Below are 115343 nucleotides of genomic sequence, written 5' to 3'. Positions count from 1 at the left end.
GTCCTATAACTATGTGGTGGCCGTCACCCCAGATTTTGAGGAGGAGCAGTACCGCGTGCGGCCCATTGATTTTGACCAGCAGACCTACGAGGGCCGCAAGACCATGTACCTGCCCCAGTACTTCAAAGACAACAACCCCATTGTGGCGCTCTGCATGAAGTGGCTCCAGCCCGAGACCATGAAGCAGTACCAGAACGAGGAACGCACCCTGCTTTTCCGGCGTATCAGGGCGGCCCGCTACCGCCTAAAAGACCTCATTGACTGCATGCGGCAAGACACCATCTCCACCCCCGAGAAAGTTCGGCAGCTGAGGGAAGAACTGGCCCGCCACCATGGGCTGGATGAGTTCCTGCTTTGCCGCTCCATGGGCGATATTGTGCGTCTGCAGTTGAAACTGATGGTGCGACACTTATAATTTCGCTTTCTTTTCTAAAAATCAGCCCCAGAACGCTTCTTTCCGTATTGGGGCGAGATGATTGCTCTTATGCCTACCCAACTAGTGTCCAAAGTGCAGCCCCTGCTGCGGATTTTCAGTGATGCCCTGGCGCATTTCCGGCAGAATGATCCCCTGCGGCTGGCCTCCTCAGTGGCTTTCTTTACCTTGTTCGCACTGCCGCCCACCCTTATTCTGGTCATTTCGCTGCTGGGCGTTCTCTTCAACGATGCCCTCATTACCGGAGAGCTTTTTGAGAAACTGCGTGGCGTGGTAGGCGAGGACGTGGCCGGGCAGGTAGAGCTTATCCTAACCAACTTTCTGGATCTGCAGGGGAACGGCTGGGCCGCCGCGCTCAGCTTCCTTTTCCTGACCTTCGTGTCTACCACCTTGTTCACCGTGGTGCAGAACTCTATCAATCAACTCTGGAACATCAAAGTGCGGGGGCACCAGCATCTGAGGAGGGCTTTGCGCAACCGGTTCAGGGCACTGCTCATTATTCTCTCCAGTGGAATTCTGTTCCTGGCTGTGTTGGTGATAGACGCCTCGGTGGCTTTTGTCAATGACAATTATGTGCTGGTAGACGAGCAGATCCAGTTACAGCTTATCCAGGTGCTCAACCGTATTCTGGGGCTGTTGGTGGAGACCGCCTGGTTTGCCATCATTTTCCGGTTTCTGCCGTTCGCGCACATGCCTACCAGGGCAGTTTGGGTAGGGGCCGCGGTTACGGCGCTCCTGTTCCTGCTAGGCAAGATGGTACTGGCCCGGTTCCTGGTCAACAGCGGATTGGGCTCTATCTACGCCACTTCCGGCTCCATTGTGGTGCTGCTGCTGTTTATTTTCTACTCAGCCATGATCTTCTTCTATGGCGCCTGTTTTACGCTGGTCTACGCCCGTTACCGGCATCTGCCCCTACATCCCAAGTCCTTTGCTACCTTCTATGAGTGGCGCGAGACAGACCATTCTCCTTTAGAGTAACCTGTTTTAGGGCTGATTTTCTGAAAACGATCCAAAAAGTTTTCTTGACTTTTTACCGGAATATCAAAGGCTATTTTTCGCTTTTGGGGTTTGGCATCAGGCAAAGTTTTACGAGCGTTTGTTTGATTTGCTTGCTTTAAGCGTTCAGGGGTTTTAAATTGCTTATCAGTTAAGAAGCATCTAAGCCAACTGATTGTAAGTCAAACCTATTTATGAAGAAAAGTAATTTATTCTGGCTGGCCTCTGCCTTGAGCGGGGTAGTGGCAGTGGGCTGTTCCAAGCCTGCCGTGCAGCAGACAACCACCGCTGCTCCTGCTGCGGTAAGTCAGGCCGAGGAACCGACGGTGAAAGGCGTGGGCCTGAATATGGCCAACCTTGACCGCAGCGTGTCGCCGTGCGAGGACTTCAACCGTTTCGCCAACGGCGGATGGATGAAAAACAACCCCATACCTGCCTCTGAGAGCGGCTGGGGCAGCTTCAACGAGCTGGCCGACCAAAACAACGCCACCCTGCGGGCCGTGGTAGATGCTGCGGTAAAACAAACGGGTGCCACCAAAGGCACTTCCACCCAACTGGTAGGAGATTTCTACGCCGCCGGCATGGATTCCGCCACCATTGAGCGTGCGGGACTTACGCCCTTGAAACCGGAGCTGGACAGGATCAACGCCATCAAAGACCGCAACAGCCTGCTGAGCACCATGGCGCGCATGAGAGTGCTGGGTCGTGGTGGGGTGTTCGGGTTCTACGTGGGCCAGGACGATAAAATCAGCACGCAGTACATTGTGAACATCAACCAGAGCGGCCTTGGGCTGCCGGACCGCGATTACTACACCAAAACCGATGCCCGTTCCCAGAGCATCAAAGCTGAGTACCTGAAGCACGTAGGCAACATGTTCCAGCTTCTGGGCGACAATGAGGCTACTGCCCGCAAGAATGCCGGCAAAGTGGTGGAACTGGAAACCCGTCTGGCTAACGCCTCCATGACCCGCGTTCAGCAGCGCGATCCGCACGCCACCTACAACAAAATGTCGGTAGCCGATCTGCAGAAGCTGGCGCCTAACTTCAATTGGCCTACCATGTTCAAGAACATGAACGTCACCGGCGTGAAAGAAGTCATTGTAGGCCAACCTGCTTTCCTGAAAGAAGCCAACGCCATGCTGGCCCAGGTACCGGTGTCTGACTGGATAACTTACCTGCGCTGGCACCTGGCCCGCACCTCGGCGGCTTACCTGCCTAAGGCCTTCGTGCAGGAAAGCTTCAACTTCAACGGCAAATTCCTGAGCGGCGCCAAAGAAATGCAGCCGCGCTGGAAGCGGGTACTGCGCATGACTGATGCTACCATCGGCGAAGCTCTGGGTCAGGAGTACGTAGACAAAGCCTTCTCGCCGCAGGCAAAAGCCAAGGCGCTGGAGATGGTGAGCAACCTGCAGACCGCTTTCCGGGAGCACGTGAAGAACCTAGACTGGATGAGCGAAACCACCAAGCAGCAAGCCTTAGGTAAACTCAATGCCTTCGCGGTGAAGATCGGGTATCCAGAGAAATGGGAATCTTACACCGGCCTTACCGTGAGCCGCAACTCTTACCTGCAAAACGTATTGCAGGCTTCTGAGTGGGGCTTCAGGGACAACGTGAGCAAACTGGGCAAACCCGTGGACCGCACCGAATGGGGTATGACACCGCCAACCGTGAACGCCTACTACAACCCAAGCATGAACGAGATTGTGTTCCCCGCCGGGATTCTGCAGCCTCCGTTCTTCGACCCTAACGCCGATGATGCCGTGAATTACGGCGGAATGGGGGCCGTGATCGGTCACGAACTGACCCACGGTTTCGATGACCAGGGCAGCCAGTACGACCCGGAAGGAAACCTGCGTGACTGGTGGACCGCTGAGGACAAAGCCAAGTTCAAGGAGCGCACCGACCTGGTGGACCGCCAATACAGCGCCATGCAACCTCTGGACAGCGTGTTCGTGAACGGCAAACTGACCATGGGCGAGAACATCGCTGATATTGGGGGCTTGAACATCGCCTTTACTGCCCTGCAGAAAGCCATCTCCGGCAAAAACGTAGGCAAGATAGACGGTTTCACACCCGAGCAGCGCTTCTTCCTGGCCTGGGCCCAAATCTGGCGCAACAACTCCACACCAGCCGCCCTGCGCCAACAGGTACTAACTGATCCGCACTCTCCGGCCCAATTCCGGATCAACGGTCCGTTGTCTAACATGCCACAGTTCTACAAAGCCTTCAACTGCGGCCCCGGCAACAAAATGTACCGCCCAGACGCCGAACGCGTGAACATCTGGTAATCCCATTTTATGGCCATTTTGGCCAAAATAAAGCAAAAACGCACCTCAGCCATGAGGTGTGTTTTTGCTTTATACATTACAGTTCACCCCATTTCAAAGGTCGAAAGAAGGCATTGTTGCGCCAGATCAAGGCTGTTTACCTGCGGCAGGCCGGGGCGAAGGCCTACAGTGAGGCCGAGACACGGTCGGCCGCAAGTAGGGACAGTTCAAGCAGTAATTGCCAACCTCTACGATGCAACAGAGGACGCTAGCAGGGTGGTACCTTTACTGAAGCCTCACTGTCCGAGCGTCAGCGAGTTGGAGGCTTCTTGATTCTTTTGGTTACTTTTCTCATCAAGGAGAAAAGTGACAAACCTCCAAACGGAGGAACAAGCGCTGGAAGCAGAGTAAGAAGGACGTGGGAGGTAGCTGCGGTAAGTGGATTGAAGGGTAATTGAGGACGTTGGTGAGAACACCAACAGCGGGGATATATTTCAAACAGGAACCTCTTCCAATTCGCCAATCAGGAGATTGGCTGTCCTGGAAGTGCGGAGAGCGCTGCGGCTAACTCTCCGCACAACGCAGGGATATGAGGCCAGCGCCTCACTGCAGTTGAAAACTGCAGACCATGGTTGGTCCAAGTCACAGACTTGAACCAGAGAGAAAAGGAGAACCTTCCCCACGCATTATTCCAGATACTAACGAAAAACGCACCTCCAGAAAAGGTGCGTTTTTCGTTAGAACTAAACAAAAAAACTATCTGATCACTTTCACTTTCATCCCCACATCCTTCAAAGGCCATTTGGTCTGGTCCACCGGCACAGCCGCAATACTGTCCACTACTTCCATACCTTCCAGTACCTCGCCAATCACGGTAAAGGTTTGGTCCAGGTTTGGGGCGCCGCCCACGGTCCTGTAGGCTTGTTTCTGGGCCAGGGTAAGGTTCAGTTTGAATTCCTTGATGTTGGCCTGTAACTCGTAGTCAGAAAGTTCGTGGCCCTGGACGATGTAGAAGTCTTTATTGGAAGACATCCGCTCGGGGTTCTCCTCATCGCCGTAACGCGCCATACCCACCGCCCCGCGCTTGTGGAAGTAATGTGGCTTAATCTCGGGCGGGATTCTGTAGGTTCCGATCTTCATGGTCTGGAAATCTGACCGGCCGCCCTGGATCATGAAATCTTTCTCAACCCTGAAGAACACGGTTTTGTCAAAGAAGCCGTAATTAGCCAGTCGCACAAAGTTGGCCCGGTGCAGAGGCGTGTCTTTGTAGAGCCTGATCTTGATATCGCCTTTGGGCGTGCTGATGAGCACCAGCGTGTCATTGGGGTGAGCCTGTCCGTAGGCGGTGAGGGTATCCACCACGGTCTCCTGCGTAAGGATGGCGGGAGCGGGTGGGGGAGTAGGTGCCTTGGCAGTTGTGGGTTGGTCCTGCTTCTGGCCGCAAGCTCCCAGAAAGACCAGGCCCGAATAGATCATTATTTTAATGGACCGTGCGTAGGTCAGGCGAAATGAGGTCATTTTTTAAAATCTGCTGCTTTTCTGGTGTGGGTAAAACTAGAAATTAGAAGTCATTTACTCAAGGAAATCGGCGGTATCGGTATCTGGGTGCCATTTCCAGTCTGGAGTTTTGGGTGGAAAGCTTGAGGTTTAATATAGTAAAATTCTATATTAAAAGGCAGTTATACGGGTGAAAAAATTGAAAGATTCAAGGATTTAGCTTGTAATTAGATTTTGTTGTGCTTAAATTAGTTCTTATCAGATCGTGATAAATCCTAATCCCAAACCACAAACAATCCTCCCTTCTATGTTTAACAAGTACACTTCTCGCCCCCCATTCAAGTTTTTGGTTGGAGCCGCCGCAATTGCCTCCACCCTTATGTTCCAGAGCTGCGAGCAGGCCGAAGAGGCTGTGCAGCCAGAGGAAATTGTAGGAGTTTCTGACAGTGGCTCCGTCATTGCCGGTAAATACATTGTGGTACTCAAAGGCAACAGCGGCCTGAGACTGGCGGAAAGCGCCTCTTACCCAGAACGGCAGCGCCAGGTGAAAAGCTTCGGGCAGCAGATCCTGCGTGAACGCGGCCTCAACCCAGAAGCCATTGAGCATACCTACGGAAAAGCCCTGCAGGGATTCAGTGTTTCTCTTTCTGAGGCAGAAGTAAACAAACTGCGCCGCGACCCACGGGTTGATTACATTGAGCAGGATAAGATCATCAGCTTAGGTAAGCCTGGTGGAGGAGGTACTGCACCAACTTCCCAGACTACGCCATGGGGTATTACCCGCGTTGGTTCTGCGAGTGGCGTGGGTAAAACTGCCTGGGTTATCGATACTGGCATTGATTTAACCCACCCGGACTTGACCGTTGATGTATCGCGTAGCAGAACCTTCATTACAACCGGCAGAGATGCCAATGATGCGGATGACGGAAATGGGCATGGATCGCACGTAGCTGGGACCATTGCCGCAAAGAACAATACAATTGGCGTAATTGGTGTCGCGTATGGTGCTACGGTTGTAGCAGTTAAGGTGCTTAACTCACAAGGAAGCGGATCAACTTCTGGCGTTATTGCCGGGGTGGATTATGTAGGTTCAGTAGGTAGCCAGGGTGATGTCGCTAACATGAGTTTGGGTGGCGGTGTTTCTACTGCTTTGGACAATGCTGTGCTTAATGCATCCAATGCAAAAGGAGTTATTTTCTGCCTGGCAGCAGGGAACGAGAGTGATAACGCCAATAACCATTCTCCGGCTCGCGTGAACGGAACCAACATTCTCACTATTTCTGCCATGAATAGCTCAGGTGCCTGGGCGTCTTTCTCCAACTACGGCAACCCTCCGGTTGATTACTGCGCCCCTGGGGTAAGCATTCAATCAACCTGGAAAGACGGTGGTTACAACACTATCAGTGGTACTTCAATGGCCACACCGCACGCCGCTGGGGTAGCGTTGTTGAGAGGGAGAAATGTTGGGACTAGCGGAACCGTGACCGGAGATCCAGACGGGAAAGCTGATCCAATCATCCATTTATAGTAACATAGTATTCTACAGAAAGGCCGCCTCTGCTTACAGGGGCGGCCTTTCTGTAGATAAACTCTTTTTAGGAAAACAGGCTGTAAATGGAAGCTACAAAGCGCTGGTATTAAGCTGTAGTCTCCTCGCCAACGGCGATAGGACGGTTGTTGCGGCACCATTCGCTCCAGGAACCCACATACAGTTTGGCTCTTGTGATGCCGGCGCTTTCCAGGGCCAACAGCGTATGGCAGGCAGTTACCCCGGAGCCGCAATGCACAATGATGTTTTCTTGCGCTACGTCTTTGATCACGGCTTTATACTTTTCCTGCAGCTCCGTGGGGGAAAGGAAACCACCGTCCGGACCTAAGTTGCCGGTTAAGGGAACGTTCACGGCTCCCGGGATATGGCCGGCCACTGGGTCAATGGGTTCGCTCTCGCCCAGGTAGCGGTAGGCATCCCGCACATCAATGACCAGGTGGTTTTTGTCACCGGCAACCTGAGCTACTTCCTCTATATCAGCGGTAGGGCGTTGCCAGGCCGTGACCGGATAAGCCAAAGTGCTGGCGGGCGCCGGAACCTCATGGCTGGTGGGGAAACTAGCTTGCAGAGCAGCCTGCAGACCTCCGTCCAGTACCTGCACCTGCTCATGGCCTACGGCTTTGAGCATCCACCAGAAGCGGGAAGCGGCATTGGCTCCGTTTTTGTCATCGTAAATCACCACCCTTGAGGTGGGTCTAATGCCCAAAGAACCCAGGTAATCGGCAAACAGATCTATGGCCGGAAGAGGATGCCGTCCTCCCTGGGCCGCATCCTCTGGAACCGCTGCCAAATCTTTCTCCAGGTCTACATGCCGGGCCCCGGCTAGGTGCTCTTTTCGGTATTGCGAGAATGCATCGGGGCCTTGCCGCGCGTCAATGAGCAAGAGGTCTTTATCTTGGGCTAAGGCAAGCAGGTCCTTGGGGTCCAGAATGGGAGATAGCATAGCAGATGTTTAAGGGTGGAGGGCAAAGAAAAGAAATCTTCCGGCAGGCGGAAAAGAGTTGAGAAGCTAACCCTTCCGTTTAGAGGCTGTTTTCTGGAAAAAGGCCTCTATACGGAAGGGGGCAAACGCTTACTCAGCCTTGGGGTCTTCGCAGTTGATGTCTTTGAAAACCTGGCTGATGGCGTCCTCGGCGCTGCGCAGTTTTTGCTTGCACAGTTTAATGAGTTCAGAGGAACGCTGCACTTTCTGAGTCAGTTCATCCACATCCACATCATCGTTTTCAATGGCTTTTAAGATTGCCTCTAGTTCCTGGGTGGCTTGTTTATAGGTGATATTGCTCATAGCGGTTTAATTAAGAATGGGGAATTAAGAATTAGGAATTGGAAATCGGAAACGTTGGAAAATATGCTTCAGGTAATGATGAAAAGCATTCCTGATCATTGATTCTTAATTCTGAATTATAAATGGTTAATCAAAAAGGTCTGGTTCTTTGGTTTTGGTCACTTTACTGATAACTGAGCCGGCCAGCAACCTGGTTTGCAGCACATCGCCGGCGGTTACCTGGTCCAGGGAGCGGAGCAACTTGCCATTGACGTAGGTGAGCGTGTAGCCGCGCATCAGCATGATCTCGGGGTCATGCGACCTGACATCCATCTCCATAAGCTGGAGCTGGTGCCCTTTGATCTGCAGGTGGTCCTTGGCGCCATACAGGAGACGTTGCTGGTTTTTCTGGAACTGCATCTGGGCGTTTTGCAGCCGCTGTTTCGCGGATAATTGAATGCAATGCTCCACGTGGGTCACCTTCCGTTGGCCGGTCTCCAGTTTCTTAAGGGAATTTGTCTCCAGGTGCAGCAGGTATTGCTGTTGCCGGTTTTCCTTCGCCCTTAGCAACTGCTCCACGGTATGGGTAAGGCGCAGCTCCTCGCACATGACGTGGCGCTGTTCACTTGTAAGGAATTTCTGCGGTTTGTCAGATAGGGTGCGGGTCTGGCACTCCAGCTGGAACTGCCGGCGGTGCAGGTACTGGTTTGTACCTTGCTGCACCTGAGCGGCCAACTGGGAAACGCGGCGCTCGGCTATCACGGCCAACGCAGTAGCGGCATCCTTGATCTGCAGAAACACTTCCTCTACGCCTGCCTCAAACTCGTTGAGCCGGTCAATAAGGAAAGCCGCTACTGCAGTAGGTGTTTTCAAAGGCGTATGGGCCACCAGATCGGTAATGGATTCGTCGCGTTCGTGCCCAATGCCCGTGAGCACAGGCAGCGGCATCTGGGCTACCGCCGAGGCAAGCTCGTAATGGTCAAAACACAAGAGATCGGTCTGGGAACCACCACCCCTGATGATGACCACCGCATCAAATGCCTGCTGTTGCAGCGATACCCGTGACAAAGCCGCCTTGATAGATGACACCGCCTCAATACCCTGCATACTGGCCTCAAAAAGCGTGAGCTTGAAGGCGTAACCGAAGGGGTTGTTCGCCAGTTGGGCCACAAAGTCCTGGTAACCGGCAGCGGTAGGAGAGGAGATGATCGCAAGCCGTTGCGGCACCTGGGGCAGAACCTGCTTTTTGTTCAGGTCCAGCAATCCTTCGGTCTGCAGCCGGGCAATGGTTTCCTGGCGCTGGCGGGCAAGGTCGCCAACGGTATAGGTAGGGTCAATGTCATGGATATCCAGGCTGAAGCCGTAGAGTTCATGGAACCGCGGACTGGCGTTGAACAGAATTTTCAGCCCCGCTCTGAGGGGATGCCCGGTCTGGGACTCAAAGTACTGGGCAATCTCCTGATACTGCCGTTTCCAGATGGTACCACGGGCTTGGGCCGTAAGGGTGCTTTTGGAGCCGGGTTCTTTATCAGTGAGGGTAAGGTAGCAGTGGCCGCTCTGGTGGTGCACCCGGGCCTCGGAAATCTCCGCGATGATCCAGTACCTGTGCGGCAGGGCATTCTCTATTTCCTCGCGCAGGCGCCGGTTGAACTCATAGAGCGTGAATGGCCTATTGGTACTAACGGTAAACGAAATCTCTTCGCTACTACTCTGAAAAAATGTCCCCATGCCGTGCGCTCCTCTTGATTTCAGTAGGCTAAAATTACGGTTTTTCTGTGGGCCGCCAATCAAATTGCTAAAAATTTAAGCAATTTACCTCCGGCAGGTAGAGTCCAGAGAATTGCGGTCCAAGGAGTTAAGTCCTTCCTCTAAGTAAAGGATTTTTACTTGATTTTTATGGTGAACTTAAGCCGAAATGATTTTCCCTGAGTTAGGAGAATGAGTAGCCTAGGGTTTTCTTAATAAGGTAACGCAGTCAGAATCCGTAGTAGAGAAAGAGAAAACCTCTGAGTGGATTACCTGAAATCCGTGCTTTTCAGAAATGGAGCAAAACAGTTCCTTTGTCATGTAGTTCCTCCAGCCCGGATTGTCAGTGAATTTGCCGTTTGGATTCTTATCATAATTAGAGTGGTGGAATAAGGCAAAAGCCCCAGACTTTAGAACCCTGAAACTATCAGCTATGTAAGACTCTACTGCTTCCTTCTCAAAGTGTACCATGGCATCATATGAGAAGACTGTTGTGAGCGCATTGTCTTTGATGCAGTCGGTCGGTATTCCAAGGCCACTTTCATTATGGATGTATACTACGTTTTTATAGTTGCCAAATCTCTGCTCTGCCAATTGTAAGGCTGCTTTAGAAGAATCTAAAAGGTAAAGTTCTTCTATTTTATCCATCACCTGCGCCGAATGCCGGCCAGTGCCGCTGGCTATTTCAAGCGTGTTTTTTAAATCTAAGGTTTGAAACAACTTGAAAAAAACACTATCCTCAGCCCAAAAGACCTTAATCCAGTCTTCCTGGTCAGCACTGGCATAATAGTCAAAATCAGGACCTCCTTTCTCCCAGAATGAAATTATCCTTTTCGTAGCGTTCTTTTCAGTAGAGAAATTGATAGCTATGTACTTGTTTATCTTTTCAAGAAGGCCCATAAAAAACTATTTAGACCCGTAAATTAAGGATTTTCTCTGGCAGTAAGTAAAGGTTAGGAATCTTGTGCGCAGAAACAGGTCTTGATAAGGTGAAATTGTTGCAAAAGTACAAATCCTTGGGCGGGCTCTTCGCGTTGTAAGAATCATTCCTATCTTTGGTAGCGCCATTGAAGCGGGAGGCTTCAGCACATCACAACAACCGTATGTCAACACTAGTACTCAGCGAGATTTATATTTACCCTATCAAATCATTAAGTGGCATCTCCCTTACCTCTGCCCAGGTAGAGGAGCGGGGCCTGCAGTATGACCGTCGCTGGATGCTGATTGACGACAGCGGTATTTTCCTGACCCAGCGTAAATATGCCGAGATGGCGCTCCTGCAGGTAGCTCTTACCCCCGAGGGCCTGCAGGTGACCCATAAAACCCGCGATCTTACGCCCTTGCTGGTACCCTATGAGACTAATAGCACCCGCTCTACCCTGGTCACCGTATGGGATGATATCTGCTTTGCCTTCATTGTGAGCCCCGAGGCCAATGCCTGGTTTTCTGAGGCGCTGGGCATCAACTGCCGCCTCGTGTACATGCCAGAGAACTCAATCCGGCTCATTGACCCCAACTACGCCAAGCACAACGAGAAAGTGAGTTTCTCAGATGGCTACCCGTTTCTCATCATTGGGCAGGAATCGCTGAATGACCTGAACAGCCGATTGGAGGAGCAGGTGCCTATTAACCGGTTCCGGCCCAACTTTGTGTTCACCGGCGGGCAGCCTTACGTGGAGGAGAAGTGGAAGACCTTTAAAATAGGGGAGGTGCTGTTCTACGGAGCCAAGCCCTGCGGCCGCTGCAACGTGACCACCATCAACCAGGATACCGCCCAAGCAGGGGCAGAGCCGCTCAGAACGCTTTCTTCCTACCAGAAGAAAGGCAACAAAGTCATCTTCGGGATGAACCTGATAGGTTTGTCTACGGGCACGGTGAAGGTAGGCGACAAGATTACGGTAATGGAGGTGGGCCCAGCCGCCAGCGCGGAATAGGTTTTCGCGGGATCTTCCTACCTTTGCGCCACAGGCATAATTCCTGTTTAGGGGTAGTTTTGATGAAAACGCCTCTGAAACGATAACCTGGGCATTCACCTTAAAAATACGTTTCGCGCCATGACGCAACACAGCCGCTATCTGATCACCGCCACCGGAGGCGAAGAAATAGACCTTACCTACGCCAAGGAACTGCGCAGCAACAACCTGTTTCCTTTTGGCCTGCACAACTATGCCATTTACCAAACTCCCGAGGGCCAGTTTGTGAAAGCCACCAACTCAGACAACCCTAACCTGATGCTGGACCAGTACGAGGTGATTGAGGAAGCCGCCGCCCGCGGGTACTCGCATCCGCACCAGCGCGTGGAAGAAGAATAGAAAATGCATCGCCGCAGGTCTTCCTGCGTAAAATAACCCGGTACTGCCCAAGAGAGAACCTTCTAAGGCAGTACCGGGTTATTCTTTTTAAAGACCTGACTAAGATGCAATTCAATATATTTCCAATTCGCTTACACTTCCTTTTTTTTATTGCTTTTTGTGGATTATTGGTATTTACGGGCTGTAGTCCGCAGAACTCTCTGCGCGGAGTTTTTAAAAAACAGACCCCCTATGAGAAGTACCACGCCGGCCTGAAAGCCGCCAAGCTGGACGAGACCGGTTTGGGCAAACAGTGGGTAGCCGCTGGCGAGCGCGCCCTGCAGCAGGCAGTGCCCGTCACGCTTCCGTTTAAAGAGACCGGCTATTTCCCCGCCGATAAACCCTTGGCCGCCAGTTACCGCTTCACGGTAAAACAAGGCCAGAAAGTGGCCGTGAAGGTGCAGACTCAGGGCCGCGAGGTGCCCCAGGTGTTCATTGACCTGTTTGAAACCGATCCCGCTAATCCAACTCAACCCAAACAAGTAGCCAACGCCGATACCACTGCCCAAGACCTGGAATACGAGATTGAGGAAGAAGTGCCCCACCTGTTGCGGGTACAGCCTGAACTTTTGAGAAGCGGCCAGTACACCGTTACCATTGAGAGCGCCCCCGTACTCGCGTTTCCTGTGCAGGGCAAAGACAGCCGGGCAGTGCAGAGTTTCTGGGGCCAGGACCGTGATGCCGGAGCCAGAAAGCACGAGGGAATTGACATTTTTGCGGCTCGCAATACGCCGGTGGTGGCCTCGGTGGAAGGAATGGTGACCCGGGTGAATACCACGCCCATCGGGGGGAAAGTAGTGTGGCTTTCTGACCTGAAAAGGCAACAAAGTTTGTATTACGCGCACCTGGACAGCCAATTGGTGCAGCCCGGTCAACGCGTTTCCATTGGCGATACCCTGGGCTTACTTGGTAACACCGGCAACGCCATTTCCACCGCCCCGCACCTGCACTTCGGGATTTACCGGTTTGGGGAGGGCGCGGTAGACCCCTATCCGTACGTGTTCAAGGACCGCACCAAACCAGCCTCCTTCCAGGCCGATGAGAAGAAACTGGGCAACTGGGTGCGCGTGGCCAAACCCAATACCTCTTTGCGCGAAGCCGCATCTTCCGGGGCAGCCCCGCTGGAAAAACTGGCGCAGTACACGCCTTTGCAGGTGCTGGCTGGTTCCGCCTCCTGGTACCGCGTCCTGCTCCCAGATGGCCGCCAGGGCTACGTAGCCTCTTCTTTGGTAGAGAACCTGGATAAACCCATCCAGGCCATCCGGCTGCGCCGCGAGGCACCTTTGCTGGAGGCTTCAGCGGCAGATGCCGCTACCCAGAAAAGCATTTCCGCTGATTCAACGGTGCGCGTATTGGCCAAGCAGGATGCGTTCTGGCTCGTGAAAGACGCCGAGGGTACCACCGGATGGATTCCCGCCGATGTGGCCCGCTAACCTGTCAATTGCGGCTCTTTTGAACATTCGGCCTCCAGTGAACGTATTTTATAGAGACAAACAACACTTCTGACTACATAATCATTTACCATACCATGCAACCTTAAAACAGGATTATGGCCGAACTATGGGCAGTCACCAGCGCACACTCTTTTATATCCATCAAATATGAAGAGGAGCAGGATTGGTTTTACGTGAAGTGGAGCGGTCACATCAACTCAGATGATGTGGTGACGGTAGCCAAAACGTACCTGAATCTGCAGAAAGAAATGCACTGCCCTAGACTGTTGAATGACAAAAGCGACGTAACCGGCGAATGGGAAGAGGCCAACGATTGGCTGGAGTTTGAATGGAAACCAGACCTGGCGGAAACCGGCCTTAAATACATGGCCATGGTCCTGTCGCGCGACATGCATGACCAGGCGGCCGCCCGGGATTTACAGCGGCGGTTGTCCTCCAATATTATTGTCTCTTTGTTTCATGACCTGGCCACTGCTAAAGCGTGGTTAGCCAACCCGGAGGCACCAGATTAGCAGTGATCTTTTCCGGTCTGGTCCAAGGGTCTACTGCTTTATCTCCCTGGCAAGGTCCTTTGCGTCTTTGGTGGTCTCCAGCGTCAGGTATTCGGCTTGCAGGGCTTTGATCTTGAGTTTGTCCTGGCCTGGAATCTGGTCTTCTACCTGGTCTTTCTTCTGGTTAAGTCGGCTATAAATCTCGTCTACGTAGTCCCAGTCTGCGGCGGTCCAGGTGGCGCGGCGGGCCCGTACGTTCTGCAGGAACTGGGTATACACATCCCGCATCTGGGTAGCCGTGAACTGGGCATCCAACGCGTTAGCTGACCCGAAGAGTTCTTCTTCAAAGCGCTGCAGGGTTTCCTGGTTCAGGGGCATCGCGCTCCTTTGCTGGTTGCGGGCTTCCCAGTTCTCATATTTCCTTCTCAGTTCTTTGTACTCGGCTTTGGATTTGGCCGAGAGGCTATCCAGTTTGGTGTCCAGGCGCGCGGTCTTTTCCCTGAATTCCTCCCTGATGCGGGCACCTCTTCTGGTGGTGTCCCTGTCATTTCTGCCGGTGCTATCGGTTTTATCTTTCATCCAGTCCCGTAACTCGGCTAAGTCTTGTTCTGCCCGGGTCCGGGGCTGGTTATTGGGGTTGTCATTGGAGGGGGAAGTGCGTTCACAGGCGCTGCCGCCCAGCAAGACCAGCGTGAGGGCACCTGCCGCCAGGAATTTTGGATAGTTCGGGTTCATATCGCTTTTTTCCTATGTATACGAAGGTTTTCGGTTTGGGATGGTTCCCTGGTTTTGGTCCGTACACCTTGTGGTGATACCATCCTTTTTTTCATGAACCAGAAATCCAGGCAATCGGCAGTGGGGAAAGAGCTTCCTGGATAGAATAAAAGAACCGGGCCTGTTTAGGAGCTGTTTCCTGGAAAACAGCCCCTAAACAGGCCCAGTTGAGTATTGAAGGAGATCGGATTAAAACAAACCGAACAGTTCGATGTTGATGCGGTCAATGATCACGCCCAGGTCCTCGGGGTTCTGCACGAAGTCCATCTGGTTTACGTCAATGACCAGCAGTTTGCCGTGCTTGTAACCTGCAATCCACTGGTCATAGTGCTCGTTCAGGTTTTTGAGGTACGCCAGGGAAATATTGTCTTCGTAGTCACGTCCGCGTTTCTGTATCTGGCCAATCAGTTTAGGCAGGTCGGCTTTGAGGTACACCAGCAGGTCCGGGGCTTTCACCATTTTGGTCATAGACTCAAAAAGGTTAAAGTAGTTCTGGTAATCGCGGTCGCTCATCATGCCGGAGTGGTGCAGGTTCTTGGCAAAGATGTACGCGTCTTCGTAAATGGTGCGGTCCTGGATGACGCCGTTGGTACGCTCGTTGATCTGCAGGACCTGGTTAAAGCGGCTGTTTAGGAAGAAGACCTGCAAGTGGAATGCCCAGCGCGGCATGTCTTCATAGAAATCTTTGAGGTAAGGGTTGTTGTCTACGGCTTCCAGGAAAACATCCCACTTAAAATGTTGGGCCAGCTTGGTAGCCAGGGTGGTTTTTCCGGCCCCAATGTTGCCTACTATTGCAATATGCATGTGCTCTTTCTACTGTTGTTAAACGCGGACCGCAAAAGTACGGGTTTAACCTCAGATTTCAGGCAGGGCTTTCTGTATGAGGTTAAAAAAGAAGGTGCCAGGTCTGGCTTAGGCCAGAGACTCGCCCATCCACTGGACCACGTTCATCAAGGAAAGTTTGATTTTGGTGAGCAGCAGGTCTTTCTCCTGCAGGGTGCCTTTCTTCCAGGATTTGAGTTCCTGCTTCAGTTGTTTGTTCTCCTCTTTGGTACGCGGCGTGGACAACAGCTCACTGAGTTCTGGTTTACCGCCGTCTACCCAGCAGGTGTACCAGAAAGAAGCCGTCTTTTCTGCCGAGGCTCTCATGCGGTCCTGCACCATGGTGCCTAAGGCTTGGTTGTAGGCGGTGGCGAAAGCGTCTGTGTAGTTTTTGCGGGTGCGGCCGTTGCGCTCAGAAATGGTGTATTTGGTGGCCTCGGTGAAGTTCTGGCTCACCTGCTTTTCAACGGCCAGTAGCTGTGGCACCAACTGGTGCGAGGCTTTGATTACTTTCCAGATTTCTTCCTCGGGGTTTTTGAGGTACTGTGCTTTCTCGTGTCTGAGGTTGTAATGGGCAAGGTTCTGCTCGGGCAGCTTAGATTCCCAGAGGCTGTGCAGGCCGGTCTGGCCGGTTAACTGCCCGTCATGGTTCAGGCTGGTGTGCAGCGGCACGTGGGCATCCTGGATGTAGTGGGCCAGGTCTGCGGAGTAAAACAGGATGCTGTCTTTGTCTCTCCGGTAAAAAGCCTGGGTCAGCCGATCTTTGATTTTGAGTACCTGCCACGGCACCACGCCGTATTTCTGCAGCGTGTCTGGGCTGTATTTGGCGGCGGCGGCAGTATAGGAATGCGGCACCTGTTCCAGCGGATTCTCCCCAAAAGCCTCCAGGTCTATAAAGTGGCGGGGTGCCTCATGAGGATCTGAGTTGCGGCGCTCATCGGGCCGTATTGATGTCTCCACCAGGTGTGCCATGTTGCGGTGGAAGAACGGTTGCATGCTTTTGGGCAGCCCGTAAATGGCCAGTTGCTGAATCACCTTGTGCCCGAAGAAACCCCAAGAATATCCAGAAACTGAGGTGTTCAGAATAATTCCTATTATTAATATGAATTTTACAATACGGCTGTAAAACATAGGTTTTAAATATTACAATATTTATAAAAATAAGCCTATATGCTTTAACTCATTGCCGGGGGACAAGAATCAGCTGACATCAGTTAGATTCAGTTCCATAATGTAGTCATTAAGCGTGAACTGGGCAAAAGGAATGTCTATTATTTTTATGATCTTGAAACCAATCTTGAAATAGAAGTGCTGGGCCGGGTTTTGTCGGTGCACGTTTAATTCCAATTTAAGGCCACCCTGGGCTTTTGTTCTTTGTATGATTTCCTGTAGAAGCATTCTGCCAAACCCCATCCCCTGGAAGTCTGGGTGGATATACAGTTTGTTTAGTTTATACCGCTGCTGCGCGGCATCCAGGAGGGAAAAGGCCGAGAAAGCCGCCGGCTTGCCTTCATGCGTGAGCAGCAGAAAGGTTTGCCCATTCTCCATTTGACTCTGCAAAGACTCCAGGGAGTAGATTTCCGTCAGCATGAAGTCAATCTGCTCGGCAGAAAGAATCTCTCGGTAAGTAGGATACCAGGTAGCGTAAGCCAAGTCCCTGATAATGCTAGCGTCTGAGGTGGTCTGGATAGAAACGGGTTCTGTAGCAGAAGGGGAGACTGTCATAAAAAGTAAGCGAGTAAGCAGGGCCGGCGCCTGAGGGAAAATATTCTAATAAAATTAGCTATTTGGTTATCAGAGTTTTAATGTGTTACCATCAGTTAATTTCCAGACAAAGGTAAGAGACCGAACCCCTAAAAGCACGAGAAAAATTTTTCAATTCCGCCCAGGAAATGGTTGGCTTGTCGGTATTACTTTACTGTTGCCGGGTAAGTCTCTGAAAAATAAATCGTTGGATCATGTAGGCGAAAATGATCCAATTTGGCAAAATCAGGCTGAAAACACCCCGGCCGCAAATCAGGTCTTTACCCATGGGCACATCTTCTTTAAAGGACCACCGCTGTTATATCTATTCATTAGATAGGCTTGCTTTTGAAACTGGCTGTTTCCCGTGAAATGGACTTAAAACGAAAAAGCTCCTTCTCTGGCTAAACCAGAGCAGGAGCTTTTCTTATTATGATGGTAAATTAAATCAGAGATTATCTGAACCGGTAGCCCAATGATAACTGGAACACGTTGTTTGTGTGGTTGATGCCATTGTCGCTGTCATCACGCACATCAGAAAGACCCAGGTTGTAGCGGGCCGAGATCTGCCAGGCGTCTACGTCATACCCCAAGCCTAAGGCAATGGCGCCATCGTAGCGGTTCCGGGAATCGGTGATGTCTAGGGTGGTTCTGCCTTCCTTGCGATTGGCGGCCAGCAAAATGCCAAACTGGGGACCTACCTGCAAGTGGAATCCGCCGGAGATAGTGCCTTTGAAGATCAGCGGGATATTCAGGTAATGGTAGGTGTAATCATATTGATTTGCCTTTACGCCCTGCTGCGAGTAAACCACTTCTGGCTGCAGCGCAAACCGGCTGGAGATAGGGGTGGAAGCAAAACCCCCGAAGTGAACGCCAATTTTGGGATCAATGTCCACGTTGGGAATCCGGATGGTAGACACGTTTAGACCTCCCTTCAACCCCAGGCTGGTCTGGGCCTGGGCTCCCAAAGCGAAAAACAGCACCAAGGCTGCAACGGACAAGAACTTCTTCATACTATTGTTAACGGAAAATGATTGAGGTAAGAAAGATACGGCAAAGGTCTGGGAAGGATGTAACGCCCCTAAGATATCCAAGGTTATTTCCAGAACTTTCCTGCCTCGTTCCTAAATCCGGCTGATCCTGGGGCCGCACCTCTTTTTTCTATTAGTGTAATCTTGCCGCATCTAAACCCAGCTGACAGGGAAGGGATCTCCATCCTTTTATAAAAAAAAGGAGTGATACAAAGTTCTTTAAAGGTTCGTATTCAATGATTTAGCCCATGTTTTCTGGGTGATTATTGAACATGTTTCAACCGACTTTGCCTTTTTGGGCTATTCTTGATAAGACGAGATCAAATTGCTATGAACTTCGGTTTACCACAACAGTAAATATGCAGCAGGAGTGTAACCTTCTGATTAGGCGTTCGTTAAAGAAGGTATAAATGTTGGTTAAATAGAGTGTAACGAAACAGATGTCGTAAAAACTAGGCCGAATAGCTGACGTTAAAACTTAAATAAAATTAACCGTTAGGTTAAGCTTTTTGAGGGATACGTGAGTAGTACGTTTAGGAACACAAAGGCGAAAGCCACATCAGGAGTAAATACATTAAGTTATTTAACCAATATAAGGAAAGCCTCTCCGTTTTGGGGAGGCTTTTCGCTTTTAAGGCAAATCCGATTTTAGCCTCTTTTCCCCAAACTGACTCCAAAACAAAGCCCCGCTGGCTTGTTCATAAAACAAAGCAGCGGGGCTATAATTTGTTAGTCTGAGAACTATCCCTCCGCTTCAATTTTTCGGAAGCGCTTGCCAAACAGGTAGAACACCGGAATGCCTACGCCTACCAGAATCAGGCCCGGCCACGAGTAATTAGGCTTGTAGATGAGCAGGATCACGCAGATAAACGATGCCATGAGAATGTACAACGCAGGCAGCACCGGGTAGCCAAGGGCTTTGTACGGCCGGGGTGCATCTGGCATGGTGCGGCGCAGAATGAAAATGCCCGCAATGGTCAATATATAGAACAGCAACACCGCAAAGATCACGTAGTCCAACAGGTCTGAATAACGGCCCGAGAGGCAAAGCAGACTGGCCCACACGCACTGGATAGCCAGGGCCGCACCCGGTACGCCGTTCTTGTTCAGTTTGGCCATATTAGGGAAAAATAGTCCGTCTTTGGCCATGGCGTAGTACACACGAGGCGCCGAAAGGATTACCCCGTTGTTGCAACCAAACGTGGAGATCATGATCAAAATAGCGATGGCAATGGTAGCCGGCGCGCCGCCAATCACCTCGGCCACGGCCGTACCCACGCGATCATTGCTGGCGAACTGAAGGCCGCGGCTCAGTGCATCAGTAGCGGCGGGATCTCCCTGCAGAGGCAGAATGGTGAGGTACACCACGTTTATAAGGATGTACAGGATTGTCACAATGCCGGTTCCAATGGCCATACTCAGCACGATGGTTCTTTTGGGGTTCACGATCTCATCGCCGGAAAACCCGATGTTGTTCCAGGAGTCTGAGGAGAAAAGCGACCCGATCATGGCCGTACTGATGCCCACCAGCAGAGCCCAACCTGACAAAGTAGTGCGGGTAATAGCCCCGGTTTCCTTGTCCAGCACCACTGATTGCGCATCCCAGAGATTAGAGAAGTTCAGGTCCATCACCTCCGGACTGGTGCCCAGCAGTAACCCAAACCCCAGCAGCGCAAACAAAGCAATCAGTTTGGTGCTCCCGAAGATGTTCTGAATCAATTTACCGTTACGCACGCCTTGCTGGTTGATCAGCGTCAAAAGGATAATAGAGGTAATGGCCAGCAACTGCACCGAGGTAAACTTGAGAATTCCCAGATCCAGCAACACATTGGTCTCGGAGAACCATGGTACCAGCACGCCGGTGAAGCGGGCAAAAGCCACGGCCACGGCCGCAATGGTCCCGCTCTGGATCACCAGGAAAAGTGTCCAACCGTAGAGAAAGGCCACCAGAGGACCGTAAGACTCCCGCAGGTACACGTACTGCCCGCCGGCACGGGGCATGAGGCTGGTGAGTTCGCCGTAACTCAGGGCACCGGCCAGGGTCATGAGGCCGGTAAGGGCCCACACCAACAGCAGGTAACCCGCGCTCCCCACCGATCGGCCAATGTCGGCACTCACAATAAAGATACCGGACCCAATCATGGAACCGGCTACCAGCATTACGGCATCAAATAATTTGATCTCGCGCTTAAATCCCGTTGCGGTTTGAGACATAGTTTCTGTGGAGGTTACCGTAGAGGTGTCAGACATAGCATTATGGACGATAGGAGAGGAAGAAACAGTAGAGGGGGAAGAGAGGGAGAAAAAGCGGAGACAAAATCTCCGCCTCTTTGATTATAGCCCTAACTCAGAACTCAAGACTCAGGACTCTTTTTTTAAACCTTGCGCGGCGGCAGGTCAAAGGCTACGGCGTTGTGTTCAAAATGCCCTTTGTGCGAGCCATCGCAGAACGGTTTGTTTTTAGAGAGACCGCAGCGGCAGATTGACACGGCTTCGCGGCCCTGTAAGTTGTACTCGTTGCCCATCGGGTCTACTATGATAAACTCGCCTTCAATTTTGAGCGAGCCGTTGTTGTTCACGGTAACTTTGGTTTTCATGCTGTTTTTAAGAAAAAGGGGTAAAAAGGTAAAGGGATTCTGAGACGAAGAACCTGGCCATCATCTGCCCATCGGCAGCAAAGCAAGTTCGCCTCGATCCAAAGATAGTATTTTTGCCCAAAGCTTTGCATCAATGGGCGGGTTTGTGCTGTAAAACATCTTCTTGCCTTTGGTCCCCAGATCAGGGGAAGGAGGCCGCTGTTACAAGCCCGCATTTGCATCTGGCCTTATTTTTTCGGTGTTTTAACCCCGGCGGGCAACGGTGCGTACGTATAAACACTGTTGCTCTCTTTAGTAACCATTGTAAAAACGCTTAGAATACTATGAAAAAAAGCTTCTTGAGCCCTGTATTGCCAGCTTTCCTGGCCCTGGGTCTATTAGGTTCCTGTGTGTCTTCCAAAAAGTACGAAGCGGCCCTGGCCGAGAACCGTTCGCTGGTGGTGTTGCAGGATGAACTCACCCGCCAGAAAGCTGAGCTGGAAAACGAACGCGCCCGTTTGCAGCAGGACAAAGAGCGCCTGAACCAGGAGAAAGCAGATCTGGCCTCTGAGAAAGCCTCCACAGAAGCTTCGCTGCGCACAAACCTGAACAATAAAAACCAGCAGGTAGACAAACTCTCCGCCGATCTGCAGGCCCGCGAAGCCCGCCTGGCCGAGATGCAGCGCATCCTGGACGAGAAAGACCGCGCCGTGAACAACTTGCGGCAAGTAGTGAGCAAAGCGCTGCTGGGTTTCAAAGCCTCTGACCTCACCGTAGATGTGCGCAACGGCAAAGTGTATGTGTCTTTGTCTAACCAGTTGCTGTTCAAGTCTGGGTCTACCAAAGTAGATGCCCAGGGGCAGGAAGCCCTCAAAAAACTGGCCGGCGCCCTGCAAAACCAGCAAGACGTGAACGTGGTAGTAGAAGGCCACACCGATGACGTGCCAGTGGCCAAAGGCACCGCCGGCATGCAGGACAACTGGGACCTGAGCGTATTGCGCGCCACCGAGATCACCCGTATCCTCACCGAGGCTGGCGTGGCGCCGCAGCGGGTAACCCCATCAGGACGTTCTAAATACGTGCCTGTTGACCCGGCTACCACCGCCGATGCCCGCCAGAAGAACCGCCGCACCGAGATCATCCTCACGCCTAAACTAGACGAGCTTTTCCAGATTCTGGAGAAAAACTAAGCCTGAAAATATGGCATGTTTACCGCAAGTCCCTGCCCGGAGAGCATCCGGCAGGGACTTCTTTTTTGGCCTGATTTCTTAAATATAGGCTTAAAAGGATATATCAGAATAAGGAGCATAATTCTGATGGGTTTTTGGCGTTGTTCTTGTTGTAGGGAAGGAGTGGCCTTTAAGGAAAATTTTTACCTTTGATGAGGCAACCGCTCAACAATCACAATAAAAACCATGCAAAAAGGAAAGATTTTAGGCTTGATTCTGGGGTTAACCGCCTCGTTTTCTTCCGCCGTTTGGGCCCAGGAGGTGGAAAAGGAGAAACCCCTCGCCGCCAGGGAAACCCAGGAATCGTCGGCTGAGCAGGATCTGCGCGCTTTCAAGGAATGGATGAAAGTGCAGTCTGACAAAATCGCCACTACCACGCGCGCTGAGTGGCCCACCATCAAGAGCGACTTCGCCCGCCAGGCGAACAAGATAGAGAACAGCTTCCAGGGGCTATCAGAGACATCCAAGCGCGATTTCCTGGAGCTGAAAACCCGTTTCCAAGAGCTGGAGTCCAAGCCCATGGCCGATGAAGTGCCGTTGCAGGCAGAGGAAGTGCGCCTCCGCGAAAAAGAGCTGCTGGGTTCCTTTGGGAACGTACAGAACATCAGCTCCATCCACATGCGCGAAGCCTACATCCGGTTTATGCAGAACGTGCGGGTGAAGCGCCAGAACTGGACCTCTCGGGACTGGGACTACGCCGATTACATCCTCCAGAACCTGGGCAAGCGCAAAGCGGCCGTAGAGGAAAAACTCTCCACCCTGGATGAGATCAAGATCAGGACCCTCATTGGGGAGTTCTATACCCTGCGCTCAGGACAGGAGTTCAAAGAGCAGCAGAAAGCGAAGAAGCAGTAAACCGTAGGTATCCAAAAAGCATCGGGTCCGTTTAGGGGCAGTTTTACTCAAAACTACCCCTAAACGGACCCGATGCTTTTAAGCTTTGTTATTCCTCAATGCTGTCGCGCAGCGTTTGGTTTTTGGTGGTGTTGGACTTGGAGTTGTTCATCTCGCCGCGGCTCTGCGAGTTGCCTACCTTGCTTTGGGTGATCTCAGTAGCAGTGGCCCCGGTTGTGTCGTTTTGGTTAGGATTCACCACCGGGCTGGTGTTGTTGGGGTTGTTGGAGTTCTGCTCCGCCTCTGTTCCCGCTGAAGTTGTGTTTTTCCCGGTCTGGGAGTCGCAGGCTACAAAACCGGTCATGCCGGCCATAGCCAATATCATTACAAGCTTTTTCATAGTCTTACAGGTTTTAAGCGCTCTATCAGATTCTCTTAACTGGTAAACCGGCCAAAATGTTATGGAAGTGTGATCGCCCCGTGATAGGCTTAGGTAAAATTGACTTATTTGCCAGCCTGATCCGGCAAAACCGCTCCCGCAAGCAGGAACAACCTCCTTTGTTTAGGGCCTGATTTTGCAAAATAAAGCCCAAAACGAGCGTGTGGCACTTCCTTAGCACAACCGCCAGAAAATGCTTTACCTGAAGCGCAAATCCCGGCATAACCTTCCTCAGTTGACCTAAAATTCCATAGCTTTACCGTGGGATGTCTGGGGCCTGTTGGGCTCCCCGGTTCTCCCGCTTTATTTGGACTTCTTTTGATACCCATGACCTCTGTAAGAGTTTTAGCGACTTCCTTTCTCCTGGCCTGGGGAGTAGGATTTTCTGCCTCGCAGGCCCAGGCCCCCAAGAAACCAGATGCCGCCGAGATCAGGCTGGCGTTGGAAAAACTGAACGTGCTTGGCAGTGTGCTGTATTTCGCGGCGCACCCAGATGATGAGAACACCCGCCTCATAGGCTACCTGGCCAACGAACGCAAAATGCGCACTGGCTACCTGTCCCTCACCCGCGGCGATGGCGGCCAAAACCTCATCGGGCCGGAGATCAGGGAGGAACTGGGCGTGATCCGGACGCAGGAATTGCTGCAGGCCCGCCGCGTTGACGGGGGAGAGCAGTTCTTCAGCCGGGCCAACGATTTCGGGTTCTCCAAGAACCCCGCCGAAACCTTCACCATCTGGGACAAAGAGCAGGTGCTCGCCGATGCCGTTTGGGTTATCCGCAAGTTCCGCCCCGATGTCATCATCACCCGTTTCTCGCCGGAGCCCTCTGGCACACACGGCCACCACACTGCCTCCGCCATGATCGCCGTGGAGGCCTTTGACGCCGCCGCTGATCCCAAGCGTTTCCCCGAGCAACTGAAAACCGTGGAGCCCTGGCAGGCCAAACGCCTGCTCTGGAATACCTCTTCCTTCTTCTACAGCCAAAACCAGAAATTCGACACGTCTGATAAACTGATGATCGATGCTGGGGTCTACAACCCCTTGCTGGGTCGGTCTTACAACGAGATTGCCGCCCAGAGCCGCAGCATGCACAAAAGCCAGGGATTCGGGAGCAGTGGCACCCGCGGAGAGGCCGTGGAGTACTTTGAGTTCCTGAAAGGCGCTCGCGCCAAAGCTGATGTGCTGGAAGGCGTAACCACCTCCTGGAACCGCGTGCCTGGCAGCAAAGAGGTAGCCAGGTTACTGGAGGAAGCTCTCAAGAACTACAACCCTGGCAACCCGGCGGCCACTGTGCCGGTGCTGTTGAAGGCGAATGCGGCCCTGGCCAAACTGCCGGCTTCTTACTGGAAAACCGTGAAGCAGCAGGACCTGCAGGAAGCCATTAAAAACTGCCTGGGCCTGTACCTGGAAGCCTCCTCAGTAAGGGAGTTTTCTGTATCGCCGGGCGAGCAGGTAGCCTTGTCATTGGAAGCTGTGAACCGTTCGGCCGTTCCCGTGACCCTCACCAAAGTAGAGTATCTGTTCGCGAACCAGGACACCACGCTGCAGCAGAAACTGGACCTGAACAAACCGGTGTTCATCAGAACCTCATGCACAGTACCGGCGGCCACGCCCTTCTCCCAGCCGTACTGGCTGCGCACACCGGGCACCACTGGCATGTTCCGGGTAGATGACCTCGCCCTGATTGGGCTGGCCGAGAACCCTGCCGCCGCCCAATTGAGATTGCATCTGACCGTGCAAGGCGAGCCGCTTACTTATACCGTGCCCGTAGTCTACAAGCGCACCGATCCGGTGGAAGGGGAGCAGTACCGTCCGTTTGAGATTGCCCCTCCGGTTTTCGTGAACATCTCTGAGAAAGTGTACGTATTTCCAGATCCGCAACCTAAACCCGTTACCCTGCGGGTGCGGGCCGGAAAAGACCAGGTAGATGGGCAGGTAGCCCTGCGCCTTCCCCAAGGATGGCGTTCTGAGCCTGCCTCGGGAAGTTTCAAATTGGGCCAGAAAGGCGAGGAGCAGACCTTCACGTTCATGGTATACCCCGGCGCAACCCAGACGGAGAGTGCCATCGGCGCAGCCGTGACGTACAACGGCAAAACCTACAACCAAAGCTTCAGGGCTATCGCGTACCCGCATATTCCTACGCAGACCTTGTACCCCGAGGCTTCGGCCAAAGCGGTGAAACTGGACCTCAAGCGCAAAGGACAACACATTGGCTACCTCATGGGCGCCGGCGATGAAGTGCCCGCCAGCCTGCAGCAGATAGGTTATGCCGTAGACCAGTTGCGGGTAGAGGACCTGTCTGCGGCGGCCTTGCAGAAATATGATGCCGTGGTGGTGGGCGTGCGTGCCTTCAATACCTTAGAACGTCTCAAATTTCAGCAGCCTCAACTGATGCAGTACGTGCAGAACGGGGGCACGCTGGTGGTGCAGTACAACGTGAGCAACGGATTGGTGACTTCTAACTTAGGGCCGTTTTCCATTAAACTCTCCAATGACCGCGTAACGGTAGAAGACTCAGAAGTACGGTTCCTGAAACCCAATCACCCGGTTCTGAACTCGCCCAACAAGATCACCGCACAGGATTTCAAAGGTTGGGTGCAGGAACGTGGTCTTTATTTCCCTAACCAGTGGGCGCCGGAGTACGAGGCCATCATCTCATCTAATGACCCGGGTGAATCGCCTAAAGACAGCGGTTTGCTCGTTGCCAAATATGGGAAAGGATATTACGTGTACACCGGGTATTCTTTCTTCAGGGAGTTGCCGGCCGGGGTGCCAGGGGCGTACCGTCTGTTTGTGAACCTGCTCTCTTTGGGCAAGTAACGTTCAGGGGCCGTTTTCAAGAAAACGGCCCCTGAACAGCTCATTATTTGGGTAAAATCTTAAGAAATGTACTACAAGCCCTATGAAGAAGTATTTCAAAGGAAACCTGATTTTAAGGTAACCTATTCCATTTTTACCCAGGAAGAAGGCGGAAGATACAGTTTACCATTTCAGGGAATTAGGTGGGACTTTCAGTATGAGGATCCTGAAACTGGGAGGAAAAACTTTTTTATAATTTGGCCTGAGTTTGAGGATTTGCATGGCAATGTCATCCAAGAAATAGACCTACCCATTGCCAGACATGGCATTGCTAGAATGTGGATCGTTGACAGTGAAAGAATAAACTACCATCAGGGTAAAATAAAAGTTGGTACCCATGGTTTCTTTATGGAAGGGCCTAGAAAAGTAGGGGAGTGTGATGTAATTGAATTGATCAGTCTTAAATAACAACCAGTAGCAATTAAAAGGCAAGTCATCAAGATTTGTTCTCAACCCAAGACATTCCCCATGACTAAAGGAGATATAGACCCGCCGCCGTTCTTTAAAAGCTGGACATCCATGTACTGGTTGGTGTTGGGCGTATTGGCGGCGTTCATCCTGTTGTTTTATCTCATCACCGAAGCCTATAAATGAGCGGATTGGATTGGGGAGTGCTGGTAGGCACCATTGCGTTCATTGTGCTGTATGGCGTCTGGAAAACCCGCAAGGCCCAGCATATGTCTGGTTACCTGCGGGCCGATAACACCGAACGTTGGTGGATGATGGGGCTTTCCATTATGGCCACCCAGGCCAGCGCCATCACGTTTCTTTCTACTCCGGGACAGGCCTTTGATGATGGTATGCGGTTTATCCAGTTTTACTTCGGGTTGCCGCTGGCTATGGTGGTGCTGTCCATCACGGCTATTCCCATCTATTACCGCCTAAAGGTCTTCACGGCCTATGAGTACCTGGAAAGCCGCTTCAACCTGAAGACCCGTTCGTTGGCGGCGTTTCTGTTTCTGCTGCAGCGGGGTCTTTCCACGGGAATCACCATTTACGCGCCGGCCATTATCCTCTCCACCATCCTTGGTTGGAATCTCACGGCTACCATTCTTTTCATCGGGGTGATCGTGACGTTCTACACTGTGGTAGGCGGTACAAAGGCTGTAAGCCAGACCCAGCGGCTGCAGATGGCCGTGATGCTGGGTGGTATGCTGGCCGCGGCCATTGTGGTGGTGCGTTTGCTGCCGGATGGCGTAGGCTTCTCCGAGGCCATGACTGTGGCCGGAACATCGGGCAAACTGAACCTGGTGGATCTGAGCTTCAACCCCGATGACCGTTACAATCTATGGTCTGGGTTGATTGGCGGCTTTTTCCTGGCTTTGTCTTACTTCGGCACGGATCAGTCGCAGGTAGGGCGCTATTTGGGTGGGGAGACCATTGCCCAGAGTCGCTTGGGTTTGCTCATGAACGGCCTGGTGAAAGTGCCCATGCAGTTCCTCATTCTGCTGGTAGGCGTGCTGGTTTTCGTCTTTTACCAGTTCTACCAACCACCCCTTTACTTCAACCAACAGCAGGTCAGCAGCGTCACGGCCTCAGCAGAGGCGCCGGTCTGGCAGAACCTGGAGGCCCAAAGCCGGCAGGTTTTCCAGGAGAAGAAAGAAGCTACTTTGGCCCTGGTGCAGGCGCACCAAGCTGGTAACAAGGCAGGGGAGGAGCAGGCAAGCCAGCGCATGCGCCAGGCCGAGGAGAAAAGAAAGGAAATAAGACAGCAGGCGCAGGCCCTGGTGAAAACCCACAACGAAGGCACCGACCTCAAAGACACCGATTACGTGTTCCTCACCTTCGTGACGCAGCAGTTGCCCCAGGGCTTAGTGGGTTTGCTTTTGGCCGTAGTGCTGTGCGCTGCTATGGGTAGCACGGCCTCGGCGTTCAACTCGCTGGCTTCCACTACCGTGGTGGATGTCTACAAACGCACCGTGAACAGAAATGCCTCAGATGACCATTATGTGAGTGCCTCCCGGTGGTTCACCGTGGGTTGGGGAGCGGTTTCTATCTTCTTCGCGCTGTTTGCCTCCCAACTAGAAAACCTTATTCAGGCGGTGAATATCCTGGGCTCCCTTTTCTACGGCACCATCCTGGGTATTTTCATCGCTGCTTTCTATTTCCAGAAGCTGAAGGGGAATGCCGTGTTCTGGGCCGCCGTGCTCACGCAGTTGATCATTTTTCTCCTGTATGAGTATACAACTATCGCCTACCTCTGGTACAACCTCATCGGGACGGTGCTGGTGGTGGGCATCGGGTATTTGCTTCGGACTTTCCTGCGCGAGCAAGCCTGAGTGGAGGTTATCGTATTACCATTTTACAAGCAGATGAACCAACTATATTTGGCCTTACAGCACGTTATCCAGAGCCGAAGAACCATAAAGCCACCTAAGATGAACGGCGCCCAGATTCCGGAGGAGGAGATAAAGGAAATCCTTACCCTTGCTGATTGGGCTCCTACCCACGGAAACACTGAGCCCTGGCGTTTTGTGGTGTATGCGGGCGAGAAAGTAAAAGAGTTCTGTCTGGCCCACGCCGAGCTGTACCGCGAGCATACCGCCCCAGACAAGTTCATGGACCTGAAGTACGAGAAACTGCTGCACATGGGAGATGAGGCCTCGCACGTGATTGTGGCCTATATGCGCCGTGGCGATTTGCCCAAGATTCCCGCCCTGGAAGAAATTGCCGCCACCTCCTGCGCCATCCAGAACCTGCTGCTGGGGGCTACTGCCTTGGGGATTGCTTCATACTGGGGATCTGGCGGTATGGCCTACCACCCAGCTATGAAAGACATGCTGGCCCTGCGTGAGGAAGATACGGTGCTGGGGATTCTTTACCTGGGCTACTCAGACAGCCCGGCACCCAGCGGAAAAAGGATTGTTTCTTTTGAGGAGAAAGTCCGCTGGATGTAAAACCCACTCTGACCTAAGAAAACACCTTAAAAACAAAACCCCGCTGAAGCAATATCAGAGGGGTTTTGTTTTTAAGGTGTTTTCAGGAAATCAGGACTAAAACCTTATTTCTTGTTTTTGATCTCGGCTAAGAGTTTCTCGTTCAAAGCCACGTAGTCTGCATTGTTTTCTTTTTTAGCTAACTCAATAGATTTCTGGGCGGTGGTAGTGGCGCCTTTGAAGTCGTTGAGTTTCGCCTGCATTTTGGCTTGCTGGTGCAGGTTCCAGAACTTAGGGTCTTTCTCGTTGGCTTGTTTCATCCAGGCCAGCGCTTGTTTCAGGTCTTTGTTGGTGTCTGCGTAGTAAGAAGCGGCAGCGGCATACAGGGCAGGTGTCACGTTGGTACCGTTGATCACTTTCTCTCTGATCTGGGCCATCACCTTGGTGTCTACATCGGTGGTGATTTTCACAGGCACCAAAGTGTTTTCCCAACTGATCTGCAGTACGCCGGAAGAATTGGTGAGGTCTGCGAAGCCAATGGTGAAGGACTCCACTTTTTCATTCAATCTCTTAGGCGTCACCTTGAAACGCACCTGGTCATCTTCCTGCTTGTAATCAGGACCACCGTCTCCCCAAAGTTTGGTGTTCTTGTGGATGACCACGGTCCATTCTTTCTCGCCTGGAATGGTGTACAGCGCGTACTCGCCGGCCGGAACCTTGTTGCCTTCCAGCATTACCTCATCTGAGAAAGTGATTTTGGTGGCGGCGTTAGCGCCTGTCCGCCATAGTTTACCGTAAGGCGCCAGGTCCCCGAAGATCTTGCGGCCTTTCACGCTGGGCCGGGAGTAGTCTACGGTTACTTTGGTCAATCCCACCACTTGGGTGACAGAGGCGCTGGGGCTGGCAGCCGGAGTTTGGATCTGGGCGGAGGCTTGGGTGCCCATCAGGAACAAGGCCATGGCCAATGACCAGACCAGTTGCAGGGATAACATCTTCTTCATATTACAGCTCAATTATGCTTGGTTTGATTGTGAAGTAATATTAATCAAAAGAAAGAATTCTACCTACGCTACCGCCATTTGGCGGCCATTCCATTTATAGCCAATCCTGCAAGTTAGCTCACCTGCCAGTGTTTCTGTTTTAGAACTATTTCTATAAAAACAGGCCGAAAATAACCTTAAACCCAGCTTGGTGAAAGTTTTAAATTATTGAAAGAATGAAAATGTTTGCGCTCTTTCCTTATGAGTTTGGTGTAGCCTTTAACTTATCATCTAGTAGATTATTAAGCACTTGCGTAAAGGTTTGCAGTAAAATCCTTTTGAAATATGGCAATAAAAAATTAGATTACATTTATAAAGTATTCGGTTTGTTAACATAATTTAAAAAAGCATGAAAAGACATCTACTCTTGTGCTTGATTTTGCTGACCGTACTTCATCTTAGTGCTGTTGGGCAAAGTAGAACCATCTCGGGGAGGGTCACCTCCGCCGCCGATGGTACCCCTTTACCAGGGGTGAGCGTGGTGGTGAAAGGTACCACCACGGGAGCGAGTACTGACGCAAACGGTCGGTATGAATTGAATGTGTCTGGCAACCCAACGCTGGTCTTTTCCTTTGTAGGGTTCCTGAATAGGGAGGTGCCCGTAGGCGCCAGCGGTACCATTGATGTGGCCTTAGCTGAGGACACCAAAACCATCAGTGAGGTAGTGGTGGTGGGGTACGGTACCCAGGAGGCCCGGGACGTGGTGGGTTCCATTGCCAGCGTAAAGGGTGAGGAAATCGCTGATATTCCGGTACCCAGCGTGGAGTCGGCCATTCAGGGGCGCGTAGCGGGGGTGCAGATTACGTCCGGAAGCGGTAAGGTAGGGCAAGGCATCAAGGTGCGGGTGCGCGGCTCGGCCTCGGTGACAGCGGGTAACCAGCCGCTCTACGTGGTGGACGGCATACCTATCACCTCAGAAAACCAGGGGATAGAAAACAACGAACCCACCAACCCTTTGGCTGACCTAAACCCCAATGACATTGAATCCATTGAGATCCTCAAAGACGCTTCCTCCTCGGCCATCTACGGCTCCCGGGCCTCCAATGGCGTGGTGCTCATCACCACCAAGCGGGGCAAGGCCGGAAAAACCGCTTTCAATTTTGACTACAGCACCGGTTTCAGCAAGCCCACAAACAAAGTGGAGTTCCTGAATAGTGCTGAGTACCTGGAGCTCTTCAATGAATCCGTGGCGAATTCAGAATTAGCCCAGTTGTACATTGACTTTGGGTTAGTGGCTGACCTTGACGAGTTCAAGGATGCTTTCCTGCCGGAGTGGCGCAACCCGGCCAACTCAAACTGGCAGGACCAGGTTTTCCGTACAGCGGGCTACAACCAGTTTGACCTTACCGCCAGCGGCGGCACGGAGAAAACCCGGTTTTACGTGGGGGGCTCCTACACAGACCAGGAAGGTATACTGCTGGGCAACAACTTCAAAAGGGCCAGCGCCCGCATCAACATTGACCACAACGCCACCGATAAGCTCACTATAGGAGTGAACTTCAGCCTGGCCCGCACCGTCAATGACCGGGTAGCCGATGACAACGCCTTTGCCACGCCCTTGCAGATTGTGGCCCTGCCGCCCGTTCAGCCCATCATTGACCCCGAGACCGGCGAATACAATACCAATACCGCCTATTACAACGGGCTAATTGAGATAAGGGACGCGTTCAGGAAATCAATAGGTTACCGGAATCTGAGCACCATTTACGCCAGCTACAATATTGTGCCGGGCCTTACCTTCCGGAGTGAGCTGGGTTTGGACCTCCTGAACCAGGGTGAGAACACCTACCAGGGGCGCGAAACCCAGGACGGTGCACCGGCAGGCGCAGCCGAAAGCCGGTCCGTGACGGTGCTGAACTACACCACCAACAACTTCCTCAACTACTCAAAACAGATAGGGGAGATCCACAACGTAGAAACTACCCTGGGTATGAGTTTCCAGAAATCAGAGACCGAGGCCAATTACGTGTCAGGCATTGGTTTCCCCAGCGATGACTTCAAACGGATCACCAATGCCGCCGAGATCAACTTCGGGACTTCTGAAGGCACGGAGTACTCCCTGCTTTCCTACTTTGCCCGGGTGAACTACAAACTGCTGGATAAATACCTGTTCTCCCTCAGCGGCCGTCTGGATGGGTCTTCGCGGTTCGGGGCCAATAACCGCTACGGTTTCTTTCCGGCCGTGGGTGTAGGCTGGATCCTGTCTGAAGAGCCCTTCTTCCAGGGAGCGGAATTCCTGAGCCTGTTGAAACTGAGGGCCAGCTACGGGTTTACCGGTAATGATAACATCGGTAACTTTGACGCCCGTGGGCTTTACACCTCCGGGTCCTACGCGGGCAATCCGGGGATAATTCCCTTGTCGGTAGAGAACCCAGACCTCAAATGGGAAACCACCGAACAGCTGGACCTTGGCATTAACTTCGGGCTTTTCAAGAACCGCATCAACGGCGGGGTGGAGTATTACCAGAAGAAAACCGAGGATTTGCTTTTGGCGGTGCAAGTGCCGGCTACCTCGGGGTTTGCCACCGTTACCAGAAACGTGGGTAACCTGGAGAACAAAGGCGTGGAGGTAACCCTGAACACCGAGAACCTGGTGGGCGCCTTTACCTGGTCCTCCAGCTTTAACATTGCCTTCAACCGGAACAAGATCACCAACCTGAACGGGCAGGTCATCACCTCCGGGGCGGTAAACAGGGCAGTGGAAGGGCAGCCCATTGGGGTATTCTACACCTTTAAGTACGCCGGAGTAGACCCTGCCAACGGCGATGCGCTCTATTACTTGCGGGCCGGCTCTGATGAGACCACCAATGATTACGGCGCCGCCGAACAGCAGGTGGTGGGTGACCCCAACCCCGATTACGTGGGTGGTTTCTACAATTCGTTCGGTTTCAAAGGTTTTGACCTGAGCCTGCTCTTGCAGTTCTCCTACGGCAATGAGATCTACAACAACGCCGGCCGGTTCCAGTCTGCCAACATGGACTACATAGACAACCAGACCAGGGATCAGCTCAACCGCTGGCGCCAGCCTGGAGATATCACCAGGGTGCCGCAGGCCCGGTTTGGGGATGCCAACGGAACCGGAACTTCGTCTCGGTGGCTCTATGATGGCTCTTACCTGAGGGGGAAAACCATTACGCTGGGGTACACGCTTCCTGCGGCTCTGATAGGTAAGTTCCACCTTACCCGGGTAAGGGTGTATGCCTCCGGCCAGAACTTTTTCACCATCACAGATTACCCAGGTTGGGACCCAGAGGTGGATACGCCTGGCACAGAGGTCACCAACCAGCGCCAGAATGTGGGCATCGGGGTAGACTTCTATACCACGCCGCAGGCAAAAACCATCACGTTTGGGGTTAACATCGGATTCTGACTTGCCTATTATGTCCTAATGACTACAGCCATGAGAAGTTATAGATATATCCTCACCAGATTCTTTCCGGCCCTAGGCCTGTGCATGCTGCTGGGCACCAGCAGTTGCGACGATGAACTTGAAGTAGACCCCCAGCAATCCATTGACGCCGGCCAGGCCCTTACCACTTCCCAAGGGGTGCAGAGTGCCTTGATTGGGGCGTATGAACGGTTGCAGGGTGGCCCTTTGTACTCCGGTGACCTGAACCTGATGAGTGAGCTGCTGGGCAGTACCGGTAACCTTATCTGGGGCGGTACTTTCCTTACCTACCGGCAACTGTTTCAGAAACAAATCACTACAGACAATGCCGTGGTGGCGAATACCTGGATACGGGCGTACAGTGCCATCAATGTGGTGAACAACGTCATCAAAGCGGTAGGGGTAGTGGACGAAGACCAGAGGGATGAGGTGCTGGGAGAGGCGCTCTTTATCCGGGGGCTGGTGTATTTTGATCTGGTTCGCTTCTACGGGTTGCCGTATGAGCCGGGGCAGCAGAATACCCAGTTGGGGGTGCCTGTTGTGTTAGAGCCTACCACTGTGCTGAGCAATGCCAACAATGTGCCGCGTAATACCGTGGAGGAAGTCTATGCCCAGGCTATTGAGGATCTCACCCGGGCTCGGGATTTATTGCCTGACAGGGCCAACCTTGATGACCAAAAAGAAGACGGGGCCGCAGCCAATACCTATGCAGCCAGTGCGGTACTGGCCAGAATTTACCTGCAGCAGGCCGGGGAACCCGGCAACCCTGCCGAGGGGCCTTACCTGACCAAAGCCGCCGAAGAAGCGAATAGAGTCATTGAACAAGGGGGCTTTGCTTTGGTGGAGGATTTCTCCGGAGAATTTAATAACTCACAGAATACCTCAGAGGACATCTTCGCCATTCAGCAGACGGTGCAAAGCAATGCCGGGCAGTCCAACGAAGGTCTGGCAACTTTCTACTCTGCCAACGAGCGCGCTGAGATTGAAGTGGCTGCTTCTTTTCTAACCGAGTTTGAAGACGGGGACGAACGAGCCGAGGTCCTGTACTTGGATGATGACGATGTGGCCAGGAACGGGAAATATGACGTTTACTCGGCCAATGTGCCCATTATCAGGCTGGCGGAGATGTACTTGATCAGGGCGGAGGCCAATCAGCGGCTGGGTACCGCCCTGGGCGCCACACCCCTGGAGGACATCAATACCATCCGCAGCCGGGCAGATATTCCGTCACTTACGTCAGTTTCCCTGGAAGACATCCTGCGGGAGCGGACCCTGGAGCTGGCTTTTGAAGGTCAGCTGCTCCACGACTTGAAACGCCTGAGAACGGATGTGGGTGATTTACCCTATAACGCAGGAGAACTGGTACTGCCCATTCCCCTGCGGGAAATAAACGCCAACCCCAGCTTGGTACAAAACGAGGCTTATACCTAGGGTTGTTTTCCAAGAGTGAATTCTGATTGCCGTTTAGGGGCTGCTTTTTCCAAAAGCAGCCCCTAAACGATTTTAGGAGGCGACCAGCTTGAATTTTATTCTGCCTTTGTTTGCATTGGAATTTCAAAAAATGGGCCCTAAATCAAAGGATTATACTATGGAATAGGAAGGGCTCCTGGTTTTGATTTGGCTGGTTAGCAAAGAAATCATAGCTAAGAGAAGGAGGGATGAGGCAGAAGTCCGCTTCGTTTTTTGGCTGGAACTTTGGTTTACATAACTTTTTTTTGCACCGCTAGAAAAAAGTTTTCTGATAATATTTTACCAAAAACCAGCCATGCATTAATAAATTGTTAAACCGGGTAAAAGCATTTGGTAAATCTTTACTGATCTAGTATTGTATTGTTATTTTCATAAATTTTTCCGTCAATGCTTACGATTTTGGTTTGTTTGAATATTGTTGATAAAGCTCTACTTTGGGAGGATATTCGCAAACTTTCAAACAAAACCAAATGAAAAAACATGTACTCTTGTTCTTGTTTTTGCTCAATGTGCTAGGTTTTAGTGCAATGGCGCAGAATAGAACCATCTCCGGCAGGGTGACCTCTGCCACAGATGGATCGGCACTTCCCGGGGTGAGCGTGGTTGTCAAAGGGACAACCATAGGCGCAAGTACAGACGTTGAAGGACGCTACCAGATCAGCGTGACAGGTTCACCTACCCTGGTCTTTACCTTCATTGGATTTACCACCCGTGAAATAGCGGCTGGGACCAGCACTACAATTGATGTGAAACTGGCAGAAGACACCAAAACCATTGAAGAAGTAGTGGTGGTAGGGTACGGTAGCCAGGAGAAAAGAGAAGTGACTGGTTCTATTGCTTCTATCAAATCTGAAGATATCCAAAGAACGCCAACCCCAAGTTTTGAGAACGCCCTGCAGGGTAGAACCTCTGGGGTGCTGGTAGAGCAGCAGAATGGTAAACTAGGCCAGGGTATCAAAGTACGCGTGCGCGGATCTTCTTCCGTAAGTGCGGGTAACGAGCCCCTTTACGTGTTAGATGGTGTTCCTTTGACCACCAGCGTACCTAACGCAGGTGGTGCTCCCACCAACCCTTTGGTGGACCTGAACCCTAATGACATTGCTTCTATTGAAGTGTTGAAAGATGCCGCCGCCGCGGCCATCTACGGATCCAGAGCTGCCAATGGGGTAGTTTTGATCACTACCAAAAAAGGAACTACCGGTGGCACCAAGGTGAATGTGAGCTACTTCACAGGATTTAGCAAACCAACAAACAAGCGTGAATTCCTGAACTCCAGTGAGTATGTAGAGCTTCTCAGAGAGGCAGCCGCCAACTCAGAAGAGCGGGAAGGTGAGCCGTTCTGGGTTGAGTTCAATGAAGGCCGTCTGCAAAGATATGCTGCCGGTAACGCTGATCCATTGACTTACAATACAGACTGGCAGGATGAGGTTTTCCAGGATGCCTCTGTGAACCAGATTGACGTGAGCGTTTCTGGTGGTAATGAGAAAACCAAGTTTTACACCGGTTTGTCTAACAGCAACCAGGATGGTATTCTTATCAACAACAGATTTGAGAAGATAAGTGGCCGTTTAAACCTGGATCACCAGATCAATGAAAAGGTAGCCATAGGCATGAATTTCAGCTTAACCCGCACCAAGAACTTCCGGTTAAGCAATGACAATGCTTTCAGTACCCCTATGCAGATTGTGGCGCTGCCGCCTATCACACCAGTTACTGACCCAAGAACAGGGTTGGTGAGTGGGGCCCTTGATCCGGCAACCGGCCGCCCTAACACCAACTATCCGGTATACTATAACCCCTTGCTCAACGCTGTAGATGCAGACTTCCTGACCACCGTTTTCCGGAACTTCACCAACCTGTACGCCAGCTACAAAATCCTGCCTGGCTTAACCTTCAGATCTGAATTTGGTCTGGATTTGTTAAACCAGAATGAAAATGCTTACTACGGTAGATTAACTGCCAGAAACATTGGTACTCCCAACGGGATTGGAGTAAACGCCCAGACCCAGATTTTCAACTACAACACCAATAACTTCTTCAACTACAACAAGAGCTTCACCGATGCCCACAATGTTGATGTGGTGTTGGGTATGAGCTACCAGGAGTCAAACCAGACAGCCAACTACATTGAAGGACAGCAGTTCCCAAGTAACGCTTACAGGACCCTTGCCAGTGCGGCAGACATCACCGAAGGTAATTCTTCTGGAACAGACTACTCTTTCTTGTCTTACTTTACTCGGGTAAATTATAAATTCAAAGACAGATACCTGTTGGGCTTGAGCGGCCGTATTGACGGTTCATCACGTTTCGGTAATGACAGCAAATACGGTTTCTTCCCGGCTGCCTCTGTAGGCTGGATTCTGAGCGAGGAGTCTTTCCTAGCTAACTCAAGCCTGATCAACTACCTGAAACTGAGAGGTAGCTACGGTATCACAGGTAACGCTGAGATTGCCAACGCTGCTTCTCTGGGCTTGTACTCAGGTGATGCCGGTTACGGTGGAACTCCGGGCCAGCGCCCAACCCAGATTGAGAACCCTGAACTGAAATGGGAAGAAACTGCCCAGTTAGACGTTGGTTTGGAATACGGCTTTTGGAACGGCAGACTTTCCGGTGAGATTGACTACTACGTGAAGAAAACAGACGACCTGTTGCTGAACGTGAACGTACCGGGCACCAGCGGTTACAGAACCCAGCTGAAGAACGTTGGTAAACTGCAAAACAAAGGGTTTGAGTTCAGCCTGAATTCAGACAACCTGGTAGGTGACTTCAAGTGGTCTACTAACTTTAACTACTCCAGAAACCGCAATAAGATCACAGACCTGCAGGGCCAGATTATTGAAGGTGGTTACCTGAACCGCGCCGTAGAAGGACAGCCAATTGGCGTATTCTTCGGGGTTGAGTATGCCGGGGTAGACCCAGACAACGGTGATGCTTTATATTATCTGAATACCCTTAATACAGATGGTTCCCGCAACAGAGAAACCACCAGTGATTACGGCTCCGCCGAAAGAGTTGTAATTGGAGATCCAAACCCGGATTTCGTGCTTGGTTTAACCAACAACTTCTCCTTCAAAGGATTTGACCTAAGCGTTCTGTTCCAAGGTGTGGTAGGCAATGACATCTACAACGGTGCCGGTACTTACATGAGCGCCAGCGCCAGCTGGTATGACAACCAAACCAAAGATCAATTGAGAAGATGGCAGAAACCCGGTGATATCACCGATGTGCCTAGAGCTTACCTGGGTTATGCAAACGGTACAGACGCCTCTTCCCGTTACCTGTCAGACGGATCCTATATGCGTCTTAAGAATGTGACTTTGGGGTACACCCTGCCTACTTCCTTCGTGCAGAAATTCCACTTGGAGAAAGTACGCGTGTATGCCATTGGCCTCAACTTGCTCACCTTCACAGATTATGAAGGCTGGGACCCAGAAGTTAACACAGATTACCTGGCTGGTAACATCTCCCAGGGTAATGACTTCTATGGTGCGCCACAGGCAAGAACCATCACTTTTGGAGTAAACATCGGGTTCTAAGCAGTATCACAGAATCACGTAAAAGAACAAGTCATGAAAAGAATGAACATAAAATCATACGCTGTCATCATAGGCTTAGCCGGACTTCTGTTTAGCTGCGATGACCAATTAGATATAGATCCGCAGCAATCAGTAGAAACCGGTCAGGCCCTTGCCACCTCCTCAGACGTGGAAGCGGCTCTTGTGGGTGCTTATGACGCAGCCGGAGATGCCGATGTGTACGGGGGAGATATCCAATTTTTGTCAGACCTATTGGGCAATGATGGCGATATTGCTTTCGTAGGCACGTTCGCGCAGCCTGAGGAAGTTTATCAGAAAGCCATTCTGGAAAACAATTCCTTTGTGGCCAATACCTGGATGGACAGTTACCGCGTCATCAACATTGCCAACAGTGTGCTGGCTAATATTGATAAGGTAGACGCCGCCAAGAAAAGCCGGGTAGAAGGTGAAGCCAAATTCCTGAGAGGCTCTATGTACTTTGAACTGGTTAAACTCTACGGTAAAGCCTATGTAGACGGAAATCCTGCCACTAACCCTGGGGTGCCCATCATTCTGGAGCCAACCAGCATTATCACTGAAAACTCTTTTGTGAGCAGAAACTCAGTAGGTGAGGTGTATGCCCAGGTAGTAAAAGACCTTACAGATGCAGAGACTTTACTGCCTGCAACCAATGGCTTCTTTGCTACCAAATGGGCGGCAGCCGGTATGCTTTCCCGTGTGTACCTGCAGCAGGAGAAATACCTGGAGGCTGGTCAGGCCGCAGATAGAGTGATCAAGTCTGGCAGATTCAGACTGGCTGATTCTTACGGGCAGGCTTTCAATAATACCTCAAACAGCCCGGAAGACATTTTCGCCATCCAGGTAACGTCACAGGACGGGATAAATGAGTTGAACACCTACTATTCACAGCTGCAACGCGGTGATATTGAAATCCAGGATCAACTGATTGACCAGTACGAAGCCGAAGATGAGCGCCTGAATATCTATGAAGACGGTTATACCAATAAGTTTGATGAGCAGTTTGCCGTAATTCCAATCCTGCGCTTAGCGGAGATGTACTTGACCCGTGCTGAGGCCAGCCTGAGAACCGGTACTAACATTGGTGGGATATCTGCGGTGGCAGACATCAATACTATCAGAGACCGGGCCGGCTTGGCACCGTTGACTACCGTGACCCTTGCCCAGGTATTGCAGGAACGTAAACTGGAGTTGATCTTTGAAGGACAGCTTTTAGCTGATATCAAGCGCATCAAAGGAACTGTAGGTGATGTTCCTTACAGCGCCAACAACCTGGTGTTCCCTATTCCGCAAAGAGAAAGAGACGCTAACAAGAACCTGGCGCAGAACCCAGGTTACCTTGGAGGCTAATCTAACCCCATACATATAAACAAAAAGAGGAGGCTTTTGCCTCCTCTTTTTGTTTATATCCTGTTTTTATTAAATAGGCCCAAAACAAGGGTGAACTAAGCCTGCATGGCTTAAACTCTTCCTCAGTCTGTCCCCTGACTGACCGAAATTATTAGCTGCAATGAGGCTAAAGCCGGGTTGGCCTGTCAGGTTACAGGCCAAGGGAGAATGGAGGAAAGCTGTGTAGCTACTTTTTACTCTAAAAATCTCAAAGGAGCAGAGGCAGGTTGTGCCTCTTTCGTTTAAACCCATATTCAGTAAAAACAGGCTAAAAACCAATCGTCGGCTTAAGGCAGCAAAAGTGAGCTGTCTCCGTAGCTGAGGAAACGGTACCCATTGGCCAATGCATGTTTGTACACCTTTTGCCAGGATGGCCCAATCAGGGCAGAAACCAATAGCAGGAGGGTACTTTGCGGCTGGTGGAAATTGGTGACCAGGCCGGTGCAGATCTTGAACTGATAACCCGGCGCAATTAGGATACGGGTAGTGGCCTGCAGGTGTGAAAGTCCTTGCCGGTCCAGGTGTTGGATAAGAGTCTCCAGGGCCTCCTGTACCGATAGGGTGGTACGGACTTCATACGGGAACCACTGCGGCACCAGCAACTCGTCGCTCTCCTGGGGAAGAATGCCCAAAGAAAGGCCGGTACCCAGCCAATACAGACTCTCCAGGGTGCGCATGGAAGTGGTGCCTACCGCAATGACGGGTTTAACGCCGTGGTGCAGCAATTGATGCAGGAAAGCCCGGCTCACGGATAATTGCTCCCCGTGCATGTAGTGGTACTCCATCAGCTCGGCTTTCACCGGTTTGAACGTGCCGGCGCCTACGTGCAAAGTGACAAAGGCCTGCTGATGACCCTTCGCGCTGACCTGCTCCAAAACCTCGGGGGTAAAGTGCAGGCCGGCAGTGGGGGCGGCTACGGCCCCGGCCTCTGAGGCGTAAACGGTCTGGTAACGCTCCTGGTCCGTTTGCTGGGCGTCGCGGTTCATGTACGGAGGCAGCGGCAACAGGCCAGCCAGTGCCAGAATCTCAGCAAAGGTTCTATGGCCCGGGGACCAGGTGAAATGGATGGCAAATCCTTCCTCGGCAGGGGCAAGGCGCTCGGCCCAAAGCATGCCATCGGCGGGGTAGGGGCCCAAGGGCATTTCCAGGCGGCCATCGCGCCAGCGTTTGTTGTTACCTACCAGGCACTTCCATACTACCGAGTAAGTTTGCTGCATGGCCTGCTGTACCTCACGCACGGGCTCCAGAGGTTCCAGGCAGAACAGTTCAATCATCCCGCCCGTTGATTTCTGGAACCGCAGACGTGCCTGTACCACCTTGGTATCGTTGAAAACCAGGAGGGAATTGAAAGGCAACGCTGAGGGAAGGTCTTTGAATTGGGCATCTGAGATGCGTCCGTTTTTGTAGAGCAGCAACTTGGATTGGTCCCGGTTCTCCAGCGGAAACTGGGCAATCCTTTCCTCAGGAAGGTTGTAGGTATAATCAGAGATGGAAATCTGTCGCGGATGTTGGGTAGGCATGAATGTCAATCACAAAAGAAAAACAAAGGTATAAAGCAGAGCCCAGCATCAATAATTATAAAGCATATTCATGCATTCCCCAATCTTCTGAAGGGGCTTGAATCGGAATACTCCTAATTATACGGGCAATCCTCATAGGTGAGCGCCAGATTTAGATGGGACCAGCTGAGTTGCTTATAAATTTCCCTGAAAGGCTACTTTTCTATTTTAGATGGAAGGGGGCACCACAGGTTTTCGAGCCGAGGTCTGAAAGGCCGGGGAAAGTCTCTATACTGATTTCAAAAGAAGGTGATTCGGCGCGGAAAGAAGCACTGTTTAGGGCTTGTTTACCGGAAAACAGGGGGGAAACAAAACTGGCTTATTAGACAGTGCCCTTGGGTGCAATTTTCTCGTCCTGCTCCAGGTCGCTCAGTTCCAGTTCCAGGGCTTTCACCGAAATCTGGATTTCCCACAGTGACAGGGCCATGGACACCATGAGCAAAATCAGGCTTACCCCGAAGATGATGGTGCCGGCGGTCTGCCAACTGGCGTAGATCATGAACATGCACAGCACACAGGAAAACATACTGGCGATGCCAAAGGCCTGCATGTTGCGGATTAGAATAAGCCTGACTCTGAGATTCTGGATCTGACCGTACACCAAATGGTTATGGCTGGCTTTGTAGATGGACTTCAGGTTCCGGATGAGGGAGGCCAGGGACAGAAACCGGTTGGTGAAAGCCAGCAGAAGCAACGAAAGCGCCGGAAACAGCAGGGCAGGGGTGGTGAGCGTGATTTCCATGGCGGTTATTCAGCAGGTTACCAGTTCGCGTTGACCTATTCTTCGGGGGTGTCGTCTTCTTCGCCCTGAAACTCAAGGTCCTCGGCAATCTCCAGGCTTCTGTCCAGCAAGTCGTCAATCTCCTCTTTGGAGGAAGCGTTGAGGGTTTCTTCAAACAGGGCCAGAATATGCTCTGCGTCGGCGTTCACGTAGAGATCGGTGTAAAGCTCCTCAAACAGGTAGCTTTTCTGCTGCACCACGGTGTCAATACCCTTTACTGTGGAAGCCAGCAAAGCTTCCTGCAGCAGGTCGCGCACCTGCGCACTTTCATCGTCGCCACCCAGGTCTGTTAGCAGTTGCAACAGAGAGATTCCCAGACCTAACCGGAGGCGCTCAAACCGGAAACTCACTTCTTCCTGGCTTTTTCTGCCGGGGCGGGCCTCCTGTAGGGCTTTTTCCAGCTCTAGGTACAAAGGCGAGATTTCCGTCCGAAGATCTACGGGCTCCAGGCCAAATACCTGGTCCAGCAATTGTTGGTATAGTGAATCGCTCATGGTGAGAAACTTTGGATTAGGGTCAATGGGTCCTGGCCAGCAAAGGCCTCCTCAGAACCGGGGGCAAGTTAGGAAAAGAACCAATGCATTTTATGGCTTATTTCCTAAAATCGGCCTTGAAATGGGGCGCCTGCTTTACCGGGCTTCGGGCTTTAAACATACCATTTGAAAGAGAAAAGGTTTCTTTAACCTGTTTCTGCTGCGGGCAAAGGCTTGAAATATGTTCTTTTGGAGAGAAACTGAAGGAAAACCGGAGGGTTACAGGTCAACTTTTTAGCGTTCTTAAAAGTATAAAGATTTGTAGAACTACGTTGGCTTCTTAGAAGTTTACTTTCCTGATTTTTTTGCTTAACTTACTCAGACTGAACAAGCCACGTATGGGTAATTCTTTGCAGAAACCGCTATTCTCAGGACTCCTGACCCTTGTTCTCTTCTTTGCCATGTTTCTGTCACCCACGCTGTTATGGGGGCAAGCATTGGAAAACGAAGAGGACGGCTTGAAGTTTTTGTATAACCGCAAACGGGTAAGAATCCCGTTTCAGCTGGTACATAACCTCATCATTATCCCCATCAAGATCAACAACTCCAACCCGCTCAATTTTATTGTGGATACGGGGGTAGACCGAACGCTGCTCATGGAGATAGGGCAGTTTGACACCATCACCCTGAACAACGTAGAAAAGCTTTTTTTAAGGGGTTTGGGCAGCGGCGAGGGGATCAACGCCATGCTGTCCTCTGGGAACAGCATCAACTTCTCCGGAGTAGAGTCCAGGAACCAGAAAGTGCTCATGTTGGAGGAAAACATCTTCAATCTCTCCTCCCGGTTGGGCCTGAACATCCACGGCATCATTGGGTACCCGCTGTTCCGCGATTTTGTGGTGGAGATTGACTACGAGAACAAGGTCATGACGCTTTTCAAACCCGGCACTTACCCAGCGAAAAGGGCTAGCAAGAGCAAGGTGGTGCCGCTGGAGATTGAGGCCTCTAAACCCTACGTAAAGGTGCAGGCCAACTTCCCCGATGGTTCCAAACACGCGTTGCGCCTTATTGTGGACAGCGGCATGAGCACCTCCATGCTGCTTTACCCGCCCACCTTACCCGATGTGAAAATTCCGGAGAAAAGGATTGAGGCTTACCTGGGCCGGGGACTGAACGGCGATATCCATGGGGAGATTGCCCGCTTGGAGACTTTGGAACTGGGCGAATTCACCTTGAACCGCCCGCCCGCCTGTTTCCCCGATACCATGTCTATCCGGCATGCGCTGGGCCTCAACAACCGCAACGGAAACCTGGGCGCTGATATCCTGCAACGGTTCAAAGTGGTGTTTGACTACCAGAACTCCAGAATGCTGCTGCAGCCCAGCAATATGTACAAGAAGCCGTTCTACTACAACCTCAGTGGCCTGGAGCTGCTCAGTCCTATTCCAGGGTTCAATTTTTACACCATCGCGCAGGTGATTCCCAACTCTCCGGCCCAAAAGGCAGGGCTGGAGCCCGGCGATGCCATTTTGAGCATCAACGGCGTGAAGTGCATTGACAAGACCTTGGGCGAAATCCTGGAGATGTTCCAGAACTATCCGCGCCGGCGGCTGCAACTGAGAATAAGCCGCCAGTACAAGTCTTTTGACACTACCATCCAGCTACAGGATCTGATCTGAGACAATGCTATTTCGGGCCCGATTTTGCTAAACCAGACCCGAAACAGAAAGGTGTTATTTGGGGTTGACGAACTGGTACACCGCAGAGAAGTCTTCTTGGGCCAGGCCAGCCTGTTTGGCCTGCGCGAACAGTTCTTTGACAGTGGCTAGGGTAGGCAGCGCTATGCCTTGCTCATATGCGGTAAGGCCCGCCAGATGCAGGTCTTTGTGCATCCATTCCAAGGGGAATTCAGGGGAGAAGTCGCGGGTGAGGAGTTTGTTTTCCTTCAGTTTAAGGAAAGGCGCGCCGCCAGGGCCGTTCAATAATGTCTGGCACAGCATTTCCTCCGTGATGCCCAGCGAGGTTCCTAGGCGCAGCGCCTCAGAGAAAGCCGCCATGATCTGCCCGAAGAGCATGTTGTTGACCATTTTCATGCTGGAGCCCTGCCCGTGTCCGCCGATGTGCAGCACCGCTTTACCCATAGTGTCCAGTAAAGGGCGCACTTCTTCCACGTCATTGGCCTCGCCGCCTACCAGGAACACCAACTGACCCATTTCGGCGGGTTTCAGCGATCCGGAAACCGGTGCATCCAAAAAACGGTGGCCCATTTTGGTCGCGGCCTGGGCCATTCTCAGGCTGAAGGAGGGGTTCACGGTGCTGGCATCAATCCAGAGCGAGTTGCCGGGTAGTTCTTTCAAGAAGCCGTGCTGGCCCAAAGCCGCCTCTTCCACCGATTCTGGGGTAGCCAGCATGGTGAACACCACGCGGCACTGCCGGCCCACTTCCTCGGGGCTGCCGGCCAGGGTGGCGCCATTAGCTACCAAATCATTTGCTTTCTCGGCGGTACGGTTGTAAACCACCAGGTTGTGGCCCGCTTTCTGCAGATTGGCGGCCATGCGGCTGCCCATAATGCCCAGGCCTATAAATCCTACGTTCATGTCTTTCTGTTTTAGGTAATAGACAAAGTAAGGATTTACGCACCGGCAGCGCAAGGGGTACAGGTGAATCTCTGTTTCGGCAGCGTTTTTAAGAAACTGGCCTGAAAACGGGCATCAGCCTTGGCGAAAGAATTGAAACCTGAAGGTAGTACCTTCGCCCAGAACTGAATCAACGGAAAGCTCGATGCCGTGGAAAGTGGCAATGGTTTTCACGATGGTAAGACCCAGGCCATGGCTCTCGCCGTCTGGGGCATGCAGGCGCTTGAACCGGCTGAAGATGTGCGGCAACTGCTCGGCCTGGATACCCACGCCGGTGTCTTTCACCGCAAGTTCGTAGCCGTTCCCCGCTGGCTGACCCTTGATGCAGATGCTGCCTTCGGGTTTGTTGTATTTGATGGCGTTGTTCACCACGTTGAACAGCATGGTAAACAGCAGCGATTGGTTCGCTTTGGTGAGGGTGTAATCGCCGGTAATCTCTACGTGCAGGTTCACCTCCCGGGCCTCAGCACGTTCCTGGATTTCCTCGGCCACTTCTTGGGCCAACTGCGGAATGTCCACGGCCTCGTTGCGCAGGTACTGCTCGTTTTCAATGCGGGAGATCAGCAGCAGCGCCTGAATGATGTTCTTGAGCCGGTGCAGCGTTCTGAGGTTGTCTACCAGCTTCTCCAGCATGCTTTCGGGGGTCTCGGGATCAGCGAGTAGGTTCTCCAGGCGGGTCTGCAGGATGGACACCGGCGTGAGCAACTCATGCGAGACATTCCCGATGAACTCCTTCTCTTTCTGAAACGCCTCCTGAATCTGGCCCATCATGGCGTTGATGGTATTGTTGAGGTACAGGAAGTCATCGGTGGAAGTCTGGAGCTTTTTGGGCGTGAACGTGCTTGGGTGCTCCACCCGTTGGAGGCGTTTCACAATGAGCGTGAGCGGGCGCAGCAGAATCTTACTGAAAGCCAGATCAGAGAAAACGGTGAGCACCACGACGGCGGCTAGAAAATACAACGCGTAAGCCTGCAGCGTTTTGCTGTTGTTATGGATGGTAGCCAGCGAGCGCCCGATCTCAAGCAGGTACCGTTTGCCGCCCAAGTCAAAGGTGGAAGAAAGTACCCGGTAGTTCACAACCTGGTTATCTACTTTACGCAGGCTGTTCTCAATGCTGTTCACCACCTTACTAGAGGAGATTTCCTCCAGTGAGATAAACTCTTCCTTGAACAGGTTATAGCTACCATAAGCCCCCGTTTCGCTGGTAATGAAAGACTCTATGCCCTGTTCCTCAATGATCTGGTACATCCTTTCCTCTTTTTGCATGAGCCGCTCATCGGCGTTGAGCAGAGCCACCTTGTTCACCAGAATAGGCAGACCCAACACCAGCAACAACAGGATCAATATCTTAGAGGCGGCACTGAAAAGGGCAAGTTTGGATTGAAGACGCATTGATTAATGTGCTGATTTTTTAATGTGCTGATGTGCTAATGAATGTGGGAATGTGGAGATTTGGAAATTTGTATTTAGGCAGATATTAGATGCTTTTGGCATAAAGTAAGAACCAGGAAGGTAAGCGTTTTGGGCCTGCTTTGCCCAAAACAGGTTAGAAACGGCCGCCCACCCAAATCCGAACCTTTTCCTCAATCAACTCCCAGATAAGAAAATTATACATGAGCATTTAGAATAATACATTAGCTTGAATAGCACATCATCACAGTAATTCACTAGCACATTAACTAGCACAGTAGCACATTGAAAAATTAGCACATTAAACAGTAAGCCGGTACCCTACGCCGCGGACGGTTTCCAGCCAGTCGGTGGTGGCGTGGGCGGATATTTTTTTGCGGAGGTTTTTGATATGCACATCTATGTAGTTGGAGTCATAGTCATCTTCCAGGATGTTGCCCCAGATGTGCTCGGTGAGCTGCAGGCGCGTTAAGATGCGGTTCTTGTGCAGGAGCAGGTAATGCAGGATATCGAACTCCTTTTTGGTCAGCACAATTTCCTGTGACCCGAAGGTGACGCGGCGGGCGCTGCTGTCAATCTCAAACCCGTGGAAACTCACCGAGGACGATTTCAGCTTGAACTTGCGGCGCAACACGGCCTGCATGCGGGCCTGCAGTTCCAAAAGGGAGAACGGTTTGGGCAGGTAATCATCGGCCCCCAGGCCCAAGCCTTTGATGCGGTCTTCCAGGGCGCCGCGGGCCGTTAAGATGATAATGGCCGGGTCATGGTCAATGTCCTTGATCTCCTTGAGCAGGTCCAGGCCATCGTAGTCGGGGAGGCCGAGGTCCAGTAGAATGAAATCATAGCGGTTCACCGCGATTTTCTCAGAGGCTTCCCGGCCATTGGAGGCCCAATCACAGATATAGTGTTCCTGCGCCAGGAAGTGCATGAGTTCAGTAGCCAGACTGGTCTCGTCTTCTACAATCAGGATGTGCATAGGAGTAGGTTTGGTAGCGGTTTAAAAGGTATAGCTTAAGTTGAGCGATACAAAAGATTGTGCTTTGGACTCATCGCCCTCCAGGCGGTTCACCGGAAGCGCGAAACGGTACGCGGGCTCAATGTCCACGTTGTACAAGCTGAACACCAGCGGCACCGTGATGGAATAGTTCAGAACCTTGAACCGGGTGCTGGTAGTAGTTGTGGTGGTAGTGGTAGTACCACCGTTGCCGTTCCCATTACCTTTTCCGTTTCCGTTGCCGATGGGGTTCAACGGGTCTAAAACGGTGCCCAGGCCTTTTTTCTTGTTCTGCGTCTCTACGGTGTGCGTCTGGGCAAACTCCTGGGTACCGGCGATAATACTGATTTTAGGGTCAATGCCCACCGGATTTTTGCCCTTCCAGAGGTTCTGCAGGGGAATATAACGTGAGTTGTCCAGCACGGTGAAAAGGTCGCTGCTTCCACCAAAGATATAGCTGGCAGTCACCCCGGTCAGGAGGTATTTCCAGTCCAGCGTGCCCGAGGCCGTGGCTGCGTTGGAGGTCACCGATTTCACCAAAGGTGTGTTGGGCCCGAAGAAAAACCGCGAGTAACTCACCAGCCCGTCAAAGCGGTTGCCTATTTTGAAGCTGTATCCGGCAGAGACATCGGTCTCGTCAATAAAGTCCTCGGTGTTGAACAACTGGTAAGACATCGCGGAGATGAACAGGCCCGAGGTATGGGTATAGGTAAGCGATGCCGCTACGTAAGGATATTGCTGTGCAGTATTGCGTCCGAAAAAGGAGGCATTATTGGCCGTTTCCAGGCCTACGGTCCACCAGCCGTGTTTAGAGGCTGTGTCCTGGGCCATCGCCGGGGAAGGGGCTGCCAGGGAAGACGTTTCCTCTGCTAAAGCAGGAGCGGTGAGCCAGAAACTGAACAGGAAACAGAATCCAAAGAGGTTTTTCATCTGAGTAAATCTATCAATTAGGTGGTAGATGAGGATAACCGCTCCGGTAGAGAAGCGGCTGTAATGGTATTTGTAAAAAGGTACGTATTGGAAAGGAGGGTTAGTTTTTGCCCACTTTGATGCGGCCCACTCCTAAACCGCCCACTTTCACCGGCTTGGCAGATTTGGCTGCTTTAGCCGCGTTGCCTACCGCTTTCACGGTGTTGCCGGCATTGACCCCTCGGCCGGGCCGGGCCGCGCTTTGCGGACGCGCCGCGGAACCGCGGGAAACCAGTTCATCTACGTCGCCAGAAACTTTCTCGGGTTTGCCCTGGCGTTTGGCCGTGGCTACCTCTTTCACTTGCTGTTCCTCTTGGGGCTGGTCTTTGCCTTTCTTCTTATCGGCTTTGCGGGGCTTTTCCTGCTGCAAAAGCATACTGTTCTCCGGGGCAGCCGGTGCATCTACCGCAGGAGCTATATCCAAGGCCTCCGCGGAGGTTACCTCGGCTTTGGCCATAGCGGTTGCATCTGGTTTACCGGCCGGTTCGTTGCCCACAACGGTGGGTTGCGCAAATGCAGTACCGGTGCAAAGAGCCGCCGCTGCTATTAAAAAGGAAAGTTTCATAAAAGTGGGACGCATGCTAATAACTATATACTTCAAAGCTACTATGGAAAGATGAAGCGAGGGTGAATATTTCAGATTCTGTTCATCTTTTAAGTAGACAATCAATTCTTTAAAATGATTCTGGAGGAGTTTTGCAAAAAAGAGGCCAAAACGGCAGCGCTGTTTTCCTCTTTGAAACTAAACCTATTGAGGCTTAGGTACTACTTAGATAGGGTGGCGCTCGGAAACCGTTGCACATGGGTACCATACGCCGGAGCGGAGTTGGCCAGAAGCCAATTCATTACGAAGCAGATGCTGATGAATAGTTTCATTGTGTTGGTGTGTTAGGGGTTGAGGAAGAAATTTCAGCTGCCTCTGCCGGGGCAAAGGCAGCTGAGTTAGGTTAAGATTATTTAGAACCAATTTTCAGGTTGGCGCCGGCGTTCACTTTCACGGGGCGCACGCCTTTGGTAGAAAGGCCGGTGTTTACTTTGGCACGGCTGGCGCTGCCAGCATTCACTTTGGTGCCCAATCCAGTCTCGGTTTGGATTCTGCCGGCTCTCTGGCGTTTCTCAGAGGCAGCAGCTTTCACCGCCTGGCCTTTTTCTTTGCCGGTTTCCAGGGTTCCCTTGGCAACGGTGCTCACCGCCTCACCATGGTTTTCGCCTTCCTGCTTGGCTACCTCAACATCGGTTTTGGCTTTTACTTTCAGGTCAGCGTTGGTCTGGGCCGCAGCTTCTTCCTGCTCTTCTCTCTGGGCCTTGGCTTTGGCTTTCAGCTCGGCACGGGCTTGCGCAGCTGCATCAAGGCTTTCTTCTTTCTTCGCCTTGGCTTCCTCGTGCTTGGCCTTTAGTTCTTCCTGTTTGGCTTTGGTTTTTTCTTTGCCGGTTTTGGCCGACTCTTTTACTTCATTTGAGGTCTCATCTTTTTTTGCCTTGGCTTTTGACTTGGCCACCTCGCTAACAGCTTGTCCCTTGGCGGCGGCATCGGTGGTGACGGTACCGGAAACATCGGCTTTGGCCGTGGTGCTTACGGTGGTGCCGTGGGTTGTTTTAGTGGTGGTTTGCCCGGTACCAGTGGCAGTGGTGGTGGTCTGTGCGAAAGAAGTACCGGCAATCAATAAAGAGGCGACAAAGAAGGTTAGCTTTTTCATGTTGATGGATCGTTTAGGTTCGTTTTTGGATCGTTTTAAATGATTAATGAGTCAAAACTACTTTGTCAAGATGAAGAGAAGATGAAGAATGGCCTTCATGAAGAATTTTTTTAAAATTTTTTTTCTGATGCAGGAAAAAGGCCGTTTTAAAGCTGTTTTGCGGGTTTTCACCCGAAAATAAAAAGGCCGCTCTTTTCTGGAAGAGCGGCCTTTTTATTTGAAAGAGGCAGAAGATGAAGAAAAACTACAGAATCTTCACCTTTAGATAAGAGGGTTGCTGGGCATTATGGTACACGCGGTGCGTGGCCTTCTGGAAATCCTCGGCCTTGGCCTCATATATATTAGGTACATACTTCTGCGGATTGCGATCTACGAGCGGGAACCAGGTACTCTGCACCTGCACCATGATGCGGTGGCCTTTCTTGAAGGTGTGGAGCACATCCTGCAGGGGCACGTTCACAGCGGTTACCTGGTTGGCGGTGAAAGGCTCCGGTTTCTCATAGCTGTTTCTGAAACGGCCGCGCAGCACCTCGCTGCGGACCATCTGCTGGTAACCACCCATTTTCACCGAGGCTGGGTTATGCGCATTCTCGCGCGCAGTATCTGGGTACACGTCAATCAGTTTCACCACCAAGTCGGCATCGGTGCCGGTGGTGGAGACGTTGAGCGCCGACAGGATCTCGCCAGCCAGGGTGATGTCTTCGGTTAGAACATCGGTCTGGTAGGTTAACACATCGGGGCGGCGACTGGCGAAACGCTGGTCATCGGTCATGTACTCGCGGGTCATGCCGGTGGTGGTCTCCTCAGAGAACGGCACGGGTTTATTGGGGTCACTGATGAACTCGTCAAAGCTCGCGCCGGCGGCGGCTGGTTTCTCAAAGCTCAATTTGCCGTTTTCCCCGAAGTACAGCATGCGCTCCTGCGTGTTTTTGGGTGGCCAGGCGGCAAACTCGCGCCACTGATTTGCGCCAGTGTTGAACATATACGCCTCGGGTAGGGCGGGTTTGCCTTTGCCGTTCTCCTTTAAATAATGGCGGAAGAATTTAGCCTCGATGTTCGGGCGGTAGAACTCAGAAGTATTCTGGCGGAAGGAGACTTTGCCCAGGTGCTCGCCGGTTGAGCGGGACCAGCCGCCGTGGAACCACGGCCCCATCACCAGGGTGTTGTAGGTGCCGGGGTTGTTCTTCTCAATGGTCTTATAGGTCTCCAACGCCCCGAAAAGGTTCTCGGCATCAAACCAGCCACCCACTACCATCACCGCAGGCTTAATGTTTTTCAAGTGCGGTCTGATGTTCATGGCTTGCCAGAATGCATCATAGTTGGGGTGCTGCACGATGTCGTTCCAAAAGGAGACGTTGTTTTTAAGGTATTGGCTGTTGGCGTTGGGCAAGGCGCCCATGCGCAGAAAGAAATCGTAGCCGTCTGGCGTGCCGTGGTTGAAGCGTGGTGCTCCGGTAGGCGAAGGCTGCGGTCGCGGCTGCCCGAAGGAAGCCAAGAAGTTGAAGGCGTGCGGCAGAAAGAACGCGCCATGGTGGTGGAAATCGTCCCAGAACCAATCGGTCACCGGGGCCTGCGGCGAGGCGGCTTTGAGGGCGGGGTGGTTGCTGAGCAAGCCTACAGTGGTATAGTAGCCGGGGTAGGAGATGCCCCACTGGCCCACGCGGCCGTTGTTGTTGGGCACGTTTTTCACGAGCCAGTCAATGGCGTCATAGGAATCGGTAGACTCGTCCACGTCCTTCTTGCCTTTCTTGGCGATGATGGGCTTCATGTTGATGAACTCGCCCTCGCTCATGTACTTGCCGCGAACATCCTGGTAAGCGAAAATGTAGCCCTCACGCATCATGTCCGGTGACGGCCCGATGCTGGTTTTGTACTTGTCCTGTCCGTAAGGCCCCACCGAGTAAGGTGTGCGGCTAAGCATGATGGGGTATTTCTGGCTTTGATCTTTGGGCGCGTACACCACGGTATACAGCTTCACGCCGTCGCGCGCGGCAATCTGGTGCTCCGTTTTGGTGTAGTTCTGCCGGATGTAGGCGGAGTCTGTGAGGGTTTGGGCAGAGGCGGAGAGGGCAGGCCACAGAAGCACCAGCACAAGCAATTGCCAGAGGTTTGGTTTCATAAATTGTTCTTTGCGTAAAGTTTGGCGCCGACAATTTAGAGAATTCAGCCGCGGCAGACAACCTCTGTTTTACCGCCGTTTTCCCGAGAATAACCCTAAAACAGGATGGGACCTCTCCCCGGAATTCTGCTTAAGCGGTGTTTTTGTAAAAAGGCACAAAAAAAGGCCTGGTTTCCCAGGCCTTTGCAGGTAAGCATATTCTTTCTTATTGGCAGCTGTACTCAACGTTCACGGTTGTTACATCATTGTTCTGGGTTGTCCTGGTGATTTTGGTAGGGTACCCGTTGTCGTTGAACACGAAGGTGTTGGTGTAAGACATGTCTTTGTCTACGGTGCTGCCTTCTTTGCGCACCTCGGTGATCACGTTATTCACGCTTGGAGGGTTCAAGGTTGGTAAACCGATGAATAGGGCTTCGAAAGCAGCCATCGGGCTGTTTTTGGCGTCATAGGTGTACTCAGTGGTGGCAGAAGGAGAAGTGGACTCATCTTCCTCGGTCGCTGGATTGTCATAGTATTCGGTGGCTTTGGAGACGTTGCCTTTGGCGTCATACTGGTAAGTGGTCCAGCCCATGGGGAACGTAACAGGGTCTTCGCCTTCCTCGGCAGGAATCACCAAGAAGCGGGTGATTTTGCTGATGCGGTTGCCGCTGTACTCAATTTCAGAGCCCATGCCCATGCCATCCATGTCCTCTCCGCTCAACATGGTGCCGGTCAGTTTACCCTGGTCATCATAGGTGTACTCCATGCTTCCGTCTCCCTGGTCGCCGTTCATAAATACCATTTTGGAGGGTTTGCCGGCTTTGCTGCCAGAAGAATGGTACTGTACGTTTACAGAGCCAAACTCACCATTGGTGAAGGAAGAAATCTTGTCATTGGCATAAGTGACCGAGGTGACACCGTCTTCATCGGTGATCTTCACGGCTTTACAGGCCTTGATGTTATCAATGGGACTTGTTTCTTCGTCATCGGTACAGGAACCCATGATGAATAAAGAGGCAGCGAACAGAACTGGTAGTAATTTAGGGAATTTCATTTTCTCGTTAAATTGAATGTGAGGGATGGATGGTTTAACAAAGGATGCAAAGCGCTTTAATGCATTTCCAAGAGTATAGACACAGTCCCCGGGGTTTACCCCTAATCCTACCGCAACATTTTTTATTTATATTTATCTGTAGCTACATCCATCTAAACGGGACTGAAAAGCAACCGGCACATTATAAGAGACTTAAGAAGAATCCTGGAAATAAAGCTGCAGCATCGTTCACCGGCGAAAGAAAGTAGTTTTTGAAAATGATGGGTAGGTTTGTTTTGAGGCTGTTTCCTGAAAATCCTGCTTAAAACGCCAATTGTTTGACGTAATCTTTCAGCATTTTTTTTAAACTTTGGAACTTGCTTAACTCCCGTGTTAAGTGTTTACCAAGCCAAACAATATGTTGAAATTTTACGCTAAGCTTGCCCTCTGCTGGGCAATGCTGCTGAGCGGGATGTCTGTGGCCCAGGCCCAGACTGCGTTGCAGACTCCTGAGCAATTCCTGGGTTACCGGTTGGGTGACCAGTTTACCTACCACGGTCGCCTTGTGGATTATGTGCGCTACCTGGCGGGCCAGAACCCCACCAAGATGCAGCTGCAGACCTACGGCCAGACCTATGAGAAACGGCCCCTGCTGCTAGCCACCATTTCCTCACCGGCCAACATGCAACGCCTGGAGGAAATCAGAACGAATAACCTCAAGAACACCGGCCTGATGAGCGGCAAGCCTACAAGCGGCAAGCAACCAGCCATTGTGTGGCTCAGCTACAACATCCACGGCAATGAGTCTGTTTCTTCTGAGGCCGTGCTGCAGGTTTTGTATGATCTGCTGGACCCTAACAACGCACAGACTCAGAAGTGGCTGGAGAACACCGTGGTGATGATTGATCCCTGCGTGAACCCTGATGGCCGTGAGCGCTACACCCAGTGGTACAACCGGGCCCGGAACCAGCAACCCAACGCCTCGCCGTGGGCCTGGGAACACAACGAGCCCTGGCCGGGCGGACGCCCTAACCACTATTACTTTGACCTGAACCGCGACTGGGCCTGGCAAACGCAGACCGAGTCTAAGCAGCGCGCCGTGGTGTACAACCAATGGATGCCCCAGCTCCACGCCGATTTCCACGAGCAGGGCGTAGACAACCCTTATTACTTCGCGCCCTCAGCCAAGCCTTACCACGATGCCATCACCCCCTGGCAGCGCGAGTTCCAGGGTATTATTGGCGATTACAACCGCAAGTACTTTGACAAGAACAACTGGCTGTACTTCACCCGCGAGAACTTTGACCTCTTCTACCCCAGCTACGGCGATACCTGGCCTACCTACCAAGGCGCTATTGCCATGACCTATGAGCAGGGTGGATCTGGCCGCGCGGGAGTGGTGATCCAGAAATCAGACGGAGACAGCCTTACTTTGGCCCAGCGTATTGCCCACCACCACGCCGCCAGCTTGGCCACCGTGGAAGCTATTTCTGACAAGTCTGACCAGGTGATCAAGGAGTTCAAGAGATTCTACTCCGATGCTCTGGATAAGCCTTACGGCCAGTACCGCAGCTACGTGTTCAAGGTGAAAGGCGAGGAAGGCCGCATCAAGGACCTGACCGAGTACCTGGACCGTCAGCAGATCCGCTACGGCTACGCCAAGGCTGGCGGCAGCAGCAAAGGGTTCAACTACGGGTCTGGCAAAACAGAATCGGTGAAATATGAGAGCGGTGACCTGGTGATCAGTGCTTATCAGCCCAAGTCCACCCTGCTGAACGTGTTGTTTGAGCCATCGGCCCGCCTGGAAGACTCCGTGACCTATGACATTACCGCCTGGTCTCTGCCTTACGCCTACGGCCTGAAAGGCGCCGCGTTTACGGGACGTATTTCCATGAACGAGGCCAAACCAGCCGCCGCTGCTACCACCAATACCGCCGCGCCTGCTGCTTACGCGTACATCGCGCGCTGGAACGGGGTGCAGGATCTGAAATTCCTGGCTTCATTACTCAAGTCCAAAGTGCGGGTGCGTTACTCAGAGGTGCCTTTTGAGCAGAATAAAGTGACATACGCACCTGGTACGCTCATCATTACCCGCACCGGCAACGAGAGCCTGGGCGCCAGGTTTGACCAGATTGTGACCCGTGCCGCAGATTCATTGGGTGTGAAGCTGGCGTCTACCACCTCAGGGTTTGTGAGTTCGGGCTCGGATTTCGGGTCGCGCAACATCCGGTACGTGAAGGCGCCCCGCGTGGCTTTGATGACCGGTGAAGGCGTGTCTCCGTACGGTTTCGGAGAGATCTGGCATTACTTTGAGCAGCAGATAGGTTACCCCGTAACGGTGCTGGGCGCCGATTATTTCGCCAACGTGCCGCTGCATGAGTTTGATGTGCTTATCCTGCCTACCGGCTCCTACGGCCGCATCCTGGATGAACGGAACCTGACCAAAGTGAAAGACTGGGTACGCGCCGGCGGCAAGCTCATCGCCATGGAAAGTGCCGTGACCTTTCTGTCAGATAAACCAGATTTCGCGGTAAAGAAAAAAGCCGCTGATACCACCAATGCTAAGAAAGGCGCCACCGAGGCAGACCTGAAGAAATACGCCAACCGCGAGCGCGAGTCCATCTCTGAGGAGGTGCAGGGCAGTGTATTCAGAATCAACCTGGACAACACCCATCCGCTGGCCTTCGGGTATAGCACGACTTATCCGGCTTTGATCAGAACCAACACGCTGCCCCAGTTCATGAAAGATGCCTGGAACGTAGGGGTGGTGAAAAAAGAAGCGCCGGCCACCGGTTTTGTGGGCTCTAAAGCCGGTAGCAACCTGCAGAACGGCCTGGTGCTGGGTGTGCAGGACCTGGGTCGAGGCAATGTGGTGTATTTGGTAGACAACCCGTTGTTCAGAGCCTTCTGGCAGGGCGGTAAACTGCTCTTCGGGAACGCGGTCTTTTTGGTAGGACAGTAATCCAACAACCTTTCAGATCGTAAACCGCAACGCCCGCTTATAGCGGGCGTTGCGGTTTACAGGCCTTTTAGTTAAAAATGCGCTGTAAACAAGAACATTGGAACCGATTATGGGAGGGCCGTATAAGAGAAAAACCACTATCTTGTACAAGGTCCATCAGATACAACTATGCGTTCTGTCTCTAAAATTGCTGCCGTTTCCCTGCTCCTGCTGGCTAGTATGTCTGGCTGCGCCAAAAAAACATCCTCTAACGGAGGTTCTGTGAGCTCCACCGCTGCCGGAGAACCGCAATTATCCACTACGCAGGTGGCGCAGGCCCGCAGTAATTACACCAATTACTGCGGCGGCTGCCACGGTCGGGAACTGGAGACCTTTGTGAACCGAAAATGGCAGCACGGTGATAGCCCCGAGGCGCTTTTCAAAGGCATCAAACATGGCTATCCCGAGCAAGGCATGCCGGCCTACGCCACCACCTTCTCTGATGACCAGATCACCCAGTTGGTCTCCTTCATCCGGCAAGGAATACAGGCGCAGAAAGATCAACCCGAGGATAAAGCCAATGTCACGGTTCACCGGTCTGAGAAAGTCAATTTTGAGCTGGAGCAGGTGGTTACCGGCTTGGATGTGCCCTGGGCCATGGCGTTTCTGCCCAACGGCGACATGCTCATCACCGAGCGGTCTGGCACCTTGTACCGCTTCACCAAAAACAAGGAACTGCAGAAGATAGAAGGGGTGCCCCAGGTCCTGAGCCAGGGCCAAGGCGGTTTACTAGACGTGATACTGCACCCCGATTACTCTAAGAACAACGTGCTTTTTATTTCCTATTCGGCCTTCAGGAAAGACGGAGGGCAGACGCTGTCTACCACCGCTATCACGCGCGCCAAACTGGATGGTAACACCCTTACAGATCAGAAGGTGATATTTGAGGGCCAGCCTTACCTTAGAACGCGGCACCACTACGGCTGCCGTATGGAGTTTGGGCGCGATGGTTTCCTGTATTTCTCCATGGGCGATAGAGGCGGCACCCGCGAGAATCCGCAGAACCTGAACGTGCACCCGGGCAAGATTCACCGCATCAAAGAAGACGGCAGCATTCCTACGGATAACCCATTCGTGAACAAGGCCGGGGCTATGCCTTCTATCTTTACCTTCGGGAACCGCAATCCACAGGGCCTGGCGCTTAACACCGCTACGGGTGAGTTATGGGCGCACGAACACGGGCCCAAAGGCGGCGACGAAGTAAACATCTTAAAGAAAGGTGCCAACTACGGCTGGGCCGATGTGACCTATGGCATTGACTACAACGGCTCAAAAATCTCTGACCTGAAGCAGAAATCGGGCATCATCGATCCCATCAAGGTCTGGGTGCCTTCCATAGCTCCCTCGGGCATGGCGTTTGTGACCGGAAACCGCTACAAAGGCTGGGAAGGTGATTTGCTGGTGGGCTCCCTCAGCTTCAAGTTCCTGAGCCGCCTGGACGTGGACGGAAACCGTGTCATCAAAGAGGAGCGGCTGCTGCCCGACATCGGTCGGGTACGGGACGTGCGCCAGAGCCCCGATGGTTACATTTACATTGCAGTAGAGAACCCAGGAGTTATTTACCGCTTGGTGCCTTCAGAGGAGCCTAAAGCAGTAGATTAGAGACCTCTGCCTACTCAGTTTCTTGTTCTGGGCCTATTTTTATGAAATGGACTTTAAACGGCTTGTCACTTTCAGAGGGCTCAGGCTGTCCTGAAGCGCCTTAATCAGGCATCTGGACGTATACGCCGTCTTCCCGTACTTCCAATGGAAACCGTTCCAGAGGGCGGGTACGGCCTTTGCATTCTTCCCCCGATATCAGGTGAAAGCGGTAGCTGTGCCACGGGCAGATGATCTCATTGAGGTAATTGGTGGTTCCCCGGCTCAGGGCGTCTCCCAGGTGCGGGCACAGGTTCTCCACTGCAAAAAGCCCGGCCGGAGTATGGGCGATGCAGATTTCCTTTCCGGCGGCCACTACCGCCGTTGACTTGGTCACCGGAATCTGCTTTTTGGCCTGGGCCTCACTGTCAAAAATCTTGATCCATTGCATACGTCTGCGTACGGGTAAGGGAGAAACCTGTTTTGGACCTAAATTACAGGAAATGACCGGAAAACGGCAGCGATAGGTTTGGAAAGGGTGTAAAATGAAAAAGCCCGGAAAAACCGGGCCCCTTACACCAAACTAACAAACAAAACTTTAAACAAACCTAAATACTAAACAAGCCCGAGGGAAGAGCAGCCAGCTGAGAGGGAATCAGGGGCTGTTGGTCTCGTTTAGTGATACAAATATGCAGCGCTTTTGCCCCGTCGGCAACCCAAACAAGAGGAAACGGACTTTTTCCTGCCTGAAACCTGACAAAGCTGGAGTGAACTGGAATATAGCGGCGTGAACCGGACAAATCCACCTCTGAATCTGCCATCCAAAATCGCGGCTTTTCTGGTAAACCCAGTTGAAAATAATTGACCTGGACAGAAAATTCCGGGTTTGGCTTGGCGAAAAGCTCATTAATTATCTTCATCGGGTGAAAAACTGCTGCCTTTCTCTTTGGCCTCTGAATTCTGACGAAAGGCTCTAAAACCCTGATGAACCCTGATGAATCGGATTGAAACCGTCATCCAGGAGGCCAAAGCCTTTCAGGCAATTTACCTTGGTTTAATTAAACTGGTTCTTCCTGCAGCATCTTGCTAAACCTTACGGGTTTAAAATTGAGATTCTTACGGAATTATCTGTTACTTTATGGAAAGAGCAATCAGGCTGGCTTTGTGAAAGGCCGGGGAGAAGTGTGATGGAGGTGCGGTCGCTTTTTGGTTTTCGTCACCTATATTCATTTACTCACTCCCCTAAACTATAATGGCACCTTGCTATAGAGACCCGCTTTTGCGGAGCATCATCACAAAGTTCAGGAAAAAGCTGCCGCTTGTTCTGCTATGTCTGTTGCTCATTTCCTTTTCCAGTGCAGCGCAGTTTATTTCCAAGGGAGATGCTTCACAGATATCTACTACCTGCTACAGAATCACTCCGGATGTTTCTTCCCGGTTTGGCACCATCTGGTGGAAAGATAAAATAGACCTCACCAAACCCTTTGAGGTTTCTTTCATCATCTTTTTAGGGTCCAAAGATATTGATGGGGCAGACGGCATTGCATTTATATTCCACAATGACCCCAGAGGCATGGAGGCCCGCGGAAGTTCAGGCAGTGGGCTGGGCTTTGGTTATGATGAATTCAACCCCAATGCCGGAAATGCCATTTCTCCCTCTGTGGCCATTGAGTTTGATACCTTTGACAATACCACTATTTCCTCAGGCGTACCGGTCACAGGTGACATTCCCCAGGATCATACCACCGTGGTTTATAATGGTCTGGTAAGCACCCCAAAACTGGCCCCGGTTTTCATTGACCCAGACAAGCCCAATGTAGAGGATAATAAGTGCCACACCTACAAAATCACCTGGAACCCTGCCACTCAGGAACTGCAGTTTTTCTTTGACGGCAAGCGCCGGTTCAACCACCAGGATGACCTTGTAAAGAATGTTTTCGGGGGGGCTAAGGAGGTGTACTATGGTTTTACCGGTTCTACGGGTGGGCTCCAGAATGAACAGACCATTTGCATCATTGACCCTGCCAGCAAGCCTGAGGCCCGGAATGACCAGGGGCAGGCCCAGCCCCTGAAACCGGTAACCTTGCCAGTGATGCAGAATGACCTCCATACCAAAAACGAGCCTTTCAGGGTCACCAGGGTAGTCACAGCGCCCCAGCACGGAACTACCACAATTCTCGAAAATCAGGTCATCTACACAGCCAACCGGGGCTTTACCGGAGCCGATACCTTTGTGTACGAGGTCTGCGAGAGTGCCTCGGATCAATGCTACTCCAAATGCGCCACGGCCACCGTGACCATGCAGGTTTCTTGCCCACCCATGGCAACGCCCATTTTGCAGGCGAATGAAGCGCTGGCCATCTGTGCCGGAAGCAAGATACAACTAACGGCTACCCAGGGCGAAAACTATATGTACCAATGGCGCAGGAATGGCCAGCCAGTAGGCGGAGCCGTGAGTGGCAACACATTGCAGGTGCAGGAGGCAGGTCAGTACTCCGCTGATGTCATCAATGCCTGTGGCGCCCTGCTCACGACCAATAATCTGACCGTTACATTGAAAGAGTTGCCATTAGCCCCCAAGGTGACAGGTGCCACTATCTGCGGACCGGGAAGCCTTACCTTACAAGCGGTGAGTAGCACCAACGTTGAAGCCTTCCGCTGGTATGATGCGCCTACGGCCACAGTTCCTATGGCTTTGAGTACGGCCGGTACTTTCAAGACCCCTCATTTGAGCCAAAGCACCACTTTCTATGTCTCAGTGGTCCAGAACGGCTGTGAAGGTCCAAAGGCTCCTGTAGAAGCCATTATCCAGCCCTTGCCACTGGTGCAGGCTGGACCCGATGTCACCATCAACCTGGGGCAGAGCACAGAACTGCAGGCGAGCGGCGGGGTTTCTTATTCCTGGCAGCCCACAGTAGGGCTAAGCAACACTTCAGGCCCTGTGACCAAAGCCCAGCCGCAGGAGACGACGACCTATACCGTGACCGCACAAGATGCACAAGGCTGCGAGAACCAGGCTTCGGTGACGGTAACCGTCACCAAGAACGTAGTCATTCCCACGGCTTTCTCTCCTAACGGCGATGGTACCAATGAGACCTGGGAAATCACCAACATCTTCATCTATCCCAACGCCACCCTCCGCGTCTTTGACCGTTGGGGCGGCAATGTTTATGAAGCAAAAGGCTACCGCAACGACTGGAACGGTACCCAAAAAGGAAAACCGCTGCCCGTGGGGACTTATTTCTACCACCTCAACCTTGAGCAGGGTCGCACCCTGACGGGTTATGTCTCTATTGTAAGATGAACTTCCGGATCCCTATTACCAGAGTGCTACTGCTGAGCGGCTGGCTTTTCGGTCTTTCTTTTTCTGTGGCCGGGCAGCAGAGACCTCAGTATACGCAGTACATGCTCAACAACTACGTACTGAACCCCGCCCTTACCGGCATTGAGGACTACCTGGATCTGAAACTCAGCAGCCGGAGCCAGTGGGTGGGAATTGACGGCGCACCACTCACGCTGTACCTCACGGGGCATTCCAAACTCGGACTGAACAATCCTTCCTCCATCATGAACCAGGAGGATAACAAACAAGGAGACTTCGCGCCCACGCTTAAGGCGTACGGAACCCACCGGAAGCACAAGCCCCACCACGGTGTAGGAGGGAGCATTCTGTATGACCGTATCGGGCCGTTTGTGCGCACCGAGGTGAATGCCACTTACGCTTACCATCTGTGGCTGAACCAAGGGCTGAAACTATCTGCCGGCGCCTCAGCAGGGTTCCTGCGCCAATCCTTCCGGGCAGACAAGGTAACTTTTGCCGATCCCGCGGATATTGTCAACACGGGCCGTTCTTCTATAAACCCTAACTTCTCCCTGGGGTTATGGCTCTACTCCCAGAACTTCTATGCAGGGGTGTCTGGTGCCCAACTGCTTGGTCAGGACCTTTCCAGCCACAATGAAACAAAGTTTTTGCCGCATTACTTTGTGACCGGCGCCTATAAACTCAACATATCTCCTGAGGTTGCCTTGGTACCCTCGGTGCTTATGAAATGGATGCGGCCTTTACCAGTTTCTATGGATTACAACCTCAAGGCCATCTATGATAACCGGTTCTGGTTGGGAGGCTCTTACCGGCAGGGAGAGAGTTTTGCCGCGCTGGCGGGTTTATCCCTCAACTCTTTGCTTGAAATCAGTTACGCCTATGACTTGGGCACAGGGTCCGTCAGCAGGGAGGGCGCCGGCAGCCATGAGTTGCTGCTGGGTGTGCGGTTGTTTAACCACCGTCAGGCGGTAAGCCCCAGTAACCTGTGGTGAATCTGTGTAGTCGCAGAAACATGACCTTCAAATAAAAGTAAAGGCCGGTCATTGAAAACTGTTTTAGGAGGGATTTTCGGAAAACGGCAGGAAAACAGGGGCGATGTGTTGGAAAGGGGCTAAAATGAAAAAGCCCGGAAAAACCGGGCCCCTTACACCAAACTAACAAACAAAACCTAATTTCTCTTCAAGTGCTGAGCTGTCTCAGCGGCCGTTCAGGCGATGGGGATTCATTCTCTGGGAGAAGACTCAGCCGCTTTCTGCCTGATTGGTGATACAAATATGCAGTGGTTTTGCGCCCTCGGCAACCTTAACCAGAGGAAGCGGGCCTTTTCCTGCCCGAAACCCGCAAAACACGGAGTGAACCGGGTAAGGCTGGCGTGAAGTGGAGTGGCCACTCATTTGCTAGCATCCGGCTATAAAGGTATAGTGATATTTGAATAAAAAGGAAAAGCCATTCTGGGCAGAATGGCTTAGTGGTAAAAGGGCAAAAAAAATGCTTAAAAGTAGTCTATTACCAGAGCGCAAGCGGATAGCAGAAGACTACTTTTAAGCTGAAATAGAGTGTGAATGTATAGTCTTTAACGACCTTAAAACATTAAGGTTTAAGTGAGTATAAAGAAATGTTAGATTTTTTTTCGAAAACCTCATTCTGGCCTTCCAGGAGCAATATTTTTAAAGTCTTGTCTCCGGTGTTCCAATTCTTGTACTGGGCAAGGTCCATCCACAGGCGATCGCCGGCTTTAACATTTACAATTTTCTCCTGACCGTCTGAAGTCACCATGCGCAGGGTTCCGTCAGTGGCGGCGTAAGCTTCCTGCTCTGGAGAGGCGTGGAAATCCAGGTACTCACCTGGTTTTAGTTCTAATGACAAGATGCGCAGGTTATCGGTTTTCAAAACGTGTTTGAACACTTTGGTAGTGCGGGTGGTAGGTCCGTTGGCAGGAGTGTTTCCAGCGAAGGCAGGAACCAGGGTAAACAGGAAACAAACTGTGAAAAAAGCGGAGGTTAATTTAGTTTTCATAATGTTTTTATGGTTAAAATTTTTAAACTTTTTTAGAAGGAGTTGCCCTCTTTTGGGTTATCCCTTTTGATTATATAGATGCAAATTTGGGTAAAACGTTGCTTGGTTGTATGTTAATGGTTTGTTAAAAGGCTTAAATCCAGGATGAAGCCGAATAAACCGAAACTGAGGCTGCCTTTTTTGAGGATGAAGAAGACAAGAATTTTTTGCCTGTTTTCCTGAAAGAAGCCCCAAACTTCTTTTCGCTCCCGAACCACTAATTCTAAGACAGGGATAAGGCATCTTACCCTAGGAAAGCATAGGGCATTACTGTCCAGGAAAGGAAATTACCCACCTGAAACCGGATAATCCCCCGCTGAACCTAGTAAGTCTACCTCTCGGAGGAAGGCAGAAATGAATCGGGCCTGTTTTATAGAAAACAGGCCCGATTCGGCTGAAATACATTGAATTAGAAAGAGGTTAGGAAGGGTCTACGTCAATGACCACCCGGATATTCTTGAACTCCTTTGTCTTGAGCAGGCTTTGCACGGCGTCCAGCACCTGGAATTTAGACTCGCGCAGGTGGTTGCTGTCGCGGTCCAGTTTCACGTGAATTTCCTGCAGGAACTGATTCCTGATCTTAAAGATGTGCGGAGCCTCGGGGCCTAGCACACCGGTTTTACCCAGCCGGTCCACCAGTTCTTTGGCCAGCAGAATGGCCGCTGCCTCGCAGGGCCTTGCCTCGGGGTGCTTCACCGTAAGCCTGATCATCCGCACGAAGGGCGGGTACCGGAACTTGCGGCGTTCCTCAATCTCCTGCTCGTACAGGCCACGGTAGTCGCCCTCAATCACCCGCTGGAAGATGTTCTGGTTGGGGTTAGCCGTCTGGATGAGGACCTTACCTTTGTTGCCTTTCCGGCCGGCCCGGCCACTTACCTGCACAAACAACTGGTACGCCCGCTCGTGCGCCCTGAAATCGGGGAAATGGATGATGCTGTCGGCGCTGAGGATGCCCACCAAACTTACGTGCTCAAAATCAAGCCCTTTGGTGACCATCTGGGTGCCTACCAGCACATTGGTGCGCTGCTGCTCAAAGTCCTCAATAATCTGCTGGTGGCTGTTCTTACGTTTGGTGGTGTCCAGGTCCATGCGCTGGATGCGGGCCTCAGGCATGATCAGCTTCAGCTCGTCCTCAATCTTCTCCGTCCCGAAACCCACCGTCTTGAGCATGGTGGAGCCACAGGCAGGGCAATCAGTTGGTTTACGTTCGGTGTAGCCGCAATAGTGGCAGCGCAGTTCGTTGGAGAATTTATGGTAGGAGAGGCTCACAGCGCAGTTGCGGCACTTGGGAATCCAGGCGCAGTCGTTGCAGTCAATGAAAGGCGCGTAGCCGCGGCGGTTCTGGAAAAGAATCACCTGCTCATGCCGGAAGAGCGCGTCCTGGATATCGTGCACCAAACGCTGCGAGAAATGGCTCATCATGTTCTTGCGCAGGCTCTCGCGGCGGGTATCCACTAACTCTACCTCGGGCAAGGTGGCCTCCCCGTAACGCTCGTGCAGGTTCACCAGGCCCCAGCGGCCGCTCTGGCAGTGGTAATAAGACTCAATAGACGGGGTGGCCGATCCCAGCAGTGTCTTGGCCCCCTGGAACTGCGCCATCATGAAGGCCACCTCGCGGGCATTGTAGCGTGGCGCCGGCTCATGCTGCTTGTAAGAAGGCTCGTGCTCTTCGTCCACGATGATGAGCGACAGCGAATGGAACGGCAGAAACACCGAGGACCGCACGCCCACCACTACCTGGAACCGCCCCGACAGAATGCCGTTCCAGACTTCCACGCGCTCATTGTCTGAGAACTTGGAATGGTACACGCCCAACCTATCCCCGAACACGCGTTTAAGGCGAATCACAATCTGGGCCGTCAGCGCAATCTCAGGCAACAGGTACAGCACCTGCCCGCCAGCTTCCACCGCTTTCTGGATAAGGTCAATGTAGATCTCGGTCTTGCCGCTGCCGGTGATGCCGTGCAGCAGCACCGTGTTTTTCTCGTTGAACGTTTCCAAAATCTGGTCCCGAGCGGCCGCCTGGGCCAGGGACAGCTCAGAATGCAGATAAGGCCCACGGCCCTCAGCCTCGGGGAAGCGGCTCACCACCACATCAAACTGCTCCAGCACGCCATGCTTGAGCAAAGTATTGATGGCGGATAAGGAAAGGTGGGGGTTAGACGTGAGTACGTTTTTCTCCAGGCCTTCCTCATTCATGCGCAGGTTCTGCAGAATGGGCGTGAGTTGCACGTACTTGAGCAGCACATCCAGTTGCTTGGGTTTAGCCGCCAGTTGGTTGAATAGCTCCTCCAGGGTCTCCTCATCGGTGGTAAACATAGGTGCCAGGCGCACCTTCTTTACCACTTTAGGGGCGTATTTCTCCGCTATTTCCTCATAGATGATGATGATCTCCTTGAGTAAAAGCGACTTGATGATCTTATGGAAGCTGGTGAGCTGCAGCAACTGGCCAACCTCTGTAAAGGTGAGGTGCTGTTTTTGGCGCAGCGCGAAAATGATTTTCTCTTCATGGCCCGTAAGGGGCCACTCATTCGTATCGGGGTGGAACTGCGGGTGCAGCTGGATTTTTGACTCGCTGCTGAGTTTCAGGGCCGAGGGCAGGGCCGCGTTGATGACTTCGCCTAAGGTGCAGAGATAGTACTCGGCCATCCAGAGGAAAAGACGCAGCTGCGGACCGGTGACCACGGGCTTCTCGTCAATGACTTCCAGCAGGTATTTGGCTTGGTAATCTTTGGGCGGCTGCTCATGCACGCGCGCCACCACGCAGCTCAGTACTTTCTTGGAGCCAAACTGCACTAAGACGCGGGCACCTACCAGCACCTCATCACTCATCTGGTAAGGAACCCGGTACGTGTAAAGCTTGGGAAGGGGTAAAGGCAAAATGACGTCCGCGAACAGGGTAATCCGTTCAGGGACGTCATCAGCAGGAATATGAAATTCTAATTCTGGTGTCAAAGCGTCCGGTTTGGGCCAAAGTTCGGAAAAACAGCCCGGAAACGGAAACTTTCCTTATTTCACCTGGTACTCTTCTACCAGTAAGACAACTTTTTTGTCTTGGGTAGCTTTGTCTTGCAGCACTGTGGTATACAGCAGCACCGGCTCGTCTTCGCGGACCTCAATCCCCAGCTGGTCTACCAACGATGATTTAACCGGCAGCCAGACTTCTTTGTCAGCGGAGGTGAAAAGGACTTCTTTGCGGTATTGGCGGATGCTGCCCGGCTTAAAACCGTTGTTTTTCATGCGCTGGATGTTCTCCAGGCTGATGTTGCGGGTTTTGCCCTCGTACACCAGGGATAAACGGCAGGCCGAAAGGTCTATCTGTCCCGAAGGAGCCTGGGAAACAGCTGGTGCCGGGCTTTGCAGAGCTTCTAGAGTGGTTTCTGGGTGGGTTTTCTGCAAACGCTTCCAGTAACCATCTCCATTCTGGGAATAGGCAGAAGCCGCGCAGGCAAGCCATAGGCCGCCCATGATTAATAACTTCTTCACGTTAGCTTGGGTTTAGGTTATGGGAAGGCAACAGCTGGAAAACCTAATCGGTTCTACCGTTGAGCGAAAAACATGATTTTATTCGTAACCTTAGATATTTGTTTTCCTTAATACAACCTGGCAGAAAAAAGGATCGGCTTTCTCCCGTTAGAGAAAGCCGATCCTTTTTTCACGCTTGATAAATAGTTTTTAGATGTGGCTTACCTGTTCCAGGGCTTTGGCTACGGATTGTACCGGCAACTGGCAGGCCCGGTTATAGCAGACGTAGATGGTGGTTTGCCCCTGATAGGCGGTTCTGTCTTGCAGCAGCGGCAGGGTAGAGGTGCCTTCCTCCTTGGAGCCTACCAGCAATGCGTTAGGGAGGAAGTGCTGCTGCAGCAGATTACGGAAAGAATGCGCTTCGGGGCCCACGATGGCGATCTCGGCGGTGGGTTTCAGCTTCAGGAAATACAGCGAGGCCCAGTTAGCCAGGTGCGAAGGCTCCTGCACCACCAGGTCGCGTACCCGGGAAAGCATGCGGTCTGAGAGGCTTGAATAGCGCTCCTTTTCTGAAAACAGGCCTAAAAAGTGCAGGTTCATGGCCATCACGGAGTTAGAGGCCGGTACTACGTTATCAAAGATCTCTTTCTTGCGGGCGATCAGCTGTTCACCCGCGTTGCTGGTAAAGAAAAAGAGGTCTTCCTTGGGGTCAAAGAAGTGGGCCAGCGTGTAGTCGGTGAGTTTCCGGGCTTCTTTGAGCCAGTTTTCCTCAAACGTGATTTGGTATAATCCCAGCAGAGCCTGGATAAGGAGGGCGTAATCTTCCAGGAAACCGTCAATAGTGGCTTTGCCTTCTTTGTAGTTGTGGAAAAGCTGGTCTCCCTGTTTCACGTGATGCAGCAGGAAATGCGCGTTGGTGCAGGCAAGTTCCAGGATTCTGGCTTCGCCGTAGGCACGATAGGCATCGGTGAGCCCGATGAGCATGAGCGCGTTCCATGAGGTCAGGATCTTGTCATCCAATCCGGGGCGGATGCGCGTTGCACGGGCTTGCAATAAGCTGTCTTTCCAGTTCTGCACGTGTTCCTGCAGTTCTTCCAACGAAAGTCCCTGGTCAGCGGCAAAAGCTTCATCGGTCTGGCGGCGGTGCAGGATGTTCATGCCGTGCTCCCAGTTGCCTTCCGGGGTGGTATTGTAGTATTTGCCCGCCAGCTCGGCTTCCTCACCCAGGATTTCATTCAGCTCGGTTTGGGTGAAGACGTAGAACTTGCCTTCCTCGCCTTCGCTGTCGGCATCCAAGGAAGAGTAGAAGCCGCCCTCGGGACTCGTGAGCTCGCGTTCCACAAAGGCGATGGTTTCCATCACCACATGGCGGTACAGCTCGTTTCGGGTCACCTGGTAAGCCTCTGCGTACAGGCTGATAAGCTGTCCGTTGTCATAGAGCATCTTCTCAAAGTGGGGCACGAGCCACTCCTCATCGGTGGAATATCGGGCGAAGCCGCCGCCTACCTGGTCATAGATTCCGCCAAATGCCATTTCCTCCAGCGTAAGGTTTACCTGTTCAAGGGCTGCCGGGTCCTGGCTGTGGTGGTAATAGCGCAGCAGAAAGCGCCAGATACTGGGCATAGGGAATTTAGGTGCGCCGCTGGTACCGCCCCGCTTCAGGTCAAAACGGCCTTTCAACCGCCCGAACATCTGCTCAAAATCTGCTGGATTGAAATCTGGGTTGCTCTGCTGTAAGCCGTACTTGGCCAGTTCGCTTTGGTTCAAGTGCTGAACAAACTGATCAGCGGATTGGTCCAGTTCTTTGCGGCTTTTAGCATATGCATTGGCGATGCTCTGGAGCAGCTGGATCCAATTCTGGGGCGGGAAATAGGTGCCGCCGTAGAAAGGTTTGGCGTCTGAATTGAGGAATACGTTCAGGGGCCAGCCGCCTTGTAGTCCCATGGCTGTCAGGGCATCCATGTACACCTGGTCCACGTCCGGGCGCTCCTCGCGGTCTACCTTGATACAGACAAAATGCTGGTTCATGACCCTGGCAATGGTTTCCTGCTCAAAGGATTGATGCTCCATTACGTGGCACCAGTGGCAGGCGGCGTACCCGATGCTCACCAGAATGGGCTTCTGCTCGGCTTTGGCTTTCTCCAGCGCCTCAGGGCCCCAAGGGTACCAATCTACGGGGTTATAGGCGTGTTGCAGCAGATAAGGGCTGGATTCCTGGGCAAGGCGGTTGGGCTTTCTTTCCATAGGTAGGTGGGTAAGGTCAAACGGCGTTTAGCGGCTCTTTTCCTGAAAAGGCGCGCCAAACGGAATTATTGCATACGCAATTGGCGCTGCACCGTGTCAATTTCCGCCTGCACATCGGCTTCCTGAGCTAGTTTATGCAACTTTTGCAGGAGTTTCTGGAGGAATTTCTGGTGCGCCGGACTATCTGGGTGAAAGCTTTTGTGGCCTAACTCGCGTTGCACCTCGGCCCAGCGGGAGAGGAATTGGGTGAAAACGTCATCGGAGTAAGCTTGGAGAAACTTCTCCCAGATGTAGTTTTCCGCCATCTGGGTGGGGTGCAACAGATCATCGGTGTAAAAGCGGTAGTCGCGAAGGTCATCCAGCAGCAGCTCGTAGGCCGGGAAGTAGCTGAGGTTGAGATGTTGTTCCTGGGCCAGGTGTGCGGCCACCCGCAGTAGACTTTTGCTTACGCTGTTAAGCGGTAGGGTGTCTTTGAGGTGGCGTACAGGGCTTACTGTGAGAATGACCTGGATGCCGGGGCAGTGGGTTTGCAGAAGTTGCAGCGTCTGCCGGGTGTCTTCTGTAATTTCTTCCAGTGAAAGTAGGCGTTTGGTAAATGCTTTTTGAGGCACTTTATGGCAATTGGCCACTAAAACGCCGTTGTCCTGGCGTTCATAGACGTAGGCAGTACCCCAGGTAAGCATCACGGCCTGGCTTTGCTTTATAAAGGCGTGCGCATCCTGCAATTTTTCCCGCAGCATCTGCAGCAGCACTTCAAAATCTGGATGCGAGAATGAGGAGTGGAAATCATAATGATACCAGATGCCGTTTTGCTGCACAAGGCCCTCTGCCAGATTAGTCTCATCCTGCTCCAGCACGGCGCGCAGCAGTTTATGGATGGACAACGGATTGAAGATAGTCCCGAACGGATTGACCAGCACGTTGGCTTTGGCCTCCTGCAACCTCTTGCCCATCACTTCCGCAAAACAAGAACCTATGGTGAAAATACCCTGGGTACGGGAAAGTTGCTGGGGAGCGGGAGGTATGTTGATTTCGGTCCGGAACTGCATAGCAGAAGAGGCGTTTGACCTGCGAAGGTACTTATTTTTGTGTTTACACTTCCGGCACCACAATAGGGTAGAGCTGCTCCACCGATTGGATAGTGAAGGTAGGCTCTGCGGCCAGGCAGGTTTCCTCGGCTCCGTAGCCATAGGCAGCCCAGCAGGAGGGAAGCCCCGCGTTTTTGGCGAAGAAGAGATCGGCATCAGTGTCGCCCACCATTAAGACCTGCAAGGGACTGAACCTGGGGTAATGGGCTTTGATTACCTGCTCATACGCCATGGGGTGAGGCTTCTTCTTGAGAGGTAAATTAGGGTTGTCGCCAATAACCAGGTCAAAGTAACGGCAAATGTCAAAGCGCTCCAGGGCGTCTTCAATGGCCCGTTGTCCCTTGTTACTGATGACCACGCAATTAATGTCTTTGTCTTTCAACCGGGAAAGAAGTTCATTCACTCCCGGGAACAAGGTAGTGAGTTGGCCGCCGTCTGTGTCATAGATATGTCGGTAATGCAAAACCCACTCCTCCAATTCAGGCTTCTTATGCTCGCCTCGTAAAGGGGGGTACAGCATGGGCAGGAATTCAGAGAGATTACCGCCGGTGCCAATGGCTTGCTTCACCTTTTCGGGCGGAGGCGGTGTAATTCCTTTCTGTTCAAAGGCCTGATGGAAGGTATATTGGATGGCCTCCTCTGTATCGCAGAGGGTGCCGTCAAAATCAAAGATGACTACCGGGTAAGGAACCATGAAAGCGTATTAAGGAGTCTCACTGCCAACCGCGTACGGCAGCCTAGGCAAAGCTAAGGGTTTGGATAATAACTTAGGTATCAGGCTGCTGAATAAACTTTAGCGTTTAAAAGGCGTTTTCCTGAAAACGGACCAAAAGCAGGTGGCCAACCATGGTAACTCCGTTATAGGCTATTAGTTAACCACAAAGTACGAACCCATTTTATCCAAAGCCCAAAAACAAAACATCCTGCCGGGTCCCGGCAGGATGTTTGAATATCTAAGAAGCAGCTAAAATTAAGCGGCTACTACGTTGAAGCGGATTTGGTGCTTCACTTCTTTGTGCAGGTTAAGGGTAGCAGTGTACTCGCCTAATGATTTAACCTCCTGGTCAAAATCAACACGCTTACGGTCTACATCGTAACCAAGGGCTTTCAAAGCCTCAGAAACTTGCAGGGTAGTCACAGCACCGAAGATTTTACCGGACTCACCAGCCTTAGCAGGGATTTCCAATAAAGTATCACCAATACGGTTGGCCAATTCCTGCGCATCTTTCTGAATCTTCTCTGCTTTGTGGGCAGCCTGACGGGTGTTCTCAGCTACCACTTTACGGGCAGAAGGAGTAGCCATTTCAGCTAAGCCTTGAGGGATCAAATAGTTGCGGCCGTAACCTGCTTTTACAGTAACGATATCGTTTTTATAGCCAACGCCTTTAACGTCATCTTTAAGAATAACTTCCATCTGTATTTACCTCCTTATTTTAAAGAATCTGTTACATAAGGCAAAATAGCCAAGTGGCGTGCTCTGGCAACCGCCTGAGATACACGACGCTGGAACTTTAAGCTGGTACCGGTTAAACGGCGTGGCAACAGTTTGCCTTGCTCGTTCACGAACTTCAATAAGAAGTTACCATCTTTATAGTCAATGTACTGGATCCCGTTTTTCTTGAAACGGCAGTATTTCTTGCGCGTGTCTTGCTTGTGGATTTTTTCGTTTACTAAACTCATGACGCTTGGGCCTCCTTCTCTTTTTTAGATGATTTGAATTCACCGTTTCTGCGGCGCTCGTTGTAAGCAACTGCGTGCTTATCCAGGGCAGTGGTCAGGAAGCGGATGATTTTCTCATCGCGACGGAAGGCCAGTTCTAACTGATCAACAATTGTTGCTGGACCTTGGAATTCAACGAGGTGGTAGAAACCAGTGTTTTTCTTCTGGATTGGGTAAGCCAGTTTTTTTAGGCCCCAGTTCTCCTCGTGAATAATGTCGGCGCCATTTTCCTTAAGCACCTGTCTGAACTTCTCGACCGTCTCCTGCATCTGAACCTCGTTCAACAACGGGGTCATGATGTAGAGTACTTCGTAATTTTTTAAAGTCATTTGAAAAAATGATTTTGGTTCGAAGGGGCAAAGGTAAGATGATTTATGACAAGAACCAAAAATCATCACAGATTAAGTAGAGGAACTAAAGTTAAAGGCTAAGCAGTACCGTATTTATACGGTTTTTTTTAAACCGGGCCATAAACCCATGGGTGCACAGTCTAAGTGAAATCCAGAGCTCAGTTTCTTGGCAAATAGGAGAATGCCCGGACCCTTCCCAGAAAAGCCTGCTTACCTCGGCCACTCTATAATATATAGTGTGCAGAAAAAAGCTTTGCTGCACCACAGGAGTATTATGCTATTTTGCTAAAGACAATAGCCGCCATAGGATCAAGCCACAAGACTATCGGTTTAGGAAAAGTCGTTTAGCCTTGAGAACAGCCATCTTGAACAGAGCGGGAAAGAACCAGCCAGAGCCTCAGCAAAGAGAAGTCAGCCTGTCTACACTATATATATAAGGAGTAAACAACTTTGCAGCAGAAGAGAAGGAAAGGCTGCTCGGGCTGGTTTAAATAAATGAGAAAATTTGCAGAAACTAGCCCGGTGAACCTGAAAAGACCCATTTAGCGGGTGTTTTATAACTATTAAAAGCAACCTTGTCCACAGTAGTTTGTTGAAGTTTTAAGGGAGCCTCAGGTGAAAACTGAAATATGTTCAACTTTATTGGTGACAAACGCTGAAAAAAGTATAAAAACAGCTTTAAGAGCGACTTTTCAGGTTTATATACTAATACATGATTAGTATAAATGCTGTTTTCCTGAAAATGAACGTAAAATAGGATTATACCTTAAAAGAAGGTTTGCAAGAAAGGAGTGAGCCATCTTAGTTGAACAAGGTTGAGGCGATCTGTGAATAGGATGGAGAAATAGGATTGAGTAATTTATAAATGTTCTAAATAGTGCTTAAACAGGCTGTTATAAAGGGTTTATCATAGGAAACTACCCCATTTAAGGGGTCTTTTTATACCCTAAAAATAAGGAATATTGTGTTTGATTAATGGTGTTCGGGTAGTAGATTTGTGCCCGTAATGTACTTTCACTATTCTTAACACTACAATTAAGCTATGATTAGCTGTAAAAAGAGAGCAAAATATACTTTCCTACTCCCTTTTCTCTTCATCTTCTTTGTTTTTTCATCCGCCTTCGCACAGGCGCCTGAAGAAGCGGGTGCTGTTGGGAAAGCTGGCGTAACTCCGGCCCCAGCGGCAGCGGGTGCCGGTGCAGGAGGCGGTGCTGACGCAGGCGTTATTGACAACGGCATGACTCTTTTCAAAAACAACTGTGTGCAGTGTCACTCAGTAGGTGAAGATGTTGTGGTTGGGCCTGGCCTGCGTGATGTGCACAAGAGAAGATCAGAAGCCTGGTTGCTGAAATGGATCAAGAACTCCAGCGCACTGATCCAAAGCGGAGACAAAGACGCAGTAGCGGTTTTCAACAAGTTTGCGAAACAGCAAATGCCTTCTTTCGCATTCTCTGATGAGGAAATCGGGTCTATTATTGCCTATATCAAAAGCGAAAGCGCAGCTCCTGCAACCGCTGCGGCTCCATCTGCCGGTCCTGAAACCAAGCCAGGTGAGAAAGTAGGCGAGAATGCCGTAGGTAACGTAGGTGGCACAGTTGATCTTCTGCTAATCGTTTTGGTAGTAGTTTTGATTGTATTGGTAATTACCTTGTTGATTATTGCCTCTGTTCTTAAAAACTACCTTAAAGGAAAAGGCGACTTGACTGGTGCTGAGCAGGAAATGCTGGAGCGCAGAACCAACTTCGCCAATATCTATAAGTCTAAGGCGGTTAGAATCATTGTAGGTCTGATCTTCGTGGTGGTGCTGGTTGATATCTCCATTGATAAAGTAATGGGTATTGGTATTCACCAGGGTTATGCCCCAAGACAGCCAATCGCTTTCTCCCACAAACTGCACGCTGGTGATCACCAGATCAACTGTAACTATTGCCACACCTCTGTTTATAAGAGCTCAAGTGCCAATATTCCATCGGCCAACATCTGTATGAACTGCCACAGCCAGATCAAGAAAGAGTCGCCGGAAATCCAGAAGATCTACCGTGCTATTGAAAACAACAAGCCAATTGAGTGGGTACGGGTACATAACCTGCCTGACTTGGCTTACTTCAACCACTCTCAGCACACAAAAGTGGGTGGCGTAGAATGTCAGACTTGCCACGGTCCTATTGAGACAATGGAAGTTGTAGCACAATACTCTCCATTGACCATGGGCTGGTGTATTGATTGCCACAGAAATACCCCTCTTAATACTGAAGGCAATGCTTACTATGACAACTTAGTGAAGTTGCATGAGAAGCAATCAAAAGGCGCGTTCATTGTTGCGTCTAACGGTGGTACAGAATGTTCTAAGTGCCACTACTAATCAATTCCATATCCTGAATTTGAGTTTTTGAGATATATGCAAGAAACAATTAAATACTGGAGAGGGGTAGAGGAGTTAAACAATACTCCGGAATTCCAGAAGAATGCTCACAACGAGTTTCCTGAGTTCCTGCCAGTAAGTGAGGCTAACGGAGGAGACACTTCTTCCCAAGTGGCTCCCAGACGTGATTTCTTAAAGTTATTGGGCTTTGGTGTGGCAGCCGCTACGCTTGCCTCTTGCGAGGCCCCGGTACGTAAAGCAATCCCATACCTTAACAAGCCAGAAGAAGTAGAGCCAGGTGTTCCTAACTGGTATGCCTCTACTTATTTCATGGGTGATATCTACAACCCAATCCTGGTGAAAACCCGGGAAGGTCGTCCTATCAAAGTAGAAGGAAACACGCTTTCTCCTATCACAGGTGGCGGTACCCATTCTCGTTCACAGGCTTCCTTGCTGACGTTGTATGATAACAACCGTTTGAAGGGACCAGTTGCCAAAGGAAAAGCAACTACCTGGCAGGCAATTGACCAGGAAATCCGTACCCGTTTAACCGGAGTGCAGGGCAGAGTGGTATTAGTATCTAACACCATCATCAGCCCAAGCACCAAAGCGGTAATTCGTGATTTTGGTGCCCAGTTTCCTGCTTTCGAACACGTAACTTATGATGCGAACTCTGCTTCAGCGTTGCTGCGTGCCAATGGTGGCCTGGTACCAGGTTATGATTTCAGCAAAGCCAGAGTGATCGTTTCCATTGGGGCCGATTTCCTGGGAAGCTGGATTTCTCCAGTTGAGTATTCAAGACAATACATCACCAACCGTAAAGTAACGGCAGACAAACCAACCATGTCTCGTCACTACCAGTTTGAGACTTTCATGTCTATGACTGGAGCCAACGCAGACGTACGTGTACCAGTGAAACCATCTGAGTACGGTGCGGTGGTTGCTGCCTTATATAACAGAATTGCTGGCGGTACCGGTGGAGCAGCCATCCAGGCGCCAACTACCCGCGTTGCAAAGCAAGTTGACGCTGCTGCCAAAGAATTGTTGGCCAGCCGTGGAGCTGCCTTAGTAGTATCAGATTCTAATGATCCTGCGGTTCAAACGTTGGTAACTGCTATCAACGGTGCCTTAGGAGCCAACGGAACTACCATCAATACTGCTTCTCCGTCATACGTTCGTCAGGGTGATGATGCCCGCATGCTGCGCCTCATCAATGACATGAACGCCGGAGCTGTAGGTGCCGTGATTTTCTACGGAGCTAACCCAGTTTATGATCATCCGCTTAGCGCACAGGTTGTAAACGGTCTGAAGAAAGTAGGCGTGAAAATCTCTTTCGCAGACAGAGTTGATGAGACTGCCGCTTTGGTAGACTACGTTTGCCCAGACAACCACTTCCTGGAGTCATGGAATGACTATGAGCCTAAGAGAGGTTTCTTAAGCCTTGCGCAGCCAACCATCACCAATATCTTCAATACAAGACAGGCGCAGGATTCCTTATTGAAATGGACGGGTTCTACCTCCGATTTCTATACTGTTATCCAACGTACATGGTCAGGTATTGTAGGAGGTGCGGCTGGTTGGGATAAAGTAGCCCACGACGGAGTTGCCACCGGAACCACTGGTGCCAACGAGCCTACCGCTCCTGTTGCCCCAATGACGCTGGCTGCTGCTGCCGTAAGCATCAATAAAGGTGGACGTGCCGCAGGTGGAAACAACCTAGAGCTTGAGATTTACGAGAAAGTAGCGATTGGCGCTGGACAGCACACCAACAACCCTTGGTTGCAAGAGATGTCTGACCCAACTACCAAAGCTACCTGGGATAACTACGCCGCCATTTCTACTGCTACTGCCAAGAGATTGGAGATTGAGCAGAATGATGTGATCAGGGTAACTGCCAATGGAAAATCCATTGAATTACCTGCGCTTATCCAGCCTGGTCAGGCAGTTGACACCATCGCTATCGCTATTGGATACGGCCGTACCCATGCAGGTCAAGCAGGAAACAACGTAGGAGCCAATGTGTATCCTTTGGTATCCGTAACTGGAGATTCTCTTCAGTTTGCTAATACTGTATCCATCACCAAAGTTGGTGCTGATAAACCAATTGCTCAGACCCAGACGCACCATACCGTAATGGGACGTATTGTGGTACAGGAGAATACCCTGGCTAACTACCAGAAAGATCCTAAGAGCGTAACGGAGTATATTAAAATTGCTACCCCGGACGGTCCTCAGAAACCACAGAAAATCTCACTTTGGCAGGACTATGAGTACAAGAACCACCATTGGGGTATGGTCATTGACCTGAACTCTTGTATTGGTTGCGGAACTTGTACCATCAGCTGCCAGGTAGAAAACAACGTACCGGTAGTAGGTAAGCAAGAAGTACTTAACCGCCGCGAAATGCACTGGTTACGTATTGACCGTTACTACAGCAGTGATTCAACCCGTGAAGACGGCGGCTTTGAGAAAATGGAGAATCCTTCAGAGAATCCTTCCGTTATCTTCCAGCCAATGCTTTGCCAGCACTGTAACCACGCACCATGTGAGACAGTATGTCCGGTAGCAGCTACCATGCACAGCACCGAAGGTATCAACCAGATGGTGTACAACCGTTGCGTGGGTACCCGTTACTGCGCAAACAACTGCCCGTATAAAGTGCGTCGTTTCAACTGGTTCAACTATGCCAACAACGAGAAGTTCGACTACCAAATGAACAACGACCTCGGTAAAATGGTGTTGAACCCAGATGTGACCGTGCGTTCACGCGGTGTAATGGAGAAGTGCTCCTTCTGCGTACAACGTATCCAATACGGTAAATTGGAAGCTAAGAAAGAAAGCCGTCGTCCGGTGGATGGGGAGATTGTCACTGCATGTGCGCAGGCTTGCCCAACCAACGCAATCATATTCGGGGATATGCTGGATCCAAACAGCCAGGTATCACAAATCCTGAACAGAGAGAAAGGCGAACGTGCTTTCCACGTACTGGAAGAGTTGAACACTCAACCAAACGTGACTTACTTAACCAAAATCAGAAACCAAGCTTAATTTAACTCAAAAAGATATATGCAGCACGTATCTCCGATAAGAGAGCCCTTAGTAACCGGGGGTAAAACTTATGCAGACATCACGGAAGACGTATGTCGGCAGGTGGAAGCCAAGCCGAACATGCGTTGGATGGTGGCCCTGGGGGTTGCTCTGGTTTTCCTCGGCATCTTTATCTACTCTGTATACCGGACCTTATGGTTCGGTATTGGAGAGTGGGGTCTTAATAAAACAGTAGGTTGGGCATGGGATATCACCAACTTCGTGTGGTGGGTAGGTATTGGTCACGCCGGTACACTTATCTCCGCGATCTTGTTGTTGTTCCGCCAGAAATGGAGAACTTCCATCAACCGCGCCGCTGAGGCGATGACCATTTTCGCGGTAATCTGCGCGGCCATGTTCCCGGTTCTACACATGGGCCGTCCTTGGTTAGCTTACTGGGTATTGCCGCTTCCTAACACGTTTGGTTCCCTTTGGGTGAACTTCAACTCCCCGCTTCTTTGGGACGTGTTCGCGATTAGTACTTACTTCTCTGTATCCCTGGTATTCTGGTACATCGGTCTTATTCCTGACTTTGCCACCATTCGTGACAGAGCTACCGGACCAATCGCCCGCAGAGCTTACGCCTTGTTAAGTTTCAACTGGACAGGTTCTGCCAAACACTGGTCACGTTATGAGACTGTTTCCCTGATTCTGGCAGGTTTAGCAACGCCGCTGGTACTTTCGGTACACACCATCGTATCCATGGACTTTGCAACATCCGTTATACCAGGCTGGCACACCACAATCTTCCCTCCATACTTCGTGGCTGGTGCAATCTTCTCTGGTTTCGCAATGGTTTTGACCCTGATGATCATTACCCGCAAAACCTTCAAACTGGAAGACTACATCACCCTGGAGCACGTAGAGTCTATGAACAAAGTAATCACTTTGACAGGTTCTATTGTAGGGGTGGCGTATATCACTGAGTTCTTCATTGCCTGGTACTCTGGGGTGGAATACGAGCAATACGCTTTCATTAACCGTGCTACTGGTCCTTACTGGTGGGCTTACTGGTCAATGATGACTTGTAACGTAATCACGCCTCAGTTATTCTGGTTCCGCTCTATCCGCCGCAGCTTAACTGCTACGTTCATCATCTCTATCTTCGTAAACATAGGGATGTGGTTTGAGCGTTTCGTGATCATTGTAACGTCTCTGCACCGTGACTTCTTGCCTTCTAGCTGGGTAATGTTCTCCCCAACTTCAATTGATGTGGGAATCTATGTAGGTACGATAGGTTTGTTCTTTACCTTGTTCCTTCTTTTCGCCAAGTTCTTCCCAGTAGTGAACATGGCAGAGGTAAAATCAATTTTGAAATCGTCTACGGGGGTAAGCCACACCCACAACCCAGGCGCATCATTGCATGGCACAGCACCTAACAACTCTCACAAACATGACTAGTAAGAAATATATACTCGGGGTATTCAACGACGAGGATGTGCTGCTGAACGCCATTGAACAGACTCGGGCAGCAGGCACTAAGATCTACGATGTTTTCTCACCATACCCAATCCACGGAATTGACGATGTGTTAGGAATCCAGCGTTCAAGATTGCCGATTGTAGCCTTCTTCTGTGGCCTGTGCGGAACCTCTTTTGCGCTTTGGATGCAAATTTACATGCTTGGTTTTGACTGGCCAATGATCATCGGTGGTAAACCGCATATCGCCCTACCAAGCTTTATCCCGGTAACCTTTGAGTTAACCGTACTTTGCGCGGCCTTTGGGATGGTAATTACGTTCTTTATCATCAGCGGCCTGCGCCCAACCTTGAAGGTTCCTGTTCTGGATGTGCGTTCAACAGATGACAAATACGTGATGGCCATCGAATTGAAAGAAGGAACTGACATCAATAAGTTGAATGATCTTCTCCGTTCCCACGGAGCTATTGAAGTAAACGAGAAGGAGGTAGTTAAATAATGAACAATTTCTTTAGAACAGGGGCAAAGGCCTCCTTGATTCTTTTCTCTTCTGCTCTCCTTGCTTCTTGTGGCAGAAGTGATCAGGAACAAGCATTAGAATATGCGCCAGACATGTATTATCCGGTGGCATACGAACCATTGAAGCAGCTTGCTGATAACAAAAACGCTATCAACCCAGGTGGATTGAACATGCGGGTTCCTGCGGCCAATACTATTGCCAGAGGTAAACTTGGGCTTTACACCCATATTTCCAAAGACAGTGCAGAAGTAGCCGGACGTGAATTGGTAAACCCAATTGCCAGAACTACCCAGAACCTGGAAGAAGGAAAAGTACTTTACCTGCGTTTCTGTTCTCCCTGCCACGGCGAAACAGGACAGGGTGACGGATTGGTTGGAGCTAAATTCAAAGGGGTTCCAAATTATACTCAGGGACGTTACGCTACATTACCGGTAGGTCATATCTGGCACGTGATTACAAATGGCCGTGGACGTATGATGCCGCACGGTACACAAGTGAACGCGGAAGAGCGCTGGAAAATCTCCATGTATGTGCAACAGCTGCAGAAAGGCATCACAGATGCTAGTGGCGCTGATGCCGCTGACACCGGATCACAGTCAACAGATGCTCCGGCAGGCGCAAGTACAGATCAGAATACAAACCCAGTAACAGGTACTACAGCAGATCCAACCAAGGATACGCGTAACTAACCTTAAAGGTATTTTTAGAAATGATAACTGAAGAAAGACTAAACATCCCTGCAAGAGCCACCAAACGGTTCTTCTTCATGATCGCTATCGGGTTAATTCTCCTGGCAGTTGGTCTTGTCATTGCTGCTAACTCAAGTGGCGGACATGGAGAAGGACATGGAGAAGCTGCCGCTGCAGGGCATCATGCAGCTGGTTGGGGACAGCGTTTATTGGCTAACCTCTGGATGAACAATGTGTACTTTACGGGTATTTCCGTAGTGGGCATACTTTGGGTATCTATCCAGTATGTAGCTTATGCTGGATGGTCCGCATCCATCAAACGTATTCCTGAAGCCTTAGGTAGTTATATCCTGGTAGGTGGTATTGTAATGGTATTGGTATTCTTACTGCCCATTCTGTTCACCGGCCATAATACCTTATTCCACTGGACTGACCATTCTGTACATGAAGTGGGTAATCCAAACTATGACCCTATCATTGTAGGGAAGAGCGGATACCTGAATGTTACCTTCTACGTGATTAGAATGGTGGCTTACTTTACTTTATGGTTCCTGTTCTTCAAATGGTTGAGAAGAGAATCAATATCTGAAGATTTGAACGGCGGTCTTGACCATTACAACAAAAGCATCAGATTGGGTGCTACCTTCTTGGTGATCTTCGGGGTTACTTCCTCTATGTCTGCCTGGGACTGGGTGTTGTCAATTGACACGCACTGGTTCAGTACCATGTTCGGTTGGTACGTATTTGCCAGCTGGTGGGTATCTGGACTTGCTGCCATCACCCTTACCATTATCATCCTGAAGCAAATGGGTTACCTGACCATGGTAACTTCTAACCACCTGCATGATTTAGGTAAATTCATTTTTGGGTTCAGCATTTTCTGGACTTACATCTGGTTCTCCCAATTCATGCTGTACTGGTATGCCAACATCCCGGAAGAGGTTATCTACTTCCAGGAGCGATTGGGCGGTAACAACAACCACTATACTTGGATCTTCTTCTTCAACTTGTTAATAAACTTTGCGTTCCCTTTCCTTGTTCTTATGACAAGAGATGCAAAACGCCAGATGCTTATTTTGAAGATTGTATGTATTGCCATCCTGATTGGTCACTGGTTTGACTTCTACATGATGATCATGCCAGGTACTATGGGCGGCGAAAGTGGCTTTGGACTGATTGAAATTGGTACAGCATTGACTTTCTTAGGGATTTTCCTGCTCAGATACACAAAAGAGCTCAGCAAAGCTTCTTTGGTTCCTGTGAATCACCCCTTCCTGGAAGAAAGTGTTCACCATCACGTTTAAGACTTAATTTTAAAGACACGGATAATGATTACAATTGCAGTAGCACTATCAATCCTCCTTTTACTGGTCGTCCTTTATCTCTTATTCAGGATTCAGGTATTGGCTTCAATCTTTAAAGGAAGCTACAGACGTGATATAGGAACAAGCAACAAGGTAAATGCCGCTCTTTTACTGGTGTTCCTTTTTGTGATGGGAGCCCTTTTTGTATGGTCTTTTGCTTCTTCCAAAGAAGAAATGACTTTACCACTTGCCTCTGAGCACGGTATCGCCATTGACAGTATGTTCTGGCTTACCATGGCCATCATTGGCTTTGTATTTGTCCTGACCCACATCTTATTGTTTGTATACTCTTATAAGTATCAGCATCAAGACGGAAAGCGCGCTTACTACTATCCTCACAACAACAAAATTGAGATCATCTGGACTGTGATTCCTGCTGTGGTAATGGCACTCCTGGTGTTCTCAGGCTGGAAGACTTGGGCTAAAATCACCAGCCCTGCACCGGACAATGCAGTGGTAGTAGAGGTAATGGGTAAGCAGTTCAACTGGCTTATCCGCTACCCAGGCGCAGATAACAAACTTGGTCATGTGAAGCATACCTTGATTGATGCCACAAATGAATTTGGTATTGACCTGAATGACCAGAATGCCAAAGACGATTTCCCTGCTGAGCCAAGTGCTTTCCACGTACCCAAGGGTGTTCCCGTTCTCCTGAAAATCAGATCAAGAGATGTGATTCACAGTGTGTTCCTTCCTCACTTCCGGGTGAAGATGGATGCCGTACCAGGAATGCCAACTTCTTTCTGGTTTATCCCTACTAAAACTACTTCTGAAATGCAGTCTGAGACTGGTAATGCCAACTTTCAGTATGAATTGGCTTGTACAGAGGTTTGTGGACGTGGTCACTTTGCAATGAAAATGACCATGATTGTGGATGAGCCTGAAGACTATCAGAAGTGGGTGGCTGCCCAACAGCAAAAGACCTTCAGTGTGCAACTTCAAGCAGCTCCAGCTGACAGCACTGCTGCTGTAGCGCTTAATTCTTCTGAAGCCGCAGGTGCCGGAGCAACTGCATCAAAACAATAGTTATACTTTTTTAACAGTATTGTATGTCTAGTACGGATATTTCATTACATAAAGATGTGCACTTAGGGCACGATGATCATCATGATGACCATGACCATGATCAGAGTTTCATAGAGAAGTACATCTTCAGCCAGGACCATAAAGTTATCGCGAAGCAGTTCCTGTTTGCTGGTATCTTCTGGGCTGTGATTGGAGGTGTTCTCTCCAGCTTATTCCGGATGCAGTTAGGTTTCCCGGAGGCTACTTTCACCTTCCTTGAGCCAATTCTGGGCAAATGGGTAGATGGTGGTAAGCTGAACCCAGAGTTCTACCTGGCTTTGGTGACCATGCACGGAACCATCATGGTGTTCTTTGTACTGACGGCTGGTCTTTCTGGAACGTTCAGTAACTTCCTGATCCCGCTTCAGATTGGTGCGCGTGACATGGCTTCTGGTTTCATGAACATGCTATCTTTCTGGTTCTTCTTCCTGGCCAGTGTGATTATGTTCTACTCACTCTTCTTAGAGACCGGACCTGCCGCCGGTGGTTGGACAGTTTATCCACCGCTTAGCGCCTTGCCACAAGCAATCGCTGGTTCAGGTGCAGGTATGACCATGTGGTTGGTTAGTATGGCTTTGTTCATTGTATCTCAGTTGCTGGGTGGCGTGAACTACATTACTACCGTAATCAACATGCGTACCCGTGGCTTGTCTATGACTAAGCTGCCCTTGACCATCTGGGCGTTCTTCCTGACAGCAGTGTTGGGTCTGCTTGCCTTCCCGGTTCTTTTCTCTGCTGCCTTATTGTTGATCTTCGACCGTTCATTTGGTACCAGCTTCTTCTTGTCTGATATCTATGTAGCGGGCGAGGCTTTAACGCACACAGGTGGTAGCCCGGTATTGTTCCAGCACTTGTTCTGGTTCCTGGGTCACCCAGAGGTATACATCGTGATTCTGCCTACTTTTGGTATTGTATCTGAAATTATCGCCACCAACTCACGTAAACCTATTTTCGGTTACCGTGCCATGATTGGTTCAATGTTAGGTATTGCCCTGCTTTCTTTCGTGGTGTGGGCCCACCACATGTTCGTTTCAGGTATGAATCCGTTCCTGGGATCTGTGTTCATGTTCCTGACCCTGATCATTGCGGTTCCTTCTGCAGTGAAGGTGTTCAACTGGATTGCAACGCTGTGGAGAGGAAATATCAACTTCACTCCGGCTATGTTGTTCTCTGTGGCTTTCGTATCGCTCTTCATCTCAGGTGGGGTAACCGGTATCATCCTGGGTAACTCTGCGCTTGATATTCAATTGCACGATACCTATTTCGTAGTGGCTCACTTCCACTTGGTAATGGGTAGCGCGGCTTTCTTCGGGATGTTTGCGGGTGTTTACCACTGGTTCCCTAAGATGTTCGGTCGTATGATGGAGGAGAAACTGGGTTACCTGCATTTCTGGATCACATTCGCTTGCGTGTACCTGATCTTCATGCCGATGCACTACATTGGTATCGCTGGTTTCCCAAGAAGATACTACACCTGGACTGGTTTTGAGACCTTCAACAAGTTCATGGATATGAACACTTTCATTACCGTGGCTGCGATTGTAGCTTTCGTTGCTCAGTTCTTCTTCCTTTTCAACTTCATCTACAGCATCTTCAGAGGTAGAAGAGCAACAGAGAACCCTTGGAAATCAAATACCTTGGAGTGGACTACTCCGGTAAATCCGGGTCATGGCAACTGGCCAGGTCCGCTTCCGGTAGTTTACAGATGGCCTTATGACTATAGCAAGCCAGGTGCTCCTGAGGACTTCATTCCACAAAACGTACCTTTCTCTCAAACGCAGTCCTCAAACCTGCCGCACGAGAGAGACACTGAATAGTAACTAATGAAGGACGAATCTTTTATTATTAAAAGGTTTAAGCGTATAGGAGTACTCACTATTGCTTCTGTCTATATATTAATTTTAGTAGGGGGGATCGTTCGTAGCACGGGTTCCGGAATGGGTTGTCCAGACTGGCCGAAGTGCTTCGGATCGTGGGTCCCCCCCACTAATTTAGAGCAGTTACCTTCAGATTACCTGGAGGTGTATAAAGAGAAGCGAATCCAGAAGAATGAACGCATTGGCCGAGTTCTGCAAGGGTTAGGTTTCACCGAAGTTGCCCAGGAGATTTTCGCGCATCCGTCTCAGTACATTGAAACGGAGTTCAATGCCACCAAAACGTGGATTGAATATGTGAACAGGTTGGTAGGAGTAGTGATTGGGCTTTTGATTGTTTTAACAGTTCTTTATTCTTTTCCCTTTCTCAAAAGAGACCCTAGGGTTTTCTGGGGAGCAGTAGCCTCTTTATTCCTGGTTGTTTTTCAGGCATGGCTGGGTTCATTGGTGGTTTCCACCAACCTTTTACCCGAGATGGTCACCTTACACATGGCTTTGGCATTGGTAATGGTAGCCTTATTGATCTACATTGTCCTTAGGGTAGAGAGAGAAAAGCTGTTTGCTGATTTTGCCATCCCCTCCGGCAAGCTAAAGTTCTTATTGGTGGGAGTCTTATTGCTTACTTTCTTTCAGGTGATCCTGGGAACGCAGGTAAGGGAGCAAGTAGACCTGGTAGCCTTTGGCGCCAATAATCTGGGTAGGGAAACCTGGATTGAAAAGCTTGGTACCCAGTTCTATGTGCACCGTTCACTTTCAATCCTGTTGGTGGTCATGAATGTAGCGCTTTATATTTCAATGAAGAGGTTAGGCAATTCCAACCTGGTGTTTATTGCCAAAGCTATCCTGGTGGTTATTGCAGCGGAGATTCTGTTAGGGATCATTCTTGCTTATCTGGCCTTGCCGGCAATGGCGCAACCGCTTCATTTGCTCTTTGGGACTTTATTGTTCGGGCTGCAGTTTCTGCTGCTCATGATTTATTATTACGCACACAAACCAAATCAACCTTCACCCGAATTGGTGGCATAAACACGTTTATGTACGTACAAGACGTAACATCCAGTGCCCAGACATCATCGGCCATGAGTAAAGCAACCGCTTATTTTCAGCTTTTAAAGTTCCGGCTTTCAGCCACGGTAGCTTTCTCCAGTGCAATTGGTTTCCTGCTTGGCAGACCAAACGCTTCCTGGGTTGATACCGCTTTGGTGATGCTTGGTGGTTTATTAGTGACTGGTTCTGCCAACATCATTAACCAGGTTCTTGAAAAAGACCTGGACAAAATGATGAAGAGAACCGCCAAACGACCACTTCCAACAGGCGTGCTTTCAGTGCAGGAAGCTATCATATTCTGCGTTCTGCTTTGTCTGGCTGGAGTGGGACTGTTAGGATTATATTTCAATTGGCTGGCAGCAGCCTTGTCATTTCTGTCATTACTTCTTTACGGCTTCTTTTACACACCTTTGAAGAGAATTTCTCCTATCTGCGTGTTTGTTGGGGCCATACCAGGTGGTTTACCTCCTTTGATTGGTTGGGTAGCCGCTACTGGTTATATAGGAGTAGAGGCGTGGATTCTTTTCGGGATTCAGTTTATCTGGCAGTTCCCGCATTTCTGGGCCATTGCCTGGGTGCTGGATGACGATTACAAGAAAGCTGGGTTTAAGATGCTGCCCATGGCAGGGGGAAAGAACCTGAAGACGGCCATACAGATCATGATCTATACGTTACTGCTTATTCCGCTGGGGTTGTTGCCTATGCAGTTCGGGATGGCAGGGAAAACCTCCGCTTTTATTGCGGTGGTATGTGGTGTTTTGTTTTTAATGCAGACTTTCTATCTCATGCATACCTGCTCTAAACGGGCAGCCATGAACATCATGTTTGGTTCGTTCTTATACTTGCCAATTGTGCAGATTGCTTTTGTGGTAGATAGCTTATAAAAGAGTAAGTAATGATAATGAATCCAGAAATACAGGCAGAGCAAAGACGGGTGAACCCGTTGAAGTTCATGCTTATTTTATTGATCGTAAGCATTGTGATGATGTTTGCGGCTTTTACCAGTGCCTATATTGTGCGCCGGGAAGAAGGAAACTGGCTGGAGTTTGACCTTCCGGCTGTTTTGCTTATCAACACGGGAGTGCTTATCCTGAGCAGTATTTTCATGCAGTGGGCTTATGTCTCTGCTAAGAAAGATAACCTGAAGAACCTGAAGATTGCCTTGTTGCTGACGATAGTAGCTGGTACTGTTTTTCTAGTAGGCCAATGGCAGGGATGGGGCGAGTTAGTGCGTAATAACGTCTACTTTGGCGGAAGTACTTCTAACCCATCGGGCTCTTTTCTGTATGTATTAACCGGTGTTCACGCATTTCACCTGATCACGGGGTTAATTTTTCTAATTATTGTAGTAATTTCGGCACTCAAGTACAAAGTACATTCCAGAAACCTTAACCGTATTGAGCTGTGCACCATTTACTGGCACTTCTTAGGCGCTCTGTGGATCTACTTATACGTATTCCTAGTTTTGAACCATTAATAATTCTGTAACACATATGTCGCAAACAACAACCTTTGAGCAGCCTAACACTGGCACCTGGGATGGAGGGAACGAGCCTTTCAAGGTAAGTTATGGTAAACTGATGATGTGGTTTTTCCTCTTATCAGATGCCTTCACCTTTGCTGCTTTCTTAACTACCTACGGACTGGCCCGTCACCGGCACCAAGCCTACGAGGGTACGCATGAAGCATTCACTTTCTCAACCCAGTGGTGGCCAATCCCGGATAAAGTTTTCAATGCATTTCCTGGTTTCCATGGGGTAGACTGGCCATTGGCTTTCGTGGCCTTGATGACCATGATCCTGATTCTTTCCTCTGTTACCATGGTATTGGCCGTGGAAGCAGGTCACAGAATGGATAAAAACGATGTGCAGAAATGGTTGTTGTGGACTATCCTGTTCGGCTCCATGTTCTTGGGTTGCCAGGCTTGGGAGTGGTCTCACTTTATTGCAGGTACAGAGGAAGGCATGAAACTGGCCGATGGCAGCGTGATTCACGGTGCCAACCTGATCGTGAACCAATACGGACCGCCCTTATTTGCTGATTTGTTCTTCTTCATCACCGGTTTCCACGGAACCCACGTATTCTCTGGTGTGGTATTGCTGATCTTGATTTTCTTCAACACCGTGAATGGCGTATACCACAGAAGAGGACATTACGAGATGGTAGAGAAAGTAGGTCTTTACTGGCACTTTGTAGACTTGGTTTGGGTATTTGTGTTTACCTTCTTCTACTTAGTATAATTGTTGAATTGATTAAAACTGAATAGACATGGCATCGCATTCACACCATACCGACGAGTTTGCCCACACCGGCGAAATCCCAAAAGCGCAGACCAAAGTTATCTGGAAGACTTTCTTCATTCTAGTGGCGATAACCGCAGTTGAATTCGCTTTCGCTTTCTTCATGGATCCAGGCACTTTGCGTAACGCAATCTTCATTGGCCTTACCCTGTTCAAAGCATTTTACATTGTAGGTGAATTCATGCACTTGAAGCATGAAACCAAAGGCCTTATCTGGGCTGTTTTGGTGCCTACTGTTTTATTGGTTTGGTTACTGGTAGCCTTACTGGTAGAAGGTACTTTCTACGGAGAGTCAGTTTTCAATTACTTTAAATAATGAGTCCAAAAAAAGCCCTAGTATTGGGTACCCTACTGTTGGTACCCGTACTGGTGTTTTTATTCCTTAAAATGTTCGGAGTGAATAGATTTTCACTCCGAACTTATTTTCCGGCTACTGTAGATTCTACAATGGTAGATGGGCAGTGGCGCTATGATACCACCTACCACCGGGTACCAGACTTTCAACTCACCTCCCAAAGCGGTGCTTCCTTTTCCCAGAAAGACCTGGAAGGAAAAATCTACGTCGCAAATTTCTTCTCTACTTCTTGCCAAGGTCCTTGCAAACAGATGAGCACCCAGCTCTCCAGGGTTCAGGATGCCTTCAGGTTGCGGCCCGATGTAAGAATTGTTTCCTATTCCCAGCGGCCCCATGAAGACTCTCCCGGTGAGCTGAAGGAATATGCTTCCAGTTTCAGGGCTAATCCAGAGAAATGGATTTTTCTTACCGGCCAGGAAGGTCAGATTCAAGCCTTAGTTCAAAATGGTTTCCGTTTAATCTCCCCGCAAGATTCTGCTGCTGGAAACGTTATGGAAGAGCCTATCACCAAGTTTTTCCTGGTAGACAAGCAAAAACATGTAAGGGGGATCTATGACGGCACAGATGCCGCCGATGTAGACCGATTGATTACCGAAATTAACGTGCTCCTTTCTGAGTACAACCTAGAAAATGGAAAATAAAACCCTGGGTAACCCTAACGATACCCGCTACCTGATTATCATCTCCGTTCTTTCAGTTGTTGTTCCGCTGTTGGTGGCATTCCTGATGTTTATGCCGCAGTCTGGTAAGTTGGGGGACCTGGATGTTTCTTTTCTGCCCCAGTTGCACGCGGTCCTTAATTCGCTCACCGCAATTGCCTTGATAATTGGGTACTACCAGATCAAAAAGCAAAACCGCCGGCTGCATCGCTTTGCTATGGTTTGTGCTTTCATGCTGTCTGTTGTTTTCCTGGTTTCTTATGTGATCTACCATTACCAGGCGGCACCTACGCCTTACGGCGGGGAAGGAACCCTTAGAATGGTGTATTACTTCATCCTCATTACGCACATTGTTCTGGCAGCAGTGATTGTGCCTTTGGTGCTGCTATCAGTTTACTTTGCTTTGTCTGAGCAGTACGTGCGCCATCGCAAGGTTTCCCGCTGGACTTTCCCGTTGTGGCTGTATGTGGCTATTACCGGGGTGGTCGTTTATGTGATGATTTCGCCATATTATAGTTGAAACTTTACCGTGGCAAAGGTGTTCATATAAGTGAGAGATTGGTAGATAAAGATGAAAAAGAAACTTGTATTTTGGTTGGGTAGTTTATTCCTGGTAATGCTTCTGACTTTTCAGGCAGCACCGGTGCAGGCGCAATGTGCCATGTGTACCGCCTCGGTGGAGTCATCCAACAATGAGTCCGGAGACAGTATTGCCAATGGCCTGAACAAAGGCATTCTCTACCTAATGGCTGTTCCGTATGTGATTGCCGGTTGCGTAGGTTTCTTCTGGTATAAATACAGCCGCAAGAAATAGTGGGCGCCTGGGAGCACCTGAAGGCTGGTTTGGAGATGAAATGTCCCCGCTGCCACCAAGGACCTATGTTCTCCCATTCGGCGCTTAATCTCAGGAAATTTGACCAGATGCCTGAGAAATGCCCGGTTTGCGGCTTCCGTTATGAAGTGGAGCTGGGCTTTTACTGGGGTGCCATGTACATGAGCTACGGCCTTTCTGTTTTTATTGTGTTTCTGGTGGGTATTTCCCTTTACTTTCTGGCCAACGATCCGCCCACTTGGGTTTATCTCGCTACTGTGGCCTTCACCATCCTGGTTTTTACGCCCATCCTCTTCAGGTATGCACGGGTTATGATGCTCTACTTCTTCGGGAGCGTTTCCTTTGATCCTAAATACCGGCAATCCTAGGCATTTGCTTTAAAGCCATTATTCCATTCCTGTTTTTCTCTCCTTGTCAGGCTACCTTGAATAATCCTGTTTTAGGGCTGGTTTTGGGAAAACAGGCCCTAAACGATGGTTTCAAGCCAAACTCTTTACTTTTATGTTTACTGGCGGGGTTTTTGTGCGTATTATGGCTAAATTCGTAAAAAAACACCCTTGAAGTTCAGGTATACCCTTCCTCTACTTTTCTTACTTACATCCCTTTTGTTTGGGGGAGTTGCGGCCTTTTTGCAGGTGAGCATCCAGCGTGATTTATTGGAAGCTCCCGAGAAGCAGATGGTGGAAGAAGTGGAAGAGCGGTTGCATGGTTTGATGCAGGAGGCGGAGCAAGAGATGGCCGCCGTTTCCAACAGCCTGTCTCCTGATTCTGGCTTCTTTTCCAGAAATCTGCCCAAAACCAACATTCCGCTTTTTGTTTACCGCCAGAACAAACTCCAGTTCTGGTCTGAGCATTCCCTCCGGCCCGAACTGGACCCTAGGTACTTAACGAAAAGACAACAGGTTGTAGAAAACAGGTTCGGGAGGTTTATTGTGCTGCGCCAACAGCCCTCCAGGAACTATGCTGTTTTGGCTGTGATTCCGCTGGAGGTACGGTACGGGATCAGCAATGCCTATCTGCGCAGCGGACTTAATCCTCAGATTTTTGAAGACCACGTGGCGGCCATCCAGGTGGAAAGAGGCGGGGCGGCCATTCCTATTGCCGATGCGCGCGGTAATTATCTCTTCTCTCTCCAGGTGCTGGAACCAGGGCAATGGCTGCATGCCGGCAAGTTTACCTTAGGTTTGTATATCCTTTCCATTATAGCCGCGGTGCTTTGCCTTGTCACAGTTCACCAGAGGCTTAAAAAATCAGGGAGAAAGATCGCTGCTTTGTGGACCATGATCCTGGGGTTGCTGGTGCTCCGGGTCATTGTGCTATGGTCCCAATTCCCCAACAATGTGCAGGACCTGGAGTTGTTCAGTCCACGGGTTTATGCCGCCGCCTGGTGGTCACCTTCTTTGGGAGATCTTCTGCTGAACGAGATCTGTTTTCTTACTATCGCCCTGCTGGTGTACAGGTTTGGCCGGCCTGTCCATTTTGGGTCTGTTTTTCATAAAACTCCCCAAAAACAGCTGTGGAGCTGTATTGCCATTGGGGTGATTATAACCCTGGTGATCATTAGCTGGTACGAAACCTACCGCAGCCTTTTCGTGAACTCCCAGCCAAACCTAGACATCACCCAGAACATCCAGTTTGGGCCTGAGAAGCTGCTGTTGTACCTGGTGATGGTGCTCCATACGCTGGCTTTGAGCTGGATTCTGCGGCTGTTACTCAGCGCGTTGCCCTTTACCGCCGCCGGTAAAATGCCGTTTGCTTACACTTGGATCACGGTGTTGGTGCTGGCCTTGGGTTGGGCTTTCTGGCGCGATGCCCCCAGTGGCAACTGGATTGTCTTGTTCGCCAGTGCGGCTTTAGTGGGGTGGGAGCAATTGCACCAACGCCTGGGCCAGCGAGCCGGTATTTACTCCAGTATTTTCATGGTTAACATCCTCAGTGCTAGCCTAGGTGCCGCAGCTCTGTATGACCTCTATGCGGTGCAGCTCCGCGCCGATAAACAACGTCTGGCTTCTCAACTGCTCAAAGACCGTGACGATTTAACGGAATATCTGCTGGCTCAAGCGGCCCAGGACATAAGCAAGGATCCATTGATCCAGCACGTGTTCAACTCTCCGTGGGGCAAACTGAACATAGTGGATCAGAAAATTCGCCGTCATCATCTGCGTGCCATCACGGAGAACTACTCGGTGACGGTGCGCATGTTTGACTTCACCGGCGAAAGCTTTAATGATTTAGACAGCCTTTCCACTTTTGAAGCCTATGCCCAAAGATGGGGGCCCCGGTCTAAAAGCACGAACCAACGGGGGCAGCTATTGGTAGGCTCAGAAAGTGACCCTGGCCGGTTCACGTATTTGCAGGAGATCAAAGTGCCCGTTGATTTTCAGCAGTGGGTAACGTTGGTGCTGGAGGTGAGCCCAAAGATAACGGCACCCAACAGCGTTTTGCCAGAATTACTGGTAGAACGGAAAAGCTCCCAGGAAAACACTATTCCCTCCAGCAGCTATGCCCTCCGGAAAGGAAACCGGTGGCTGAAGACCGAAGGGTATTTTGAGTACAGCCAGCTGTTCTCGCCCAATCTCTTCAACATTCCGCAATTGTATACCCAAGGACTCAACATTGCGGATTACCACCACCTGGGTGCCCGCTCCAGCAGTGGTACTGTGGCTTTGGTGAGCACGCCGGCGTATGGGGCCCGGTCCTGGTTATCTAATTTTTCGTTCCTGTTCCTGCTGCATTCCTTCTCGCTGTTCTCGCTTTTGTTGCTGGTGATGCTTTACCGGGGCCATTTGCTGGATACCATTCTCTCTACCTTCGGGACCAAGATCCAGCTATTCCTGAACTTGGGGGTGTTGGTGCCTTTGGTGCTGGTGAGTATTACCATAGGAAGTCTGGTGACTAATTCTTACCGGCAGGATCTGATCAGGGGCTACACAGACCAAGGCGATTTTGTGCGGCAGAATATCCTTACGAGTAACTGGGGGCCTAACCTGTTCAAAGGCCGCGCCGATTCCCTGGCTCGCCGCATTAACCGGTTGGCCATGGTGGCCCAGGCTGAGCTGAACATCTACAATGCCGACGGTGAACTGCGGATATCCAGCCAGCCCGCTTTGTTTGAAGCCGGGGTGCTTTCCACCAGGCTCAACCCCAGGGCCTACGAGGTGCTCAAGGAGCAGGGTCTGAACCGGGTGTTACTGCAGGAAAAAGCCGGCACTTTGCCCTACAGCACCATCTACGTGCCCCTCAGAGATCGACCCACCAACAGCCCCGAGGGTTACCTGGCCATTCCGTTCTTTGATTCTGAAAAGGAACTGAACACCAAATTGATCCAGCTGATCACCACCATCCTGAACATCTTCACGGTGCTGTTCTTGCTATTCGTGCTCATGAGTTACGTGGCCACCCGCGCGCTTACGGTGCCTCTGCAATTATTGACCGAACGCCTAAAACGTACCTCGCTCACGGGCAGCAACGAGAAACTGGTGTACCAGTCCCGCGATGAGATTGGGTTGTTGGTGCATGAGTACAACCAGATGCTGCAGAAGCTGGAGGAAAGCAAGCGGGAACTGGCGCTGCGCGAGAAGGAAGCGGCTTGGAAAGAGATGGCCCGGCAGGTGGCCCACGAGATCAAGAATCCGCTCACGCCCATGAAGCTTTCGCTGCAGTACCTGCGCAAAGCCATGCAGGATGGGCGCAGCAACCTGGAGGAACTGGTGGAGAAAATCTCTAACACCATGATCACGCAGATTGATGTACTAAGCGACATCGCCACCTCGTTCTCCAACTTCACATCCATGCCCGATCTGAAACTGGAGACCCTGGAATTGAACGGACTGATCCGCAGAACTTCTGATTTGCATTTGAACCCGCAACAGCACCGGGTGGAAGTCGCGCTACCCCAGGAGCCGGTGTACGTGCGCGCCGATGAAAACCAACTTATCCGGATTTTCAACAACCTGCTTTTGAATGCCTTGCAGGCCGTGCCTTCTTCAGAAACCCCCGAGTTAAAAGTGACGCTGGAATTGGTGGATGCGCAGTGGGCTTTGGTGGCGGTGAAAGATAACGGCACCGGCATTCCGGTTGAAGTGCAACCCAAGATCTTCGTTCCCAATTTCAGTACCAAATACTCAGGCTCCGGCATTGGGCTGGCGGTGGTGAAAAAAGGGGTGGAGGCCATTGGCGGTTCCATTTGGTTTGAGACGCAGGAAAACGTGGGCACCACTTTCTTCCTGAAATTGCCGGTGGTGCAGCCATGAAGCCCTGGGGCGTCATACTCTTCCTGGTAACGGCACTTCTGTGGACAGGGCAAACCCAGGCGCAGGAGCTGACTAACCGCCGCTGCAAATGGGTGAAACTGCAGCCGGGCACTTTCCAGCTGGATTCTTTGACCGTGGCCGAGAACACCATCGAGATCCTGGACCGCCGCCAGATCAGGAAGCCGCTGGGGTTCCACTATGACCCGGTTACCAACCTGTTCCAGTTCATCGGCTTGCCCGCACCTGAGCCAGTTCCAAGCCTCAAACCCGATAGCATTGCCCGGGATAGCAGCGGGGCGTTTTCGGCCCGATTTTCCAAAAACGGCCCCAAAACAGATTCGGTGCTGGTTTGTTACCGGGTGCTGCCGCTCAATATCTCCAACCGCCGTTTCAAGCGCGACATCCGCACTTGGGATTCCACCTCCTTTGAGCGTTCCTACGTGTTTGACCAACCGGCTCCCCGCGAGGAGCTTTTCAAAACGCCGGGCCTGAACAAAACGGGTAGCATCTCGCGTGGCGTTTCGGTGGGCAATACCCAGAACGTATTCGTGAATTCGGCGCTGAACTTGCAGCTGGAAGGAAAACTCACCGATGAGATCAACATCACCGCCTCCATTACGGACCAGAACATCCCGTTCCAGCCTGAGGGGAATACCCAGCAATTGCAGGAGTTTGACCGGGTGTTCATCACGCTGCAGCACCGGCTTTGGACGGTGACCGGTGGCGATGTGGTGTTACGTAATCGTCCGCTGTCACATTTCCTGCGGTTCTACAAAAACGTGCAGGGTGGGGCTTTGGAGGTGAACCGAGGGAAACCCGGCTGGGAGAGTGCTACCTCAGTGGCGGCCTCGGTGGCCAAGGGGAAATTCGCCTCAGAGAACATCACACCCATTGAAAGCGTGCAGGGGCCTTACCGCCTGCGCGGACCAAACGGCGAGCGCTTCATCATTGTGCTGGCCAACTCAGAGCGGGTGTACCTGGACGGCAAGCTGCTGCAACGGGGCTTTGACTTTGATTATGTCATCGACTACAACCAGGCCGAGATCACCTTCACGCCCAAATGGGTCATTACCCGCAACTCTCGTATTCGCGTCGATTTTGAGTATTCAGACCTGAACTACACCCGCAGCGTGGTGCACGCCAGCCATTACCAGAAAATGGGCAAGTTCAACGTGTACGGCAACTTTTACAACGAGGCAGACAATCCTAACAGTCCGCTTACCTTGAACCTGAGTACCGATGAAAAGCGCCTGCTCTCGCAGATAGGCGACCGGCTGGACCTGGCGGCCGCTCCCAGCGGTGACTCCGTGCGCTTTGACCGAAACCAGGTGCTGTACCTGCGCAAAGACACCGTGACCGCCAGCGGCACCTATCCCATCTACCAATTCTCCACCGATTCAACCCAAGCCTACTACGCCGTGAGTTTCACCGAGGTGGCCACCGGAGGTAATTACGTGCTGCAGAACAATACCGTGAACGGCCGCGTGTTCCAGTGGGTGGAACCCGTGAACGGCGTGCCGCAGGGCCGCTACGAGCCCATCCGGATTCTGCCCACGCCCATCCAGAAACAGATGATGACCTTAGGCGGAACCTGGTCTTTGGACGAGAAAAGCAGCGTTTTCCTGGAAGTGGCCGGCTCTAAAAACGACCTCAACCGCTACTCCAACCTGGACTCCCAGGATGACCAGGGCAAAGCCATTAGGGTGGGCTATCAGCTGAATGACCGCAACGTCAAGTTCCTGGGCGACTACAAGCTGCGCAGCGCGATGACCTATGAGTACACCGATCCTAACTTCACGCCCATAGACCGCTACCGCGACATTGAGTTTGACCGCGACTGGAGCAGTCCCACCAACACCACCCTGGCGCGGCAATCCCGGATTGAGGACCATATTTTTACCTTCTCGGTGGGAGGGGTAAAAGACGCTCTGCACTTTATCAATTACCGTATCAGCCGGAGGTTGCGCCCTACGGAGGTAGATGGCACGCAGCACTACGTGGAGATGACGCAGAAACTGAAAGGGCTGGAGTTGCGCGGCAATTTCTTTATGTTGAAGAATGAGCAAACGGAGAGTACCTCTAACTGGGTGCGCGGTGAGATTGGCGTGCAGTACCCGACCAAGTTCTTCACCCCGGGCTACGTTTACCGCTTCGATAAAAACCGCATCACCTCAAAATCCAACGAAGCGCTGCTGGGCTCCGCAAACTACTTTGATGACCACCTTTTCTTCGTGGAAAGCCGCGATACCGCCAATTTCAAGTACCGGGTTGAGTACAGCCGCCGGGTAGACTTCAGGCCGGAAAACGGAGAACTGGGCAATAAACAGACGGCCAACACCTTCAATTTCAGCACCAGTACCGTCATCAAAAAGAATCAGCAGATCACCGCTTTGATCACGTTGCGCAACCTGCAGGCGCGGGACAGTCTCCGCGAGACCACCGTGCTCTCCAAGATCAACTGGACCGGCGATTTCCTGGACCGCCACCTGCGCTCCGAGATGACCTACGCCATTGGCACAGGTCGCGAGCTGAAACGGCAGTACCTGTTTGTGGAGACCATTCCCGGGCAGGGAACCCACTTCTTTGAAGACCTGAACCAGGATGGCCGCCAGGATTTGAACGAGTTTTTTGAATCGCAGCCCTCAGACCCGCCGTACCGCCGGAACTTCATCCGGCTGTTCATTCCCACGGATGAATACGTGATCGCGTACACAAACAACTTCACTTACCGCCTCAACAGCAGTTTGCCCCGCGATTGGCAGAATTCAGAGATCAAATGGAAACGAATCCTGGCCAAGTTCTCGGCGCTTTCTTTTGTGACGATTGACAAGCGCACCACCGATGATAACCTGCGCAGCCGCTTCAACCCGTTCAGCCTGAACTTCGCGGATACCAGTCTACTTTCCCTGAACCGCTCGTACCGCAACACGCTTTACTTCAACCGAAGCAACCCTAAATATGGGGTGGAGTGGACGTTCCAGCAGGGGCTGCAGAAAATCCTGCTTACCAACGGCACCGATGCCCGCAACAACACCACCCAGCAGGTGCTGGTGCGCGTGAACCTGACCGAGGTGTTTTCAAGCCAATTAAACGTAACCAGGGCCAAACGGGAAAGCGCCTCCAATTACCTTACCACTAAGAATTTCCTTATCCGGTCCTGGGAAGCCATGCCGGAACTCTCTTACCAGCCCAACCCCACGATCCGGTTCACCGGCACTTACCAGTGGATGAACAAAGCCAATGAGCAGGGCGCGCAGGAAAGGGCCCAGTTCCATGAATTGGGCACAGAAACTCGCCTGAGCCAGGTAGGGAAACGGACGGTAACGGGAATTGTGAAGTACATCAAGATCAACTACACCGGGCTGGAAACATCGCCGGTAGCGTTTGAGATGCTCAACGGTTTCAGGGCCGGCAATAACCTCACCTGGAACCTGGCCCTGCAGCAACGCCTCAGCAGCGGCCTCAACATCACCCTGGACTACGACGGCCGCAAACCCCAGGGCATCCGCACCATACACACCGGCCGCATGCAGGTATCGGTGCTCTTTTAGAATGAGTGATTGAATGAATGAGAGATTGAGTGAATTTTAGAGGAGTGAAGGAGAGAATGTTTTAGGGCTGTTTTCATGAAAACAAGCCGAGAATAGCTACCTACTCTCTCAAACACTCATTCTCTCAATCAAAATTAAGTCGTGGTGTAGTGGCGTCGGAGCCAGGCGCTGATACCGCTGAGGCCGGGAAAAAGGACGCGCTCGGTGATGTTAGCCTGGTCCAGTTTGTCTCTGATTTCCCATTTCAGTTTGGCCGGGATAATGAGCCGGTAATAGAGTTCGGGGTGGTCCAGGAGCCAGTCGCAGAGCATGGCGTCTGGCAAGGACATCATGGAGAACAGCGCGTACTGGTGCACGATGCGTTCATCCAGGGAAGGCGGCTCCATGAACAACACGAACGGTTTTTCCTGGAATTCGCCCAGGCTGTTTAGCGAGGTGGCAATAGGCTCCAGCACCTCGGGGGTGAACACATTGGAGCCTTCCTTCCGGATCACCTGCTGCAGTTTCTCGGGCAGGTAATCAGTGGATTTGACATAATTCACGCACCAGATCACGCCGTCTTCATGGAAGTTGTTGAGGTCTGAGGTGGCAAAGTGCAGCGCCACGTACGGTGAGTAGGTCCAGTCCATGAGGCGGGTGGGCAGACCGTGGTGTTGGGCCACCGCAAGCCAGTTCCAAAAAGACTCGCCGATTCCCATGGTAGTGCCGCGGGAGTATTTGCGGAAGTTTCGGAGCAGGTGGGGCTCCAATTTAGGGTAGTCCCCCCCGATGCGCATAAGGCTGGTTTTGAGATTATATCTCTTGTTCCAGAGGCCCCGGAAAACGTAGGGCGAGCGGTATCGGTTAAGTTTATCGTCCCAAGAATCGCGAAAAAGCTCTCGCTGCAGTTCTTCCCAAGTCTCTATGCGTAAATCATTGGGCATCGCCAAAGAATCAGATGAAGCTTCTTCACTCATGTCGTTTTCTACGATGGAGTAGGCCATAGGAGTTCGGCTGCTAAAACAGATTAAGAGTTAATTCAAATGCTTTTGGTATTTATACGCAAGGAGGAATTGGGGTTACTGTGCTGAAGTTAATGAAAAGAACGGTCTGTTTACAGACTGTTTTTGGGAAATCAGCTTTAAAACAGAAGAGCAGACTTTTATGTCTGCTCTTCTGTTTTCTCAGTAGTATTTACCTGGGATAAGGTAATTCTGCACATAATCCTGGATGCCCTGTTCCAGCGTATGGAACGGTTTGTCATACCCAATGCCTTTTAGTTTAGCCATGTTGGCCTGGGTGTAGTATTGATATTTATCGCGGATGTCCTCGGGGGTGTCTTTGAAATCAATGTTGATATCAGCGCCCATGGAGGTGAAGGTGTTGAAGGCCAGGTCCAGAAAAGTGCGGGCCTCACCGCTGCCCAGGTTATAGATCCCAGAGTTCTTGCGGTGGTGCATAAGCCAGTACATCACGTCTACCACGTCTTTCACATACACGAAATCACGCATCTGCTTGCCGTCTTCGTAGTCTGGGTTATGCGACCGGAACAAGGTAAGGCGGCCGGTATCTTTAATGGAATTGAAAGCGTGCATCACCACCGAGGCCATTCTGCCTTTGTGGTACTCGTTGGGTCCGTAGACGTTGAAGAACTTCAGGCCCGCCCAGAAGAACGGCTTGGCGGTTTGCTCCAGCGCCCAGATATCGAAGTCGTTCTTAGATTCGCCGTAGGCGTTGAGTGGCCGAAGCAGGGAAATAATGGATTCCTCATCGTCATAGCCCAGGGTACCGGAGCCGTACGTGGCCGCCGAGGAAGCGTATACCAGCGGAATCTGGTACTCGCAGCAGGCGTTCCACATTTTTTTGGAGTAGTCCAGGTTCAGGAGATTGAGTACCTCCAGGTTTGTTTCGGTGGTATCGGTGCGGGCACCCAGGTGGAAGATGAACTCCACGTCCTCATAATGCTTGTCCAGCCAAATGAAGAAATCGTGGCGGTCCACAAATTCCTTTATCTTTTTGCCTTCAACGTTAGGCAGCTTTTTCGCCACGGAAAAGTTGTCTACCACCACTATGTCATTGAAATTGGCGGCATTGAGACGCGAAACAAGGCAACTGGCTATAAAACCGGCCGCTCCGGTGACTACTATCATGTATACAGGGGTTAAGTTGTGTGCAAAGCTACCCAAAGGTACGAAAGTTTTGAACTGTGGGCCGTGCTGATGTTAGGCCCGGCTTAAGCATGAGATTTCTGTTTTAAGCCAAATTCCTAGAAAACAGCCCTGAAACAACGTCTATGTGAATAGGCTGATTTTCATTTGAAGGATCTTTCTAAAAAAACGGTTGGGAAACGACAAGGGAAGGTGGGAGGCCGCGCTGTTTATGCTTCGGGCAAATGCTGTATCTTTGGCCCAGTCTCCTAGAATCTGTTCTTCGTGAAACAAACCAACTTTCTGTTTTCCATGTCCACCCTGCGGCTTTTCATGGGGCTTGGTTGCCTGCTATTTTTCTTCTCCTGCGATTCCAGAAAGGCAGCCGCCCCATCCACTGCTGAGTTCCATACCGTTACAGATGACCTGGGTCGAAAGGTAAAACTGCCGGTAGAACCACGCCGCATCATAGCCTTGGCCCCGTCTATGACCGAGATGCTTTTCGCCGTCGCTGATACCGCCACCATTGTGGGCCGTACCCAGAACTGCGATTATCCTGCGGCCGCGCTTACCAAACCTGTGGTGAACAACTATCCCATGGATTATGAGAAGCTGCTCTCCCTAAAACCCGAGGTGGTGTTTGCCACCGAAGGCATTATCTCCATGGAAGTGGCGGCGCAGGTGCAGAAGATGGGCATCCCTATTTATTTCCAGGCCTACGATAGCGTCACCGATATTCTGCATGGCATCAGAAACCTGGGATTTCTCTTGAACCGCCGGGAAAAGGGCCAGGCAGTGGCAGATTCCCTCCAGACCCGGTTAAACCAACTGGCCGCTGATTCTACCCGCGGCACCAAACCAAGAGTATTAGCCATTACCTGGAAAGACCCCATCTATGTGTACGGCCGCAACACCCTATTCACCGATAAACTCCGCTACGCCGGCGGACAGAACGCCGTCACCGATGTATTCGCCCAGCCTTACCCGGCGCTCACCCGCGAGTATATCCTTAAGATGAACCCAGATGTGATCATCGGGGGGAGTTTTGACCAGATGGAAAAGACGTTCTTCTCTTTGTACCCCGAGCTGCGCCGCATCAAGGCCTACCAGCAGAAAAGGATTTATGACGTAACCGATGACCTCATGTCCCGGCCCAGTCCGCGCGTGGTAGAAGGCATTGCTGAGCTTAAAGCCGTGCTAAGGTGAGAAAGGCCCTGCCCATATTGCTGGGATTACTGGTGCTGCTGACTCTGGGGCTTTTCCTGGGGCTCAAGGTGGGGAGCTTAGATACCTCCTATGTTACCGTTTTAGAGGCGATTTTTGAATATGATGCCCAAAACGCCACGCATTACAGCATTATCCATCTGCGGCTGCCTCGTTTGCTGCTGGCTTTTCTCACCGGGGCCTCGCTGGCTTTCTCTGGTTACCTTATGCAGGCTTTGGTGAATAACGCCCTGGCAGATCCTTACCTGTTAGGTACGGCCTCTGGTGCTTCACTAGGCGCTTCTTTCAGTTTCTTTCTTCTCACTGATCTCACTTTTATGGGCCTGTACCTGCCGCCGTTCTTTGCTTTGGTGGGTTCCTTTGCAGTGACGTTGGTGGTTGTGTTATTGGGCTCTCGGAGAGGTCAGTTGGTGCCAAGTCAGATGCTGTTGGTGGGAGTGGCCCTCAGTTCTCTGCTTACTGCGCTGGTCAGCCTCATTATGTTTTTGTCAGATTCAGAAAGCCAGTTGAAATCGGTGGTTTTCTGGAGCATGGGCGGTTTCGAGAAGGCAGACTGGTCTAACTTGGGTTATCCGGCGGTAGCGTTGGCGGCAGGGTTAGTGCTGTTTTTCTTTCTACAGCGGCATCTGAGCGTGCTACTGTTGGGCGCTGACCGCGCGGAGACTTTAGGAGTGGATGTGCGGCTCATCCGGTGGATTATGCTTGGGGCGGTTTCGGTGGTGACGGGGTTTGCGGTGGCGTTCTCGGGGCCGGTGGGGTTTGTGGGGCTCATGGTGCCGCACATCACGCGCGCGCTGCTGGGTACTACCAACCGGTTCAACTTGATTGCCTGCGCCCTGGCCGGAGGTTTGTTTCTGGTGGTCTGTGATTTGATTTCCAGGTGGATTTATCCGCCGGCCGGCATGCCAGTTGGTATCGTAACTTCCTTCTTTGGTGTGCCTTTCTTCGTATATTTGCTGCGGAGAAAGAATTACCGATTCAGTTAATGGTATACGTAAGCAGATTAGAGCATTTCAACGCGGCACACAAGCTGCACAACCCCAATTGGTCGCTGGCAAAAAACAAAGAAGTCTTTGGGCCTTGCGCAAACACCAACTGGCACGGGCACAACTATGAACTGATAGTAACGGTGAAGGGAAAGCCAGATCCTGATACAGGATTCGTGATTGATTTAAAGAAACTGAGTACTCTTATAAGAGAGCACATCATCAAGAAAGTGGACCATAAGAACCTGAACATGGACGTGGCGTTCATGGAAGGCAAACTGGCCAGCACAGAAAACCTGGTCATTGAATTCTGGAACATCCTCAATCCCCTAATCCCTCGTATATCATCCAGTGCGCAACTACACAGCTTAAAGCTGTATGAGACCCCTCGTAACTTTGTGGAATATTTTGGAGAATAACTAACGATCAAACTACTAACGGAGGAAGAACAAGGCGAGATAATTTATCTATATAGAACAATATCAGCTGTTTAATATCGTTTTGGCACAAACATTGTGTCCGGAAGGAGATATTGGCTGTTCATTGTTCAAGCCCTGTTACTGTTCAGACACCACTCAATGAAATATTACATTATTGCCGGAGAACGCTCTGGAGACCTGCATGCCTCCAACCTGATCAAGCAATTGCATGAGCAAGATCCAGAGGCGCACATCCGCTGCTGGGGCGGCGACATGATGGAGGCCGCAGGGGCAGAATTGGTGAAACACTACCAGGAGATGGCCTTCATGGGCTTTCTGGAGGCCGCCAAGAACCTTTTCAAAATCAAGCGTTTTCTCAAAGAGTGTCAGGACGACCTACTGGCGTATAAGCCGGATGTAGTGATCCTGGTGGATTATGCCGGGTTCAACATGCGCATCGCCAAATTTGCGAAAGAACACGGCCTTAAAGTCTTCTACTATATCTCCCCTAAAATCTGGGCCTGGAACCAGGGACGCGTGCACACCATCAAGAAATTGGTGGACAAGATGTTCGTGATCATGCCGTTTGAGAAAGACTTCTACCAGAAGTTTGACTACAAAACCGATTACGTGGGCAACCCTGTGTCAGACGCGGTGTCCGCGCACCAGGTAAACCCCAACTTCCGGAAAGACAACGACCTGGATGAGCGTCCCATTATTGCGGTGCTGCCCGGCAGCCGTCAGCAGGAGATAGAGAACATCCTTTACATCATGCTCAGCATTCTGCCGCCGTTCCAGGATTACCAGTTTGTAGTAGCCGCCGTGAGCAACTTTGACCGGGAGTATTACGAGCACTTCAATCGCAAGCCGTTCATCAAAATCGTTTACGACCAGACCTATGATATCCTGGCCAACGCCGAGGCCGCTTTGGTGACTTCCGGAACTGCCACGCTGGAGACGGCCATGTTCAGTGTACCGCAGGTAGTGTGCTACCGCACCAGCGCCGTTTCTTACTGGATTGGCCGCGCCGTGATCAAAGTGCCTTACATTTCCTTGGTGAACTTGATTGCCGGCCGCAAAGTAGTGCCGGAACTCATCCAGGGCGATATGAACGCGCAAAACCTGGTGCGGGAACTGAAAAACATTCTGAACAACCCAGCAGGCCGGGCCGCCCAACTGGAGGGCTACAAACGCGTGCAGGAACTGATTGGCGATTTCAATACCTCGCAGACCGCCGCAAAACTGATGGTGCAATATCTGAAAGAAGGCAAAACGGCCCAGGAAACGAGTCAGCCTTTGAAGACCGCATTTTAAGGCTCTTTTCCGAAAACCTGGCTTAAAACCGATTATCATATAAAAGAGAAGGCCTCCCTTACCAGCAGTAGAGGAGGCCTTCACTTTTATGGTTTAGAAAGAAACGCTTAGGCTACTTTCAGTTTCTTCACCGCTGATTTCTCAAATTTCTCGCGGGCGTAATCCAGCGTGATGACCAGATCAGTGGTACCGCCTTCGTGTTCCTCAGAAGGCAGGTCAAACATGGCGTCAGTCATAATGCCTTCGCAGATAGAGCGTAGACCGCGGGCACCCAGTTTGTACTCAGCGGCTTTCTCCACAATGTACTCCAGGGTTTCCTCGGCAAACTCCAGGTTAATGTTCTCCATCTCAAACAGGCGCTTGTATTGTTTCACCAAAGAGTTCTTCGGCTCAGTGAGGATCAGGCGCAGGGTTTCGTTGTCCAGCGGGTTCAGGTGCGTCACTACCGGCAGACGACCAATCAACTCAGGAATCAATCCGAAGGATTTCAAATCCTGAGAGGTGATATAGCGCAGGAAGTTCTCGGTGTCCATTTTCTCCTCCAGGTTGGTGGATGAGAACCCGATAGGCTTGGTGTTGAGGCGGCTCTTGATGAGGCGGTCAATGCCTACGAAGGCGCCCCCGCAGATGAACAGGATATTCTCGGTGTTCACGGAGATCATTTTCTGCTCTGGGTGCTTGCGGCCTCCCTGCGGCGGAACGTTCACTGAGGTTCCTTCCAAGAGTTTCAATAAAGCCTGTTGCACACCTTCACCAGACACATCGCGGGTGATGGATGGATTATCGCTTTTACGCGCAATTTTGTCAATTTCGTCAATATACACGATGCCGCGCTCAGCAGCTTCTACGTTGTAATCAGCGGCTTGAAGAAGACGGGTAAGGATGCTTTCCACGTCTTCGCCTACGTAACCAGCCTCGGTGAGAACGGTAGCATCAGCGATACAGAACGGAACCTGCAGGATACCGGCCAGCATACGGGCCAGGAAAGTTTTACCGGTTCCGGTTTCGCCCACCATGATGATGTTTGATTTCTCGATCACTACGTCATCGGTTTTGGGTTTCTGCATGAGGCGCTTGTAGTGGTTGTATACCGCTACAGACATTACCTTCTTGGCTTCGTCCTGGCCTACCACAAACTGATCAAGGTAGGTTTTCATTTCCCTTGGTTTGATCAGGTTGAATTTAGGCGCCCGGTTGGTGGCACGTAACCGGTTCTCCTCATTCAATATCTGCTGCGCCTGTCCAATGCAACGCTCACAGATATGCGCATTGATGCCTGAGATCATCACAGACACCTCTTTCTTATTCTTTCCGCAAAAGGAGCACGTTATTTCTGCCATAAACCGAAGAGTGGGATGTGTATTGTCCGGCTTTAGGTGCGCCGGGTACGACAAAGTTACAAAATTGGTTAGGCACTACGCCAAAATATTTTTGCACAAGTTATCCAACATGCGTCAGGAAGTGGTTGGAAGCGAGGGTATTATAAAATATAGCATATGTTGTATCTGATTGAAGCAGAATACGCTGTGCTATATGTGGCAGAACAAAGCAGGTACAATTACCCTAAAAGCTGCGCATAAAAAATCTTTGCAGGCCTTGAATTGCCCATTGTTTTACGCCTGTATTCAGGAATATACCCTTAAAACATGGGCAATATCAGGAAAGTGCCTTACTTCTTAGAATGAAAATTCAACGGAAATATGCGGTAGAAAAGTAGTTGGTTGCTGTTAAAAAAACGGAGCCACATGAAAAAGGCCTGCTACAGAGCAGGCCTTTTTTAGTTTACAATATAGTGTTTCTTATGCTTTATGGCGGGTTAACACCTCGTCAATAAGGCCGTATTCCTTGGCTTCCTGGGCAATCATCCAGTAGTCACGGTCGCTGTCTTTGTCAACTTCCTCAATGGGTTTGCCGCTGTGGCTGGAGATGATCTCGTACAGCTCTTTCTTCAGCTTCAGGATCTCGCGGGCGGTGATCTCAATGTCTGAGGCCTGTCCTTGGGTTCCACCCATTGGCTGGTGAATCATCACGCGGGCGTGGGGTAGGGCAGAGCGTTTGTCTTTGGCGCCGCCGCAAAGCAACACCGCACCCATAGATGCTGCCAAACCGGTACAGATGGTGGCCACGTCTGGCTGTACGTATTGCATGGTGTCATAGATACCCAAACCGGCGTACACAGAACCTCCCGGGCTATTGATGTACAACAGAATGTCTTTTTTAGAGTCCACGCTTTCCAGGAACAGCAACTGGGCAGTGATAATGTTAGCGATATAATCATCTACCTGGGTGCCCAGGAAAATGATACGGTCTACCATCAGGCGGGAGAAAACGTCAATCTCCCGGAAATTGGTAGGTCTTTCCTCAATCACGGAACGCGTCATGCTGGTTGGCTGCATGCTGGTCTTGCTTTCAATGTGGGTGAGGTATTGGTCAACGCCCAGGCCACTCATGCCCAGGCCGTGCACGGCAAATTTTCTGAATTCGTCTTTAGTATACATAAGGGTTCTGTTTAGATGCCTTAACTTAAAAAGAAACGCGATGGTTACAAGAATAACCAGAAGTAACAAACTGGGTTTGTCCGTTCTGGGGATGTTTTCCTAAAATCAGGCCAAAAACGATTAATGGTTTTTTACTGCCATTATGGCCGATGACGGGGCAGGAGGCGTTCTCTCTACTTCTCTGTAATTCATGCCCGGGGAGGGCCAATGCGTGCCGTCTTTTGCGTACCACCAGGTGCGTACCACGGGTCAAGATAAAGGATTTTCCCGAAGAATAACCTTTATGCCGTTTTTCACCGCTTGCCTTTACTTCCGATCAGGGAAGAGATACTAGCCTATACGTGCTGCGTGGTACCTGTTGAAAACAAAAAAGTCCTTACTGTATGTAAGGACTTTTTTGTTTTTATGAAGTAGTACCGCTTATGCACCTACTTTGTTGCGGAATTCCTCGGCAGAAACGGTGTTTTCTGTGATGGTGATTTTGTCTTTCACAAACTCCAGCACTTTCTCAGCAACCAGCGCCTCGTACTCGTTTACGAAGTTACGGCCGTTGTTTTGCTTCAGGTGGTTGTCCAGGAAGTTGTTGAAAGTGGCTTCCATCTCTTCTGGCACCTCTGGCATGTTGAACTGGGCCATCATTTTCTGACGCGCGCTGTTCACCACATCCTCGTTGCTTACTTTGATGTCATTCTCTTCCACCACTTTGTTGCGGATCATTGACCACTTCAGTTCTTTCACATACTGGTCATAGAACTCGTCAATCTGCTCTGGGGTGATTTTGCCTTCGTTGGTAACGGCTAACCAGCGCTTGAAGAACTCAGTAGGGATCTCAATAGAAGATTTGTCTACCAGTTGGTCAATCACGTCGCGGTCCAGCACGTTCACAGCCTCACGGTCATAGTTCTCTTTGATCACCTCGCGTACTTTGGCGTCAAATTCTTCCTGCGTGGTCACGTTGCCTTGTCCGAAGATCTTGTCAAAGAACTCCTGGTTCATCTCGGCGGGCTCAGTGCGGTTGATTTTTTCTACCGTGAAAGTGAATTCGCCGTTCAGGTCTTTGGTCACTTCTTTGCTCAGGCCGGTCACGTGTGCCAAAGCGGCATCATCGCCAAACGCCTCGCGGATGTCAAAAGTGATGGTGTCGCCTGGTTTCACGCCTACGAATTTCTCGGCACCGGCTAACACTTTGTTTAAAGGAAGAAGCGTTTTGGTCTCAAACTCACCATCTACTTGCTTCAAGTCGCCGTACAGGTAATCATTGGCTTCAGAAACCTCCGGATTGGTGGTTTGGCCAAACTGGCGCTGCATCTGCTCATAAGCCTCGTCAACAGTGGTTTGGTCTACTTCGATGTCGTATTTCTGCACAGACACCTCGTTCAAAGGCAATTCAAACTCAGGCAACAAACCAACGGCGTAGCTGAATTCAAACTCTTTCTGGTTGTCCCAGTCAATGGCGTTCTCATCCTGACGGTCCGGAAGCGGCTCGCCCAGGATGCGCAGTTTGTTTTCTTTGATGTAGTTGTTTACAGACTCGTGCAGCAACTGGTTGATGGACTCCACCAAAATGCCTTTACCGTACATCTTACGGATCAAACCAGCCGGAACCTTACCAGGGCGGAAACCTTTGATATTGGCTTTCTTGCTGTATTCTTTGATTTGCTCGTCTACACGGGCGGCGTAGTCGGCCTCTTGCAGGCTAACTTTTAGGCTGGCATTCTGGCCATCGGTTTGATTGAGGGTGATATTCAAAGCTATCAGAGTTTAATTGTGCTACGGTTAAATTGAAAAAACCCCCAACCCCGGTTGGGATTGAGGGTTTGACTTGTGCGGATGGAGGGACTCGAACCCCCATGCCTCGCAGCGCTAGATCCTAAGTCTAGTGCGTCTACCAATTTCGCCACATCCGCATCAATGTGTTTTTGTATTTGGTGCTGCAAATGTAGCAAACTCTTTTTTGTTTATGCAACTCTCTTTCGTTTTTTTTGTTGAAATTTATAAAAAGAGGTCAGAAACGGGTTGGCATTTGCCAGACCCCCGTTTTTGATGTACCTACCCTTATGATTGACCACGAAGCAGAACGAAAAGAGATTCTGCGCCATTACCGAAAGTTACTGCGGCACGCCAAGCCTTTTTTAAAGGACAACGACGCCAAGATCATAAAAAAGGCTTTTAACACCTCGTTGGAGGCCCACAAAGACATGCGCCGGAAGTCTGGCGAGCCGTACATTCTACACCCCCTGGCCGTAGCCCAGATTGCCGTGGAGGAGATTGGACTGGGAACCACCTCCATTGTAGCGGCCCTGCTGCACGATGTGGTAGAGGACACCGATCTGGAGATTGCCGACATTGAGCGTGACTTCGGGCCCAGCGTAGCCCGCATCATTGAAGGCCTCACCAAGATCTCAGGCGTATTTGAATACGGTACCTCCCAGCAGGCCGAGAATTTCCGGAAGATGCTGCTCACGCTCTCAGACGATGTGCGCGTGATCCTCATCAAACTGGCCGACCGCCTGCACAACATGCGCACGCTTGGCAGCATGGCCCGCGATAAGCAGCTCAAGATCGCCTCTGAGACCATGTACCTGTACGCCCCGCTGGCGCACCGCCTGGGTCTGTATGCCATAAAGTCTGAGCTGGAGGACCTGCACCTGAAGTACACCGATACGGAGACCTACAAGTTCATCTCCAACAAGATCAGGCAGACCAAAGCGGCGCGTAACAAGTTCATCTCTGATTTCATCGGTCCTATTGAGGAAGAACTGCGGCGGCAGGGCTTCACCGATTTTGAGGTAAAGGGGCGGCCCAAGTCCATCTACTCCATCCTCAAGAAGATGAAGAAGCAGAACGTCACCTTTGAGGAGATCTATGACCTGTTCGCCATCCGGATAATCCTGAACGTGCCCTATGAGCAGGAGAAACCCGTCTGCTGGCGCGTGTATTCCATTGTGACGGATTTCTATCAGCCTAACCCGGACCGCCTGCGCGACTGGATCAGTACGCCTAAGGCCAACGGTTACGAGGCACTGCATACCACTGTGATGAGTAAGACCGGACAGTGGGTAGAGGTGCAGATCAGGACCAAACGCATGGACGACATCGCGGAGCGTGGGTACGCGGCGCACTGGAAATACAAAACCGGCAGCACCGGGCCTACTGAGTCGGGCCTGGACAACTGGATCAACAAGGTGCGCGACATGCTGGACGTGAACAACACCAACGCCATCGAGTTTCTGGACGAATTCCGCACGAACTTGTTTGTGGAGGAGGTCTTTGTCTTTACGCCCAAAGGCGAGCTCATCATCCTGCCAGACCGTGCCACCGCTTTGGACCTTGCTTTCGAAATACACACCCAGATCGGTTACCAAAGTTTGGGCGCGAAGGTGAACCAGAAACTGGTGCCGCTTAGTTACCGTCTGCACAACGGGGACCAGGTGGAGATCCTGACCTCGCAGAAGCAGAAACCTACCGGCGAGTGGCTCAAGTTTGTGACCACTTCCAAGGCCCGGTCCAAAATAAAAGAGTTTTTGCGCGAAGAACGCAAAGGAAAAGCCGAGGAAGGGCGCCAGCAGGTGGTGGACCGGTTGCAGCTTTTGTCTATTGAGCCCTCGGCGGCGAACCTTAACCGGCTGGCGGCTTATTTCAACGCTTCCTCGCTGCAGGATTTCTTTTACCGCGTGGCGGTGAACCTCATTGACCTTAAAGAAATCAAAGAATACATCTTTAATCCGCAGAGCGAGAAATACCGCCCGGCGTCCCTGTTAGTGGGTTCCAACTTTGACAAGGAGGTGGAGAAAATAAGGGGTGTCAACTCGCAGCTGCTGGTGATTGGCGGCGGCACCGATAAGATTGACTATGAGCTGGCCAACTGCTGTAACCCCATCCCTGGCGATGACGTGTTCGGGTTCCAGACGGTAGACCATGGCATCACCATCCACCGGACCACCTGCCCCAAAGCCGTGGAGCTGATGTCTAACTATGGGCACCGCATTGTGAAGGCTAAATGGACCGGCCAGCAGGAACTTTCCTTCCTGGCGGGTATCACGCTCAAAGGAACCGATAGGGTAGGTCTGGTAAATGACGTGACTAAGATCATCTCCAACTCTTTGAAGGTGAACATGCGTTCCATCACCATTGACTCGCATGACGGCGTGTTTGAAGGTCGCCTGATGGTGTTCGTGAATGACACTGCGCAACTGGAGAAACTGATCCAGAAATTGTTGAAAGTAAATGGCGTGCTGAGCGTAGACCGATTTGACTCTTAAATTATGGATAGACTTAAATTTAATCTGAACCTTAAGTGTCAAATGAAATACCTTTTCCTGATTCCGTTGCTCTTTATTATGAGTTGCAATGCCAACAGTCAGACATTAAAAAATAAGAAATTGCTTAGCGCCCTAAATAATTCTAACCTTAAAGGGAGGGGAAATCTCATTGAAATAACTTCTAATGAATTCAGACTGGACTATTACGATATCCACGAAAAAGATAGCCACCTTGAGTTTCTGAATGCAAAAGGTTATCAGGGAGGTGGACCTAGCTGGTTGGGGGTTATCTACGGAGCTATTCAAATGTCAGACCCGACTATCGAATCTAAAATCAGATTTGATGATGAAGCCGAAGGACTAGCCATTTGGAGTTCTGACAAAGAAAGTCTTGAAAAGGTGAGCAGATTGATTTCTGTGGTGAAATCAGACGAGGTTATCCTGTTAAAAGCTATTGAGGTAGCAGACCAAGCCGGACAAATGGAATAAGTTAAACTGGTTACAGCATTATGTCATTGCCTGTTAAGACTATTGCCGCTCCTTATAAGTAGCTGATAAAAAAGGAAAGCCCTACAAATCAGTGGGGCTTTCCTTTTTCAATAGTTGAAGTGAATAGTTGTTTTCTGCTTAAGGCTCTTTTTCTGAAAACTGACTGGAAAACGTGCAGACAGAAGAATGTGGTTTCTCTTAAAGGCTTAGAACTTATAGCTCAGGCCAAGGGTGATGTGAGACATCGGGCCGGACTCCAGTTCCAGGTGGGCACCAACGCTCTCGGTGAAGAAATAGCGGGCACCAGCCAGTACACCAACTTTCACTTCTCCCTCAGAGGCATCACCATAGTAATAAGAGTCATAGTTTACTTTGGTTCTGGCGTAGCCAAGGTTTAAGCCAGCATAAGTGTCCAGTTTCTCGTTTTTGGCCAGATCAATGTGGTAGGCACCTTTCGCCCCGAAGTACATCACTGTCCATTTGTAGTCGCCTTCGCCCCATTTATAGTGTGAGTAAGAGAAAACACCGCCTACCCCAATGGTTCCTGGGCCGGCGGCCACGTTCAATCCTCTCTCATAAGAGAAGGTGAGGGGCATAAGTCTGCTTCCGCCTTTAGGGTAATCCAGGTTGTGTACCAAGCCCAAGCCGAAGGAGATTACGTTAGACCCGCCCCCGAAAGCGGCTGAGGTCTGTTTTTTGCTTTTGGCCGGGCTTGCTACTTCTGGGGCCGGTGCTGGAGCAACAGCAGCTGTTTCAACTGGTTTCACCGGAGCGGCAGAGGCAACGGTTTTAGCCGGGGCTTTTCTAGTTGTAGCAGCAGCGGTTGATTTTCTTGCGGTGGAGGAAGCTGAATATGTTTTTGGTTTGGCAGTAGCCGCAGTGGCGGTTTTTGCCTTCGCCGGAGAAGCAGTGGCGGTGGTTTTCGCTTTGGCCTGCGTAGAAGGTGACGTTTTTGTTTTGGTTTGCGCTGATACAGCCAAAGAAGCTAAACATACTAAGCCTGTGAGGGTAAGCGAGCGCATGCCATGCAAAAAGGTTGAATTTTTCATAATTGTAATTTTCAGAAAGGGTTAAAGATTCTTGAAGGGTTAAAATTTCTTGGAGGATTATGAGATTGTCTGAAAGGCCTTTCTTAACAATTCTTATTTCGTGTTCCTGTTCTTTAGACACAGTGAAAAGAACTAACCCCTACTTTGGCGAGTTAAAATTTGAATGATTTGGATGAACCCATTAATTCAAAGGATGAAACGGGCGAAACAGATACCGAAACGGAAGGAGGAAAATGGGTGGAATATGGTCTTCCTGTTTTCTGATGATTTCCTAAAACAAGGCTTTAAACAGAAACGGGCAAGCCTTCCCTGGAAGAAGAGGCCAAAGCAGGAAAGGAGGCTTGTTCCTTACTCGTTCCTTGTTTGAAGAGACAGGATGCCGGCAAGCCCTAAGAAAAAGCTACCGGCATTAGTTTTTCTGGATTTGCTTTTTAGGGGTGTTTTTAGCATTCCCACGTAAAACCTGTTAAGTTTGTAGCAGAAGAAGGCGTATGGCACTAGATGAAGTGAAATTCATGGAGGTGAAGAAGATATTCACCGCCTATTTAGAAAGCAAGGGTCTCCGGAAAACCCCGGAGCGCTATGCTATATTAGAAGAGATCTATTCGCGCACCGGTCATTTTGATGTAGAATCGCTTTACATCAGCATGAAGAACAAGAACTACCAGGTGAGCCGGGCAACCGTATACAATACCTTGGATCTATTGGTAGAGAACGATCTGGTAAGTAAACATCAGTTTGGCCGTAACCTGGCCCAGTATGAGAAATCGTACGGCCGCCGCCAGCATGACCACGTCATTTGTACCGAATGCCACAAAGTGGTGGAGTTCTGTGACCCGCGGGTGCATAACATCCAGACCATGGTGGGTGATCTGCTTAATTTTAATATTCTGCACCACTCCCTAAATTTGTACGGTATTTGTGGTGACTGCCAGGCCAAACTAAACGCACCCATCCATGAAAATTGACCATTCGTTAGAAAACAACATCCTGATCATAAGACTGGAAGGGGACATGATTGGAGGCCCTGAGACGCAACGCCTCATGGATCTGGCCAACAATACCATTGATGATGCGCTGCTGCTCTCAGCGGTGGATCTGTCCAATGTGCGGTTTATCAATAGCACCGGCATTGGCGTTTTGGTTTCCCTCTTAACCAAATTCAGAAACCGCGGTGGGGAGCTTATTCTCATCAACCCCTCAGAACACATTCGTAAGTTATTAATAATCACAAAACTGAGCGCCATCTTTACCATTGCCGAGGATGATACCAAAGCCGTTCAGCTTCTTAAAGAATCAGTTTAAATGCCAGTTGACATTTTAGTAGGCCTCCAGTGGGGCGATGAAGGAAAAGGTAAGATCGTTGATGTACTTGCTCCTCAGTATGACGTGGTAGCCCGTTTCCAGGGTGGCCCTAATGCCGGACACACCCTTGAATTTGAGGGAACCAAGCACGTGCTTCACCAAATACCTTCCGGTATCTTCCATGAGCACATCACCAACATCATCGGGAATGGCGTAGTGCTGGACCCAATCGTTTTCCGTACTGAGGTAGAGAAACTGGCTGCCAGGGGAGTGGATGTTTCCCGTAACCTTTTCATCTCCAAGAAAGCCCAATTGATTCTGCCATCGCATAAAAGCCTGGACAGAATCTCTGAGGAGGCTCTGGGCACTTCAAAGATCGGTTCTACCCAAAAAGGAATCGGACCGGCTTACCAGGACAAAATCGGTCGTAGCGGCCTGCGTGTAGGAGACATCCTCCAATCCGATTTCCAAGAGCGTTACCAAATTACGGTAGCCAAGCACCAGAAAATAGCCTCTTTTTACCAAAAGGATCTTGAAATAGAAGAACTGGAGCAACAATTCTTCAGCGCTATTGACTTCCTGCGCACCTTTACCTTGGTAGATTCAGAGTACATGATCAACCAAGCCATTAAGGACGGCAAGAAAATCCTGGCTGAAGGTGCGCAAGGTTCTCTCCTGGATATCGACTTTGGTACCTATCCGTTTGTGACCTCCTCTAATACGCTGGTGGCAGGTGCCTGCACCGGCTTAGGAATTGCTCCGCGTCATATAGGTGAAGTGTACGGTATCTTCAAAGCCTACTGTACCCGCGTTGGAAGCGGTCCATTCCCAACAGAGCTTCATGACGAAGTAGGGGAGAAGATTCGCCAGGCAGGAAGAGAGTTCGGATCTACCACCGGACGTCCTCGTCGCTGCGGCTGGATAGACCTGCCAACCCTGAAGTATGCGATCATGCTGAATGGCGTAACGCAGCTTAACATGATGAAGGCCGATGTACTGGATGACTTTGATGAGATCAGCGTCTGCACCCATTATAAACTACCAGACGGTACCATTACCGACCAGGTGCCTCATGACCTTGATAAGACCGATCTCACACCGGTATACATCACCATGAAAGGCTGGGGCGAAGAGCTGCGGAATTACGAAGCCTACAACGAGCTGCCCAAAGCGGTTCTGGAGTATGTAGCTTATTTAGAAGAACAGTTAGAGGTAAGCGTGAACATCATCAGCGTTGGCCCAGATAGAAAGAGCACTCTGGTAAAGTAATTGCCAGATACAATAGTAGAAGAAGGCAAGGTGGAGCTCACCTTGCCTTCTTTGTTTACAGGGGGTAAGGAAGCAGGGGCATGCGCAAGCTATTTGAGAAGTCCTTCAATCGCCTATAGAAAATTTACCCAATCTTGGAACTTCCGGACACCCTATAACGGTTAACACCTAGGCTCCGGTAGGGAGCCGCTCGGCAAAGGCAAAGCTGGAAAAAAACTTCCGCCCCGGAACTTCCTGTCCCTGAGCGGGGTTAACCCCCAGGCTCCGGCAAGGAACAGCAGTTTTAAGCTTTCTACTCAAGAAAGGCCTTGGAACTCCAAAATGGTTCCCTACCTTTGCAGCCCGCCCGGCAGGGGAGGGGACGCAGAACTTAGGGTAGACGCAAAAGGAAAGAAAAAGTTTTCCGCATCTATTGCGGGATGAAAACTTCTCCTTACCTTTGCACTCCCTTCCGAAAAGGAGGCCGCTTCCCTAGATGAGG

Annotated in this window: 94 protein-coding genes and 1 tRNA gene (1 of these 95 running past the window's edge); 52 read left to right on the top strand and 43 right to left on the bottom strand. The window is 50.9% G+C overall.

The features are described from left to right. From J3P34_RS05985 to J3P34_RS05975, 3 genes are all read left to right on the top strand, one after another. Positions 1 to 415, top strand: partial view of a hypothetical protein gene (locus tag J3P34_RS05985; RefSeq protein WP_210487064.1) — the end only. 629 nt of this gene lie to the left of the window's left edge; only the last 415 of its 1044 coding nucleotides appear in the window; the start codon falls outside the window, past its left edge; it ends in the stop codon at positions 413 to 415. A gap of 69 nt (positions 416 to 484) precedes the next feature. Beyond that, the gene (locus tag J3P34_RS05980) at positions 485 to 1411 is read left to right on the top strand and encodes a YihY/virulence factor BrkB family protein (RefSeq protein ID WP_210487062.1); all 927 of its coding nucleotides are present in this window, start codon (positions 485 to 487) and stop codon (positions 1409 to 1411) included. A 212-nt stretch (positions 1412 to 1623) separates the two neighbouring features. Further along, positions 1624 to 3717, top strand: coding sequence for a M13 family metallopeptidase (locus tag J3P34_RS05975; protein ID WP_210487060.1), 2094 nt, complete (start codon positions 1624 to 1626; stop codon positions 3715 to 3717). A gap of 735 nt (positions 3718 to 4452) precedes the next feature. On the opposite strand, the gene J3P34_RS05970 is transcribed toward J3P34_RS05975, so the two are convergent. Next, complete coding sequence (locus J3P34_RS05970) at positions 4453 to 5214, bottom strand: peptidylprolyl isomerase (RefSeq protein ID WP_210487058.1); 762 nt, start codon at positions 5212 to 5214, stop codon at positions 4453 to 4455. A 286-nt stretch (positions 5215 to 5500) separates the two neighbouring features. Here J3P34_RS05970 and J3P34_RS05965 point away from each other — a divergent pair, with 286 nt between their 5' ends. Further along, on the top strand, positions 5501 to 6721 hold the full coding sequence (locus J3P34_RS05965) for a S8 family peptidase (RefSeq protein ID WP_210487056.1): 1221 nt from the start codon (positions 5501 to 5503) through the stop codon (positions 6719 to 6721). Positions 6722 to 6830: 109 nt separating this feature from the next. On the opposite strand, the gene J3P34_RS05960 is transcribed toward J3P34_RS05965, so the two are convergent. From J3P34_RS05960 to J3P34_RS05945, 4 genes are all read right to left on the bottom strand, one after another. Continuing rightward, entirely contained in the window at positions 6831 to 7685 is an 855-nt protein-coding gene (locus J3P34_RS05960; protein WP_210487054.1) for a sulfurtransferase, read from the bottom strand. A gap of 129 nt (positions 7686 to 7814) precedes the next feature. Further along, the gene (gene xseB, locus J3P34_RS05955) at positions 7815 to 8027 is read right to left on the bottom strand and encodes an exodeoxyribonuclease VII small subunit (RefSeq protein WP_149088834.1); all 213 of its coding nucleotides are present in this window, start codon (positions 8025 to 8027) and stop codon (positions 7815 to 7817) included. Between the two features lie 126 nt (positions 8028 to 8153). Further along, positions 8154 to 9734 (bottom strand): exodeoxyribonuclease VII large subunit, encoded by a 1581-nt coding sequence (xseA, locus tag J3P34_RS05950; protein ID WP_210487052.1) that lies wholly within the window; start codon positions 9732 to 9734, stop codon positions 8154 to 8156. A gap of 219 nt (positions 9735 to 9953) precedes the next feature. Then, entirely contained in the window at positions 9954 to 10652 is a 699-nt protein-coding gene (locus tag J3P34_RS05945; RefSeq protein WP_210487050.1) for a class I SAM-dependent methyltransferase, read from the bottom strand. A gap of 203 nt (positions 10653 to 10855) precedes the next feature. Between J3P34_RS05945 and J3P34_RS05940 the strand changes: the two genes are divergently transcribed. The 4 genes from J3P34_RS05940 to J3P34_RS05925 all read left to right on the top strand — a co-directional run bounded on the left by J3P34_RS05940 (position 10856) and on the right by J3P34_RS05925 (position 14069). Continuing rightward, positions 10856 to 11686, top strand: coding sequence for an MOSC domain-containing protein (locus tag J3P34_RS05940; protein ID WP_210487048.1), 831 nt, complete (start codon positions 10856 to 10858; stop codon positions 11684 to 11686). Between the two features lie 120 nt (positions 11687 to 11806). Then, positions 11807 to 12064: a hypothetical protein gene (locus J3P34_RS05935; RefSeq protein WP_210463932.1), complete on the top strand. Its 258-nt coding sequence runs from the start codon at positions 11807 to 11809 to the stop codon at positions 12062 to 12064. A 167-nt stretch (positions 12065 to 12231) separates the two neighbouring features. Next, positions 12232 to 13536, top strand: a complete 1305-nt coding sequence (locus J3P34_RS05930) for a M23 family metallopeptidase (RefSeq protein ID WP_246853576.1) — start codon at positions 12232 to 12234, stop codon at positions 13534 to 13536. A gap of 116 nt (positions 13537 to 13652) precedes the next feature. Further along, a complete protein-coding gene (locus tag J3P34_RS05925) occupies positions 13653 to 14069 on the top strand; it encodes a hypothetical protein (RefSeq protein WP_210487043.1) in 417 nt (138 codons plus the stop codon). A 30-nt stretch (positions 14070 to 14099) separates the two neighbouring features. Here the strand turns inward: J3P34_RS05925 and J3P34_RS05920 are convergent, their stop codons facing one another. The 7 genes from J3P34_RS05920 to J3P34_RS05890 all read right to left on the bottom strand — a co-directional run bounded on the left by J3P34_RS05920 (position 14100) and on the right by J3P34_RS05890 (position 21015). Beyond that, complete coding sequence (locus tag J3P34_RS05920) at positions 14100 to 14783, bottom strand: hypothetical protein (RefSeq protein WP_210487041.1); 684 nt, start codon at positions 14781 to 14783, stop codon at positions 14100 to 14102. A gap of 228 nt (positions 14784 to 15011) precedes the next feature. After that, positions 15012 to 15626, bottom strand: a complete 615-nt coding sequence (locus tag J3P34_RS05915) for a deoxynucleoside kinase (protein ID WP_210487039.1) — start codon at positions 15624 to 15626, stop codon at positions 15012 to 15014. A 108-nt stretch (positions 15627 to 15734) separates the two neighbouring features. Continuing rightward, a complete protein-coding gene (locus J3P34_RS05910; protein ID WP_210487037.1) occupies positions 15735 to 16775 on the bottom strand; it encodes a zinc dependent phospholipase C family protein in 1041 nt (346 codons plus the stop codon). Positions 16776 to 16844: 69 nt separating this feature from the next. Next, complete coding sequence (locus tag J3P34_RS05905) at positions 16845 to 17369, bottom strand: GNAT family N-acetyltransferase (RefSeq protein ID WP_210487035.1); 525 nt, start codon at positions 17367 to 17369, stop codon at positions 16845 to 16847. A gap of 473 nt (positions 17370 to 17842) precedes the next feature. Then, positions 17843 to 18400 carry a porin family protein gene (locus J3P34_RS05900; protein ID WP_210463938.1) on the bottom strand — a complete coding sequence of 186 codons (558 nt, stop codon included), beginning with the start codon at positions 18398 to 18400 and terminating at the stop codon, positions 17843 to 17845. 759 nt (positions 18401 to 19159) lie between these two features. Beyond that, the gene (locus J3P34_RS05895) at positions 19160 to 20632 is read right to left on the bottom strand and encodes an APC family permease (protein ID WP_210487033.1); all 1473 of its coding nucleotides are present in this window, start codon (positions 20630 to 20632) and stop codon (positions 19160 to 19162) included. Between the two features lie 161 nt (positions 20633 to 20793). After that, the gene (locus J3P34_RS05890; protein WP_210463940.1) at positions 20794 to 21015 is read right to left on the bottom strand and encodes a CDGSH iron-sulfur domain-containing protein; all 222 of its coding nucleotides are present in this window, start codon (positions 21013 to 21015) and stop codon (positions 20794 to 20796) included. 323 nt (positions 21016 to 21338) lie between these two features. Here J3P34_RS05890 and J3P34_RS05885 point away from each other — a divergent pair, with 323 nt between their 5' ends. Then, entirely contained in the window at positions 21339 to 22184 is an 846-nt protein-coding gene (locus J3P34_RS05885) for an OmpA/MotB family protein (RefSeq protein ID WP_210463941.1), read from the top strand. Between the two features lie 225 nt (positions 22185 to 22409). Further along, complete coding sequence (locus tag J3P34_RS05880; RefSeq protein WP_210463942.1) at positions 22410 to 23078, top strand: hypothetical protein; 669 nt, start codon at positions 22410 to 22412, stop codon at positions 23076 to 23078. An 88-nt stretch (positions 23079 to 23166) separates the two neighbouring features. Here J3P34_RS05880 and J3P34_RS05875 read toward each other — a convergent pair whose 3' ends face one another. Further along, entirely contained in the window at positions 23167 to 23457 is a 291-nt protein-coding gene (locus J3P34_RS05875; protein ID WP_210487031.1) for a hypothetical protein, read from the bottom strand. Positions 23458 to 23823: 366 nt separating this feature from the next. Here J3P34_RS05875 and J3P34_RS05870 point away from each other — a divergent pair, with 366 nt between their 5' ends. The 5 genes from J3P34_RS05870 to J3P34_RS05855 all read left to right on the top strand — a co-directional run bounded on the left by J3P34_RS05870 (position 23824) and on the right by J3P34_RS05855 (position 29252). Beyond that, positions 23824 to 26316, top strand: coding sequence for a PIG-L family deacetylase (locus tag J3P34_RS05870; protein WP_210487029.1), 2493 nt, complete (start codon positions 23824 to 23826; stop codon positions 26314 to 26316). Positions 26317 to 26382: 66 nt separating this feature from the next. Further along, the gene (locus J3P34_RS05865; protein ID WP_210487027.1) at positions 26383 to 26763 is read left to right on the top strand and encodes a hypothetical protein; all 381 of its coding nucleotides are present in this window, start codon (positions 26383 to 26385) and stop codon (positions 26761 to 26763) included. 60 nt (positions 26764 to 26823) lie between these two features. Next, a complete protein-coding gene (locus J3P34_RS22220; RefSeq protein ID WP_262713899.1) occupies positions 26824 to 26949 on the top strand; it encodes a hypothetical protein in 126 nt (41 codons plus the stop codon). After that, on the top strand, positions 26946 to 28634 hold the full coding sequence (locus tag J3P34_RS05860) for a sodium:solute symporter family transporter (RefSeq protein WP_210487025.1): 1689 nt from the start codon (positions 26946 to 26948) through the stop codon (positions 28632 to 28634). Before J3P34_RS22220 ends, J3P34_RS05860 begins: the two co-directional genes overlap by 4 nt. 33 nt (positions 28635 to 28667) lie before the next feature. After that, complete coding sequence (locus tag J3P34_RS05855) at positions 28668 to 29252, top strand: nitroreductase family protein (RefSeq protein ID WP_210487023.1); 585 nt, start codon at positions 28668 to 28670, stop codon at positions 29250 to 29252. 104 nt (positions 29253 to 29356) lie between these two features. On the opposite strand, the gene J3P34_RS05850 is transcribed toward J3P34_RS05855, so the two are convergent. Further along, entirely contained in the window at positions 29357 to 30232 is an 876-nt protein-coding gene (locus J3P34_RS05850) for a DUF2911 domain-containing protein (protein ID WP_210487021.1), read from the bottom strand. A gap of 388 nt (positions 30233 to 30620) precedes the next feature. On the opposite strand from J3P34_RS05850, the gene J3P34_RS05845 reads away from it, so the two are divergent. The 4 genes from J3P34_RS05845 (at position 30621) to J3P34_RS05830 (ending at position 40033) form a co-directional block, all read left to right on the top strand. After that, complete coding sequence (locus tag J3P34_RS05845) at positions 30621 to 33641, top strand: SusC/RagA family TonB-linked outer membrane protein (RefSeq protein WP_210487019.1); 3021 nt, start codon at positions 30621 to 30623, stop codon at positions 33639 to 33641. Positions 33642 to 33671: 30 nt separating this feature from the next. Next, a complete protein-coding gene (locus tag J3P34_RS05840; protein WP_210487017.1) occupies positions 33672 to 35090 on the top strand; it encodes a RagB/SusD family nutrient uptake outer membrane protein in 1419 nt (472 codons plus the stop codon). Between the two features lie 509 nt (positions 35091 to 35599). Beyond that, positions 35600 to 38665, top strand: coding sequence for a SusC/RagA family TonB-linked outer membrane protein (locus J3P34_RS05835; RefSeq protein WP_210487015.1), 3066 nt, complete (start codon positions 35600 to 35602; stop codon positions 38663 to 38665). A 42-nt stretch (positions 38666 to 38707) separates the two neighbouring features. After that, complete coding sequence (locus J3P34_RS05830) at positions 38708 to 40033, top strand: RagB/SusD family nutrient uptake outer membrane protein (protein ID WP_210487013.1); 1326 nt, start codon at positions 38708 to 38710, stop codon at positions 40031 to 40033. Between the two features lie 326 nt (positions 40034 to 40359). On the opposite strand, the gene J3P34_RS05825 is transcribed toward J3P34_RS05830, so the two are convergent. The 3 genes from J3P34_RS05825 to J3P34_RS05815 all read right to left on the bottom strand — a co-directional run bounded on the left by J3P34_RS05825 (position 40360) and on the right by J3P34_RS05815 (position 42906). After that, positions 40360 to 41592 (bottom strand): S-adenosylmethionine:tRNA ribosyltransferase-isomerase, encoded by a 1233-nt coding sequence (locus tag J3P34_RS05825; RefSeq protein WP_210487011.1) that lies wholly within the window; start codon positions 41590 to 41592, stop codon positions 40360 to 40362. Positions 41593 to 41953: 361 nt separating this feature from the next. Continuing rightward, the gene (locus J3P34_RS05820; protein ID WP_210487009.1) at positions 41954 to 42373 is read right to left on the bottom strand and encodes a DUF2721 domain-containing protein; all 420 of its coding nucleotides are present in this window, start codon (positions 42371 to 42373) and stop codon (positions 41954 to 41956) included. A 35-nt stretch (positions 42374 to 42408) separates the two neighbouring features. Next, positions 42409 to 42906, bottom strand: coding sequence for a hypothetical protein (locus J3P34_RS05815; RefSeq protein ID WP_210487007.1), 498 nt, complete (start codon positions 42904 to 42906; stop codon positions 42409 to 42411). Positions 42907 to 43283: 377 nt separating this feature from the next. Between J3P34_RS05815 and J3P34_RS05810 the strand changes: the two genes are divergently transcribed. Beyond that, positions 43284 to 44564, top strand: a complete 1281-nt coding sequence (locus tag J3P34_RS05810) for an aspartyl protease family protein (RefSeq protein ID WP_210487005.1) — start codon at positions 43284 to 43286, stop codon at positions 44562 to 44564. A gap of 54 nt (positions 44565 to 44618) precedes the next feature. On the opposite strand, the gene J3P34_RS05805 is transcribed toward J3P34_RS05810, so the two are convergent. From J3P34_RS05805 to J3P34_RS05770, 8 genes are all read right to left on the bottom strand, one after another. After that, positions 44619 to 45482: an NAD(P)-dependent oxidoreductase gene (locus J3P34_RS05805; RefSeq protein ID WP_210487003.1), complete on the bottom strand. Its 864-nt coding sequence runs from the start codon at positions 45480 to 45482 to the stop codon at positions 44619 to 44621. Between the two features lie 114 nt (positions 45483 to 45596). Further along, positions 45597 to 46913, bottom strand: coding sequence for a sensor histidine kinase (locus tag J3P34_RS05800; RefSeq protein ID WP_210487001.1), 1317 nt, complete (start codon positions 46911 to 46913; stop codon positions 45597 to 45599). Between the two features lie 319 nt (positions 46914 to 47232). Continuing rightward, positions 47233 to 47907 (bottom strand): response regulator transcription factor, encoded by a 675-nt coding sequence (locus J3P34_RS05795; protein WP_210486999.1) that lies wholly within the window; start codon positions 47905 to 47907, stop codon positions 47233 to 47235. Between the two features lie 21 nt (positions 47908 to 47928). Beyond that, positions 47929 to 48855 (bottom strand): hypothetical protein, encoded by a 927-nt coding sequence (locus tag J3P34_RS05790; protein WP_210486997.1) that lies wholly within the window; start codon positions 48853 to 48855, stop codon positions 47929 to 47931. A 100-nt stretch (positions 48856 to 48955) separates the two neighbouring features. Further along, positions 48956 to 49459 carry a hypothetical protein gene (locus J3P34_RS05785; protein WP_210486995.1) on the bottom strand — a complete coding sequence of 168 codons (504 nt, stop codon included), beginning with the start codon at positions 49457 to 49459 and terminating at the stop codon, positions 48956 to 48958. A gap of 388 nt (positions 49460 to 49847) precedes the next feature. Next, positions 49848 to 50591, bottom strand: a complete 744-nt coding sequence (locus tag J3P34_RS05780; protein WP_210486993.1) for a hypothetical protein — start codon at positions 50589 to 50591, stop codon at positions 49848 to 49850. A 244-nt stretch (positions 50592 to 50835) separates the two neighbouring features. Next, the gene (locus J3P34_RS05775; protein WP_210486990.1) at positions 50836 to 52710 is read right to left on the bottom strand and encodes a CocE/NonD family hydrolase; all 1875 of its coding nucleotides are present in this window, start codon (positions 52708 to 52710) and stop codon (positions 50836 to 50838) included. A 205-nt stretch (positions 52711 to 52915) separates the two neighbouring features. After that, complete coding sequence (locus J3P34_RS05770) at positions 52916 to 53743, bottom strand: hypothetical protein (protein ID WP_210486988.1); 828 nt, start codon at positions 53741 to 53743, stop codon at positions 52916 to 52918. Positions 53744 to 54140: 397 nt separating this feature from the next. Between J3P34_RS05770 and J3P34_RS05765 the strand changes: the two genes are divergently transcribed. Next, positions 54141 to 56684 carry a M14 family metallopeptidase gene (locus J3P34_RS05765; protein WP_210486986.1) on the top strand — a complete coding sequence of 848 codons (2544 nt, stop codon included), beginning with the start codon at positions 54141 to 54143 and terminating at the stop codon, positions 56682 to 56684. Positions 56685 to 56852: 168 nt separating this feature from the next. After that, on the top strand, positions 56853 to 58325 hold the full coding sequence (locus J3P34_RS05760; RefSeq protein ID WP_210486984.1) for a PQQ-dependent sugar dehydrogenase: 1473 nt from the start codon (positions 56853 to 56855) through the stop codon (positions 58323 to 58325). A 100-nt stretch (positions 58326 to 58425) separates the two neighbouring features. Here J3P34_RS05760 and J3P34_RS05755 read toward each other — a convergent pair whose 3' ends face one another. After that, positions 58426 to 58752, bottom strand: coding sequence for a Rieske (2Fe-2S) protein (locus J3P34_RS05755; RefSeq protein WP_210463967.1), 327 nt, complete (start codon positions 58750 to 58752; stop codon positions 58426 to 58428). A gap of 157 nt (positions 58753 to 58909) precedes the next feature. Further along, positions 58910 to 59221, bottom strand: a complete 312-nt coding sequence (locus J3P34_RS05750) for a hypothetical protein (RefSeq protein ID WP_210486982.1) — start codon at positions 59219 to 59221, stop codon at positions 58910 to 58912. Between the two features lie 332 nt (positions 59222 to 59553). On the opposite strand from J3P34_RS05750, the gene J3P34_RS05745 reads away from it, so the two are divergent. Both J3P34_RS05745 and J3P34_RS05740 read left to right on the top strand, forming a co-directional pair. Then, complete coding sequence (locus J3P34_RS05745) at positions 59554 to 61605, top strand: lectin-like domain-containing protein (protein WP_210486980.1); 2052 nt, start codon at positions 59554 to 59556, stop codon at positions 61603 to 61605. Beyond that, entirely contained in the window at positions 61602 to 62615 is a 1014-nt protein-coding gene (locus J3P34_RS05740; protein ID WP_210486978.1) for a PorP/SprF family type IX secretion system membrane protein, read from the top strand. Before J3P34_RS05745 ends, J3P34_RS05740 begins: the two co-directional genes overlap by 4 nt. 598 nt (positions 62616 to 63213) lie before the next feature. On the opposite strand, the gene J3P34_RS05735 is transcribed toward J3P34_RS05740, so the two are convergent. The 9 genes from J3P34_RS05735 to rpsF form a co-directional block, all read right to left on the bottom strand. Continuing rightward, positions 63214 to 63639: a hypothetical protein gene (locus tag J3P34_RS05735; protein ID WP_210486976.1), complete on the bottom strand. Its 426-nt coding sequence runs from the start codon at positions 63637 to 63639 to the stop codon at positions 63214 to 63216. A gap of 459 nt (positions 63640 to 64098) precedes the next feature. Beyond that, complete coding sequence (gene priA / locus J3P34_RS05730; protein WP_210486974.1) at positions 64099 to 66633, bottom strand: replication restart helicase PriA; 2535 nt, start codon at positions 66631 to 66633, stop codon at positions 64099 to 64101. Between the two features lie 54 nt (positions 66634 to 66687). Continuing rightward, positions 66688 to 67164, bottom strand: a complete 477-nt coding sequence (locus J3P34_RS05725) for a hypothetical protein (protein ID WP_210486972.1) — start codon at positions 67162 to 67164, stop codon at positions 66688 to 66690. A 189-nt stretch (positions 67165 to 67353) separates the two neighbouring features. After that, on the bottom strand, positions 67354 to 69387 hold the full coding sequence (locus J3P34_RS05720; protein ID WP_210486970.1) for a thioredoxin domain-containing protein: 2034 nt from the start codon (positions 69385 to 69387) through the stop codon (positions 67354 to 67356). 65 nt (positions 69388 to 69452) lie between these two features. Then, positions 69453 to 70436: a GSCFA domain-containing protein gene (locus J3P34_RS05715; protein WP_210486968.1), complete on the bottom strand. Its 984-nt coding sequence runs from the start codon at positions 70434 to 70436 to the stop codon at positions 69453 to 69455. Positions 70437 to 70479: 43 nt separating this feature from the next. After that, on the bottom strand, positions 70480 to 71169 hold the full coding sequence (locus tag J3P34_RS05710; protein ID WP_210486966.1) for an HAD family hydrolase: 690 nt from the start codon (positions 71167 to 71169) through the stop codon (positions 70480 to 70482). A 276-nt stretch (positions 71170 to 71445) separates the two neighbouring features. Further along, positions 71446 to 71889, bottom strand: a complete 444-nt coding sequence (rplI, locus tag J3P34_RS05705) for a 50S ribosomal protein L9 (protein WP_210463977.1) — start codon at positions 71887 to 71889, stop codon at positions 71446 to 71448. A 14-nt stretch (positions 71890 to 71903) separates the two neighbouring features. Next, positions 71904 to 72155: a 30S ribosomal protein S18 gene (gene rpsR / locus J3P34_RS05700; protein WP_048921044.1), complete on the bottom strand. Its 252-nt coding sequence runs from the start codon at positions 72153 to 72155 to the stop codon at positions 71904 to 71906. Next, positions 72152 to 72523 (bottom strand): 30S ribosomal protein S6, encoded by a 372-nt coding sequence (gene rpsF, locus J3P34_RS05695; protein WP_210463978.1) that lies wholly within the window; start codon positions 72521 to 72523, stop codon positions 72152 to 72154. The genes rpsR and rpsF overlap by 4 nt, the downstream gene beginning before the upstream one ends. A 1258-nt stretch (positions 72524 to 73781) precedes the next feature. On the opposite strand from rpsF, the gene J3P34_RS05690 reads away from it, so the two are divergent. The 19 genes from J3P34_RS05690 (at position 73782) to J3P34_RS05600 (ending at position 97921) form a co-directional block, all read left to right on the top strand. Next, on the top strand, positions 73782 to 74906 hold the full coding sequence (locus J3P34_RS05690; protein ID WP_210464158.1) for a c-type cytochrome: 1125 nt from the start codon (positions 73782 to 73784) through the stop codon (positions 74904 to 74906). 36 nt (positions 74907 to 74942) lie between these two features. After that, positions 74943 to 77954 (top strand): TAT-variant-translocated molybdopterin oxidoreductase, encoded by a 3012-nt coding sequence (locus J3P34_RS05685; RefSeq protein ID WP_210486964.1) that lies wholly within the window; start codon positions 74943 to 74945, stop codon positions 77952 to 77954. Positions 77955 to 77972: 18 nt separating this feature from the next. Further along, positions 77973 to 79394, top strand: coding sequence for an NrfD/PsrC family molybdoenzyme membrane anchor subunit (nrfD, locus tag J3P34_RS05680; RefSeq protein ID WP_210463980.1), 1422 nt, complete (start codon positions 77973 to 77975; stop codon positions 79392 to 79394). Continuing rightward, on the top strand, positions 79387 to 79911 hold the full coding sequence (locus tag J3P34_RS05675; protein WP_210463981.1) for a DUF3341 domain-containing protein: 525 nt from the start codon (positions 79387 to 79389) through the stop codon (positions 79909 to 79911). Before nrfD ends, J3P34_RS05675 begins: the two co-directional genes overlap by 8 nt. Beyond that, positions 79911 to 80621, top strand: a complete 711-nt coding sequence (locus J3P34_RS05670) for a c-type cytochrome (protein ID WP_210463982.1) — start codon at positions 79911 to 79913, stop codon at positions 80619 to 80621. Before J3P34_RS05675 ends, J3P34_RS05670 begins: the two co-directional genes overlap by 1 nt. Positions 80622 to 80641: 20 nt before the next feature. Continuing rightward, positions 80642 to 81925: a quinol:cytochrome C oxidoreductase gene (locus tag J3P34_RS05665; RefSeq protein ID WP_246850045.1), complete on the top strand. Its 1284-nt coding sequence runs from the start codon at positions 80642 to 80644 to the stop codon at positions 81923 to 81925. 24 nt (positions 81926 to 81949) lie between these two features. After that, positions 81950 to 83011, top strand: a complete 1062-nt coding sequence (locus tag J3P34_RS05660; protein WP_210463983.1) for a cytochrome c oxidase subunit II — start codon at positions 81950 to 81952, stop codon at positions 83009 to 83011. 23 nt (positions 83012 to 83034) lie between these two features. Continuing rightward, positions 83035 to 84867: a cytochrome c oxidase subunit I gene (locus tag J3P34_RS05655; protein WP_210486961.1), complete on the top strand. Its 1833-nt coding sequence runs from the start codon at positions 83035 to 83037 to the stop codon at positions 84865 to 84867. Positions 84868 to 84873: 6 nt separating this feature from the next. Further along, positions 84874 to 85950: a COX15/CtaA family protein gene (locus J3P34_RS05650; protein WP_210486959.1), complete on the top strand. Its 1077-nt coding sequence runs from the start codon at positions 84874 to 84876 to the stop codon at positions 85948 to 85950. A gap of 8 nt (positions 85951 to 85958) precedes the next feature. Then, entirely contained in the window at positions 85959 to 86855 is an 897-nt protein-coding gene (gene cyoE / locus J3P34_RS05645; RefSeq protein WP_246853575.1) for a heme o synthase, read from the top strand. 17 nt (positions 86856 to 86872) lie between these two features. After that, positions 86873 to 87448, top strand: coding sequence for a cytochrome c oxidase subunit 3 (locus tag J3P34_RS05640; RefSeq protein WP_210486957.1), 576 nt, complete (start codon positions 86873 to 86875; stop codon positions 87446 to 87448). 16 nt (positions 87449 to 87464) lie between these two features. Continuing rightward, complete coding sequence (locus J3P34_RS05635) at positions 87465 to 88211, top strand: cytochrome c oxidase subunit 3 (protein ID WP_210486955.1); 747 nt, start codon at positions 87465 to 87467, stop codon at positions 88209 to 88211. A gap of 28 nt (positions 88212 to 88239) precedes the next feature. After that, the gene (locus J3P34_RS05630) at positions 88240 to 88587 is read left to right on the top strand and encodes a cytochrome C oxidase subunit IV family protein (protein WP_210486953.1); all 348 of its coding nucleotides are present in this window, start codon (positions 88240 to 88242) and stop codon (positions 88585 to 88587) included. Positions 88588 to 88667: 80 nt separating this feature from the next. Next, entirely contained in the window at positions 88668 to 89267 is a 600-nt protein-coding gene (locus J3P34_RS05625) for an SCO family protein (RefSeq protein ID WP_210486951.1), read from the top strand. Continuing rightward, the gene (locus tag J3P34_RS05620) at positions 89257 to 89805 is read left to right on the top strand and encodes a DUF420 domain-containing protein (protein ID WP_210486949.1); all 549 of its coding nucleotides are present in this window, start codon (positions 89257 to 89259) and stop codon (positions 89803 to 89805) included. Before J3P34_RS05625 ends, J3P34_RS05620 begins: the two co-directional genes overlap by 11 nt. Positions 89806 to 89901: 96 nt before the next feature. Next, a complete protein-coding gene (locus tag J3P34_RS05615; RefSeq protein ID WP_246853574.1) occupies positions 89902 to 90099 on the top strand; it encodes a hypothetical protein in 198 nt (65 codons plus the stop codon). Positions 90100 to 90164: 65 nt separating this feature from the next. After that, positions 90165 to 90485 (top strand): DUF983 domain-containing protein, encoded by a 321-nt coding sequence (locus J3P34_RS05610; protein ID WP_246853573.1) that lies wholly within the window; start codon positions 90165 to 90167, stop codon positions 90483 to 90485. 237 nt (positions 90486 to 90722) lie between these two features. Then, positions 90723 to 94370 carry a sensor histidine kinase gene (locus J3P34_RS05605; RefSeq protein ID WP_210486945.1) on the top strand — a complete coding sequence of 1216 codons (3648 nt, stop codon included), beginning with the start codon at positions 90723 to 90725 and terminating at the stop codon, positions 94368 to 94370. Next, entirely contained in the window at positions 94367 to 97921 is a 3555-nt protein-coding gene (locus tag J3P34_RS05600) for a hypothetical protein (protein ID WP_210486944.1), read from the top strand. Before J3P34_RS05605 ends, J3P34_RS05600 begins: the two co-directional genes overlap by 4 nt. A 134-nt stretch (positions 97922 to 98055) precedes the next feature. Here the strand turns inward: J3P34_RS05600 and J3P34_RS05595 are convergent, their stop codons facing one another. Beyond that, on the bottom strand, positions 98056 to 98904 hold the full coding sequence (locus J3P34_RS05595) for an FRG domain-containing protein (protein ID WP_246853572.1): 849 nt from the start codon (positions 98902 to 98904) through the stop codon (positions 98056 to 98058). Positions 98905 to 99084: 180 nt separating this feature from the next. After that, positions 99085 to 100050 (bottom strand): ADP-glyceromanno-heptose 6-epimerase, encoded by a 966-nt coding sequence (rfaD, locus tag J3P34_RS05590; protein WP_210486942.1) that lies wholly within the window; start codon positions 100048 to 100050, stop codon positions 99085 to 99087. 282 nt (positions 100051 to 100332) lie between these two features. Between rfaD and J3P34_RS05585 the strand changes: the two genes are divergently transcribed. The 4 genes from J3P34_RS05585 to lpxB all read left to right on the top strand — a co-directional run bounded on the left by J3P34_RS05585 (position 100333) and on the right by lpxB (position 103990). Beyond that, on the top strand, positions 100333 to 101253 hold the full coding sequence (locus J3P34_RS05585; RefSeq protein WP_345890337.1) for an ABC transporter substrate-binding protein: 921 nt from the start codon (positions 100333 to 100335) through the stop codon (positions 101251 to 101253). Next, entirely contained in the window at positions 101250 to 102257 is a 1008-nt protein-coding gene (locus J3P34_RS05580) for a FecCD family ABC transporter permease (RefSeq protein ID WP_210486941.1), read from the top strand. Before J3P34_RS05585 ends, J3P34_RS05580 begins: the two co-directional genes overlap by 4 nt. Then, entirely contained in the window at positions 102257 to 102676 is a 420-nt protein-coding gene (locus tag J3P34_RS05575) for a 6-pyruvoyl trahydropterin synthase family protein (RefSeq protein ID WP_210463997.1), read from the top strand. Before J3P34_RS05580 ends, J3P34_RS05575 begins: the two co-directional genes overlap by 1 nt. A gap of 159 nt (positions 102677 to 102835) precedes the next feature. Then, on the top strand, positions 102836 to 103990 hold the full coding sequence (gene lpxB, locus J3P34_RS05570) for a lipid-A-disaccharide synthase (protein ID WP_210486940.1): 1155 nt from the start codon (positions 102836 to 102838) through the stop codon (positions 103988 to 103990). Between the two features lie 107 nt (positions 103991 to 104097). On the opposite strand, the gene clpX is transcribed toward lpxB, so the two are convergent. The 4 genes from clpX to J3P34_RS05550 all read right to left on the bottom strand — a co-directional run bounded on the left by clpX (position 104098) and on the right by J3P34_RS05550 (position 108395). Then, on the bottom strand, positions 104098 to 105330 hold the full coding sequence (gene clpX / locus J3P34_RS05565) for an ATP-dependent Clp protease ATP-binding subunit ClpX (RefSeq protein ID WP_210463999.1): 1233 nt from the start codon (positions 105328 to 105330) through the stop codon (positions 104098 to 104100). A gap of 459 nt (positions 105331 to 105789) precedes the next feature. Continuing rightward, positions 105790 to 106488: a ClpP family protease gene (locus tag J3P34_RS05560; protein WP_210464000.1), complete on the bottom strand. Its 699-nt coding sequence runs from the start codon at positions 106486 to 106488 to the stop codon at positions 105790 to 105792. 420 nt (positions 106489 to 106908) lie between these two features. Beyond that, positions 106909 to 108237 (bottom strand): trigger factor, encoded by a 1329-nt coding sequence (tig, locus tag J3P34_RS05555; RefSeq protein WP_210486939.1) that lies wholly within the window; start codon positions 108235 to 108237, stop codon positions 106909 to 106911. Positions 108238 to 108313: 76 nt separating this feature from the next. Next, positions 108314 to 108395: transfer RNA gene (locus J3P34_RS05550), tRNA-Leu, on the bottom strand. A 150-nt stretch (positions 108396 to 108545) separates the two neighbouring features. Between J3P34_RS05550 and J3P34_RS05545 the strand changes: the two genes are divergently transcribed. Both J3P34_RS05545 and J3P34_RS05540 read left to right on the top strand, forming a co-directional pair. Further along, positions 108546 to 110750 (top strand): RelA/SpoT family protein, encoded by a 2205-nt coding sequence (locus J3P34_RS05545; RefSeq protein WP_210486938.1) that lies wholly within the window; start codon positions 108546 to 108548, stop codon positions 110748 to 110750. A 42-nt stretch (positions 110751 to 110792) separates the two neighbouring features. Beyond that, positions 110793 to 111239, top strand: coding sequence for an Imm51 family immunity protein (locus J3P34_RS05540; protein WP_210486936.1), 447 nt, complete (start codon positions 110793 to 110795; stop codon positions 111237 to 111239). Positions 111240 to 111445: 206 nt separating this feature from the next. Here J3P34_RS05540 and J3P34_RS05535 read toward each other — a convergent pair whose 3' ends face one another. Continuing rightward, positions 111446 to 112288, bottom strand: coding sequence for an outer membrane protein (locus J3P34_RS05535; protein ID WP_210486934.1), 843 nt, complete (start codon positions 112286 to 112288; stop codon positions 111446 to 111448). Positions 112289 to 112779: 491 nt separating this feature from the next. Here J3P34_RS05535 and J3P34_RS05530 point away from each other — a divergent pair, with 491 nt between their 5' ends. From J3P34_RS05530 to J3P34_RS05520, 3 genes are read left to right on the top strand one after another with little or no spacing between them, the layout of a single operon-like run. Beyond that, positions 112780 to 113256 carry a Fur family transcriptional regulator gene (locus J3P34_RS05530; RefSeq protein ID WP_210464006.1) on the top strand — a complete coding sequence of 159 codons (477 nt, stop codon included), beginning with the start codon at positions 112780 to 112782 and terminating at the stop codon, positions 113254 to 113256. Beyond that, positions 113246 to 113593: an STAS domain-containing protein gene (locus J3P34_RS05525; protein WP_210464007.1), complete on the top strand. Its 348-nt coding sequence runs from the start codon at positions 113246 to 113248 to the stop codon at positions 113591 to 113593. Before J3P34_RS05530 ends, J3P34_RS05525 begins: the two co-directional genes overlap by 11 nt. Further along, positions 113594 to 114862, top strand: coding sequence for an adenylosuccinate synthase (locus J3P34_RS05520; RefSeq protein ID WP_210486932.1), 1269 nt, complete (start codon positions 113594 to 113596; stop codon positions 114860 to 114862). It abuts the gene before it with no gap. Positions 114863 to 115343: the final 481 nt, after the last annotated feature.

Source organism: Rufibacter aurantiacus, from assembly GCF_017916345.1.
Taxonomy (GTDB): domain Bacteria; phylum Bacteroidota; class Bacteroidia; order Cytophagales; family Hymenobacteraceae; genus Nibribacter; species Nibribacter roseolus.
The sequence above is the reverse complement of the archived record's forward strand: the minus strand, read 5'-3'. Positions and strand labels throughout refer to the sequence as shown.

Coding starts and splice junctions, on each gene's coding strand:
- J3P34_RS05980 (WP_210487062.1), top strand. CDS start 485: ATGCCTACCCAACTAGTGTCCAAAGTGCAGCCCCTGCTGCGGATTTTC.
- J3P34_RS05975 (WP_210487060.1), top strand. CDS start 1,624: ATGAAGAAAAGTAATTTATTCTGGCTGGCCTCTGCCTTGAGCGGGGTA.
- J3P34_RS05970 (WP_210487058.1), bottom strand. CDS start 5,214: ATGACCTCATTTCGCCTGACCTACGCACGGTCCATTAAAATAATGATC.
- J3P34_RS05965 (WP_210487056.1), top strand. CDS start 5,501: ATGTTTAACAAGTACACTTCTCGCCCCCCATTCAAGTTTTTGGTTGGA.
- J3P34_RS05960 (WP_210487054.1), bottom strand. CDS start 7,685: ATGCTATCTCCCATTCTGGACCCCAAGGACCTGCTTGCCTTAGCCCAA.
- xseB (WP_149088834.1), bottom strand. CDS start 8,027: ATGAGCAATATCACCTATAAACAAGCCACCCAGGAACTAGAGGCAATC.
- xseA (WP_210487052.1), bottom strand. CDS start 9,734: ATGGGGACATTTTTTCAGAGTAGTAGCGAAGAGATTTCGTTTACCGTT.
- J3P34_RS05945 (WP_210487050.1), bottom strand. CDS start 10,652: ATGGGCCTTCTTGAAAAGATAAACAAGTACATAGCTATCAATTTCTCT.
- J3P34_RS05940 (WP_210487048.1), top strand. CDS start 10,856: ATGTCAACACTAGTACTCAGCGAGATTTATATTTACCCTATCAAATCA.
- J3P34_RS05935 (WP_210463932.1), top strand. CDS start 11,807: ATGACGCAACACAGCCGCTATCTGATCACCGCCACCGGAGGCGAAGAA.
- J3P34_RS05925 (WP_210487043.1), top strand. CDS start 13,653: ATGGCCGAACTATGGGCAGTCACCAGCGCACACTCTTTTATATCCATC.
- J3P34_RS05920 (WP_210487041.1), bottom strand. CDS start 14,783: ATGAACCCGAACTATCCAAAATTCCTGGCGGCAGGTGCCCTCACGCTG.
- J3P34_RS05915 (WP_210487039.1), bottom strand. CDS start 15,626: ATGCATATTGCAATAGTAGGCAACATTGGGGCCGGAAAAACCACCCTG.
- J3P34_RS05910 (WP_210487037.1), bottom strand. CDS start 16,775: ATGTTTTACAGCCGTATTGTAAAATTCATATTAATAATAGGAATTATT.
- J3P34_RS05905 (WP_210487035.1), bottom strand. CDS start 17,369: ATGACAGTCTCCCCTTCTGCTACAGAACCCGTTTCTATCCAGACCACC.
- J3P34_RS05900 (WP_210463938.1), bottom strand. CDS start 18,400: ATGAAGAAGTTCTTGTCCGTTGCAGCCTTGGTGCTGTTTTTCGCTTTG.
- J3P34_RS05895 (WP_210487033.1), bottom strand. CDS start 20,632: ATGTCTCAAACCGCAACGGGATTTAAGCGCGAGATCAAATTATTTGAT.
- J3P34_RS05890 (WP_210463940.1), bottom strand. CDS start 21,015: ATGAAAACCAAAGTTACCGTGAACAACAACGGCTCGCTCAAAATTGAA.
- J3P34_RS05885 (WP_210463941.1), top strand. CDS start 21,339: ATGAAAAAAAGCTTCTTGAGCCCTGTATTGCCAGCTTTCCTGGCCCTG.
- J3P34_RS05880 (WP_210463942.1), top strand. CDS start 22,410: ATGCAAAAAGGAAAGATTTTAGGCTTGATTCTGGGGTTAACCGCCTCG.
- J3P34_RS05875 (WP_210487031.1), bottom strand. CDS start 23,457: ATGAAAAAGCTTGTAATGATATTGGCTATGGCCGGCATGACCGGTTTT.
- J3P34_RS05870 (WP_210487029.1), top strand. CDS start 23,824: ATGACCTCTGTAAGAGTTTTAGCGACTTCCTTTCTCCTGGCCTGGGGA.
- J3P34_RS05865 (WP_210487027.1), top strand. CDS start 26,383: ATGTACTACAAGCCCTATGAAGAAGTATTTCAAAGGAAACCTGATTTT.
- J3P34_RS22220 (WP_262713899.1), top strand. CDS start 26,824: ATGACTAAAGGAGATATAGACCCGCCGCCGTTCTTTAAAAGCTGGACA.
- J3P34_RS05860 (WP_210487025.1), top strand. CDS start 26,946: ATGAGCGGATTGGATTGGGGAGTGCTGGTAGGCACCATTGCGTTCATT.
- J3P34_RS05855 (WP_210487023.1), top strand. CDS start 28,668: ATGAACCAACTATATTTGGCCTTACAGCACGTTATCCAGAGCCGAAGA.
- J3P34_RS05850 (WP_210487021.1), bottom strand. CDS start 30,232: ATGAAGAAGATGTTATCCCTGCAACTGGTCTGGTCATTGGCCATGGCC.
- J3P34_RS05845 (WP_210487019.1), top strand. CDS start 30,621: ATGAAAAGACATCTACTCTTGTGCTTGATTTTGCTGACCGTACTTCAT.
- J3P34_RS05840 (WP_210487017.1), top strand. CDS start 33,672: ATGAGAAGTTATAGATATATCCTCACCAGATTCTTTCCGGCCCTAGGC.
- J3P34_RS05835 (WP_210487015.1), top strand. CDS start 35,600: ATGAAAAAACATGTACTCTTGTTCTTGTTTTTGCTCAATGTGCTAGGT.
- J3P34_RS05830 (WP_210487013.1), top strand. CDS start 38,708: ATGAACATAAAATCATACGCTGTCATCATAGGCTTAGCCGGACTTCTG.
- J3P34_RS05825 (WP_210487011.1), bottom strand. CDS start 41,592: ATGCCTACCCAACATCCGCGACAGATTTCCATCTCTGATTATACCTAC.
- J3P34_RS05820 (WP_210487009.1), bottom strand. CDS start 42,373: ATGGAAATCACGCTCACCACCCCTGCCCTGCTGTTTCCGGCGCTTTCG.
- J3P34_RS05815 (WP_210487007.1), bottom strand. CDS start 42,906: ATGAGCGATTCACTATACCAACAATTGCTGGACCAGGTATTTGGCCTG.
- J3P34_RS05810 (WP_210487005.1), top strand. CDS start 43,284: ATGGGTAATTCTTTGCAGAAACCGCTATTCTCAGGACTCCTGACCCTT.
- J3P34_RS05805 (WP_210487003.1), bottom strand. CDS start 45,482: ATGAACGTAGGATTTATAGGCCTGGGCATTATGGGCAGCCGCATGGCC.
- J3P34_RS05800 (WP_210487001.1), bottom strand. CDS start 46,913: ATGCGTCTTCAATCCAAACTTGCCCTTTTCAGTGCCGCCTCTAAGATA.
- J3P34_RS05795 (WP_210486999.1), bottom strand. CDS start 47,907: ATGCACATCCTGATTGTAGAAGACGAGACCAGTCTGGCTACTGAACTC.
- J3P34_RS05790 (WP_210486997.1), bottom strand. CDS start 48,855: ATGAAAAACCTCTTTGGATTCTGTTTCCTGTTCAGTTTCTGGCTCACC.
- J3P34_RS05785 (WP_210486995.1), bottom strand. CDS start 49,459: ATGAAACTTTCCTTTTTAATAGCAGCGGCGGCTCTTTGCACCGGTACT.
- J3P34_RS05780 (WP_210486993.1), bottom strand. CDS start 50,591: ATGAAAAAGCTAACCTTCTTTGTCGCCTCTTTATTGATTGCCGGTACT.
- J3P34_RS05775 (WP_210486990.1), bottom strand. CDS start 52,710: ATGAAACCAAACCTCTGGCAATTGCTTGTGCTGGTGCTTCTGTGGCCT.
- J3P34_RS05770 (WP_210486988.1), bottom strand. CDS start 53,743: ATGAAATTCCCTAAATTACTACCAGTTCTGTTCGCTGCCTCTTTATTC.
- J3P34_RS05765 (WP_210486986.1), top strand. CDS start 54,141: ATGTTGAAATTTTACGCTAAGCTTGCCCTCTGCTGGGCAATGCTGCTG.
- J3P34_RS05760 (WP_210486984.1), top strand. CDS start 56,853: ATGCGTTCTGTCTCTAAAATTGCTGCCGTTTCCCTGCTCCTGCTGGCT.
- J3P34_RS05755 (WP_210463967.1), bottom strand. CDS start 58,752: ATGCAATGGATCAAGATTTTTGACAGTGAGGCCCAGGCCAAAAAGCAG.
- J3P34_RS05750 (WP_210486982.1), bottom strand. CDS start 59,221: ATGAAGATAATTAATGAGCTTTTCGCCAAGCCAAACCCGGAATTTTCT.
- J3P34_RS05745 (WP_210486980.1), top strand. CDS start 59,554: ATGGCACCTTGCTATAGAGACCCGCTTTTGCGGAGCATCATCACAAAG.
- J3P34_RS05740 (WP_210486978.1), top strand. CDS start 61,602: ATGAACTTCCGGATCCCTATTACCAGAGTGCTACTGCTGAGCGGCTGG.
- J3P34_RS05735 (WP_210486976.1), bottom strand. CDS start 63,639: ATGAAAACTAAATTAACCTCCGCTTTTTTCACAGTTTGTTTCCTGTTT.
- J3P34_RS05720 (WP_210486970.1), bottom strand. CDS start 69,387: ATGGAAAGAAAGCCCAACCGCCTTGCCCAGGAATCCAGCCCTTATCTG.
- J3P34_RS05715 (WP_210486968.1), bottom strand. CDS start 70,436: ATGCAGTTCCGGACCGAAATCAACATACCTCCCGCTCCCCAGCAACTT.
- J3P34_RS05710 (WP_210486966.1), bottom strand. CDS start 71,169: ATGGTTCCTTACCCGGTAGTCATCTTTGATTTTGACGGCACCCTCTGC.
- rplI (WP_210463977.1), bottom strand. CDS start 71,889: ATGGAAGTTATTCTTAAAGATGACGTTAAAGGCGTTGGCTATAAAAAC.
- rpsR (WP_048921044.1), bottom strand. CDS start 72,155: ATGAGTTTAGTAAACGAAAAAATCCACAAGCAAGACACGCGCAAGAAA.
- rpsF (WP_210463978.1), bottom strand. CDS start 72,523: ATGACTTTAAAAAATTACGAAGTACTCTACATCATGACCCCGTTGTTG.
- J3P34_RS05690 (WP_210464158.1), top strand. CDS start 73,782: ATGACTCTTTTCAAAAACAACTGTGTGCAGTGTCACTCAGTAGGTGAA.
- J3P34_RS05685 (WP_210486964.1), top strand. CDS start 74,943: ATGCAAGAAACAATTAAATACTGGAGAGGGGTAGAGGAGTTAAACAAT.
- nrfD (WP_210463980.1), top strand. CDS start 77,973: ATGCAGCACGTATCTCCGATAAGAGAGCCCTTAGTAACCGGGGGTAAA.
- J3P34_RS05675 (WP_210463981.1), top strand. CDS start 79,387: ATGACTAGTAAGAAATATATACTCGGGGTATTCAACGACGAGGATGTG.
- J3P34_RS05670 (WP_210463982.1), top strand. CDS start 79,911: ATGAACAATTTCTTTAGAACAGGGGCAAAGGCCTCCTTGATTCTTTTC.
- J3P34_RS05665 (WP_246850045.1), top strand. CDS start 80,642: ATGATAACTGAAGAAAGACTAAACATCCCTGCAAGAGCCACCAAACGG.
- J3P34_RS05660 (WP_210463983.1), top strand. CDS start 81,950: ATGATTACAATTGCAGTAGCACTATCAATCCTCCTTTTACTGGTCGTC.
- J3P34_RS05655 (WP_210486961.1), top strand. CDS start 83,035: ATGTCTAGTACGGATATTTCATTACATAAAGATGTGCACTTAGGGCAC.
- J3P34_RS05650 (WP_210486959.1), top strand. CDS start 84,874: ATGAAGGACGAATCTTTTATTATTAAAAGGTTTAAGCGTATAGGAGTA.
- cyoE (WP_246853575.1), top strand. CDS start 85,959: ATGTACGTACAAGACGTAACATCCAGTGCCCAGACATCATCGGCCATG.
- J3P34_RS05640 (WP_210486957.1), top strand. CDS start 86,873: ATGAATCCAGAAATACAGGCAGAGCAAAGACGGGTGAACCCGTTGAAG.
- J3P34_RS05635 (WP_210486955.1), top strand. CDS start 87,465: ATGTCGCAAACAACAACCTTTGAGCAGCCTAACACTGGCACCTGGGAT.
- J3P34_RS05630 (WP_210486953.1), top strand. CDS start 88,240: ATGGCATCGCATTCACACCATACCGACGAGTTTGCCCACACCGGCGAA.
- J3P34_RS05620 (WP_210486949.1), top strand. CDS start 89,257: ATGGAAAATAAAACCCTGGGTAACCCTAACGATACCCGCTACCTGATT.
- J3P34_RS05615 (WP_246853574.1), top strand. CDS start 89,902: ATGCTTCTGACTTTTCAGGCAGCACCGGTGCAGGCGCAATGTGCCATG.
- J3P34_RS05610 (WP_246853573.1), top strand. CDS start 90,165: ATGTTCTCCCATTCGGCGCTTAATCTCAGGAAATTTGACCAGATGCCT.
- J3P34_RS05600 (WP_210486944.1), top strand. CDS start 94,367: ATGAAGCCCTGGGGCGTCATACTCTTCCTGGTAACGGCACTTCTGTGG.
- J3P34_RS05595 (WP_246853572.1), bottom strand. CDS start 98,904: ATGGCCTACTCCATCGTAGAAAACGACATGAGTGAAGAAGCTTCATCT.
- rfaD (WP_210486942.1), bottom strand. CDS start 100,050: ATGATAGTAGTCACCGGAGCGGCCGGTTTTATAGCCAGTTGCCTTGTT.
- J3P34_RS05575 (WP_210463997.1), top strand. CDS start 102,257: ATGGTATACGTAAGCAGATTAGAGCATTTCAACGCGGCACACAAGCTG.
- lpxB (WP_210486940.1), top strand. CDS start 102,836: ATGAAATATTACATTATTGCCGGAGAACGCTCTGGAGACCTGCATGCC.
- clpX (WP_210463999.1), bottom strand. CDS start 105,330: ATGGCAGAAATAACGTGCTCCTTTTGCGGAAAGAATAAGAAAGAGGTG.
- J3P34_RS05560 (WP_210464000.1), bottom strand. CDS start 106,488: ATGTATACTAAAGACGAATTCAGAAAATTTGCCGTGCACGGCCTGGGC.
- J3P34_RS05545 (WP_210486938.1), top strand. CDS start 108,546: ATGATTGACCACGAAGCAGAACGAAAAGAGATTCTGCGCCATTACCGA.
- J3P34_RS05540 (WP_210486936.1), top strand. CDS start 110,793: ATGAAATACCTTTTCCTGATTCCGTTGCTCTTTATTATGAGTTGCAAT.
- J3P34_RS05535 (WP_210486934.1), bottom strand. CDS start 112,288: ATGAAAAATTCAACCTTTTTGCATGGCATGCGCTCGCTTACCCTCACA.
- J3P34_RS05530 (WP_210464006.1), top strand. CDS start 112,780: ATGGCACTAGATGAAGTGAAATTCATGGAGGTGAAGAAGATATTCACC.
- J3P34_RS05525 (WP_210464007.1), top strand. CDS start 113,246: ATGAAAATTGACCATTCGTTAGAAAACAACATCCTGATCATAAGACTG.
- J3P34_RS05520 (WP_210486932.1), top strand. CDS start 113,594: ATGCCAGTTGACATTTTAGTAGGCCTCCAGTGGGGCGATGAAGGAAAA.